Genomic DNA, 115,343 nt, shown 5'->3' on the forward strand with positions numbered 1-115,343 from the left:
CGACTTGCTCAATACCACGGCTTTGCTCATTGGATGCAGAGGCAATATTACCCATTAATTCAGTAACTTGGTTAACTGCAGCAACCAATTCACTCATAGTTGCACCTGCTTCATTAACTAATTGAGAACCTTGGCTGACTCTGCCAACAGATTCATCAATCAAGGTTTTAATTTCTTTTGCCGCTTCCGCACTACGCTGAGCTAATGCTCTAACCTCACCAGCAACCACAGAGAAACCGCGCCCCTGTTCACCCGCTCGAGCAGCTTCAACAGCAGCATTCAATGCTAAAATATTGGTTTGGAAGGCGATGCCATCAATCACACTAATAATGGCACTGATTTTTTGTGAGCTATTGGAAATGGAAGTCATGGTGTCAATCACGTCTTCGGTGATCTCTCCGCCTTTCGTTGCGGTTTTCGATGCGCTAACAGCAAGTTCACTGGCTTGGCGCGCGTTATCCGCATTCTGCTTAACCGTAGCGGTTAACTCTTCCATACTGGCTGCGGTTTCTTCAAGTGATGCCGCTTGCTGTTCAGTACGTGAAGATAAATTATTATTTCCTAACGCGATTTCACGGATACCAGTGTACATTTGGTCCGTATTTGAACGTAGCGCTGTTACTGAAGTCGCTAGAGACTCCTGCATGTCTTTTAACTTACCAAACACCTCACCAATTTCATCACGGGTAGTGACTTCAATTTTCTGATTGAGTTTACCATCAGCCACTAATGCAAAGTGCTCTCCCATACTTTTCAATGGGTTAATCACTTTACGTTTCATCCAGTAGTTAACAAAAACAATAACGGCAAGGATAATAACAATCACTGAAGCGAATGAACTCCACGCAAACGTGTTATACATTCTTGCTGCTGCAAGAGACTCATCATTTTCAGCATTCAGTAATTCAAGGTATTCCTCGACAACTTGCTCCAACTGATCCTGGTTTTCTTGGGCAGGAAGTTCAATATAGGCTGCAATATCTTTATTATCTAAATGTGTTTTTAATGCTTTGAGTGTCAATACAAAGGCTTGATACCGAGCCTCAAGAGCGGCGAGATTTTCTTTCTCACTCAAAAGAGGCTGGTTTTTAAACGTGGTGTAATCTTTCTCAGCTTCTTCGAGTAATTTATCAAAAGTTACTCTCGTTTCTTCAATCAACGGTTCGTTACCACCCACTTTATGCAGCAAAGCAATTTGCGTTAAGCTGTTGCGTGCTTGCATTAGGTGTTTACTGGTTTCTTCAAGCATCGCTCGCTTATCAGACCCCAAATCAATACGCTCTAAAGATTTTAATTCACTTACAACAATCCCGACAGAAACCCCGCTAGACACAATCTGCATCCCACAAAATAAAATGAGAAGTAGATACAAACTCACCGAAATTCGGATATTTTTACCAAACATAGAAATCCCCACTTGTGCCAGCTAAGAGAACTGAACCTCTGAAACATTGCCTTGTTTTCTAATGCACAGAAACGCTGCAAAACCAAAGCCTTGCAGCGAAAGACTGAGCTTAACCGTTAGAAAGTTTCCCAATTGTCATCATCTTTATGTTCTTTCGATGACAGTTTTGTCAGATCCGGCGTTTTAACGATATTTGAAACCGTTCTTGCTGCCGGCTGAATATTGCGTATTTCGCTTTGTTTTAATGGTGGTAAACGGAAGATGGAAATCAATTGCGACAGTTTTGCCACTTGTTCTTCCAATACATTGGCTGCAACCGCAGACTGCTCAACCAGCGACGCATTTTGCTGTGTAACCTTATCCATTTCTGCAACAGCGATGCTGACCTGTGCAATTCCTTTACTTTGCTCGTCTGATGCAGTTGCAATGTGCGTCATAATGTCAGTGACACGTGTGACAGACTCAACAATCTTGGTCATTGTTTCGCCCGCATCTTCTGCTTGGCGAGCGCCTGTCCCAGTTCTTGACACTGAATCTTCAATTAACGTTTTAATCTCTTTAGCCGCATCAGCACTGCGTTGTGCTAAATTACGCACTTCATCAGCCACCACAGCAAAACCACGACCATGCTCACCTGCTCGCGCCGCTTCAACCGCTGCGTTTAGCGCTAAGATGTTGGTTTGGAAGGCGATGCTATCGATAACCGCAGTAATATCAGAGATTTTCTGTGAGCTATCGGCAATGTTCAGCATGGTACTGACCACATTCGATACCACTTTGCCACCCTCTTTTGCTATCACTGAAGCTTGGTTTGCAAATTCACTCGCTTGGTGGGCGTATTCCGTATTTTGTTTTACGGTTGCAGTCAGCTCACTCATACTGGCTGAGGTTTCTTCTAAGCAAGCAACTTGCTGCTCAGTTCGTGCAGATAAGTCATTGTTACCTGCTGCAATTTCGGTTGTACCTTGGTAAATAGTTTCGCTACCATCTAGCACACCACGAACGGTATTAATCAATTCCTGCTGCATATGTTGAACACCATTGGCCAACTCACCAATTTCATTCTTGGCAATTGTTGTCACATTCGGTGTTAAATCGCCTGAAGTAAAGACTTTAATACGCTCAATTAAGATACCGAGTGGTTCAATAATGCCTTTACGAACATAGCGATAACTAAAGAAGCCAATTAAGGCGAGTAAGATAAATAGCGTCACCAACATATATAAAGATTGGCGATAGTTATTATCTGCGTTAACGACTTCGGCTTGAAAATCTGCTGAGATATCCGCAAAATAAGCGTTAAATTGCTCTTCAAATTTTACTTGGTGCCCTGAGGTTCTGTGTGCATAAAAGCCTTCAAGGTCACCTTTTTCAGCGAATTCACCTAGCTTGATTAACGCATCACGATAGGTTTCATAGGTGCTAAATAGTTTTTCAAATTTGGCCTTATCATAATCCGAACTTTGCATCAGCTTGTTATAACGTGCATAGGCATCATCCGCTGATTTAAAGTTACGTTTAGCGGCTTTAATCAAATCTTCTGTCGTTGCATCGTCTTGAATTTTACGACCTTCAAGTAAATAGGCATTGATAGAGCGGTTTAAGTTAGCTCGAGCTTGTAACAAATTGACCCAGCTTTCCGTTAATACTTGTCTTTGGCGTTGTAATGAATTCAAATAACTGATGCTGTCGCTGTTATCGCCCAGTTTGGTAAACATCAACCCACTGGATACCAGTTGCAGCAAAATAAAGATAAAAATGACGGACAAAAGTCCCGATACGATTTTAATTCGACTGTACATGACGTTTTACTAACATAATTTTGTTGTATTTGGGATATCGGTCATCCAACCAAAAACTTTAGTTAATGACTTATTATTATTTGAACAATTGTTGGGGCTGAGAATTACTCAGCCATGCTGTCAATCAGCGCCATTTCATCGCTTGTTAATAATTTTTCGATATCGACTAAAATCAACATACGGTCGTTTAATGTTCCGAGCCCTGTCAGATATTGTGTTGATAATGTCACGGCAAAATCAGGTGGCGGTGCAATTTGTTCTTCATTCAAGACCAGTACATCCGAAACTCCATCGACGACAATACCAACGACGCGATCTTTTAAATTCACTACGATAACGACCGTGTTATCGTTATACACCACGTTTTCATGGGAGAATTTCACCCGTAAATCAATAATCGGAATGATGACCCCACGTAAGTTAGTCACTCCTTTGATAAAATCAGGGGTATTCGCGATACGAGTCACTTGTTCGTAACCACGAATTTCCTGCACTTTTAAGATCTCAATGCCATACTCTTCTTCACCCAAGGTAAAAATGAGGTAGCCTTCGCCGTTTTTTTCTTCTTCGTGTTTATTTAAATCATCATCTAACATAGACATGGTGTATGGCCTCTATTTAGTGCACGACAGGTTGAGAAACCTGCTGTTTCTTTTTAATCAAAATGCTGTTATTCATTTTTTGTAGTTCAGCCACATCTAAAATCAATGCAACAGAACCATCACCCATAATCGTTGCTGCGGAAATACCGGGGATCTTGCGATAATTACTTTCAATGTTTTTCACCACCACTTGCTGCTGCCCAACTAATTTGTCGACCAACAATGCAAAACGATGACCTGCATTCTGAATAATCAGCACAATACTGTTATCTAAATTTCGTTCGGCTTCTTCGATGGAAAATACGTGGTGTAATTCAACAAGCGGTAGATATTCACCTCGCACAAGCAGCATTTTTTCCTCTCCAGCCAAGCGATAAATATCCTCTTGTCGAGGCTGCAACGTGCTGATAATTGCACTCAATGGCACGATAAAGACATCTTCCGCTACTTTCACCGACATCCCATCCAAAATCGCTAAAGTGAGCGGTAATAAGATGCGGATAATGGTGCCTTTGCCTTCGGTAAAACCGATTTGAATACGACCGCCCATGTCTTGGATATTTCTTTTCACCACATCCATTCCAACACCGCGTCCCGAAACGTCTGTCACTACCTCTGCGGTTGAAAATCCTGGAGCCATAATCAGCATCGCAACTTCATCATTGCTCATACCATCATGCACGTTCATGCCTTGTGACTTCGCTTTTGCCAAAATACGTTCACGGTTTAGCCCTGCGCCATCATCACGAACTTCAATGCAAATATTGCCACTTTGATGTGCTGCCGCTAAGGTCAATGTGCCAGCTTCTGGCTTACCATTTGCCACGCGAACTTCTGGCTTTTCAATCCCATGGTCGAGGCTATTACGAACAAGGTGATTCAGGGGATCGACGATGCGCTCAATCAAGCTTTTATCGAGTTCAGTTGAACTTCCTTCCACTTTCAGCTCGATTTTTTTACCTAATTTCGATGCTATATCCCGTACCATGCGTGGGAAACGACTAAATACGTAATCCATTGGCATCATGCGAATTGACATAACGGATTCTTGCAAGGCGCGAGAATTACGCTCCAACTGTACGATTGAGCTTAATAAATCACTGTATTCATTTTGATCGACATGCTGACTATGTTGGGTCAGCATTGATTGAATAATGACCAACTCCCCGACTAAGTTGATCAACTGGTCAACTTTCTCTACAGCCACACGAATACTGCTCGAATCCCCTTTCGGTTTAGCGATTGCAGGTTTTTTCGATGTATTTGCAGGCGCAGCTACCGCTGGTGAAACAGTTACAGGTTTTGCTTCTTTCTCCGGCTCAGGAATCTTAATTTCGATTGTGCCATCGGAGCCATCCGTGATGACTTCTTCAGGAGATAAGGCGAGGCAATCCGCAAATGATACGACTTGGTGAGCAATCTGTGATTCATCCACCACAAAACATAATACGCCACTAATATCATCAATATCAGTGTTTGTACCAAGCCATGCTTGCAAACTATTTGCTGTTTTTTCAGTATGATACAAGTGCCCAAATAAACTGAGCTCATCTGCCAGTAAATCAACTTCATTTTCTTTGAGCTGATTTAACGAGATCATAAAGTAGTGTGAATATTCACCTTGCTCTGCGGGAGCTTCTTCAACAACCGCAACATCAACTTTAGTCTCAGGTAACGCAGCCGTTGTTTCAGTGACCTCTTCTGCTCTATTTTCAACCCGGCTAAGCACCTCACAAATGCGCTTAAAGGTCTCTTCATCCGGCAAAGAATCATTTTTATAGGCATCTAACTGTGATGCCATGACATCCTTAGTATCAAGAAAAACATCAATAATGTCAGGTGTGAGTGTTAACTCATCATGACGCGCCTTATCTAAAAGGTTTTCCAATGTATGAGTCGTATTCTGCAACTGAGTGAAACCAAAGGTTGCAGCCCCTCCTTTTATTGAATGGGCACTGCGGAAGATGGCATTTAGCTGCTCGCTATCCGGGTCAAAAGGATCAAGCTCAAGTAAATGTTGTTCCATATCCCTGAGCAACTCATCAGCTTCATCGAAAAATGTTTGATAAAACTCGGTAATATCCATGGTTTTTATCCAATTTCGCTTAAGTTTCACTTAACGCTGACTGCCGGACATTCCGGCAGGCAACTAAACATGTTATGTAATAAATTCAAATAACAGCAATTCATCACGGTATTTTCACCGCAGCGACAACACCCACGGACGTTTCTGGTGTGGGCTTTTGCGGTTTATTCAGCACATCATTGATCGGCTTCGCGCCATCATATTCACGGAGGATCTGCTTTGTTTCTTCATCATTTAAAACAATGATACTTATCCGGCGGTTGATCGGAGCAAAGCCATCATCTTTGTCTAAATGAATAGCTGATGCCATTCCAACCACGCGTAAGACTTTATTTTCATCCATTCCACCGCGAATCAATTCACGGCGTGAAGCATTCGCGCGATCAGATGAAAGCTCCCAGTTGCTGTAATTGGCTCCGTTGGCATAAGCGAGGTCATCAGTATGACCGGAGATACTAATTCGATTGGGAACATCATTAAGAAGTGGTGCTATTGCTCGCAAAATATCACGCATATACGGTTCAACCATTGCCGAACCAACTTTAAACATTGGGCGATTTTCACTATCTACAATTTGAATTCGTAGCCCATCGTTGATCATATCAATCAGTAAATGTGGCTTTAATTCATTCAAACGTGGGTCTTTTAAAATGGCCTGCTCAAGTGACTCTTTTAATTTTTCAAAACGATAGTTTGCATTTCCATCAATAATATTATTAGGTTCTGGCATCACATCCCCATCACGGAAAATAGGGTCTTTACCACCACCTGGAATAGGGTTTGTGGCATCTCCACTTTTACTTCCTGGGTTGATAGCTGTACTTAAGGGAGTACGAAAATACTCGGCAATTTGAGTTAATTCTTGAGGACTTGAAATTGAGATTAGCCACATCACTAAAAAAAATGCCATCATCGCCGTCATAAAATCGGCATAAGCAATTTTCCATGAACCGCCATGCCCGTTTTGCTGATGCGAACTGCGTTTTTTAACCCGAATAACATGCGGTGTATTGGCTGCCATCCGTTAGTTACTCCTCAGTTGTTTCTTGTGAGCGGGCACCAACTTTCACTTCTCGAACTTTATCTTCAAGTTCAACAAATGAAGGCCTATCTGCACTGAATAACACCTTGCGGCCAAATTCCACTGCAATTTGAGGGGCATAGCCTTGCAATGCTGAAAGGAAAGTCACTTTAATGCATTCCATCATTTTCAATTGCTCACTACTGCGTAGTCTTATTAGTGCAGCCAAAGGTAAAATGAAGCCATAAGCCACTAAAATACCTAGAAATGTTCCCACCATAGCATGAGCAATTAAAGCACCCAATTCACCAGCAGGACGATCCGCTGAGCCCAAGGCATTTACGACACCCAAAACGGCCGCAACGATCCCAAATGCAGGCATAGAGTCACCGACCATATTTAACCCCGAAGCCGGTACTTCATTTTCTTGGCGAAAAGTTTCTAACTCTTCGTCCATTAATGCTTCAATTTCATGGCTTTGTAAGTTACTGCTTACCATCAAACGTAAGTAGTCCACGATGAACATCATGGTGGATTCGTCTTTTAAAATACGGGGATACTGGGAAAAAATTTCACTTTCACTTGGGTTATCAATATCTTTTTCAAGTGCAAGTAACCCTTGCTGGCGTGATTTATTAAGTAATTGAAATAACAACGCCATTAAGTCCATTGACATTGTTTTATTGTAAGAGGAACGACGAAAGAGTTTTGGTAATACTTTACACAAGGCGACGATGGATTTGCCACTGTTACCAACAACAAAGGCACCTAAACCTGCACCTAAAATAATAACAAATTCAGCAGGTTGATAAAGCGCACCCAAATGGCCACCGACCATTAAGTATCCGCCTATAACCGCAACTGTAACAATGATATACCCGATGAGTATTAACACAATATTCCCTTTCACTCCGTTGGTTAACAGATGGCAGTCAAAGGGAATATTAGGAGTGACAGGCAAAAACCTTTGCCTGTTAACCAAATCAATCCAATTACATTACCGCTTTAGTAATGCCATCCTGTCGATATACCGTAATATCGGCTAGATGCTCGGAAAGTTTACGTTTTTTTATTGCACGTGATGGCGGTTGGCATAAACTACAAGTAAAGCTATTTTCAGGAATATGTGCGTAAGTAATAAAAGAACCATGGCAACAGCTACATTGTGAACTTTGTAACATGCCACTTTCCACAAAACGGACTAATGTCCAAGCGCGTGTTAAAGCTAACAAAGGCTCCTCACCAGGTTCTGGAATGCACTGTTCAAGGTATAACCTGTAGGCTTTTAATATGGCATCCACACCACGACATTGACCACTTTTAAGTAAAAATTGATAAGCATTATAGAACATGGATGAATGAATATTCTGTTCCCACGTCATAAACCAATCTGTAGAAAAAGGTAGCATGCCTTTTGGTGGTGGGCAGCCTCTTAGCTCTTTATATAAACGAACTAAACGACCACGACTAATTTGAGTTTCACTTTCTAACATTTGAAGGCGAGCGCCTAAAGAGATTAGTTCCATGGCTAATCGAATATCATTCGCTTCTTGGACTATACTTTTTTCAGCTGCGGTACTCATCTTTTTCTCGCTATTTCTGTGTCGCCCTCATTATGCGTTTGCAATAATCGGGTCGAAAGTAAGATACCTGTATGAATTTGTTGCAATTCATCAACTCTTGAATCACGGGTTAGCTTTTCAATTGTGTCACTATTATCAAATCTAAACTGGCAGATTAGCTGGTTTGTCTCTGCTAATTTGACTAATTGAGGGAGTGTAAGGTCTGCTAAAGTAGTTGCCATTGCATCAGAGATACCTAAACGAAACATCGCAGAGGCTTTCTCTTGGGAGATGAGTTTTTGGGCTAATAGCAAATATGAGAGGTTAATATCGTATATATGCTTCAGAAAATCTGTCGTCGAGCTCATTTTTTTTCCTTTCCGAAAATTATCAACATCTGTGCGATCTGTGTGCAAAAAGAACAAATATAAATTTGAAAGTATTGTGTAATCAAATTATTAAATTTAAAAAGTAATTAAATTGGGTAAATACAATTCCATTAATTTTCCCATGTCATCCATTCAAAAGTACCCAATTTGGAGTATAAACACACAAATTTCCAAACTTAAATTAAAGATATTTCCTGAATACCTACAACAATAAAGAATGACTAAAAAATTAGCGGTTCCCGTAAAAATCAGAAATGGCTGATGTCATTATTAGTCGCTAATTATTATGCACCACTAAATTAACTATTCAAGGTACTTATGTTTCTTTTTATACCAATGGGATGATTACCCCTTAATTCATTAAATAATATTCATTATCTCTTTATCTTCTATTGCTTTATCCTAAATATCCACAACATTTTTAGTCACCTTAAGCAAAATGGCAGGATTTTAATCAAAGCATTCACTCTTTACATGTGATTACCAAGCGAAAAAAACCAAGCACAACATCAAAAACAACATATTGATCCAAATCAATTTTTAGTATTAAGAAACTGAGTTACCCATGTCTGTAATAAGCCGTTATCGGCACTATTGGAATAAAACTTAATCATTAATTTTCAATAAGTTTAATCTACATTACAACCATCGTTCAAAATTATTCAATCGTAGTTATCATACAAACTCTCACTATATTGTCATACATATTAAGTATCCGCCCCCAATTCTCATTAGATTAATTAAACAATGATTATAATGTCATCATCTCGTAATATTAATAAAATTAATAAAATTTAAATAAATTACCAATAATAAAAAACTATTTAGCTTAAATACTTTTACTGGTTATTTTTGTTTTTTTAATATTTTAAGTAATCACTTTGTTATTAATTCATTAAAGTAATTTTTTTTGATTAATTAATATTTGTTTTTTTATATAAAGTAGCTGAGATTTCATTTTTTTTAATAAAAAGATCAACCTACGTTAACCAATCACTTTTGTGTTAAGGGTGAAAAATGAAGGTTTCAATTAAGAACATTCCATTTTCTATATATTTTTCATATCACTTTTAAAACATTCGATTGGTACTTAAAATAAAAACGACTAAGCGTATTATTACATGTCTTCATGCTTATCCGTTCTAGCTGTTTTCACGCAATGACAACAAATTTGATTAACCAAGGTTATAGTAACCTTTGATTACTATATACTTTTATTTTAACAAAATACCCTAATCATCATCCTAACTTAAGTAAAATTGCTTAATCCAATAATGAAGGAATAGAAAAAAATGACTTTTAGTTAAAATAATTCAGTGAGAAGCTTGCTTATAAAACAAACAAATTTATTGTGCTTTTTATGAGCAAAAATATTCTCCAATTTGCGACAGTCTTCACACTTGTTTTCTTTGTTTCTCAATAATTTCCGAATAAAACGATACTCTCATTGATATATTTATGTTAAGAAGATCACATTAATATTGCTTACAATGCTCTCTAAGTCGTATGTAGGATCAATATAGACAAAATGATGAAAAAATGACAAGGCCAGTGAAGTGATAAACTTGTTTTCCTCATGCACCAATGCAACACTGAGCACACTAAAATATAATTTTAAGGAAAAGCATGTTCAATTATCAAGCAACTGTAGACTTCATTGAGGAAGAAAACGTATATGAAATCAACTTTAGTGATTTTTCTGGGCTACAGGGCGTTAGCTATTGTAAAGAAGATGTTGAGTTAGAAGCCCAAGAAATTTTGCTCGCTTCTTTTGCTGAACTAATTGAACTCAGAAAACCTATTCCATTAGCAACACAAACAAAAAGTGAAGCAACCTTTACTGTTTATTTACCCATAATCTGCTGCTTAAAAATTGCCTTGCATAACGCGATTCTCAATTCTGCAACACAACGCATCGACCTCGCTCGCAGGCTGAACATCAATGCACAACAGATAGAACGCTTACTCGATATTCATTACGCATCTAAAATTGAACTTTTAGAGCAGGCTTTATATATATTAGGCGTTGAAGCTTCAATTACAATCACCCAAAAATTGGTTGATAACAGCATGAACTGATCATCATTGATAAGAATAGCGCCGAAATAGCCTGAAACACCTTTATTTACCTATACTGATTGTTAGGCGTTGATGAAATGGCAGAGACTTGAGTTAATTTTATTTTCCTCATGTCTCAAACCCTGTAATTGCAATCACTTCTTAGGTACATTCCATATTAAAAAATAGTCTCTTTAAATTGTTCGCAATTCAACCAAATCATACTTTTCCACCCCAATACAGATTCCTTGGGGTGTCTATCACGTTTCATGTCTTAAGCATCTGTGATTTTTATCGTACTCTTAAATGATGAATAAAGGATATTGTAGCCTTATATCCGGTTACTAAATCATGAGTTAACTCGAATTAAGAGTAACATTTAACTTAATAAGACTCATCAATATTTGACGTATTACCTTCCCTTTCATAATACCTAAAATAATTTATTTTAAATAAAAATCTCAATGAGGTACAATAAGTGAGTTTTTATATAGGGTATATGTATGAAAAATGAAAATCACTTAATCTCGAATATAAAAGATAATAACCAACCATACTGGCCTACACTAAAGCTTATATTGAGTTCATTAATTGTTTTTAATTTTTATTTAAATTTAGTTGATAAGAACAAATATGCGTTGCTTATTAATACTTTTGAATTAACATTAATCCCTATGTTTGTATTTATAGTTGCATTTATAACAAAAAATACAACATGGAAAGGGTTACAATCTCATCTTCTTCCTGCTGTTATCATTTATTTTACGTTCCAAACAATCGATATGCTCCCACTTTATTTCACCGGTGAGTTAACTTTAAGAACCTATTTACTTTCTCCTCAATACGGAGTTTGGTTTTTCTTAGCAACGCCTATCTGGCAAGCTATTTTTTTATTATTACCGAAAAGCTTTAAATTAAATAAATTCTACCTCTCTATAATTTTAACATTATCATTGATAATTTCTTATATAACAAAAACTTACCTTATGCCATTTTCTAGTTTCTTCTCAATTATTCTATATTTTCCATTTTTTGTCATCGCTTATTTTATTAATAATAAAAGTATATCTTCGTTAAGAAAAAAACCTACCATGGTAATTTTTTGTATTACAATTTCAGCTATTTTATTCCTTCATTATCGAGATACTTTCTTAAGTGAAATGCTCAGCGGTATCAACCCCTATTTATTCTTCAACGAATTTATTATTCATATTTTAAATTTTTCTATAAGTCTAGTGTTAGGTTCAAGCATTATTTACTTTGCCTTATCAACTGATAAATATGCGAAAACATCAAACAATGCTTTAGGTGTTTATTTAATCCACCCAATTATTTGTTTTATTATATTACAAACATTAGTTTTTTTAGGTATAGAGCTTAATTTATTATTAATAATAACATTTACTCTACTAACCATTTGTATAGCACTTTTATTAGCATCAATTCCAATTATTCATTGGTTTATAGATCCTATTTTTTACTCTAATAAATTGAAATAATGAGGTAAAAGCCTAACTCATAAACAATCAATGCTATTTGAATACTAATTAAAAAAGATAAAAAATCACCTCAGCAGGTTAGTTTGAAACGCTGTTTAAATTCCTTGCAATCCTAGTTAGTTCAATCCGGCGTCCCGCTGTCTGATCTTCAAGAAATGGGCGGCTAGGAAAGTATTGAGATGGTTCTGCGATATGCTCACTGAGCACCAGATCACTTAGCCAAACATGCTAAGCAAATTGATGCAATATTTAATGCTTGCGTCCCAAATACGTCCCATACAGTCAGTATAGGTTCCGCAGCATGCTCATAACTCATTGAAAATCTTGGTGGGTTGTGGGGGGCTCGAACCCCCGACCTAATGATTAAGAGTCACCTACTCTGCCAACTGAGCTAACAACCCGATACAAATTATTTAACGCCTAACAATTGCTACAGTCAATATGATTCTGCTATTTTTATTATCTAAGTTAATTTAAAGTTACGAATGTAAAATTTAAGAAAACTATCGCTTGAATAAACATCACTTCGTTTCTAACAAGATAACTTTTCCTTACTCTAATTGAGATTTGTGTCACAATATTTCACGCAAACATAACCACAAAATTATAAAAAAGACTGTGGCTAATTATCACAAACCACTACGGACATCTTTAGTATGGAAGAAAATGCGAATTCACTATCAACACAACCCAACGCTGATCGTAATCAGCTAAAACGTAGTCTTAGTAACCGCCATATACAACTTATTGCTATTGGTGGCGCAATTGGTACAGGCTTATTTATGGGTTCTGGTAAAACCATTTCACTTGCGGGCCCATCAATTATCTTTGTGTATATGATAATCGGCTTTGTGCTATTTTTTGTGATGCGCGCAATGGGTGAACTGCTACTTTCTAATCTGGACTACAAATCATTCAGTGATTTTTCTGCTGACCTTATCGGCCCATGGGCAGGTTTTTTTGTCGGTTGGACATACTGGTTTTGCTGGGTTATCACAGGTATTGCCGATATCATTGCCATAACAGCCTATGTGAGCTTTTGGGTTCCTGATTTTCCTGAATGGGTAACCTCATTTATCTGCGTAGTCACCTTATTAACACTCAACCTGGTTTCTGTCAGGCTTTTCGGTGAGCTCGAATTTTGGTTCGCTATGATAAAGATTGTTGCCATAGTGGCTCTCATTGCAGTAGGTGGCACACTAATTGCCATGAATTTTCAATCCCCTGCGGGTCATACGGCATCTTTAAGCAACATCTGGAATGATGGTGGAATGTTTCCGATGGGGATCAGCGGCTTCTTTGCTGGCTTCCAAATTGCTATTTTTGCGTTTGTTGGGATTGAATTAGTCGGAACGGCAGCCGCTGAAACACGCGATCCAGAAAAATCTTTACCGAAAGCTATCAACGCGATACCTATCCGGATCATTGCATTCTATGTGTTATCTTTAATTGTGATTATGGCAGTTACCCCATGGCGAACCATATTGGCCGATAAAAGCCCATTTGTAGAAATGTTTGTCCTGATAAGCTTACCTGCAGCAGCAAGTATTGTTAACTTTGTCGTTTTAACTTCTGCAGCTTCTTCTGCAAATAGTGGTGTATTTTCCACCAGTCGAATGCTTTTTGGGCTTTCAAAAGAAGGGGATGCACCAAAACAGTTCAGCCAATTATCGAAAAAAGCCGTACCCGCTACTGGGTTAATTTTTACCTGTATCTGCCTCAGTTTTGGTATTGTTCTGATCTATTTTATTCCTGATATCATGCATGCATTCACACTAGTCACAACCGTGTCTGCAATTCTTTTCATGTTTATTTGGAGCATGATTTTATATAGCTATTTAAATTTCCGTAAAAAGCGACCTGAGATGCACAAAGCATCCCATTATAAAATGCCAGCGGGTATTGTGATGTCGTGGTTAAGCCTCGCCTTTTTTGCCTTTATGGTTGTTTTATTGGCATTTCAGCACGATACAAGACAAGCCTTAATAGCAACACCAGTTTGGTTTATTTTGCTCTTCATTGGTTACCAATTCGCTAAGCGCAAAAAGAACCATTAATGAAAAATAAGCAAAAAGGCCGAATAACAGTATTGTTACTCGGCCTTTTTAGTTTATAAACTCGCTCGATTAACTTGCTTTATATTCTGCCTCGGCTTCATCAAAACGAGCCTGCGCAGCTGCACTTGGTGCTTTAGTTATCAAGCTGACAACAACAATCGCGATTGTTGCTAATAAGAAACCTGGGATGATCTCGTACAAATCAAACCATTTGTATTTTATCCAAACGAGTACTGTCACTGCACCAACTAACATTCCTGCGAGTGCGCCCGTACGCGTCATTCGTTTCCACATTACAGAGATTAAAACAACAGGACCAAACGCTGCACCGAAACCAGCCCATGCATTACTCACTAATGCCAAAACTTTATTATTTGGATCACGAGCAATGTAAATGGCAATTGCAGCGACTAACAACACCATAAAACGCCCGACCCATACTAACTCTTTTTGGCTAGCACTCTTACGAATAAAAGGCTTATACAAGTCTTCCGTTAGCGCACTCGCACAAACTAATAATTGGCAACTTAACGTACTCATTACCGCGGCTAGTATGGCTGATAATAAAATACCAGCGATCCATGGGTTAAACAAAAGCCCCGTTAACTCCATGAATATACGCTCATTATTTTGCATGACCGAACCCGCTAAAGCCGGATTATTTTCAAAATAAGCGATACCAAAGAAGCCAACCGCAATCGTTCCACCTAGGCATAACACCATCCATGTCATACTTATACGTCGAGCAGAACGAATAGTACGAGCAGAGTCTGCTGCCATAAAACGTGCTAAAATGTGAGGTTGCCCAAAATAGCCTAATCCCCAACCTAATAATGACAGAATTGCGATGATATTCATGTCTTTAAACATATCAAGATATTCAGGATTCTTAGCTTTGATCACTTCAATAGAGGTATCAATTCCCCCTAAAGAAAGGATCACAACAATAGGTGTAAGAATCAATGCGAAGATCATTAATGAAGCTTGAACAGTATCGGTCCAACTCACGGCTAAAAAGCCACCTAGAAAAGTGTAAGCAATCGTCGCGAGTGCACCTAACCACATCGCCTTCTCATAGCTCATATTAAATGTGCTTTCAAATAACAAGCCACCTGCGACCACACCTGACGCACAATAAATCGTAAAGAAAACTAAAATAACAACAGCAGAAATAATACGTAAAATCTTACTGTTATCCTCAAAACGGCTAGTAAAGTAGTCCGGTAATGTTAACGCATTATTATTTTTTTCTGTTTGGACACGTAAACGCCCAGCAACAAATAACCAGTTAAGATATGCACCGAGACTCAAACCGATAGCAATCCAACTTTCAGAAATCCCGGCCAAGAAAATCGCACCTGGTAACCCCATGAGTAACCAACCGCTCATATCTGAGGCACCAGCAGACAATGCAGTTACAACACTGCCTAAACTTCTCCCACCCAGAATATAGTCGTCAAAGTTTTTCGTTGAGCGATAGGCCATATAACCAATTAATAACATGCCAGTAATGTATACGACGAACATAATGATCATCGGAGTGCTTACAGTCATCCTGTTTTCTCCATTGAGTAGCTTTAAAATTATTAGTTATCTTTATAAGTGACCGCTGATAACTTGTAACTTCATGGTGTTGCACTTTATTGCACATATTTAATTTATCTGCGCAAACACCAAATAGGTTGTGATTGTTTGTGTTGCACTAACTTAATATCTTAACTGCCACATCCTAGACAGAGTCGTATTAAATTAACAAGAAATTAACTATTTTTTATTGCATAAATAGAATCCATATCACAAATGTTAAAATTTAAACTTAAATTCACAATCAGATGTTTAATCGCCTCATCTAAAGATGATAAATATAACTACATGTAAAATATAATAAATAAATGAATACCAATTTAATTGAAATTATTAGAACTCAAAAAACTCGATATGTTTCACATTTCTTTCAGAAATCACACGTAACAATGTTGCACAAAGTTGCAACATTAAGATAATGTGGTGTAACTTTTTGATTAAAATGACTCGTGACCTAGAGGAATTAAGATGAGTAGCACTACAACTATGGGTGTGAGACTTGATGAAGCAACTCGTGAACGCATTAAAAATGCCGCTCAGCGTCTTGACCGCACATCACATTGGCTTATCAAACAAGCTATTTATAATTACCTAGAACAACTCGATAATGGCCAAGCCTTTCCAGAGCTCTCACCGGGTATCGATGTAAAAGAAAATCAAACTTCTGATGAAGACACCACCGTTGAATCTAACTATCAACCATTCTTAGATTTCGCAGAGCACATTTTACCACAATCTGTAAAACGCTCTGCAATTACTTCTGCTTACCGAATTCCTGAAACACAAGCCGTGCCAATGTTGTTACAGCAAGCACAGCTCCCTACAGAACAAGCTGAAGCCGCTCATAAATTAGCTTATTCAATAGCTGAAAAACTACGCAATCAAAAAAATGGCATCGGCCGCTCAGGTTTAGTTCAAGGTCTACTCCAAGAATTTTCACTTTCATCTCAAGAAGGTGTCGCATTAATGTGTCTCGCAGAGGCCTTACTGCGCATTCCTGATAAAGCAACTCGAGATGCGCTCATCCGCGATAAAATTAGCAATGGGAATTGGCAATCACACCTTGGCCAAAGTAGCTCAATGTTTGTCAATGCCGCGACTTGGGGTCTGCTATTTACGGGTAAGCTAGTTTCTACGCATAATGAAGCTAAACTCTCAACCTCACTTAATCGCATCATTAGTAAAAGTGGTGAACCGCTGGTACGCAAAGGCGTTGATATGGCGATGCGCCTTATGGGAGAGCAATTTGTTACTGGCGAAACTATTTCCCAAGCGCTCGCTAACGCACGAAAACTCGAAGATAAAGGCTTCCGCTATTCCTACGACATGCTGGGCGAAGCCGCATTAACGGAAAAAGATGCACAAGATTACATGGTGTCTTACCAACAAGCTATCCACGCGATTGGTAAAGCATCAAATGGCCGCGGTATTTATGAAGGCCCTGGTATTTCAATTAAGCTATCAGCATTACATCCACGTTATAGCCGTGCACAATACTCTCGCGTAATGGAAGAGCTTTATCCACGCCTGTTATCCCTAGTATTACAAGCGCATCAATACGATATAGGGATTAATATTGACGCAGAAGAAGCCGACCGCTTAGAAATCTCTTTAGATTTACTAGAAAAACTCTGTTTTGAACCACAACTCGCGGGGTGGAATGGGATTGGCTTTGTTATCCAGGCCTATCAAAAACGCTGCCCATTTGTGATTGACTCAATCATAAATTTAGCTGAACGCAGCCAACGTCGTTTAATGATCCGTCTGGTAAAAGGGGCTTATTGGGACAGTGAAATCAAGCGTGCGCAAATGGATGGGCTAGAAGGTTATCCAGTTTATACGCGCAAAGTGTATACTGACGTTTCTTATATTGCCTGTGCACGGAAACTGTTGTCGGTTCCCAATTTAATTTACCCGCAATTTGCAACACACAACGCGCATACTCTCTCTGCTATCTACCAAATTGCAGGTAAAAACTACTACCCGGGCCAATATGAATTCCAATGTCTACATGGAATGGGTGAGCCACTTTATGAACAGGTGGTTGGTAAAGTCGCTGATGGCAAACTAAACCGCCCTTGCCGTATTTATGCACCTGTCGGTACTCACGAAACACTACTTGCCTATCTGGTGCGTCGATTATTAGAGAATGGTGCAAATACTTCATTTGTAAACCGTATTGCTGATGCTACTATTCCGCTAGATGAATTAGTTGCTGACCCAGTTAAAGATGTCTTAGAACTGTCTAAAACTGAAGGTCAAATTGGCTTACCGCATCCAAAAATTCCGTTACCACGTGATTTATACGGCCAAGAACGAGTAAATTCGATGGGGCTTGACCTATCAAACGAACATCGACTGGCTTCCTTATCAAGTGCCCTACTGAGTGCAGGTATGCAGCAAAAAATAGCAGAACCGCTGTTAGGGGGCAATTTCCAAGCTTCGCAAACGTTACCTGAAGCAACACCAATTATAAACCCTGCCTGTAATAAAGATATAGTTGGCCATGTTCGTGAAACAACAGAACAAGAAGCTGAACATGCATTAAATACCGCTAACGATGCGGGTACTATCTGGTTCGCAACTCCGCCTTCTGAACGAGCAGCTATCTTATTACGAGCCGCTGACCTTATGGAGCAACAGTTACAGCCACTATTAGATATTTTAGTTCGTGAAGCGGGTAAGACCTACAACAATGCAATTGCGGAAGTTAGGGAAGCGGTAGATTTTCTTAATTACTATGCAACTCAAGTCAAGAATGATTTTGATAACAATACGCACCGTCCTTTAGGGCCTGTGGTCTGTATTAGTCCATGGAACTTCCCGTTAGCAATATTTTCAGGCCAAATTGCAGCTGCTCTCGCGGCAGGAAATACCGTACTCGCGAAGCCGGCAGAACAAACACCATTAATCGGTGCTATTGCGGTTTCCATTTTGCATCAAGCGGGTATTCCACGCGATGTACTGCAATTTTTACCGGGTAAAGGTGAAACGATTGGTGCCCAACTCGTTGGTGATAGCCGTGTTCGTGGAGTCATGTTTACGGGGTCAACTGAAGTTGCAGGATTACTTCAACGTAATATCGCTGGACGCTTAGATGCACAGGGCCGACCAACCCCGCTGATTGCAGAAACGGGCGGATTAAATGCAATGATCGTTGATTCTTCTGCATTAACAGAACAGGTTGTCATTGATGTTGTCGCATCTGCATTTGATAGCGCAGGTCAGCGTTGTTCAGCACTGCGCATTCTATGCATCCAAGAAGATGTCGCAGATAGAACGATTCGTATGTTAAAAGGCGCAATGGAAGAGTGCCGCATGGGGAATCCAGAACATTTATCAACTGATATTGGCCCGGTGATTGACCGTGAAGCAAAAGAAAATATCGATCAACATATTCAAAAAATGCGCAGCAAAGGGAAAGTCGTCTTCCAAGCCGCATTTGAAAATCATGATGATCAACAAGAACAAATGGAAGGAACCTATGTTAAGCCGACATTGATAGAACTTGATGATGTTAGTGAGCTGAAAAAAGAGATCTTTGGCCCTGTTCTGCACGTTGTACGTTTTAAACGAGATGAGCTAGAAGCACTCGTTGAACAAATTAACGCTGCGGGTTATGGGCTGACACTTGGTGTTCACACTCGTATCGATGAAACTATCAACCAAGTTGTTTCAAAAGCTAAAGTAGGTAATCTGTACGTAAACCGAAATATGGTTGGTGCCGTTGTTGGTGTGCAACCTTTTGGTGGTGAAGGTTTATCTGGAACTGGGCCTAAAGCAGGCGGGCCACTATACCTCTATCGTTTATTAAGCGAACGCCCAGATAACGCGGTTTCAAACACTTTAGAGAGACAAGATAGCCATTTACCGATGGATGCCAGTGCCCGAACCGTATTACTCGAGCCATTTGAAGCACTTACTCAATGGTCTGAAAAACAAAATTCGGTTATTTCCCCCTCCGTTATTGAGCTATTTACACGCCATAGTCAGACAGGAACCACTCGTGTGTTGCCCGGTCCAACGGGAGAAAGGAATACCTATACCTTGCGCCCACGTGGTTTGATTTTATGCCTTAGCGATAATGAACAAGATTGTTTAACTCAGTTAACAGCGGTGCTTTCTGCGGGTTGTCAGGTGTTATGGCCAGATAGCGAACTTCATCAGAAGCTATTTAAGTCACTACCTGAAAAAGTGAGAAAAACCATATCGCTAACTAAAAACTGGATAGAATCTAAAGAGCCAATCGAAGGGGTTATTTACCATGGTGACAGCGATCAGTTAAAAGAGGTTTGTACAGCGGTTGCACAACGTAAAGGGCCTATTATTTCAGTACAAGGCTTTGAACGAGGTGAAACTAATCTGCTGACTGAACGCTTACTTCATGAGCGCTCATTGAGTGTCAATACCGCGGCTGCAGGTGGTAATGCTAGCTTAATGACGATCGGGTAATAAACAAAAGGCCTGACCTCGCAGTTTATGAGGATCAGGCCATCCATCACAATGTGTTTATTTAAAAATACACTTATCTCATAAGAATAACAGTCGCGGTTCCTATCAGATAAGTGCTATCTCATATATTTACTGCTAGAAACATAAAAGGTGCCCACGAGGACACCATTGTTTAAAAACAACAATGAAAATAACGATGCTTATTTTCAGTATGTCATTCTAATTATTGCACTTTTCAGATTCCCAGAATAAATATTGTTCATATTTACGTAATGCAATATTGTAATTGCTAAATGCAGAGTCTGTCATTTTTTCACTTAACTCTTCTTGAACTTTACTTGCAGTAAATTCTTTCATAGAAAAATTAGAAGAAGATAACAGCTCATCTAAACGTCGTAAACGAACAACATATTCACGAACAGTACTATGGCTCATCTCAGTCTGTAAGAATAAATACTGTTTAAATGACATAATATCAAAATAATCAGTATTACTATTGCAATAAATTTCACTACAAAAACGACAAAGTGCAGTAAATTTATCTTGCAGCTCCCCCCAGGTACCTTCATCAACCAATTCAGTCATATCAGCGATAGCTTCTTTATTTAAGATGTCATCGTTGAAAACTAAAGAGATGCGATCAAGGGTCTTGTGACAATGTGCACAATGAGTTTGGCTGTGTTTAAAATCTTTGATGTAACGACTCAGAGGCCGTTTCTTTACAATAGAAGCAGACATAATGGTAAAGCCCTGTGTGTAAGTCTAAATATAAAATTGTAACCAAATAAATCAGGTTACATACATTGTATGCCCATAGCATTAATATATTATTTGCTATGTTGCATTGCGATATGGTGAACCCATATCATATATTCTTACTTTACCTTTAGAGAACTAATCATTCTAAAAATGTACAGTAAGAAAAGGTATCGCCCTTTGTTAAAAACATTCTAACCCGTCTCTCGCTCTTTGGCGAATTTCTACGGTGAATCAATTTTGGTATGAATTTGAGTTAGCGTCAACAAAATTAACTTAATTGTCGTTAACCCTGTACACCTATCATTAACCATAAGTTAAGCGATATTTACTTATTAGTTCGCTTAAAAACAAAGACTTTACCTGATAATTTCATCTTCGTACAAAGAAAATTTAATTTAAAAATCAAACTTATACTGATACAAAGGTTTTCTTCTTAAATTTGTGAAGTAGCTCACTTTTCACATCTATAATTGCATCTTAAATGAACAGCCATTAATTCTATAAATATTTCATAGTAAAAATTTATCATTCAACCGTAAATATTTTGTTACAAATAAACGATTTTTTAATAATTTTAATTGTGTATAAAAAAATGTTATAACAATATTTCAAAATCTTATATAGGTAAATTCACGCATAACGCATTATTCTATCTTGCGAGTTGAAACATAATTATCGTCAAAAAATATGTTTATTAAAATTAGACAACCATTTTTCCTTCTCCTAATAAACCTTTAACTTCTTATCTCAAGCTTCAATCACTTCATCCGTCTATTAATCACCCTAGATAAGCGTAAAATAGTCAAAGGCATCCCATAACAACATGATAAAAAGCAATTTAGTTATAGTTACAAAATTATGTAATGTAAACATCCTGAAATGAAATATGATAGCCTAATTAAATTGAAACTTAATTAATTAGCTAAGATATTATTTTAGGATTTGTCACGTTTGATATTAAAAACATCTCTTATATACTCAATTTGCTATATAAATAAATAATTTTAATAAGGTTGATTATGAAAAAGTTGATTTTAGCTTGTGGTATGGGTTTATTGGCACTGACAATCACTGCTTGTTCGGAAGAAGAGAAAAAAGGCGAAGTTGCTGGTGCAACTGAAACTTGTAACGCTTACTTCGCTGAAGTTGATAGCTTAATTGCTAAAGCTTCAGAAAACCCGCAAGCAAAAACTCAGTTAGATGCAATGAAAGGTCAGCTGGAAGAAGGTAAAAAACAAGTTGCTGCACTGCCTAAGGATCAGCAAGATAAAGCTTGCCAACAAGGTATTGATGCAATGAAACAGATGAAAGCTGCTTTAGGCCTGCAATAAGCCCTATTCTTCTTTATTCTGTAGATCAACAAGAGCCACACTGGTGGCTCTTTTTATTGCGCACAGAAAAGAAGAACCATCCTTGGTTTTTCTTTTTCCTGACTTAACAATATATTATAGCCATGTGCCAAAACGTTTAATATAAAACTGCTTCATCAGTTGAGCGACAACACAATAGCTCACTAATGTCAGAGCTAGCCATGGGAAATATTCTATTGGCAACGGTTGTAATCCTATCATTTCACCAAATGAAGAAAATGGAATATATAGCCCGAGAGCCATAATTAACCCTGTCGTTAACATAACAGGTAGCGCAGCTGTGCTTTGTATAAAGGGGATTTTTTGTGTTCTTAACATATGAACAACTAGCGTCTGAGAGAGTAATCCTTCCACAAACCAACCGGATTGGAACAACGCTTCATGAGCAACACTATTTGCTTGGAACACGTACCACATTAGCGCAAAAGTCGTGATATCAAAAATAGATGACGTTGGCCCAATCCAAAGCATAAAGCGGCCAATATTTTTTGCATCCCATTTACGAGGTCGTTTTAAAAACTCTTTATCCATTTTATCCCAGGGTAATGCAAGCTGGGAAATATCATACAGCAAGTTTTGAACGAGCAAATGAATGGCTAACATCGGTAGGAAGGGAATAAATGCACTGGCAATTAATACAGAAAATACGTTACCGAAGTTAGAGCTCGCTGTCATATTTAAGTATTTAATAATATTGCCGAAAGTTTCACGTCCTTTAATCACCCCCTGCTCTAATACCATTAAATCTTTTTCAAGTAAGATAATATCCGCAGATTCCTTAGCAATGTCCGTCCCTGTATCAACTGAAATTCCCACATCAGCATCACGTAATGCCGGTGCATCGTTAATCCCATCACCAAGAAAGCCAACTGTATGCCCATTTGCTTGTAACCGCTTTAAAATACGGGATTTTTGCAAAGGTGTTAATTTACAAAAAACTGAAACCTGCTCAACTTTCTGACCGAGCTCTTCGTCCGTCAAAGCCTCAATTTCCAGACCAGTCATGATTTCACTGATATTTAGACCAACATCACGACAAATTTTTTCGGTAATAATCGCATTATCACCCGTCAACACCTTCACCGTAACACCATTTTCACGTAGCGCTGCAATGGCTGAAATTGCGCTTTCTTTTGCTGGGTCAAGAAAAGTTAAAATGCCTTGTAGTTCTAACTGATGCTCAGCTTGAGTTGAAAGCGGTAAGCTGGCTTCAGCATCATTCAAACGGCGAGTTGCGAGTAGTAATACACGAAATCCTTGTCTGTTATAGTCACTCACTAGCTCAGTAATTGTTGCTCTTGCTTGGTTATCAAGTAAATGAAGCTCACCATCTTGTTGATAGCTTTGGCAAACAGCTAACATTTCCTCAGCGGCGCCTTTACAAATAAGTAGGGCTTCGCCTTCTGGTGTTCGTACTGTCACTGACAATTTACGCCGAATAAAATCAAAGGGTAATTCATCAATTTTTTGAAATCCTTTTAGCTTCTCAACTTCACTGTTCCCTCTACCACGACGAATAATTGCCTGATCCATCATGTTCTTAGCGCCACTTTGATGGAAGCTATTTAGCCAAGCCAGTTGCAAGATTTTACTATTTTTCTGCCCATTACTGTCTAAATAATGTTCTAAAATAATACGATCTTGCGTTAAAGTTCCCGTTTTATCGGTACACAGCATATCCATTGCACCAAAGTTTTGGATAGCATTTAATCTTTTGACAATCACCTTGTGTTTTGACATGGCAATTGCACCTTTGGCTAAATTGGAGCTAACAATCATCGGTAACATTTCGGGTGTTAACCCCACAGCAACCGCCAGTGAGAATAATGTTGCTTCGAACCAATCACCTTTTGTAAACCCATTGATAAGTAAGACAATTGGTACCATGACTAACATAAAACGAATCAATAACCAACTTACGCTATTCACACCACGATCAAATGATGTTTGCGCACGGCTCCCCACAATGGATTTAGCCAACGAGCCTAAATAGGTTTTTCCGCCGGTTGCCACCACAATTCCACGTGCTGTACCGCTGGTAACATTGGTTCCCATTAAACAAATATTTGAAATCTCTAATAATTCATTTTCTGTTGGCGATACGGGATCTAAACTTTTGGCTGAAACGTCACCCAATGTGTCATATTTTTCAACGGGTATAGACTCCCCTGTTAGAATCGCTTGGCTGATAAACAAATCTCTTGATTCGACTAGCTTTAAATCAGCAGGAACCATATCTCCTGCGGATAACAACACAATATCCCCAGGTACTAAGCATTTAATCGGCACCTCTTTTCGAACTGAACGTCCCGTTTTATTGTCGCGACGAAATACCGTAGCTGTCGTTCGAACTAAGGATTTCAATGCTTCCGCAGCTTTATTGGTACGATATTCTTGCCAAAAACGCAAAAATCCACTCAGTAAAACCATAGTGACAATAATAATCACCCCGGTTAAGTCTGTTTCTTCACCTTGACGTTCGGGAATAACATAATCCGTAAAAAAACTAACAACTGCTAATATAATCAGTACGAATATAAATGGATTTTTAAAGGAAGTGAGTAGTTGCTTCCATGCTGGAGGGGCTTTTTCATGAGCAACTTCATTCTCACCTTCAGTCACTAGGCGATCCATCGCCTCATTCTCAGATAAGCCTAATAGATTTGTTTGATATTCACTGAGCACTTGCTCAATATTTTTACTCGCTTGTTCGCCAACAATATATTTTTGGCGTGCAGCCGCTTTGACGCTTTTACGCGGTTCTCTTATTTCAGTCATAACGTTGTCTCGAATACAACACTCGTGATTTTAACGCTATCCAACTGAAATAAAATTAGTTTATTATCAGTTAGATAGCTCCAGCTTACGACTCCATGACGGAGGGTGGTCGTCCATTTCAGCTCCTATAGTGAGTTAATTTAAAGTCATCAGGCAGGTAGCTCTGATGCGACTTTCCAATTGATAGCACTAACACTTTGCTCAAGACTTATTCTGCATACCAATGCTTCAATTTCCTTTTGCTCGGCGGGTGTTGCAAGGAATTCAGCACACACTTCCAGCTGTTCAGGCTTTAATGTGTCGGCACTACTTAACGATTGCAATCGAATATGAAGCCCGTTAATTGCTTGTAAAATAAGTGTTCTTACTAAAATTTCATCCGTTTGATGGCACATTACACGGATCTTATAGCGCTGTTCTACATCAAGCGCTTGCTGCTGTGGTTGTTTATTAATTCGTGAAGCTGCTTCTCTTAATAAAATGTTGGCGCATAAAATTAATAACGTCGCCATCAATGCCAAAGAGTACTGCCCTAATCCACATAAAACACCGATCCCCGCAGAACACCAAAGCGTTGCCGCAGTATTTAGACCTCGAATGTTCATGCCTTCACGCATAATCACACCCGCCCCGAGGAAACCAATTCCAGACACCACTTGGGCAGCAATACGCCCAGGGCTATCAGGAGATGTTGTTACAGAACTTAAAATAAACACCGCAGCACCTGTTGCAACCAGTGCATTGGTTCTCAAGCCCGCCATTCGTTGACGCCACTGGCGCTCAGCACCGATTAATGCACCAAAACACATAGCAGACAGTAAATTTAAAATATCAGGGGAAAAAAGCATGATAATCCCTCCAAAAATAACTTGGATAATGATTTATATGCCTAATAAAAAGCATATAGCCATATATTTTGAGTAAAATAAATTACTCAAAAACCATTAGCTATTGCCTGGAGGAAATAGAGAATAAATATAGACCAACATGATACACACTCAATACAGCTATAATATGCTATCTAATTAAATACAATTATAAGGGAGTAGTATGATGAGGAAACATCAGACACCGCCCGCCATTGTGGCAAGCAGTGAAAAGAAAAGATGATTACTGGCTTGCCATTAAATTAAGTTTTTATTCCAACTCTGACTGTCCAAGTAATAATCTCCTAAGTAAAAGATGGAAGGAGTATAAGTGGGGAAAATTATTAAGTAAAGAACAAAGTGTTCATTAACTTGAAACTTATCTTTCAATTGGTGTAACAAAAATCCCTTCATCACCCTCTTTTTCATTAAAAAACCAAATACCTTCCGGGTAATCTGGTAATGCGATTAAGTACATTACCCCTTCATTGAAGGGCTCAATAAGTAAAATAGTGCCTTCACGACGCTCTTCCCCGTCTGTTTTTACATAAACACGGTCATTAATATTCATAACAGTCTTTTCCAACAAAATATATTAACCATAAATGTAGCGCATACGAAAAAGCCCGTCATTAAAAATGACGGGCTTTAGAAAATCAGTTAAGCAATTAGCTTAGATAGCAGTTACGTTAGCAGCTGCTGGGCCTTTTGCACCGTTTTCAATGGTGAATTCAACTTGCTGACCTTCAGCCAGAGTTTTGAAACCATTGCCCTGAATGGCAGAGAAGTGGACGAAAACGTCTTTGCTACCATCAGCTGGAGTGATGAAACCGAAGCCTTTAGACTCGTTGAACCACTTAACTTGACCTTTCATTTTGTCGGACATTTGACTTTTCCTATATAACATCAAAAAAACTTGCCTTTTGGCATATACGGGCCAGAGTCAACTATTTAATCAGGGAAACACCAAGATGCAGCGTCACGGTCAAAGGCTATCTGTGATAACTTTCTTCTTTAGAACACACTAACTCAGTAATCATACATCAAATAGGACTGCTAAACAGGCCGACACTCATTAACTCATGACTTAAAGATAATAGCAACTATTTTATACGGGCAAACTTCAAAAATATGTCGTTTTTTCGATTGCGTCACTTTTATCGACTATAACGTTAACAAAAATGCTGCATTTAGTTGATAGTTTAAAGAAAACTTTAATTTAAAAAGCCAACAACCCAATAAATGTCAGTAAGAATTATCTGATACGATGACAATCTGTGTAAATATTTTTTTTAACTGATATATAACAATCTCAACGGCTCGTGATACCCTCCTAGTATAGATATCTGACAGAGAGTTATACACATGGATATTATCAAACAAATACTCGTCGAAGACTTGGATGCCATCAATAAACGTGAAAACCGAGATGGGAAACCTTACTTTAATAGTCAGTTTCTCGCCAACCACCCTTATTTATGTGTTGGCATGGTTGCGGCTTATGTCCCCCTAGCCATTATTCTTTGGTATGCCCCTTATTTTGGCCCTTATTGGGCTCTGGGTATCACTATTCTCTTTATTATACTAGCAAGTGTGCTACTTTTTGACATTAAACCTGTCTATCATTTTGAAGATATTGGTGTGTTAGATTTACGCGTTTGTTATAACGGAGAATGGTTTGTCACTGAACCCGTTTCTGATAATGCGATAAGTAAAATCATTGATTCACAAGATGTTAGCTCTGCAATAAAGCAAGAAATATCGCGTTTAATTGCATTAAAAGGAATGATATCGTTTTATGATATCTATCATGTTGCTTATCCTGAAGTTTCTACGCAATTACCTGGTACACTTGCAGCTCAAAATTAATTCAATATCAATTAACTAGAGCAAAACTTCGTCAGAATGTGCAGTGAATGAGCAGTTAGATATTTTTTCTGTTTTTATGATTGACAGCCTGAGATGATGTCGTTAATATTCGCCTCGTTCTCAGGAACAAGCAATTCCTCCATAGTTCAGTCGGTAGAACGGCGGACTGTTAATCCGTATGTCGCTGGTTCAAGTCCAGCTGGAGGAGCCAAATTTAAAAAAAGCCCGCTTAATGCGGGCTTTTTGGTATCTGTTTGTTATGTTCTGCTACTCATGAATTATTCACCTCTATTATCAGTTCCCTCTGCATCTCCTATAAGCCGCATACTATAGACAACGACACCACTTATTGGGGTAGATAATCATCAAATCGATTACTTAACACTCACTTGGCTATTTTTTTCGTTTTTATGCTTTACAACGGTGAACAGGATGGGTAATATGCGCCTCGTTCTCAGGAACAAAGCAATTCCTCCATAGTTCAGTCGGTAGAACGGCGGACTGTTAATCCGTATGTCGCTGGTTCAAGTCCAGCTGGAGGAGCCAAATTTAAAAAGCCCGCTTAATGCGGGCTTTTTGCTATCTTTCTGAAAGTTACCCTTCTGAATATTCAGCTACTAACTAAGCAACCGCAAAGACCCGCACCATAGAATGAATAGCTACTCTTTCTCCAGAAAAAATTGTTTAATTGTCTGGCGTAACCATTGATGCGCAGGATCTCTATCCAACCTTGGATGCCATGCTTGCACGATAAATATAGATTCCAATTCCAAAGGGAGTTCAATTTCAATTAACGGCAAATTAACACTTTTTACCCCTTGCAGTACATGACGAGGGAGCGGCAAAATATAATCAGAGTTCATCGTTAGCATCATAGCTGAATGAAAGCTAGGCAAAGTCAACGCAACATTACGCTCTAATTGAAGGTCACGTAACGCGTCATCAATTGGTCCCAATGTACGCCCCCGCCGCGATACGCTAATATGCGGGTAATGCGTTAAACTCTCAGGTGTCACTTGTCCAATAATCGGATGCCCTGGGCGAACCAACGCCTGAAAAGTACTAGTAAATAAGCTCTGAGCCTTAATTTCAGGGTGCCAATCTCGAGAAGAACCAATAACCAAATCGACTTTACCGCTACGCAAAGAATCATCTTCAGTATCACTTTCTGCGATAAAAATTAAGCTACTTTGGGGAGCTAATTCCCTGAGTTTTTCTAACAACCCACCACCTAAGGCGCCAATAAAAATATCATTCGCCCGAATAACAAATGTTCTTTCTAATGTTTTTGGATTGAATAATTCATCAGGATTAATTAACGCTTCTGCTTGAGCAATAATATGGCTAAGTTGTTCTTTTAATTCTAATGCTCTGGGAGTTGGTACTAATTTACGCCCTGCCCTGACTAAAATGGGATCATTAAATTGCTCACGAATTCGCCCTAGAATTCGGCTCATAGCAGGAGCACTCAGGTTCATTTTTTCGGCGGCTCCTCCTACACTTCCTTCCTCCAATAATAAATTCAACGCATAAATCAAATTGAAGTCGATTTTTTGTGGCATTTTTCCTCCTCGCCCCTTTGCAGCCCTCCTCATTAGTGGATTGCGTTTCATGCAATAATTTAATTACATCATTTCATTTTAAACAATTAAATAAAGTTTAGATACTACTGCTAAAAAATGACAGAGCAAATTTTTAAATAGCAGGAGTTTGAAATGGTTGATGCGTCTATCATACAACCTAAAAAAAACAAATGGATAGCCAGTGCGAGTGAAATTAATGGCCGCTCATGGATGGGTCTATTTGGTGTTTTTTTAGCAGTAATGGCGAGTGGCGTAGGAGAAAACGCCAGTAAATTCGCCCTAGGCGATATTCAGGGGGCAATGGCATTAAATATTGATACTGGCAGTTGGTTAATCACCTGTTATGTAACTGGTTTTGTAATTGGTTCAGGATTTACTCCTTGCTTTTGGCCAACATTCTCACTACGTCGTGTTGCGCTCGTTATGTGTTCTATTTATCTGATTGGAGGATTAATTACACCATGGCTAGGAGATCATTATGCTCTTCTATTAACAATACGTAGTTTACAAGGCTTTGCGGGCGGGGCTCTCCCGCCTATGTTAATGACGGTAGTGCTGCGCTTTATGCCTCCGCTTATTAAAGTATTAGGTTTAGGAGCTTATGGCTGGGTTTCTGCATGGAGTGCTACTTTTGGTGCCACTGCGGCCGCGTTTGCCTTCCATTGGGGGTGGAGTGGGTATTTTTATTGGAACTTACCACTAATGGCGATAGCCACCATCTGCATTGGCTTTGGTTTGCCACAAGACCCTTTACGCTTAGAACGACTGAAACAGTTTAACTGGCGAGGTTTACTTCTGGGGGGAAGTGCACTTGCTATGCTCACCGTAGGTATTTCTCAAGGAGAACGCCTTGATTGGCTAAATTCATCACTAATTTATGTTTTATTGATTGGTGGACTTGGTTTATTAGCTCTGTTTTTGATAAACGAATGGTACCACCCATTACCCTTCTTCAACTTGCAGTTACTTAGCAAACGGAATCTATCGTTCTCATTAATCACCCTTGGTGGCGTGTTGTTGATTATGGTTTCTTTGGTGAATATTACCTCTGGCTATTTATCGTCTATTCAAGGGTATCGCTTAGAACAAACCTCCGACATGATGCTATGGGTGTCACTCCCACAACTCATCACGCTCCCTATCATAGCCATTATTTGTAATACCCCCAAAGTTGATTGCCGTTGGGTGCTCGCCATTAGTTTACTTTTGATGACAGCCGCTTGTTTTCTCGCATCACAACTGACCCCTGATTGGAATGGTGACAATTTTAGAATGATTTCTCTCTTACAAGCTGTTGCACAACCCATGGCCGTTATTCCGCTATTGATGATGGCAACGGGCGGATTACTGCCCACTGATGGTCCATTTGCTGCTGCTTGGTTTAATGCGGTTAAAGGATTTGCAGCAACGGCTGCCGGGGGAGCAATTGCCCTATTAAGCCGCCAGCGAGGTGATTTTCATTCGGGCGTCATTGCTGACAGCTACGGCAGTACTTATCGCGATACGGCGACAAATTCTATCGGTGAACTCACAAAACTCTCCTCAAGCCAAGGACATGTTTTAGCTAGCTCTGACCTATATCTATTGGTTTCTGGTTTAGCACTGTTATTAACTGGGCTGATTTTAGTGATGCCAACTCGTATTTACCCACCGCGGTCTGTTGCCGCAGCTTAGTTATTGATTATCAGGAAATTAGAATGAGTAAGATCAAATTAAAAATTAATAAAAATGTCGCTCTGGCTATCATCGCTATTGTTGTTTTGATGGGAGGATTATTAATTAATAAATTCGCCATTAAAAAAAATGCTCAAAACACCAATGATGCTTATATCCGAGCGGATATTTCACGTATATCACCACAGATTTCAGGTGTGGTGACCGAAGTCCTTGTGCAAGATAACCAATGGGTTAAAGAAGGTGAATTATTAGCAGTCATTGATCCCAGAGAATTTACAGTTGCACTTTCTCAGGCTGCTGCACAAGAGCAATCTGCTCGCGCACGGCAAGATGATGCAAAAGCCAATTTAACGCGTCAACAGGCCTTAATCGCTGCGGCAGAAGCCCAACTGCAATCTGCAAAAGCAGAACTCCAATTTGCGTACCAAGAAAAAACTCGCTACCACAAAATGGCAAATACTGGCGCAGGCTCACAACAAGCGGCACAACAAGCAACTACACGAGTGCAAACCATGACGGCAAGTGTTGCACAAGCCGAAGCATCATTAAAAGCAGCCAAAAATATGTTGCAAGTTTTAGAAGCCAAACAGGCTGATAGCAATGCTGAATTGACATTAGCTCAAGCCAAAAAAGCAATGGCTGAACTTAACCTCTCTTACACCCGTATTACTGCGCCCATTGGTGGCGTAATGGGTAAAAAAAGTTTGCGCGTCGGTGAGTTTGTTAAACCAGGCGATGCTTTAATGGCTATTGTCCCCCAAAATAAGCTCTACATCATCGCGAATTATCAAGAAACTCAATTGGAAAATATTACTCATGGCCAAGTCGTTGATATTAGTATCGACACCTTCCCAGGGCAAATATTAAAAGGCTATGTCGATAGTATTGCTCCCGCGTCTGGCGTAAGTTTCTCACCCGTTGCCCCGGAAAATGCGACGGGTAATTTTACTAAAATTGTACAGCGCATACCTGTAAAAATTGTTTTTGATAGCAACACAGAGCATGCCCAGATGATGAATGCGCTGCGTGTGGGTATGTCTGCAGATGTCACCATTAATACACTCGATGGGAGCCGCTGATGAACAAAACTGTGATCACACTGGTTTTGTTAAAAACTTATCAGCTACTAAGCCATTGGGCAAGATTTCACTCCACTGTAAGCAACACTCCCAGACAACTGGGTAGCCACGCAAAACACAGCGACTTTGCCCACCGAATGGTGGGTTATTTTTCATTTATCGATCAACGTATGATCCCCAAAAACCTTTCCATTTTACAAAAAGTATTGGAAAAAAGGGGAGCTAACTTTAAAGGCGCTATTTAGTTCGCCTATCAGGAACTAATCATGATTAATAATGTGTTGTTAGCCGTCGACAGCTTTGAAAATAGCAGTAATGCACTTAGTTTTATGCAGCGTATGACTGGCTGTGTCAGCAATGTGATTGTATTGACTGTTGTCGATAATACCTTTGCACTAAGCCGCACTGGGTTAAGTAAAGATAGCGATGAGTGGGATGAATACCCTGCCGCGCAAAAAGAAGAAGCTTTGGCACAAAAACAATTAAAAGAGGTCACCAGCGCCTTAAATAGCATGGGGTTTAAAGCCCAAGGACTACTCGCTGCAGGTACCCCTATCGATACCATCCCCAAAAAAATGGAAAAATATAACTGCGAATTATTAATTATTTCTCATCGCCATCTTTCTTCACTTGGACGCTGGCTTAATACCTCAGTGACTCGTAGTTTACTCGACGATATCGCCCAACCAGTTCTCGTTATTCCGCTGTAGATAATTTCTGTAAGTTACATTCATCAATTAGTGGTTAACTGCAGTTAACCACTAAATTTGAAATAATATACCGCCCATCGACTTAAGTTTGTTACCGTCTTTTTGTTTGTGTATGGTCTTGATTAATCACCATTACCTAATTTTCGATCAAACTTCCAACAGTTCGCACAGATAACAGGCAAACAAACATATTTTTCGCTATTCTCCTTTGACAATACAGTAAGAGAAAGCTAATATCCTCTGCATACCAAGGAGTTCCTCCATAGTTCAGTCGGTAGAACGGCGGACTGTTAATCCGTATGTCGCTGGTTCGAGTCCAGCTGGAGGAGCCAAAATTTAGAGAAACCTGCTTAAGGAAACTTAAGCAGGTTTTTTGCTATTGCATGCCTGAATAAGTTAGCTATTTACGTCATTTACATAATCTACCTTTGAAATAAGCTATAATCGCGATTTCTCATAGCTATTTTTTCACTTTACCTTTATCATTCTATTCCGGCTTGAGCACTCGCTCATCATTCACTCTTCCCCTATGGAGCCGGTTTAATGACAACTGTAACTACCCTAACGATCCGCCGCCCTGATGATTGGCATGTTCATTTTCGCGATGATGATATGTTAAAAACGGTCGTTCCCTATACCAGTGAATTCTTTGGCCGCGCGATTGTCATGCCGAATTTAGTGCCACCAGTCACAACGATTGAAGCCGCAAAAGCTTACCGCGAGCGTATTCTAAAAGCGGTTCCACAAGGACATCAATTTACCCCTTTAATGACCTGCTACCTTACTGATAGCACAGATCCTGCTGAAGTCGTTCGCGGCTTTAACGAGGGGGTATTTACTGCCTGTAAACTCTACCCGGCCAATGCAACAACTAACTCTAGCCATGGCGTATCCGATATTAAAAAGATTTACCCCGTATTAGCTGCAATGGAACAAGCAGGAATGCCACTGCTTATCCATGGTGAAGTCACCGCAAGTCATATCGATATTTTTGACCGAGAAGCCTTATTTATTGAGCAAGTTATGTTGCCACTACGGGCACAGTTTCCAAAACTAAAAGTCGTTTTTGAACACATCACCACCAAAGAAGCGGCTCAATATGTCCAAGAAGCGAATGAATTTACAGCTGCAACTTTAACACCTCAACATTTGATGTTTAATCGTAACCATATGTTAGTTGGTGGTATAAGACCGCATTTATTTTGCTTACCTATTTTGAAGCGTAATGTGCACCAAGAAGCATTACGTACAGCGGTTGCTTCAGGTTGTGACCGTTTCTTCCTTGGTACCGACACCGCACCACATATACAATCACGTAAAGAATCTTCCTGTGGTTGTGCTGGGGTCTTTAATGCTCCCACCGCATTAGCGGCTTACGCAAGTGTTTTTGAAGAGCTCGGTGCCTTGGCACATTTCGAAGCTTTTTGTTCCCTAAATGGCCCTAAATTCTATAACTTACCTGTGAATGAAGGGACAATTACGCTAACTAAAGAACAAAATATAATTTGTGAATCCATTGACTGCTGTAATGATAAATTAGTTCCTTTCTTAGCTGGGGAAGATGCATGCTGGACAGTATCTCAGGGCCAGTAATTTAGACACCCATGGGAAGTTCAAAATACTTCCCATTCTTTTTTTACAATGCTTGTTATTCGTTTTATGCATTTTCTGCCATATAGACAAAAAAATGTTTTATTTGCTTTCTTATTGGCGAAATCTCCTTATACTAAAAGTGGACTCATCACGAGGTCATTGCTCTTAGTCAGTTATAGATATTTATTATTTATCACGATGTTTGATTAGGAGGTTTATATGAATAAAAAAAATGATGTTATTCAAACCCACCCAGTAGTTGGCTGGGACATCAGTACAGTCGATGATTACGACGCTATGATGTTGCGTTTGCACTACCTCCCCGAGCAAGATAAACACACAGGTGACGCTATTGTGGATAAAACCATGTGGCTAACGACTGATGTGGCTAAACAACTCATTCATATTCTTCAAGCAGGTGTAGACAAGATAGAATCTGGGGAATATGTTGAGCTTGGTTTTAAAACACACTAGGGAAATAAATGGATATTAGGGTCACTAATATCCATTTAATTTATTCATTCATACAGGTAATTATATATTTTTATATAATTACCTTATTAATTAATTACTAATTCGCAATTTAAAATAAGAACACTATTTATTGTTTTTATTAATCCTTGGTTGACTTCACTATCAGTTCCAATTTATTGTAAGGCACCTTCTTGAACAAGGATGTTCCAATGCGAATATTAGTTATTGATGAATGTTATTATACACGTCTTGGCATTACAGAATATTTATCCAAAAATAAAAAACTCGAATTTATTAGTACAGGATGCATAAAAGAAGCCATTGGTTTTATAAATATAAACACACCAAGCATTATACTGGTGAATTTAACGTATTATTGTAATTACTCTAATTACTGTCCTACGCTACAGCAATTATTAAGCAATACCAATAATACACGGTTTTATATTTATATTAACGCCCCGTACCCACAGACAAACAATCCATTGTTATTAAAGGATAATTATTTCATTCTATCAAAAGATATTATTATTCAAACTCTTGATAAGGTTATTCGTGACTATGAACAAATAGAGAAAATTACTAAGCTTGCTAATAATATTGAGTCATCTATTTTCACAATTAAAGAACAAAATATTATTAACAATTGGATGAATGAAACACCTAATCATATTATTTCTCGAAAACTAGGAATTAGCAATAGCACTGTTTACTCACAAAAAAGGCATATTACCTCTAAAGTTTTCGTCAAAAACAGAATAGAGTTATTTTTTATATATAATGTGTTTAAATATTTATATTAAAAAAAAGCCCTAATTACAGGGCTTTCTTATTATAGATAACATTAATGACTAGTTGTCTTTATTTAATAACCCATCGGATAAACGGTGACGTGATTTATTAAAGATTTTATTACTGACCTCACGGCCTGCACGGCGTGCGCGTTGCTCTTGCTCGGGAAGTTTCATTTCTTCTGTGCAAGACGAACTGCAGCAGCCTTCATACTTTTCTGCACAACTAGGGCATTGGATAAACAATAAGTGGCAGCCATCGTTACGGCAATTGGTATGTGCATCACAAGGCGCGCCACATTGGTGGCATTGTGCTAATGTGTCCTCTGTAATGCGCTCACCCATGCGGTTGTCAAAAACAAAGTTTTTCCCTTTAAACCGTAAAGGTAGGCCCTGCTCCTTCGCCTTACGTGCGTATTCAATAATCCCACCTTCAACATGGTAGACATTTTTAAAACCATTATGCAGCATATAAGCACTGGCTTTTTCACAACGGATCCCACCAGTACAATACATCACAACATTTTTGTCTTTTTGCTCTTGCAGCATTTCAACCGCCATTGGCAGTTGCTCTCTAAATGTATCTGATGGTATTTCAATCGCATTATCAAAACGCCCCACTTCATACTCATAATGATTTCGCATATCAACGAAAACAGTATTTGGGTCATCAATCATCTCATTAACTTCGTGAGCTTTTAGATATTGCCCCGTATTTGCTGGGTTAAATGTTTCGTCATCAATACCATCAGCCACTACACGCTCACGGACTTTCATACGCAGCACCCAAAATGATTTACCGTCATCATCAATCGCAATATTTAAACGTAGGTTTTCTAATGCGGGATCTGTTGCATAAATGAGTTCGCGTAATGCGCTCACATTGGATTCAGGCACACTGATTTGTGCATTAATACCTTCTTTGGCAATATAAACGCGCCCAAAAACACTCAATGCTTTAAATTGTTGGTACCATTGATTACGAAATTCGTTTGGGTCTTGGATATTAAAATACTTGTAAAAAGAGATAGTGGTGCGCGGCTCGACCTCAGCCAACATGCGCTCTTTTAAGATTTTATTTGAAATTTGGTTATGTAACACTGGCATGGTGTTCTCTTTTCCTTTGTAACTAGTTAATATTTAAAGCTTAAAATCATGTGGTGTTCACGAAATGTCCACATCTGATTATTATCAAATATTATCGCTGTTATTTTGTTAATAAAAAACCCTTTATTTGAAAGGTTATTGTGATGGAAGTATTAACGACTCGTTTTAAGTTGATTTTTAAATCATTCCGAAATATTTTTCTTTTTAGTTTGCAGTTCGTTATGTTATAACATTTATTTGATAAGCCAATTTAGCTGACTGAATGATGCGATTTTTTCCTTTCTATTTTTTATTTCTGTTCATAGTTGCTCCACTAGTAGCGGCACACCCTCACAGTTTTATTGAGATGCAAATTTCCCTTGAAAATAAACAAGATAAATACACAGGGATTAGCTATGTTTGGAAAATGGACCCCATGACATCAGCGGATATCGCCTATGAATTAAAAGGCATTAAACCGGATGATCCTCGTTGGAAACAGCAAGAAGCTATTATTATGGCAAATGTGTTGGTGCAAGATTATTTCACTGATTTTTATTATCAGGGGAAGAAAGTGAGCTTTAAACGAATTCCAGATAGCTACCATTTAGAAAAAGATGGCTTTTCTTTAGTTTTCTTCTTTACCGCTTCATTTATGCAACCCCTGCCTATAGCAGGTTCCCATGTGGAAATTCAAACTTATGACCCAACTTTCTATGTCAGTATGACTTACCAAAATAAACAACAAATTAACCTACCGTTGGATATTGCTGCAAATTGCCAGATGGAATTACAAGAAGCAAATGTGACCGATTCAATGCGCGCCTACGCTTTCTCTTTAGACAAAAGTGATAATCCAGAAGAGGATTTAGCACTTGGCAAACAGTTTGCACAACGGGTTGATATACAATGTCCATAATGCCTTTACGTACGCAAAAATTAATAATTACTGCGCTGTTTGTAGGACTTATTACCTATGTCACTTGGCAGCTATACATTCACTGGGGATCATGGCTACAACTTAGCCTAGCTTGGCAAAAACAGTTAAACCAAGGGTTATCTTACTTATTGCAAGAAACCACCTCTCGCCCATGGTATGCAGGTGGGTTACTGGTGATTGCCAGCTTTGCTTATGGTTTTTTGCATGCCCTTGGACCGGGTCATGGCAAATTAATTATTACCACCTATATTGCCACCCAAGCGACTCATTTAAAGCAGAGTGTTATCATTAGCTTACTAGCATCACTCTTACAAGGGCTTGTTGCGATTACTTTAGTTTCCTTAGTATTGATCCTATTCCAACTCTCTACTAAACATCTCAACCAAGCCAGTTTATATGCAGAACAAATCAGTTATCTATTTGTTATTTTACTGGGTAGCTATTTATGTCTCAGCGCATTACGTCGTGGCTGGTTAATCCGCAAATCAAAATACTTAACCCCACTCACGATAAAAAGCATTCAGCCATTGAATTCTTCAACGAAAGCAATAATTAAAACAAAAGCCCATAGCCACTCGGACAGCTGTGGTTGTGGCCACCAACACGTTATCCAGTCTCATCAATTGCAATCCAGTTTTAAAAGTAACCTATTGATTATTCTATCAATGGGGATTCGTCCTTGTTCTGGAGCAATTCTCGTATTGCTGTTTTCTTATGTGATAGAAGTATATACATGGGGAGTTATCGCTGCCTTAGCAATGGCAATGGGTACTGCATTAACCATTTGTTTAATTGCCATTTTTGTTCATTTAATGCGTGATAATGCGGTTCGCGTATCACAATTAAAAGGAAAGTCATTTTCCCCTTATTGGGCAATCTCACTAAAAATTTTGGCAGGTATTTTATTTATTTTGATGGGTGTTTTGATGCTTCAAAGCATCGGTTTGGAACAATCGGTTTCCCCACTGTTGCGATAAACCATTAAAAAAGGGAGGGCTCCCCCTCCCAGGCATTTGCCGAAGTCACGGTGTGGTAGCACACCGTTTTATGCGCAATGTCAACTGCTTACTACATATTGCCAACAACCAGATGGTTAATAATGAAGCTATGCAGGTCCCCATCACTAACCATCCTTACTACTTCGTTTAACCAATTAACTCAATGCGAGCAGGTAATCCTTGGCGTACCGATGCCCCCGAAACCCAGTCTAACCACGTGTTGGCGACTTCACGTGTTGGGTCAGCAAACCCAAGGTCATTTAAGTTAATTCCTGAACCATTTGCCTCATTCATTGGCATTGGTTGGCCATCCAGATAATGCTGTTTCGCCCCCATTTCGGTGTGCCCATAACCATGCTCAATCGCAAGTACCCCAGGCATTACACCATCAAGAACACTCACTTGGGCTTCAGCATGGCCACCCGGTGTGGTGATCCGGATCCAATCGCCATGTTTGACACCCATTTTTGCTGCATCATCGGGATGCAAAGCAACAAGATTCGTTGGTTTCACATGGCGTAGACGTTCAATGACTGTCGTTGAACTGCTCATGACATGGGATTTAAATGACATCAGTTTCAACGGCCACTCTTGTTCTGGGAATACCGTATTCACATCATCGCCATTTGCCATACGTGGTGGATAGTAAGTTGGGCAACCACTATAACGCTCACCCGTTATGGCATGTCGATTGATTGCCACCGTTGGATTCCAAATTTGTAAGCCTTTTTTCCATTGAGGTCCTGTTGCATCGCCATCCCAGGCTTTTTCATACGGAGCAAAACGGCCTCCTCTTGTGAAAATATAGGCAACACGGCGAACTTCTTCTGGTTTTAACGTACGCGTAATCGCTGGTAAAATGCGCTCCACGCCACTGATTTGGATATCTTCTGTTGCGGCTTCAGGAACTGGTTTTTCCCCTAGCCATGCCATATTTGCAGCAACTCTTAAGTAATAGTCTTCAGCTGTATTGAGTGAATGCATGTTGCCATCCATATCTTCAATCACGTTATCACCAAAGCCCGGTAAATTAAGTTCTTTTGCTACAGCGATACAGAAACTCTCCATCGAAACTGGCTGGCCATCTGCTGTTTTAGCCGTGCGTGACTCAACAATCGGCCAACGTGCCGTACTGGCTTTGACCTGCACACCAGACCATGGTGCACTGAACCCCCAACTTTCGAAATTATGGGTATCCGGCACGATGTAATCTGCCAATGCCGTGGTTTCATTCATAAAGGCATCAATACCTATAATCAGCGGCAAGTGTTTAGGGTCTTTCAGTTTTTCTTCCATCACCTGACGAATACCTGCGATACCATATACAGGGTTAGTCATATTGGTGATCCACGCTTTCAGTGCATAAGGATACCCCATCAAGGCGGATGCTAACTGTTCTGTTAGTTGACCTTTGGCAAACGGGTACCAAGGGGCTTTTGCAGGATATGGGTTCTCACCTGCCGCCTGACGCGCTTTGAATTCATCTGATTTTTCATACACTTCATTGCTACGTGATAACACCACACCTTTAGGTTTCACTTTACCTTTATAGCTGGCAATTTTGTAACGTGGCCCATCGTTTTCTCCGTTGAATTTACCACCACCAACAGAAACACCGCCTTTCAAGTTTAAGTTACCAATCAATGCGTTAAGCATGATAACTGACCATGCAGTGTAGAAACCATTACCGCCCATCATACCGCCATGGGAAATAACTGCGGCTTTTCTATCATAAGACGTTAATGCTTTACCCAGTGATTCAATGGTTTTTACTGGGACATGACAGCGCTGGCTATATTCTTCCAAAGTCATGCGATTTGCGGCTTCTTTAAGACACTGGAAGCTGGATTTAACCGTCACTTCACTGCCATCGTGCAAAGTCACTTGGCGTGTCACAAACAATTCAGCAGTTGGAACTTCGTTTGCCAGTTTTAATTCGCCAGAGGCATCTTGTACTAAATAGGCTTTCTCATCGTCACCTTCTCCTGTGATATAAGAAGAAATTAACAATTTGCCAGCTAATGGGTGGTTATCATCCGTAATGACTAAATGTGTTGAGTTAGTCCAGCTTTTCTCCCCCATCGCTTCCATGGATTTTTCACTTGGCACACTGAGGTATTTGGCATTGTAACGCTCATTTTCAATGATCCAACGGATCATCCCCATCACTAACGCAGCGTCAGTACCCGGCTGTACTGGGACCCAGTGGCCGTGGTCATTTGCTAAAGTCGTTGTTAATGGTAATGCAGGCGAAACCACCACATAGTTAAATGAATCACGTAAACGCGCAGTCGCCAATTGACGGCCTTGGCGCTTAAATGGGTTACCTGATTGCGCAGGCGATGTGCCTAAGAACAGTGCGAAACGAACATTATCCCAATCGGGTTTGACGTGGGCGTTTTTGTCCAAATCATCCATCAATGCACCGGAACCGGCACGATAAGCCAATCCACAATACGAACCGTGAGCTCCAAAGTTTTTACTACCAAAGGCATTTTGTGCAAAGCGACGGATAAAACCATCACGGCCGTCGTCACCTGCATTGGTCACTAATAATTGGTTGGCTTTTGGTCCCAGTTTTGGTTGGGATGGGTCTAAAGGCGTTTCTAAGTCACGGATCGCCCGTAAGCCATCCACATGCCCTTCACCAAATAAATCGCCCCCTTCAACCACTTCTTTTATTAATTGTTCAAAACTGATGCGCTCCCATTTACCTTCCCCGCGTTTGCCAACACGTTTCATCGGTTCGAGAATACGCAATGGGCTTGTTAAGCCTTCCATTAACGTCGCACCTCGAGCACAGGCAGTCGAACGGTGTTCAAGGCCTGATTCCCCACTCATTTTGTTAAATGCCGTTTTCAGCGGCATGCCATACGGAAAATGCTCTTCATGAGATAGTGGATGATAAGGGTTCCCCGCAATACGCAATACTTCATTTTTCGCTGTATCAACGCGAGCACGAATACCACACTGAGTCCAACAACCAAAACATTGCGTCATCGCAACCACTTGTTCTGAGTTTTCTTGCCAACCTTTCAGTGCCTGTCCTTCAGGACGTAAAGAGTTACCATTGAGCCTATCAAGAGTGACTTTACCTGACGTACCATTAACCAGACCATCGACTGCACGTTTGGCCACATCACGGTAGCTTGCACCAAATAATGCGATACCACCGACAACCAAACCACCTTTAAGCCATTGACGTCTTGAGAATTTAGCCATGTTGCACTCTCCTCGCAAACCAGCGAACACCTTCACGAACAATAATTGTTAATGCAATCCATAAACCGAATGTGCCGACAATTGCCAGTAATCCGTCTGTTCCCAATGGGAAATGGTATGGGTTAGCGATAATGTTATATTTTGGTACCGCTTGAACTTCCATCAGGAAAATCCAACGTATCGTCCAAGCAAAAGCCATTGAAATTAAAGCGAGAACAGTGATATATGCAACCGAGCGATTCGCTTTTAAATTACTGACGGACATCGCAAAAGTGATTACCCACAATGCACAAACTCCCATCAACATCCACCACCCAGGGCTTGCTGTATCTAACTGTTGACGTACTGCAATACCTGAGGTGGTATCACCTGAGAGCCATAGCGCAAAACAAACGGCGAACAGCAATAATGTCACAACTTGGAAGCGTGCTAAGCGGTTTTGATATTGAGGTTCACGGCGTGCTCCTAAGTTAATCAATGCAGGTAATACTTGTAGCGCACTGAGGAACATCAATACTGGTATCCACCAGCTATACCAAATTGGGCGAGCATTTAATACTGAGGCTTCACGGCCGGTATATAACAATAATCCTATCGCTGAAAGTGCAGCCAACAACGCCACCCAACGTGTTGCTTTAAACTCTTTTTTCCAAATCAGTTTCACCACTAATGCGACAAAATATAAACCAATAAATGTAGTGAATAATGGCAGTAACACAGACCCCCACCACATCCAAGACCATATTGTTGGATGCGCGTAGAAATGCCATACCCTTGCGGTTTGGTGTAAATCTGCGGTTAATGCTAATGGAGCGGTAATACCCATCGTGATAGCAATAAATACTGCAATCATCTCTAAGCGACTGTTTTCAGGTTTATTTCTCCAATGAAGATAACAAGCGTACAGTACCGCGCAAGCAGCAATTCCTATGAAGAAGAAATATTGTACCGCCCAAGGAAGCCAAAAGAATTCTTGTGGCTGAGCCATGACTTCTGAAATATAAGTTACTTGGCCATTCATCAGAACACCTCCTGCCATAATGCGGGCTGCCCTTTGCCTTGTAGCGGCTGCACGAATGCGTCATCTAAACCGATATAGAAAACTTGAGGTAATGTGCCATTTTCCGGTTTGAGGACTTTGATTTCAGCTTCGTGCTCTGTCAGCATTTTACGAATAGTACTGTTCGGGTCTTTTAAATCCCCAATAATGCGTGCGCCCCCCACACAAGATTCAACACAAGCTGGCAATAACCCCACTTCTAAGCGATGAGCGCAAAATGTGCATTTATCGGCGGTTTGCGTAGAGTGGTTGATAAAGCGAGCATCGTATGGGCACGCTTGTACGCAGTAAGCACAACCAACACAGCGTTCGTTATCAACGACAACAATGCCGTCTTCACGTTGGAAAGTCGCTTGAACTGGACATACCGGTACGCAAGGAGGGTTATCACAGTGGTTACATAGGCGAGGTAATAATACGTTGGTAAAACCTTCTTCGCCCTTCACTGCAACTTGATATTGATTCACTGTCGTTCTAAATTGGCCTTGTGGGGTTTGGTTTTCAACCGAGCAGCTTACTGTGCAAGATTGGCAACCAATACAACGGCGTAAATCAATCAACATTCCATAACGTTTTTCTGGGTTGCCTTCTCGGCGTGTCGGGGAAAAACTGAGCCCAGCTTCTGCGATAGGAATTAACGAAGCTCCCGCAGTCACCGCCCCAATTTGTTGTAGAAATTTTCGTTTACTCAGATCCATAATTGGCTCCAGTACTGACATTGCTAATGCGAAAATAAAAGTTATTAATCAATATGTTATTTGTATTACATGCGTTATTGACAATGGGTACAGTCTCGTTAAGATAACCCGTGGAATTGTTATTTCTCTTTAAACCAAATGAGTTATCTTGATAAAACGTGTAGTGCCATTGTAAGAAGTGTGGAGCCGCCGCCCTATTGTGGTTTACCACATACCCGTAGCTAAATTGATCTAACGCAACGAATAACTCAAATATGTTAAAAAAATCGCCTAGGCCGTTGTATCACATACTATTAATCATGCTACTGACGTGGTCTTTGCCTGCAATTTCGGCACAATGGACTATCGGAGTATTAGCCTTGCGTGGACCGAGTTCCACCCAATCTCATTGGCAACCACTTATTGACACACTCAATGAGTCGATTCCTGGGGAACGTTTTACGTTACAACCACTCAATTTAGATGAAATGAAAGAAGCAATTTCCAACCGTAAGATTGATTTTTTACTGACGAATCCTGCCCAATTTATTCAGTTAGATAACCGCTATCATTTACGTTGGTTGCTCTCCCTTCGTTCTGATGTGGAGCCCAACAGCACGACGCGTAATGTTATTGGCAGCTTAATATTAGTTCGCAAAGACAGTGATATATCAGAAGTTAAAAACCTAATTGGCAAAAAAGTCGGCGCTATCTCGCCAGATGCTTTTGGTGGCTATTTATTAGGTTACAAAGTGTTAAGGGATATGGGCTACGATGCGGCTAAAGACTTTAAGATGCAATTTTTAGGCTTTCCTGCTGATGCATTATTATATGCACTGCGTGATGATTCATTATCTGCGGCAATTGTTCCTGTCTGTTTATTAGAAAATATGCATAGCGAAGGGCTGATTGATAAAACACAATTTCGCCCACTAATTCAACATCCAAGCTCTCTCTCTTGTTTAACTAGCACAGAACTGTATCCAAACTGGTCTTTTGCTGCCTTAAGTGAAGTGCCGGATAATTTAGTCGACAAAGTCACCAAGACATTATTATCAACCGATAAAGCCGCCATGCGTTGGGGAGCTCCGGCCTCGGTGACTCAAGTTGAAACCTTGCTCAGGGACGTTAACCAACACCCGCAACAACGTCAAATCTGGCAAGATATCGTCAGTTGGACCATTCAAAACCAAATCACTCTTAGCCTTGTCGCGTTATTTTTTGTGTTACTTGGCATTAATCATGTTTGGATTGCCTTTTTGGTTAGGCGCCGTAGCCGCCAATTAGAAGAAGCGCATAACCGCTTACGAGAACAAGAAGCCAATTTACAAAAGGCACAGCGGTTAAATATTTTGGGGGAAATGGCTTCTGGATTTGCTCATGAATTGAATCAACCCCTGTCTGCAATCCGCCACTATGCCCAAGGGTGTATTCTACGCCTGACTAAAGAGTCTGAAAGCCACCCATTAATTAACGCATTAACAAAAATCGATGACCAAGCTCAACGTGGAGCCGATATCATTCGTAATTTACGCCTCTGGGCGGGTAAACCAAGTCTTGACCCGGCAGTCACCTTGAGCCAACAATCAGTTAAACAGGCCATTAATCATATTTGGCAATTATTGCGTGCAGACCAACACTACCCCGATGCAAAGTTAATTTTACCTGAAACGCCTGACATCTCCCTGATGTTGCCTGATACGTTACTTGAGCAATTACTTTCCAATTTAATCAGCAACAGTTTACAAGCGGGGGCAACCCTACTGCGTTTCGAGTTTCATTTTTCACAGCAGCATTTTTTACTTGTCTTGCAGGACAATGCCGGAGGTATGCCTGCGGGTCAATTAGAGCAAGGTATCACACCATTTACTACGACTAAAAAAGAAGGTTTAGGGTTAGGTTTAGTGATTTGCCAGCGTTTGATCCAAAGCCAAGGTGGCGATATTCGTATCGAAAATAACCTGAGTGATGATGGATTACATGGCCTAATGGTCACTCTCATTTTCAATTATCACAATAAAATCGTGGATTGAGCATGTTTTGCCACGTAATTGATAACATTCACATTAACTATATGTGACAATGGCTTTATTACGATAATCAATGCTCATTACATAAAGCACCCTATTTTGTCACCCTCTACACGACGAGGTATATGTATGCCAGTGATCCATCTCGTGGATGATGACCCCGATGTGACGGATGCCTGCCAATTCTTACTAGAAACATTGGGCTATAGCGTTACCGTTTGGAATGACAGTGAAGCATTTATCCAAAATGCGGCATTACACCAAGAAGGTGTGGTGTTATTGGATATGCGCATGCCTAAATTAGACGGGCGACAAGTTCACCAATACCTGAGGGAACAACACAGCACATTAGCCGTGATCTTTTTGTCTGGCCATGGGGATATCCCGATGGCGGTAGAACAAGTGAAACTGGGTGCCGTTGATTTTCTACAAAAACCCATTGATAGCCAACAGCTTGCTAAGACCTTAGAGCAAGCTCGCTCACAAACCACGAAAGCCACTGAAGGGTATTTAATTAAACAGCGCTATGAAACGCTCACGCCTCGTGAAAAAGATATCTGTGGCTATGTGTTGCAAGGCTTAATTAACCGTGAAATTGCTGAGGCAGCCTGTGTTTCTGTGCGCACCGTTGAAGTTCATCGGTCTCGTGTCATGGAGAAAATGGCTGTTCGCAACTTAGCTGAGTTAATGAGCACCATGCAGGCAGTTAACGCTTTAAACGAATAATTTGATATAGTTTAATCATGCCTTTTTATTAATTTATGACTAATATATTCGGATAATAATGATACTAGCTCCAAAATTTCAAAAACGGTTCCTCCATCCTCGTTACTGGCTAACTTGGCTAGGTATTGGCGTATTATATCTTCTTGTTTTATTGCCTTATCCTGTCATTTATTGGATGGGAACTCGTTTAGGTTTGTTTTCCAAGCGCTTTTTGAAAAAGCGGGTGAAAGTCGCAGAACGAAATTTGCAATTATGCTTTCCAGAGATGAGTGAGCAGGAACGGCAGCGTTGCATAGACAAAAACTTTGAATCTGTCGGCATGGGCTTATTTGAAACGGGTATGGCTTGGTTTTGGCCTGATTGGCGCGTTCGTCGCTGGGTCAAAGTCATTGGGGAAGAAAATGCCGTTGCAGCCCGCCAAACTGGCAGAGGGATTATCGCGCTCGGCGTTCATTTTCTAACCTTGGAAATAGGTGCGCGTGCCTTTGGTATGTTAAACCCGGGTATTGGTGTGTATCGCGCCAATGATAATGACCTGCTTGATTGGTTACAAACCCGTGGGCGGTTACGTTCCAATAAATATATGTTGGATCGCAAAGATATGAAAGGCATGGTACGCGACTTAAAAAATGGGGAAATTTTATGGTATGCCCCCGACCATGATTACGGCCCACGCAATAGTACATTTGCACCTTTATTCGCTGTAGAAAATGCAGCGACAACCAATGGTTCACAAATTATTTTACGCCTGGCTTCCCCTTTAGTGGTGCCTTTTACCCCAAGGCGTTTACCTAACGGTAAAGGTTATGAATTGATCATTCAACCTGCCATTGATGATTTCCCAATTGAAGATAATGTGGCTACCGCAACCATGATGAACCAAATTATCGAAAAAGAAATCCTCAGGGCGCCAGAACAATATATGTGGCTACACCGCCGTTTTAAAACACGCCCTGAAGGGGAACCTTCGTTATACGGGGATTTAGACAAAATCCATCATTAATGATTAACGTAATCAGATAAATTATGGCGTGATTTTTCAACTATTTTTTATGATGCTTTTCTTGCTGTTTTTTATACTGTTTTCTCTAAATATGGCGTGATTTTTCAACTGCTTTTTATGATGTTTTTCTTGCTATTTTTTATGCTGTTTTCTCTAAATATGGCGTGATTTTTCAACTGTTTTTTATGATGCTTTTCTTGCTGTTTTTTATACTGTTCTCTCTATATGGCGTGATTTTTCAACTATTTTTTATGATGTTTTTCTTGTTGTTTTTCATACTGTTTTCCCTAAATAGTCGGGTCTACAGCTAGGCGGCAAAATGAAGATATCCCGAGGAGCATACATAAGTATGTGACTCGGGTAGCTGAATGAAGCTAACAACGCTGTAGAACTGAATATGACGGGAAAAGTGACTTGGGTAGCTGAATGAGGCCAACAACGCTGTAGAACTGAATATGACGGGAAAAGTGACTTGGGTAGCTGAATGAGGCCAACAACGCTGTAGAACTGAATATAACGGGAAAATTATGACGGGAAAAACAGAGTATTGGAAACGTAACCTATACGTCGTGTGGTTCGGCTGTTTTTTAACAGGTGCCGCCTTTAGCCTGATCATGCCTTTTCTCCCGTTATATATTGAAGAACTTGGTGTCAAAGACCATGCTTCGTTGAATTTATGGACTGGTGCCGTTTTTAGTATCACCTTTTTATTTTCTGCCATTGCCGCTCCATTTTGGGGGAGATTATCCGATCGCAAAGGGCGAAAATTAATGCTATTGCGATCCGCGCTGGGCATGGCGATTGTCATGGTGTTAATCGGCTTTGCGCAGAATATTTGGCAATTATTAGCCTTAAGAGCCATATTAGGTTTATTGGGTGGCTTTGTTCCTAATGCTAACGCGTTGATTGCAACTCAAATTCCCGTGAAAAAAAGCGGCTGGGCTATGGGCGTCCTTGCGACTGGTGCGGTCAGTGGCGCACTTATTGGCCCATTAATCGGCGGTTTTCTTGCTGACCAATATGGCTTACGCCCCGTCTTTTTTATTACAGCAACGGTGCTGTTTATTTGCTTTTTTGTCACGCTCTTTTATGTTAGAGAACGCTTCACGCCGGTTTCGCGCAAAGATGCATTGTCCAGCAAGCAAGTATTTGCCTCACTACGCAATAAGAATTTAGTCATTAGCTTGTTTTTCACCACGATGATCATTCAAGCTGCGATGGGGTCAATCAACCCCGTGATCACCCTCTATGTTCGGGATCTATCTGATTCTTTAGAAAACCTCGCCTTTGTCAGTGGTGTAATAGCCTCCATTCCCGGTGTTGCGGCTTTAATCAGTGCGCCCATGTTAGGTAAACTCAGTGACCGAATAGGCCCTGAAAAAGTTTTACTCGCCGTGCTGGGCGCATCTATTTTTGTATTATTCCCAATGGGGTTGGTAAGTAGTTATTGGGAGTTAGGCTTTCTCCGATTTATGCTTGGGGCACTAAATGCAGCACTATTACCTGCGGTACAAACGTTAATTATCTATAATATTTCTCACCAAGTGACTGGGCGTATTTTCAGCTATAACCAAGCATTACGCGATGTTGGAAACGTGACAGGGCCTTTAATGGGCTCCTTTGTCGCTGCCACCTATGGTTTCAGAGCCGTATTCTTTTTCACTGCGGCGTTAGTTCTCTTCAACTTAATTTATTCATGGTTAGTTATCCGGCGCCAATCCGATGGTCTACGCGCTTCCCCGTCCGGCCAATAACCCCCTTGCTATTTTTTGTACAAAAACCTGATGATTTATACGCTTTATTGTCTCACTTTGCTTAAAATTAAAATTTTACAACCTCAAGCAATTGATTTTAAACAATTTAATCGATTCAAAATTCTTTCTTTTATTGTCAACTAAAATCCTGTATCTTCCCCTAGCTTATCGTGAGAAATGAGAGTTATATCGACTTTTCACCTTAAAAGCACACCTTTTACAATAAATTCATTCTGTATATAGGTGATTCTATAATAATGTATGTTAAAAATATGTTTCACACGCTTGTGTTAACATATCAATAACAATTGACATTCAAGCGCACGGCTTGGTGTTTTATATCATGCACAACCTCTCAAGAGAGTATTTATGGGAGTTCACAGATGAACAATTCTGCGACTAAAACAAAAACTTTTTTTGGGCATCCATACCCATTGAGTTCGCTTTTCCTCACAGAAATGTGGGAACGCTTCTCTTTTTACGGAGTTAGACCGTTACTTATTCTATTTATGAGTGCGGCATTATTACAAGGTGGAATGGAATTACCTATTGAACAAGCTTCCGCTATTGTCGGTATTTTCGCTGGTGGGGTTTATATCACCTCGTTGCCGGGTGGTTGGTTAGCCGATAACTGGTTAGGCCAGCGCCGCGCGGTTTGGTACGGCTCATTAATTATTGCGTTTGGCCATTTATCCATCGCAATGTCTGCCTTTTTATCAAATACCTTCTTTTTCGTTGGTTTATTACTCATCGTATTAGGTACAGGGTTATTTAAAACCTGTATTACTGTGATGGTAGGAACGCTGTATAAGAAAGAAGATACACGTCGTGATGGCGGTTTCTCTCTGTTCTATATGGGTATTAACATGGGTTCATTTATTGCCCCGTTAATTATTGGTCCACTTCATGAAAAATATGGCTGGCATTTAGGTTTTGGCCTTGGTGGCTTAGGAATGCTAATTGCCCTGTTAATTTTCCGTTTTTACGCCATTCCTCAAATGCGCCGCTATGATAAAGAAGTTGGCCTTGATTCCACATGGAACCGCCCAACAGTTGAGCGCAAAAACGTGGGGAAATGGGTAACCTTTGCCATGGTATTATTGGCCATACTGGTTGTCTTGATTGATAATGGTACGATTCCATTTAATGCCTCAATCATCGCGAAAAGCTCTGCTTATGTTATCTCGACCTGTGTGGGCATCTATTTCTTATTTATGTTCTTCCTTGGCGGTTTAAACAGTAGCGAGCGTTCTCGCTTACTGGCTTGCTTAATTTTACTGATTGCAGCCGCATTCTTCTGGTCCGCTTTTGAGCAAAAACCGACTTCATTTAATATCTTTGCTCGCGACTATACTGACCGCCAAATGGGCAGTTTTGAAATCCCAACCATTTGGTTCCAATCAATTAATGCGTTGTTCATTATATTGTTAGCCCCAGTATTTAGCTGGTTCTGGCCTTCTCTGGCTAAACGTAATATGAACCCAAGCAGCATGACCAAGTTCGTGATTGGTATCTTATTTGCTGCAGGTGGCTTTGCTATCATGATGGTGGCAGCAAACCAAGTGCTTGCAACACAAAGTGGCGTTTCCCCTTTCTGGCTAGTTGGCAGTATCTTATTACTGACATTAGGAGAACTGTGCTTGAGCCCTATCGGCTTGGCAACAATGACTTTGCTCGCACCACAAAAAATGCGTGGTCAAGTGATGGGGTTATGGTTCTGTGCGAGTGCGTTGGGTAACCTTGCCGCAGGTATCATGGGTGGTAACATCCGTAAAGACCAATTGGATTCAATGCCTGAGCTATTCTCCCATGTCTCTATTGCGCTGGTCATCTGTGCGGTCGTATTGGCAGCGTTGATTATCCCTGTCAGGAAAATGCTCAAAAATGCAGACAAAAATGAAGCAAATGCTTAATAACGCGGATTAATTGTCTTTTATCCGGTAGCAACCCACACGCTACCGGATCTCCCCCCAGCTTCATTAGCCTATTAATAATTTGCCTATTATATTTCATAAAATAGGCGTTATACTGGCCTTTCATCATCCCATAATGACTCTTGGAAACCCTATAATGAGCCTTTCTGCTCCCATTTACTATGTTGATGCTTTTACAGATACCCTTTTTCACGGTAATCCCGCAGCGGTTGTATTACTCGATAATTGGTTATCAGATGAACAGCTAATTGCAATTGCCGCAGAAATTAATTTGTCAGAAACCGCATTTTTAGTCGGCCGCCATATTCGATGGTTCACCCCTAAAGTCGAAGTAAAATTATGTGGTCATGCAACACTTGCCGCAGCCTTTGTGTTAAACCATGTGCTCCAACAAAACATTCATCCTTTAACATTTAGCTCTTTATCAGGTGAGTTGGTTGTGACACAAAATGCCCAAGGGTTTACACTCGATTTTCCAATTATTGAATCTGTACAAAGTCATCCAGACCAATACCCACACCTCGCTGACATCCTTGGAATCAAAATCAAAGAGCTTTGGATAGCGAAAGACCGTTACCTGTGTTTTCTTGAAGGTGCAGAACTCGTTCAAAACTGCCAGCCGGATATGCTAAAGCTTTCACAGCTTTCTCTACCTGGATTAACAATTACAGCAGAAAGTGCTAATAGCGATTATGACTTTGTTTCTCGTTATTTTGCCCCTGCAAAAGGGGTTGATGAAGACCCTGTAACAGGCACTTCACATTGTGCTATTGCACCAATATGGGCAAATCGGCTAAATAAAGTGCAGTTAGTTGGCCATCAAATATCATCACGCGAAGGAGTAGTTCATTGCGAGCTAGCCTCTGGTCGAGTAAAACTAACAGGTAACGCCGTTTTGTTTCTAACAGGCCAAATCCTAATTTAAGTTTTATAAATCAATAAACTAGAATAAAAGCCATTTTTTCCTGCCTGTTTCTCCTACTTCAATTCCGCCAGCGCCATTATTTTTCTTGAAATATTGGCGCCCATTTCATATTAGAAAAAAATTTTTTTAACATTTAACTAAAAATTTTAATTCCAGCTCAATTTAGTTTACAATCATAATCATTATTAAAGATATAATTACAATTATAAATATTTCTAATTGAAGCTTTGGTCAATAGTGAAAAACTCATTCGATATAAGGAACTTTATAAGATGGCTATTACTAGAAGAAAATTTTTGATTGGTGGTGGCGTTGTTGCCGTTGCTGCAGGGGCCGGAATTTTAACTCCAATGTTAACGCGTGAAGGTCGATTTGTTCCTGGTAAACCGCGACATGGTTTTGTCGCAGGAACAGAAGGTCCTCTACCACAGCAAGCTGACGTCGTTGTTATTGGTGCTGGAATTCTAGGAATTATGACAGCAATTGAGCTGGTTGGGCGCGGTTTAGATGTTGTTATTGTTGAAAAAGGTAATATTGCAGGCGAACAATCATCCCGCTTCTATGGCCAAGTCATCACTTATAAAATGCCAGATGAAACCTTCTTACTCCACCACTTAGGCAAACAACGTTGGAGAGAGATGAACGCGAAAGTCGGTGCAGATACAAGCTATCGTACTCAAGGGCGCGTTGAAGTACCGTTCGATGAAGAAGATCTTGTTAATGTTAGAGAATGGATTGATACTCGCAGTAAAAACGTCGGTTCAGATATTCCATTCAAAACACGCATCATTGAAGGCGCAGAACTCAACCAGCGCTTAAATGGTGCACAATCTAAATGGACTATCGCAGGTTTTGAAGAAGACTCCGGTAGCTTAGATGCTGAAATTGCGACCTTCGTCATGGCAGATTACGCGAAAAAATTAGGTATCAAAATTTACACTAACTGTGCTGCTAGAGGCTTAGAAACACAAGCAGGCGTTATTTCTGATGTCGTCACCGAGAAAGGGCCTATTAAAACCTCGCGTGTTGTTGTTGCAGGTGGTGTCTGGTCAAGACTGTTTATGCAAAACTTAGGCGTTGATGTCCCAACATTACCAGCTTATCAATCTCAGCAACTGATCACCGGTTCACCAACTGCGCCAGGTGGTAACGTTGCTTTACCAGGCAATATTTTCTTCCGTGAACAAGCGGATGGTACCTACGCAACATCTCCTCGCGTGATTGTTGCTCCGGTTGTTAAAGATTCCTTCGTCTATGGCTACAAATACATTCCACTGCTGTCGATGCCAGATTTCCCTGTCCATATTTCATTAAATGAACAGTTAATTAATTCATTTACTGAACCAACAAGCTGGAAAATGGATGAAGTTTCACCATTCGAAAAACACAGAAATATGACTGCATTACCTGACTTGCCTGAGCTGAATGCATCATTTGAAAAATTAAAAACAGAATTCCCTGCATTTAAGGATTCTAAATTGATTGACCAATGGAGTGGTGCTATGGCCATCGCACCAGATGAGCACCCAATCATTTCTCAAGTCAATGAATACCCAGGTCTAGTTATCAATACTGCGACAGGCTGGGGAATGACAGAAAGTCCTGTTTCTTCCGAGCTCACCGCTGACTTGTTATTAGGCAAAGAACCCTCACTGAATGTGAAACCATTTAGTCTATACAGATTTAGTTAATACTTGTTTGTAAAATTTGCTCACAAAAAACCCTTCAATATGAAGGGTTTTTTTATTACCTATTGTGGCTCTATTGCTTAATATTCGAAACTTAAATCAAATGGAGTGATTATGAATAAATCACTATTGGCAATAGCAATTTCACTGTTAAGTGCCACAGCTTTCGCTGAAAAAAGTTACACCGTAGGGCAATTAGAGGACATGATTGCTGATAACAACAAACCACAAATTGCAGCCCCTGTTTTAGATGGTTCTATCGCAAAAGCTGTTCGTATGAGTGCAGAGTATTTAGATAATTAATTCCATGCCTCATTAGAATTTAAAAGCTCATAATTTGAACTCTGGGCCTTTAATATTCCCTCTTCTGATTTTATCTACAGCTGACATTCTCAAAAATTTCCCTGCCGGAACGATTCACTTCACATTTATTGCTGAATTAGTTTGAAATGAGTATTACACTTAGCTTTTAACATTATTGCTTTTAACAATTACTAGCATACTAAGTAACAATTGTAAGGTAGACCATGAGTTCCATCGCTGACGATGTCATCACACAAAAAATTGAGCAATCCATTTCTCGCGTATCTAAAGTGGTATTTCCAACAACAACTAACCACCACAGCACCCTATTTGGCGGTACTGCTCTCGCTTGGATGGATGAAGTTTCTTTTATTACCGCAACACGTTTTAGCCGTAAGCGCCTTGTTACGGTCTCCACTGAAAAAATTAATTTTACTCATCCAATCCCTTCAGGAACCATTGTTGAGTTGGTGGGTAAAGTCATTCGAGTTGGAAGAACCAGTTTGACGGTCAATGTATCGATTTTTTTAGAAGATATGTATTCAGAAGGTCGTGAAGAAGTGATACATGGCCAGTTTAATTTTGTTGCAATTGATGACAATGGTAAACCTACCCCACTATTTGAGTCATAAGCTTTTTTAAGCCATCAACATAAAGGTTTTGTTTATATTGCTAAAGGTGCGAATTCTGTAAACTTTAATTCACACCTTTCTAATAACACATCAGCCGCCCTTATTTAATTCACTTTTCTCACTTCTGATGTGTTTTATATCGAAAATTTATTCGTATTAAATGTTTTTATAAAATAATCACCCTAACGCCTTAAACCACACTTAAAATATCAATTAATATTCCATTCCCTTATCTTTTCATCTGCCTGGCATGACTTCTTAATCATTTCTCTTATTAATATCTTGTTACAACAAACACATAACGTAGCTAAAAGATAGGAAATCCCATACCCTAATATATTGTATATTTTTATTATATATTGATATTTTTAAATTAAAATCGTAGAGTATAGATGATGCCAATAACTCTAAAAATGCGTAAACCCCTCAGGCTTATAGCTTATTTTATATTACGTATTTTGATGTAAACTTTTCTTTATGTAATATACTTTGTTGGTAATAAATCTCATTGAGACATTTTATTAAAAATAGAAATAAACAACGCTAAAATAAGATATCAAATTATGCTTAGAATTCTTTCATTTATTATTTTATGTGCCTTTTCAATTAACCTAAGTGTCGCTGCGGTTCCCAAAGAAACTATCAAACGTATCGAGCAAGAAGCGCAAAAAGGCGATATAAAAGCGCAAGTCATGTTAGGAATTGGCTATTACCTTGGTAACGAGCTTAAACAGGACTATGGTAAAGCAAAAAAATGGTTAACGATGGCATCGAATAAGGGCAATTCTGATGCTCAGTTGTTTTTAGGGGACATGTATTTAAATGGTAATGGCGTTGAGGCCAACCTTGAAACAGCCATGGATCTATTCGAAAAATCAGCCAATAAAGGCAATGTTGAAGCCCAAAATTATATGGGCCAGTTTTACTATCAAGGTATTGGTGTAAAACAAAATTATATTACGGCTTTTGAGTGGTTCAAAAAATCTGCTGATAAAAAATTTCCACCCGCACAATACCAAGTCGGTAAAATGCTAGAAAGTGGAGAGGGAATTGAAATCAATGAAAAATCTGCAGCTGAATATCTAGCTCAAGCCTGCAAAGCTGGCTTAAAAGAAGCTTGCGTAAAAAAATAAATCTACCCCAATATTTCCTGCATTTTACCTGATGTTATTCATTATAATGGCATCAGGCTCCCCTCTTTTTTTGATGAAAAATCTTATTACGGCTACTTGCTCACACCCTTCCACCAATAAATTCATTACTATTAATAATCAATTTCACAATGTATGATATTGTTCTAAACTTATAATATAAAAGAGAAAGGGAGATATTATGTACAATACAATCTTAGTTCCGATCGATGTAACCGAAGATGCTCTCACTAACTTATTAGTTCCTCATGTTAATTCGCTACAAAAATTGAATGATGCAACAGTGCACTTTCTTGCCGTAACCGCACCAATTTCAAACTATTTACGCTATGGTGGCACCATCTTACCAGGAGACTTCCCTGACGACGAAAAACAAGCTGAAATTATCCTTACAGAATTAAAAGAAAAAATTAAACTATTTGATATCCCTGCAGATAAAATAAAGGCGAAAGCAACCGTTGGTTCTGTTAAAGACGAAATTTTGGCAACCGCAGAAGATATCAACGCCGATATTATTCTATTAGGTTCACGCCGCCCGAGTATGTCAACCTATTTGCTGGGCTCTAATGCCGCCTCAGTAGTTCGTTATGCAAAAACTAGTGTATTAGTGGTTAGATAATAAAGACTAAAGTGCTATTTGGAGCTTAAGCAAACACATTTTACAAACAAAAGGTTTAGCCTTAATGATTGTTACAAAAAACAGCAAAGACATACACTTTATAGGGCTATTTATGTGTTCATTTAGGGTAAATTAAAGGCTCATAAACATTTTCGTGATTTTCACGCCCTGCTTTTTTAGCGGGGTTTTTTTATGCTATAAAACTGATGAATGGCTTAATCTAAAGCGTTTAAAAGGAATACCATCAAAATCAACAATGCGTTCTTCAGTAAAACCATAACGTAAAATCGCGGATACTTTCTTGCGTGTTAACGGTAAATGTATTGTAACTGACTCAACCTTCAGTGATGTAAAAGCTTTATTAATAATATTCTTAACAATAGATTTTCCCTTTCCCCAAAACTTAGGATGTAACACTAAAGCTAAATCTGCATCACCCGCTTCATTTTGTAATCCTCCCCAGCCGGCAAATTGGTCATCAATCATAATGGCCCATACTCCATAGCCATGTTGCTCCCAATGCAGCTCTTTTCCTGAAACCCACTGCTGGCAGGCCTGTTCATCGAAATGGCTGCTGCCTAGAGGCATATGTTCAAGTACAGCTGGATGAGTATTTAATGCGATAAGATCTGCGGTAGCAATTTGATTTAGCTGAAAAAACTGAATAGGCATAGTGACTATTTTGTCCACATAAGATATTAATAAACCCAATATATAATTTGGCTATCTTCCCAAAAAATGATGCCCCGCTCAAGTTTGTAGGGCATCAATATACCGTGATTACTGTTCTAAGGCTGTCGCCATGACTTTTTGAAAATCTTCCCAAGAACAATAGCCGCTTTTATCAATTGGACACCCTTTTAGCTCTAATGTGACATGTTTAGGCGGTGTTTGTAATGATAAATACGTATTATCTCTAAGCTGGTCTGCAGTTTGGTAAACATATTCGACTTTCATAAAATCTTTATTCGCTTGCTTATCTGTCCAGCGTTGGAACACTAATTTACCTCCAATCGGGGTATGTTCATACTGCTCTGGTAATTGATACGGTTTAAAATCCATTGCTGACATGAGTGACGCAATATTCGAGTCATGACCGACTAAGAATATAAATTTTGCTGTTTCTCCTTTATCGACCGAAACAAAGCCTTTATCGATATAATTGAGTATTGGATGTGCGACATTTTTTGCAATGATTTTTGGCGTAAATAACGTTTCTTGGTAAGCATTTTTTAGCGTATTCAGTTTTTTCCATTTTTCAGGGGTATTCACAAGCCCCCAAGCCACTTCATTAGCAGGAAAACCTTCATAATATTGAAGGTCTATCGCATCCACCGCTGAATTCGCAATTTTTAATGGACCACTGACGCCTGGTTCTTTTTCAGCTTCAATAATAAAGCTGTTTTTTTGGTTATTTAAATTACATAATTTGTCTGTTTTACATTTCTGAGAATCTTTAATATTCAGAACACTATCTAATTCGTCATAACCCGCAGTCAGTGATAACCCTTTAAAATATTGTTCCATCTCAGCGAGTGCCTGCTGTTTAAATTCAGGGGAAGCATTGGTAATAATTGGGTTAAAAACAGGGTCCATTTTACCAATTTCAGGCTGATGATGAATACTTACCTTGCATCCTGGAAATGCGCCTGCAGCAAAGAATTGGGCAGTTGCTATCGTTCTTTGGAGACTATTTGTATAAAGGTATACATCCTCATTACTTGTTGGACACAGTTCATCTGCAAGTAATTTGTTTTGGTCTATCCACTCCCTAAAATAATGCCCCATGTAGACTTCAAGTGCGCCGCCTTTAGTAGTGAGATAACCACTTTGTGCATCCCATGCAGGCCATTTTTTATCAGTCACTTCAGTAAGAATACCGGTATTTACGATAGGTGTACGTAAATTATGGCGGCTAAGGACTAAAACTTGATCTAAAACCATATCTGTTTTGCTATCTGTACTCGCTAATACAGGCGCAATAGGTGTTAATAATGCCGTAGATAAACAGAGAGTTAGCAATTTATATTTCATTAATATACCCCTACAATTAAAGCAACAAAGAAAAATACGTTCATCGCTATATAAAGAACTTAGCGAAAAATCACACCGCAACTTATCTAATAATGACGAAGTTGACTTTTTTTTCTGCGATAAATATCTCAAAAACAATCTTAAGGTAAATTAAAAACAAACGATTGACAGAAGAAAACCAGCAGTTAAGATTTTCCAATCAATACACGGAGATAATATAATGATAGTCCAAAGCGCAACACGTGCACACGATGATGATATTATTCGTGTTTGGGAGTCTTCAGTGAGAGCAACTCACCATTTTTTAACTGAAGAAAAAATTGCTGAACTAAAAATTGCTATCAAAGATATTTATTTGCCGTATTTAGCTGTTTTTGTGACATTCAATAGCGCAGGCAATATGACCGGTTTTCTAGGGTGCGATAAACACCGCCTTGAAATGTTGTTTATTTCCCAAGAAAGTAGAGGCCAAGGTACAGGGAAAAAACTGCTTCAATATGCCATTGATACCTTAGGCATTACTGAGTTGGATGTTAACGAACAAAATCCTCAAGCTATCGGGTTCTATCAACATATGGGTTTTACACAATATGCACGTTCTGAATTAGACGGCGAAGGTAATCCATTCCCTATTCTTCATATGCGTCTTAATAAAAAGTAGCCATGAAAATCATTGAGTTAGAAACAATACGTTTACGGCTACGTGGGTGGCAAGAAGAAGATAAACAGTCATTTTACCAAATGAATAGCCATCCCGATGTCATGCATTATTTTCCTTCTGTGCTTAATGAGCAGCAAAATGCACAATTTATGCAAGCCATCATAGATAAATTTGCTCAACAAGGAGGATGGGGATTATGGGCTGTTGAATTAAAATCCAATAGACAATTCATTGGGTTTATTGGTTTAAATATTCCCGCCTCTAATTTACCTTTTTCCCCTTGTATCGAATTAAGTTGGCGTCTGTTACCGGAATATTGGCACCACGGCTATGCCACACTGAAGGAGCGAGTCGTGTCATCGAATATGCTTTTGATAAACTAAATCTGCCCGAACTGGTTGCATTTACGGCAGTGGTTAATTCACCATCAGAATCCGTAATGAAAAGACTAGGAATGATAAAACAACTAAATAACTTTTATCACCCAGCACTCCCTGATGGCCATTGGTTGCAAGAGCATGTGTTGTATCGCATCAAGGCCAGTGACTTTTTAAACAAATCTCATCAATAAGAAACCATATAAGCCCAAATACCCACAAAAAAGCCATCACAATGTGATGGCTCAGATTTGCAGCCAAACATATTATGTTTAGCTGCAAATCTAATAGGTTTTGAAAATAAATTAGGAAAATCAATTTATTGATTTTCGGCTGATAACACAAAGTGGGAAAAACCACGCTTTTATCCCGCTTTGTCAACAACCTAAGCCATCACAATGTGATGGCTTAATGTTATTTAGCACCTACTGCGTAAATTATTTTTTACTTTCAGCTTCGGCTTTGGCTTCTTTCGCTTCTACATCACGGTACCAACGAGGGTGATGTTTTCGCGCCCAACGGCGGCTAACTTTCCCTTCGATCATTCCGTTGATTGAACCTTTAACCCAGAATGCCATGTACATATGAATTAAAATGGCATGGATCAATACAATTGCAGCAACGGCATGAATCAACAACCCCCACCGCACAACCCACATTGGGAATAAATGTGCAAAATAAGGGCGCCAAATGATAATACCAGTTATCAAGAGCACAAAAATCAGGCTCATGATGCTCCAGAACATCATTTTTTGACCGGCGTTATATTTACCTACATCAGCCACTTCATGTTCATTACCCTTCAATACTTCGACAATATTTTTAATCCAAGGTAAGTCTTGCTTATCTGGAATATTGTGTTTCACAAAGCGAACAAACATAAACATCAGCACAACGAAAATCAACACACCAAAGAAGGGATGTAAAATCCGTCCCATTTGCGGTGTACCAAAGGTTTCCGTCAACCATTTCAATGTTGGGAAAAATAACGCGATCCCCGACAAAGCAACCAAGAAGAAGCTGATGACAACCGTCCAGTGACACGCGCGGTCAATAAACTTTGTCCGCACAATCATTTTGCTTTTCTTACTCATGGTCATCTTTCTCCTCTTCATCACTCACTTCTTTGTTTGGACCAATTCCCACATAGTGGAAAATCAACCCTGCAAAGGTCGCGATAAATCCAACGACAGAAAGTGGTTTCAAGATGCCCTGCCACAGATTGATTGGTGTATCAATTTGTGGGTCTTTAGGCAGGCCATGATACAGTCCAGGTTTGTCAGCATGGTGAAGCACATAAACAACATGCGTACCACCCACACCTTCAGGATCATAAATTCCCGCTTGCGCATACCCCCGATTTTGCAATTTAGTTACGCGCTCTGCACCGTATTCCAACATCTCTTTTTTCGTGCCGAAACGGATAGCCCCCGTTGGACAAGTTTTCACACATGCTGGCTCTTGACCAACACTCACCCTATCAACGCACAAGGTACACTTGTACACTCGATTGTCTTTCGGGTTTAACCGAGGAATGTTGAATGGGCAACCCGCGATACAATAACCACAACCAATACAGTGCTCTGATTGGAAATCCACAATACCATTTGCGTACTGAATGATTGCTCCAGCTGATGGGCAAGATTTCAAACATCCAGGGTCGGTACAGTGCATACAGCCATCTTTACGGATCAACCATTCTAGCTTACCCATTTCAGTGGTTTCGCTAAAACGCATCACCGTCCACGATTTTGCGCTTAAATCCGTTGGGTTATCATAAACCCCAACGCAATGACCAACTTCGTCACGGATATCATTCCACTCAGAACATGCCACTTGACAAGCTTTACAGCCGATACAAGATGACACATCAATGAGCTTACAGACTTCAAGCTTATCATCACGCGCTTGTGGCGGAGGCGTAATGCTATTGGTCGCGGAACGTTTAATAATGTCTTGAGATTGCATGGACATGTTCCCTCCCTTACGCCTTCTCAATGTTAACTAAGAATGCCTTATACTCAGGTGTCTGAGAGTTAGCATCGCCGACAGACGGCGTTAACGTATTGGTGATAAACCCTTTTTGAGTCGCGCCTTCAAAGCCCCAGTGAATAGGTAGTCCAACTGTTTCAATTGGTTTGCCATCCACCATCAGCGTTTGTAATCTAGGAGTGACAACTGCAACAGCCTTGATAAACCCACGTTTACTGCTGACTTTGACCTTATCGCCTAACGCAATTCCTTTGGCTTTTGCTAATGTTTCGCTGATCTCAACAAATTGCTCAGGCTGAGCAATTGCGTTCAAGCGAGCATGCTTAGTCCACGTATGGAAATGCTCTGTTAAACGGTATGTGGTTCCGACATAAGGGAAATCTTTGTGGTCACCAAGACGTTTCTTGTCTTCATCAAAAATCCGCGCCGCTGGGTTAGAAACCACATTCGGGTGCAACGGGTTAGTGCCAAGTGGTGTTTCAAATGGCTCATAGTGCTCAGGGAATGGCCCTTCAGCCATCTTATCGATAGCAAATAAACGACCTAAACCTTCTGGTTGCATGATGAATGGCCCAGTTCCGACTTCAGGAGCAGAAGCATTGAAGTCAGGAATATCATTACCGACCCATTTTTTACCATTCCACTCGATAAGCACGCGGTCTTTATTCCACGGTTTACCTTGGGTGTCACAAGAAGCACGGTTATAAATCACACGGCGGTTCAGAGGCCATGCCCATGCCCAACCAAGTGTATTACCGATACCGGATGGGTCGCTATTATCACGATTTGCCATCTGGTTGCCTTTCTCAGTCCAGCTACCAGTGTAAATCCAGCAAGAAGATGCCGTTGAACCATCTGCACGCAATAAAGCAAATGAGCTGAGTAGTTCGCCTTTTTTCGCTTGTAAATTGCCATCGGCATCATAAAGATCAACCAGTGCAACACCGTTGTTTTCTTTCGCCACTTCTTCTGATTCCGGATGGAATTGTTGTTTATAATTCCATTTCATTTGCATCAGAGGATCTTGGCCTTGGCCGCCTTCTTTCTCATACAGTTCACGGATTTTATACAGAATACCGGTCAATATTTGGCCATCATTACGCGCTTCACCTGGAGCATCTGCCGCTTGCCAGTGCCATTGTAACCAACGGCCTGAGTTGGCTATCGAACCATCTTCTTCCGCAAAACAAGTGGATGGTAAACGGAACACTTCGGTTTGAATCGAAGCTGTATCAACGTCATTCATCTCACCATGATTTTGCCAGAAATTAGCCGTTTCAGTGACTAACGGGTCGACAACAATCAGGTATTTCAACTTACTAAGGCAGCTAACCACTTTATTTTTATCAGGGAATGACGCTACTGGGTTAAACCCTTGACAGATATAGCCAGTCACTTGGTCTTTGCTCATCATGTCAAAATACTTCATCACATCATAAGCTTGGTCCCATTTAGGTAACCAGTCATAACCCCATTGGTTCTCAGCTTGAGCGGAATCCCCATAGAAAGACTTCATCAAACTCACAAAGAACTTAGGATAGTTGCTCCAGAAATTTACCTGATTTGGCAATGTCGCTTTTGGCGTATTCGCAGTAAGGTAGCTATCAATGTTCTGATGTTTTTCAGAAGGTAGTGTCAAGTAACCCGGTAAACTGGTTGATAGTAACCCTAAATCTGTTAAGCCTTGAATATTCGAGTGCCCACGTAACGCGTTCACGCCACCACCAGCAACCCCCATGTTACCTAGCAGTAACTGGATCATGGCCATGGTACGAATATTTTGTGCACCAACAGTATGTTGTGTCCAACCTAACGCATACAGGAAAGTCCCGGCTTTATCTGCCGCGCTTGTTGTGGCTAAAATTTCACAAACCTTCAAGAAGTCTGCTTTTGGTGTTCCACAAATTTGCTCAACAATATCAGGCGTATAGCGTGATACGTGTTTGTGAAGTAAATTCCACACGCAACGTGGGTCTTGTAAAGTGTCATCGCGTAATGCGTGACCATTTTCATCAAACTTATAGTTCCAACTGGTTTTGTCATAACTACGCTTATCAGCGTCATAGCCACTAAATAAGCCATCGTTAAAGTCAAAATCATCTCTAACAATCAATGATGCATTGGTATAGTTCTGAACATATTCAGCATTGATTTTTTGATTTTCAATCAGGTACAGTAAAACGCCCGATAAAAAGGTAATATCGGTACCTGAACGAATTGGGACATAATGGTCAGCAACTGATGCGGTACGCGTAAAACGCGGGTCTATGACAATCAGTGTGGCATCATTATTATTTTTCGCCTCAATTGCCCAACGGAACCCAACAGGGTGTGCTTCCGCAGCATTACCGCCCATAACGACGACAACATCGGCATTTTTGATATCAACCCAGTGGTTGGTCATCGCACCGCGACCAAATGTTGGAGCAAGACTTGCTACCGTTGGTCCGTGTCAGACACGCGCTTGGTTGTCAACCGCTAGCATTCCTAGCGATCTGGCGAATTTTTGTGTCAACATTCCCGTTTCGTTACTGGCAGCTGATGCGCAAAGCATTCCTGTTGATAACCAACGGTTTACTGTTGTTCCTTCAGCATTTTTTTCGATGAAATTCGCATCGCGGTCATCTTTCATTAAGCGTGCAATGCGTGTGAAGGCATCATCCCAACTAATGCGCTCCCATTTATCAGAGCCTGGTGCTCTATATTCAGGATAACGTAAACGATTTTCGCTTTGGATATAATCGAGCAGACCAGCCCCTTTAGGGCATAAAGCACCACGGTTTACCGGGTGGTCTGAGTCACCTTCGACATGGAATATCGCGGATTTAGCATTCATGGCGCCATCGCCCATGCTATATATTAGTAATCCACAACCGACAGAACAGTAGGTACAAGTATTACGCGTCTCTTTAGAGCGAAGTAATTTATATTCACGTACATTAGCTATTGCCATTCCAGGCATAAAACCTAACGCAGCTACAGTTGTACCTGCCATCCCGCCAGCGCAGATTTTAAAAAACTTTCTGCGACTAACGTTCATTGCTACCTCTTTATATTTTTTGTATAAATCGGTGAGAGAATAGCAGCCTAATATGATTAGATATTGCCTAAAATCAATGAAAGTGAAAATAAAAGTTTAATTAATATTAACTGAGTAGTTAAACATCAATTAAAATTACTACCAATAGAGTATTTATTGTTAAATTGATTTAGATCAAATGTTACATTTAAACTATTTTAGTTAAATTCCATTTCAATTAACATTTCGTAAAAGAGAATACGTCTATTTTTTAGAAAAAATAAATTTTAAATTTAATTTAAATATAGATTTAGTATTTATCTGATGAAATAAACATAAAGGAATCATTTTGTGATCGCCTTAAATGCACGTCATCTTAAAATAAACAAATATTTTTTTTCAAGGTGACGTGATAACACTATCGTCTATTTCCAACCACTAATTATAATCCCTGCTCCAAGGAGCACAACTAGAGCACCTACCCAGTCAGTCACGGTAAGAGACACACCATCAACCACTTTCAGCCAAACTAATGCGGTTGCAATATATATCCCGCCATAAGTAGCATAAATTCGGCCACTTGCTTCCGGATGCAATGTCAATAACCAGACAAATAGCATTAAACTTAACGCCGCAGGGATCAATAGCCAAGCCCCACCTTGCTTTTTCATCCAAAGATAAGGAAAGTAACAGCCTGCAATTTCAGCCAACGCAGTGATAAAGAATAAAGCAATAATTTTTATCGACATAAAAACCCATTCAAAATAGTCCCCATAAATTTCACCTTGATATTAGCAAATTTCATCAACACTGTTATGTGGTTTTCACTAATATCAGTGAAATACGTCTTGCAATCGGTAAGACAAAAAATACATTCTGCAGCGCAATCATCCAAGGAAGCATCCACTAACTCAATCAAGGAGAAAACACGTCCCTAGTAAAGGCTAAGGCTTTTATCGTGCTAATTAGCGAAACATGCAATTCACAAGGAAAATTACACTGAAGCACTAAAAATTCTTTTAAGAAAAGCGATAGGTTATGATTCAATATGATTAGCTTTTAAGCTAATAAAACCCCATTCTCTTAAACTTTTAGTTTAAATTTTAAGACCTATTGCTGTTACTATAATAGTCACCTTTTCTATCATCTTATTGGCTAATAAAATTATTATGAGAGCAACATCTGAAGAAGCCCGTGTATTTATAGAAGTGGTAGAACAAAAAAGCTTTAGTAAAGCGGCTGATAAACTTAATTTAGCAAATTCAGCAGTGAGCCGAATCGTCAAAAAATTGGAAGAAAAACTGGGGGTCAATTTACTTAACCGTACCACCAGGCAAATTGACCTAACTGCAGAGGGCGAAATTTATTTTCAACGCATGAAAATTATCTTGCAAGAAATGCAAGCGGCAGAAGATGAATTATATGACACACAAAGCTCTCCAAAAGGCCTATTACGAATTGATGCAGCAACGCCGATTGTATTGCATATATTAATTCCTTTTGTTGCTATTTTTCGCAAACAATATCCAGACATTCACTTGTCGTTAGTTTCATCGGAAACCTTTGTTAATTTAATTGAACGGAAAGTTGATGTTGCTATTCGGGCAGGACATCTCACCGACTCCAGCTTACGTGCTCGCCCATTATTTAAGAGTTATCGCAAGATTATTGCGTCGCCAAATTATCTGGAACAACATGATGAGCCTAAATCTCCTCAAGATCTTTTGCATCATACATGCCTGACCTTTACTGAACCTGCATCATTAAATATGTGGCCAGTTAAAGGCATTGATGGGCAACTAATGGAAGTTACTGCAGGGATATCATCAAATAGCGGGGAGACACTAAGACAGCTTTGTTTAGCTGGAAATGGGATTGCATGTTTGTCTGACTTTATGGTGAATAAATATATTCAAAATGGCCAATTTGTCGAAGTATTAAAGGATGAATTGCAGCCTGTTCCTTTACCATTCCATGCCGTATATTACAGTGACCGCGTTGTCAGCCAGCGTATTCGGGTTTTTATTGATAGCTTAACTCAATATCTTGCAGAAATTCAGAGGCCATAACAAATCCTAGCCTCTGAGCATATAGAATAATCAATTAGTCCCAGTTTGGCGCTAAACCTTCTGGGCTAACTAAGCGGTCATTACAATCTAATGCTGCAATCGCCGCTTTATCGTCACTATCTAACTGTAATTGAGTTGCTTGCAAGTTACTTAATAAATTTTCACGTTTTGTTGATGATGGAATAACAGAATACCCTTCACCAATCGCCCACGCTAAAATAACCTGAGCGGATGTTGCATTGTGTTTCTGTGCAATACTCGCAATAACCTCATCCTTTAATGCTTTGCCATACGCTAATGTCATATAAGAGGTAATATGGATATTATGTTGTTTTGCCCACTCTACAACTTTTTTGTTTTGCAGATAAGGTGAAAGCTCTATTTGGTTTGTCGCAATATTTTCAACACCGACTGCCGCGATTGCTTTTTCCATTAATGGAATAGTGAAATTAGAAATACCAATTTCACGTGTTAACCCTTGTTTTTTGGCTTCCAATAATGCTTGCATGAACTCTTCAACAGAAACCGCATCATTTGGAGGTGGCCAATGCACTAGTGTTAAGTCCACATAATCCATTTGCAAATCACTTAAACTTTGTTTAAGACTTGGGATAAGTTTATCTTTACTTAAATTCTCAATCCAAATTTTTGTTGTGATATAAAGCTCGCTGCGCTCAACGCCACTTTCTGCAATAGCCTGCCCAACCGCAGCTTCATTCTCATAAATTTGTGCTGTATCAACAGCGCGGTACCCAACATCTAATGCATTTTTTACTGAAGCAATCACGACATCATCTTTTAAACGGAATGTACCCACACCAATTACAGGAATCGTCATTATGTTACCTTTCTTAAATTTTTTACATTAAGCTTCACGGGTAATTATCTGGATAGTCCATGTTCATTCGCTACGAACTAACCCATAATTACTGCGACAATTTGAATACGACAAAGAATACGATGGGATAATGCAGAGAAAAATAGCCGTAAGCTCAATAGACTTTTGCTAAAAAATCAATAATCTCTATTATTAATAGTTTTAACTATAAAAATAGTCTTTATAGTGATATTTGACTAAACTTCGCCTAATTAAATCATAAATATAGACAATAAATCCATTAAAGTAACGAATTCTGTTTTATTACTCTACTTTTTATCTTTATTTTAGTTTGTTAGCCTAAATATAACTTAGCAATTAACGAATAAGGCAATACAAATGAAAATTCTTCTTCTCAATGGCGGACAAACATTTGCTCACTCGGCAGGCCAGCTTAATCGTACATTACATGATGTAGCCAAAACCACGCTAAATGAGTTAGGGCACACTATGCAAGAAACCCATATCGAGTCGGGCTACGATATCGATAATGAAGTTAAAAAATTTCTTTGGGCCGATACGATTATTTACCAAATGCCTGGTTGGTGGATGATGATGCCTTGGATGGTAAAAAAATATATGGACGAGGTTTATACCCTCGGTCATGGTCATTTATATACAAGCGATGGTCGTACTCGCCAAGATCCAAGCAAACAATATGGTACTGGAGGCCTACTTCATGGAAGAAAATATATGCTTTCGGTGACTTGGAATGCCCCTCTTGATGCATTTGATGAGTTTGATAATTTTTTTGATGGTCGAGGTGTTGATGGTGTCTATTTTGCCTTTCATAAATCACAACAATTTCTCGGATTGAAAAAATTCCCAACCTTTATGGTAAACGACGTGATCAAAGAACCCAATATTAAAAAATATATCAACGATTACAAAACACATCTCACCGAAATTTTCGGGTAATCAAATTAAAAAGGAATACATTTGTATTCCTTTTTGTTATTTAGCCATTATTAATTAATATTATGCAATTTTGCTTATTAATTTCACATCTAATGAATCAATTTTATCTTCTATCTTCTCAATGAAATCTTTCAAATGTTGTGTTCCATTATGTTTATCTAATGATTTTTGGTCCTTCCAAATCTCAAAGAAAATAAAAATGTTTGGATTAGCATTATCTTGATGTAATTCATACTGAAGACAACCTTCATCCTTATTGCTTGGCTCAACAATTGATTTAGTTGCTGCTTTCACAAAATCAACTTCATTATCTTTTGCAATTACTGTTGCAACAATTCTTATTTCTGACATAAGCTCACCCTGTTATAAATAGATAATTTTAACTCATCTATTTATAGCATAACTCGAAGTTAGAATTTAACTTTTATTATTCTATAAATTAGAAAACACTTTTCTAACTTTAATCATGTTGTTATATTGCAAAAATAGTGTAACTTCAAAATATAATACAATCAATTTTATCGTTTCATTACATCTTATTTTCCCTGACGAGAAAAGGCTGAATTTTAGCACGTCATAAGATGGGAATTTTCAATTTATACTCATTACCATGTTGTGCAACATATTAACAATTCATTCACATTAATGGATTTACTATACAGATAATACTAACCAGCGTAGCATGATGAAATCATCATATATGAATGAGGCCACAATGAAAAATCATATTCAATTGGATATTCAAGACAATGAAGCCATTTTATCTTACCTATCGGATAAAATAATTTTACCTATTGGCATTAAGAATTTTAATGGCTTTACGTTTCAGCATTCCCCTATTACAGCTTATGAAGCTGAAATGGCAATTGAACATATCGAAAACGCAATTATTCCGATAAAAAAACAGCTCCCTACAGGAGAAATATTGCTTTTTAGTCATGATAACAAATTAAATTTACTGATAGAAAGTAGGCATATTAATGGTAACTTTATCACGACATCGCAGATTGAAGACGCTTTTAATGAATTGGTCGATGTGATTAATGGCAGCCCCATTCATTCAACACAATTGCCGACAAATAGCGAATTCAGTGCTTTTTTATTAATCATTAGAGAGATTACTCATCATTGGAGTTTGCATGGTATTACATATAATTAACCACAATAGCGAAGGAGGATAAAGACCTCCTTCTTTTTCTATCAACTCTATTAATTTAGTAGCTTTTTCATTAACAATGCTCTTTTTTCTTCTGCAATAAAACTTGCCAGTAATGCATTTACATTACACTCAGTAAAGTCAGCAATACTCCAACCAAATATATCATGCAATAATTGGTACTCTTTATTTAATGTTACATCCGCAACTGTTCGCGCATCTGTATTTATGCTTAATTTAACGCCCTGCTGTTTCAACTTATTAATAGGGTGGTTTTCGATACTATCAAAGACATTGCACACCAAATTGCAACTTGGGCAAACTTCAAGTAATACATTTAACGCTTTGAGCTTTTCAATCGTATTTGAATTTTCAATACTTCTAACCCCATGTCCTATACGAGAAACTTTTAATTTATCTAATGTTTCAATCACACTTTCATAGCCTAAAGCCTCTCCAGCATGTGCGATAACATTGCCGCCATGCTCTCTGACATAGTTAAATGCAATTTCATGATTGTCTAATGAAAAGCGAGCCTCATCGGCAGCTAAATCTAGTGCTACAACACCACGAGATTGATATTCTACAACTAATTTTGCCGTTTCAAGACTTTGAGAGGCAGTAAAATGCCTCAAAGTACACAAAATCAAGCCAGCTTCTATTTCGTACTTTACAACTGCCGAATTCATCGCATCTAATGTTATATCGACAACCTCTCGGCTTGAAAGACCATGTTGAGTATGTAATAAAGGAGCAAACCGAATTTCTGTATAAATTACATTATCCATTTTTAATTGCTCAAACAAATCATCAACTGCTAGCCCAATAGCAGATTTTGTCTGTAATATATTAAGTTGCGGTTCAATGCAACGTAGAAAATCGCCAAGATCTTCGCATCTTTCTGGTGCAATAAAGCCTTGTTTAAACTCATTAAACGTTAGTATTGGAATGGTTTGTTTAACATAAGAAAAACTTAAACATGTATCTAAATGTACGTGTAGTTCAACTTTTGGCATTATGTTAATTGCTGCTTTTATGCTTTTAGTAAATACGCTTGACGGTTTTAAAGGGACTTTCATGTTAATATCCTGCGAGTTATTTTTTAATAAGCTAGCAAGGTTATTACCATTTAAAAAAGGACATATGTCCTTTTTTAAATGAAAAAAACGAGTATGATTTAAGTATAATTTCAAGCGAAAAATGGTTATAACAATGAAAGCAATAAACTCTACAATAAAGCGTGCAGAATTTATTACTCATCATCAACTTGATAAAATCATTTCTGACGAAACTCTCAAAAATACAAAACTTATCCACATAAAGGCCAAAGAATATTTAATATTTCAAGATAGCCAAATCAGTCACCTTTACTTCCTTGTTAACGGGAAACTGCAAATTGAACGTTATGAAACTAACGGTTGCAAAGTCATTTTTTCATTTGAAAATACATTTTCTATAATTGGTGATTTAGAACTTTTTCAAAGCAATCTTGAAAATGACCGTATCTATAATACGATCCAAGCAGTTACAGATGCAGACTTACTTGCGCTACCTTTATCTATGATCCGAAAAAAAGAAATTTACTCACCATTATTTTTGCAATTTATCTGTCAGCACCTTAGTAAAAAGCTTTATAACACATCACAGTTACACTCCAGTGCATCATATTCAGTTGAATATAAATTAAGACGCTATCTTACTTTTGCTGAAAAGCAGAATGGAGAAAGTTTTCAATTAGAAAAGCGTGACTCTTTAGCCGCAATGCTAGGAGTCTCCGTTAGGCAATTAAATCGAACACTATCTAAACTTGTCAGTGATAAATTAATTGAAAAAAAAGGCAAGAAAATTAAGATATTAGATACTAGTCAGCTCTTAATTTCATGTCGGAAATAGAAAAGGCGGCCACTTCATTTACAATGGCCGCTTTTTATAAAATAAGAACACCATTACTTTTTGGTTGCTAAAATAACCGAAGAGGCTTTAACTATGGCAGTTACTTTACTGTTCACTGCTAACCCCATTTCAATTGTACTGTTATTCGTTACTACTGCTGATAATAATGTTCCTGCATCCGTTTTTACATTAACGACTGAGTTTACACTGCCTTTTTCAATAGACTCTACTTTGCCATCGAATTGGTTACGTGCTGAAAATTGGTACTCTTGTGCATCAGAAACAAGAACAACCCAAGGTGCTTTAATCACCGCAACTACTTGTTTACCTTTTTCTAACCCTAACTGTTTAGTGCTGTTTTTAGTGATGATTGCAGCAATGCTTTCTCCATTACCTAAATTTAAAATAATTTCATCATTTACTGAGCCGATAACAACCGACTCAACAACACCTGTAAGTTGATTTCTTGCAGAAATAGCCATTAAACATCTCCTATATTTAAAAAAAAATCGACTTCAGTAATACTATTTTTTAGTAATTTAATATTATTACCATTCGAATTAAGATTTAAAGTAAAGTTGCATTTATAGGCAATATTTTTAGTATTATAATCGCACTTAGAATTGACTAATAATATCGTTTGTCCCAATGCACGGATATCCATTGTATGATCAAACGGCTTACTCATATCTTTCCCATAAGTGACTATAGTCTCTGAGATGAGTGCATTATCTTTAAAATATTTTATCGTTGTTGGAAGTTTAAATTCATTATAATCATTTTTGCTATATTGTTTTTTCGTGTCAGCAAGCAATGAGCCAGCAATAATGCCATCTTTGCTATATTGGTAGATTAATTCACCATTTGAATCTTTTTTAGATATTATTTGACAGTTATCACCTATCACCATTTCGACAGGACCACTAACATCCCTACCAATCAATTTATTTTTAACTCGTTTTACAAAAAGATAGTTATGAGCACCATTTAAATACTCATCTTTCTTTTGATCAAAAGTAAAACTTTCCACACAACCATCATGGCCAATTTTTAACATTGATTCATAATTAATTGATTTATCTTCATTATAAACAACTGATTTTATTTGCTTAACAGCACCTCTAACAGGATTGAAATCATAAAGTTGAGCCAGATTAAACACGACTGGGTTATATTGCTGTTCTTGAACCGCTAATGATACAAAAGAAATAGGGAATAAACTTAAAAAAACGATTCCCAATAGGTATTTTTTACTCATTTCTATCGTCCGCCTCTAACAGCTACGGCTTGCTTTGACTTAAAAATAGCCTTTTTTATACATATTATCAGTTTTTCGATAAAAGTCAGGTTATGAACCCATAATATAAGTATAAAAATGAGTCTTAAATTAAATCCAAAGCCATTTTCGGCTAAAGACAAATATAAATATGAAAAAATAATAGAGAATAGCAATGGCTGTAACTCCTTTTTTATAAAATAATAACAAAGGAGTTACTTAAATTGATTATGGCATAATTGGAGCTGGTGTTGGCTCGCGCTCATCGTTAAAAACACGACCAAAACGTGGGTTTCCTTGGTTCCATTCCTCAACTGCGGCATGAATATCGGCTTTAGTTCGACCAATAAAATTCCACCACATTAGTACTGACTCATTTAAAGGCTCACCACCAAGTAATAAAATGTGGCTATCTGAAGCTAGCTCTATAGAAATTTCTGTTATATTTTTGCCTAAATAAACTAACTCATTACTCTTAATTTGCTGTCCTTCAATAGTAGCACTTCCACTTATGGCAAAAATACCGTATTCAAATTCAGGTCGTAAAGTTAAAACTTGTCGGGCTGTTTTCTTCGCAATAATATCAAGCCCGATCAACGGTGAAAATGTCAATGTTGGTGCTTTATAAGTGCCATATTCCCCAACTAATAAATGGAAATGGATCTCGCCTTCAGCCCAACGAGGTAATGTAGGATAATGGTCAAAGCGTGGGGAAATATCTTTAACTGCTTCGGGTAAAGCAATCCACAGTTGCACAGCATGTAACTGGCGGCTCTCTCCATAGGTATCTTCAGAATGACTGATCCCATAACCTGCTGTCATTAAATTAACCTGCCCTGGTCGAATAACCTGTTCATAGCCAAGGCTATCTCGATGCAATACTTCACCTTCAATCATCCAAGTGAATGTTTGTAAAGCAGTATGAGGATGAGGTGATACCTTCATTCCCTCTGAGTCGCCTTTAAAAACCGTCGGGCCCGCGTGGTCAAGAAAACACCAAGCTCCTATTAACCTACGCTCCCTTGTAGGCAAAACTCGTGCAACAGGAAGCCCACCAACATCCTTCGAACGTGCGGTAATCAACTGTAAATCAGGTATTTTATCATTAAATTGAATACTCATACTTACCTCATCAGTAATTAGCAAATGTTATTGGCGGATATCACTGTATTCAGGTGTTCTATCGAATATTGCTTTTGCAAAAGGGCATAATGGAATAATTTTTCGGCCTTCATTTCTCATTCGCTCAACAACCTTAGCAACTAATAACTTTGCAATGCCCTGTCCTTTTAAGCTTTCATCAACCACAGTGTGGTCAATAATCACCAGTTCATCGCCAGTATAAACAAAGGTTATCTCGGCAAGACGAGTTTGCTTGTCATCGGATAAAATAAAAAAGCTATTGTGGTCAGATTGGATATTCATCATAAATAACACCCTCTAAGTTAAATCAATTTAACTTAGAGTATGTGACGTATACTAAAAAGACAATATTATACAATTGTCGATGTGATCCAAATATTTTGAAGTTAGCAAGATAACAACACGAGAAAAGATGCCGAGACAGCGCTTAACTAGAGATTAAATTTAGTTTAACGCTGTTTTTCAATTGGTTAATTAATGCGACATACATTAATTATCAGAAAAATTGCTTATCACTGTATAGGTTAATGAATTTTCTGAGCTATCAATAACTTTTAATTTTACATTTCGATAAGAAATAATGTCGCTGTTTTTAAGATTATACTGAATCGTATCGCCAAATCCTTGGTTCTCAATATTCGAACCTATTTTCTGATAACTAATATCGACAACCTGGTCATTTATCCCATTGAAAATTAAGGCTTGTTCAAATGAATTACCATCAGAATTATTTAATTTTACCTGTTCGATTTGTGCTTTATCGCTACAAACAGCAACATTGACATCCGTTACGATACAAATTTCATTAGGACTAGCCCCTTTTTTAATTAAAAGTGAATTCCAAGGTTGCCCTAAAACCTCAACAACGACCGAACCAGAGTCAATTATTTGGTCTGGCATATAAAAATCGCCTTTATCACTTGAGCCCACTTTTTTGAATACACCCGGAATAATTTTGTATGCCAAATCTATCTGCACAGGGTTTAATACTTTAATTCCGTCTATTTCACTAATATTGCCTTCTCTTACTAAGGGTTGCCCTACTGTAATATGGTTGACCTGACCTATTTTAGGCTCACTGATTTTTTGTGAGTCAGGAACATAATTATACTCAGTCACCGCACATCCTGATAAAGAAGCAATACAAAAAATTGGAACTAATAATTTATTCATCTTGATAAAATCCATGGCATTAAGATATTAAATATTATATTTATAAAACAATTTCAACAAGTTACTATCTTTCTATCCACTGAAATTTTTTGATGAAACTAACCTTGATGATTTACTTATAACCCATGGTATTAATCATTATTTAGTTATGTGGGATGGTAACTCAAAACTGCATGCTATTTACTCTCATGTCTGATTAAGCCAAAAAATACAAATAAAAACGCCATTAGATCAACAAAAAACACCTTATATTATTAACGTTTCGTTAACATATATTCTGCCTAGCAACCATCATATAAGCATTAGTACAACTGGCTTTATTACCATGATTTTTTCATTTGGTGAGCCCTTTAGTTGATAAAGCCAATTATACATAACCGCCTCGGCTTATGCTTTGGCGGTTTTTTCGTATTTATATTTTTTGATTAAATTTATTGTTATTTGCGTAAGGCATTTTATTATCTAGTAATTTAAAGCTAAAGCTCTCTCTATCTATATATCCAACAACATTGTTTGAGTCATATAGCTGAATGAAGAAATCAGCTAGTTCCTCGCAAGAATGATATGTACCAAAAACTTTATCATAATCATAATATTCTACTCCGTTAGCAATTCGACCAAAATCTGTTTTGGTCGCTGCAGGAGCCAGTAATTTTACTTTAATCTTAGCATCCAAGTTCAATAATTCATGAGCCAATCCCTCAGTAAAAGAGCTAACAAAAAATTTCGAAGCACAATAGGTAACGGCTGTAGGTACGATAGTATATCCTCCCGCAGAACTTACATTGACCAACTGTGAATCATCAATATTCTGATTATCACGCACGAACATTAACGATAGAACTGCGAGTGTATTGATATTCAAATTTAATAAAGTTTGTGCATCTTTTATTGGCTGAGAGAATGCTTCCCCATAATATCCAACACCGGCGTTATTTACCCATACCCGAATATCAAAAGCTTTCAGTTCCTCATAAAGTGACATTGCATCATCTGTAATAGATAAATCACATGATTTTGTTACGACCTCAATGTATTGATTAATCTTACGCAATTCGATTTTCAATTGGTTCAACAAGGAATCTCGCCTTGCTACAGCAATAATATTAAATCCACGCTCAGCTAATTTTATTGAAATTGCACGACCAATACCTGAGCTCGCACCTGTAATAACCGCATAATGTTTATTTCTCATGACATACCCTCTTTGACAAAAGTTTCAAAAGGGTAAAGGATAGAGTTAACTCTAGGTCAAGAAACTTCTAGGTAATACATGAATTATTCAATCAGTCAGTTTGCACAACTAACCGGATTCACCATATACACCCTTAGATACTATGAAAAAGAAGGAATATTGAAATCATCCAGACAAGCAAACAATCATAGGTACTATTCTGAAGATGATATTGAATGGGTTAAGTTTATCACTCGTTTAAAAGAAACTGGCATGCCTTTAAAAAAGATTAAAGAATACGCGGCACTAAGAAATATAGGAACATCAACTTCATTTGAGAGAATGAATTTGCTTACTGAACACTACGCTAATCTTGAAAAGCAAATTTTATCTCTAAATGAACACTTAAGTAACTTAAAGCTTAAAATTCAGCATTATCAAGAAACAATTAAAAATGAATACCAATTAACTTACACGGCTAATTCACAAGCACCATATCTTATGGTGAATTATGGTGCTTAATAAATTCCCCTGCTATTTTTTAGCCCATTCCACCAGCTTTTGTTCTTTGGGTTGTTGGTTTGGGTCAATTCCCTCCACCAGTAATCTCTTTGCATCATCACGCTTTCTTCTGGCATCAGCTAGTATAATGATTAGCTTCATTTGGGGGCACTCAAATTATGGAGTATAAATGTACCACCTAAGGGGGGTAGTTTTTAATAGACGATAGTAGACGTTGGAATAATGGGATTTAGTTAGAATGCTTGATTTACTTGGGATTGGAAGACTTTACTAGAATTGAAGATGGCGGAGGAGGAGAGATTCGAACTCTCGGATGGTTTCCCATCGGCGGTTTTCAAGACCGCTGCCTTCAGCCGCTCGGCCACCCCTCCGCAATGACGTGCACTATAAACATCCTCTCATTGGATGTAAACCCCTAATTTGATCATTCGCTTTAAAAATATACGTCTTTCATACTGTTAGATGAAAATATCGACATTCTAACGACTTTACTTGGGTTATATCCCAATTTTTGCTAAATTTACGTTCTAATTTTATTTGAGTTGAATAAGAGAATGTTGGTTTTTAATAATCAAGAAATAGAAACAGATGCGCAAGGTTACCTGCTTGATAGCCAACAATGGAGTGAAGAATTAATCCCTTTACTCGCGCAGCAAGAAGATATTGAAATTACTAATGAACACCTAGAAATTATCCGTTTCGTCAGGAATTTCTACTTGGAATTTAATACCTCACCGGCTATCCGTATGTTGGTTAAAGCAGTTTCTCAACAATTTGGGGAAGAAAAAGGCAATAGCCGCTATTTATACCGGCTATTTCCAAAAGGCCCAGCTAAGCAAGCCACTAAACTTGCTGGCCTGCCAAAACCGGTGAAATGTATTTAATTTCTTGCTAATAGCGGACACTAAAATCCGCTATTGGCTCAGCTTTCCAATTTTCGGTGAAAAAATGGTCTATCTTTGCTCCCGGAGGACCACCCGCTTTCAGCCAGTCATCAACAAACTCAATATCTTGCTCTGAGCCATAAACAGCTAACTTAACGCTGCCGTCATCCCGGTTACACACAAAGCCTTTTATGCCATTCTGATTAGCCCAATGATAGGTTTGGTAACGAAACCCAACCCCTTGAACACGACCATAAATATAAAAATAACGACCTGATGCAGTCATGTGAGCCTCCATTGTCAGAGCATATTGTATTGATACCTTCTTTTAACAGTTGTTTTTTATTCATTGAACAGATAATCTGCTAAATGAGGCACTGCTTTTGATAGTTACGTATAAAGACAGTGTATTGCGTTATTGATAATTGTCCATATCTTAGCTTGAAAACGCGTAGCACTGCCCATATATAGTTTGAAGTATAAGCAAGGCTTTTAGGAGGTCGCTATGATGATCACCAGTAAATATGGAATCGGGCAACAAGTTAGACACAAACTTCTCGGCTACTTAGGCGTTGTTGTAGATGTAGACGCTGAGTATTCGCTCGAACAACCACATGATGATGATATTGCCGCTAACAGCACACTACGCGATCTACCTTGGTATCATGTTGTTATGGAAGATGACAATGGGGATGCTGTTCATACTTATTTGGCCGAAGCTCAAATTACCTATGAAACCGCAGAAGACCATCCAGAACAACCATCAATGGATGAACTAGCGGAATCAATAAGGTCTCAGTTGCAAGCACCTCGCCTTCGCAACTAACCTGCAAATATCGATATTGTTATTTATGAACGCAACCGTAAAGCAGCTAACTAGCTGCTTTACTTTTTAACGCTAAAATGTAGTTTATTTTTCAAGGCCTAATGCAGGGATTTCTTGTTTTGGGCATTTATCCATAACAAACTGTAAACCTGCCTGCAAAGCGATTTTTTGCGCTTCTTCGCTAATCACGCCTTTTTGTAACCACAAAACTTTAGCTTTTACTTCTACCGCTTCCCTGGCTACTCCTATTGCAGCTTCTGCATTACGAAATACATCGACCATATCAATAGGCTCTGGTATATCACTAAGCTTTTCGTATACAAGTTGCCCTAATAAAGTTTGCCCTGCCAATTTTGGGCTCACTGGAATAACGGTATAGCCTTGATGCAAAAGATATTCCATAACTTCATAACTCGGCCTATTTGCTTTATCACTCGCCCCAACTAAAGCGATAGTCCGAACACTCTTTAAAATTTCAGCAATTTCTTGATCTCTCATCAAAATATCTCCCAAAATCTATAAACTATTCATTAGCATTATGATATATGTTGTATATCTTTACTCATTCAATTTTTAAAGATGTCTATCTCGCATCTTATTTAAGGGAATATCATGGAATCAACTACCCGTAAAATTACAGCCTCAAAAAATATTGCTTTGGTTGCCCATGACCACTGTAAACCCTCATTATTATCTTGGACTAAGAAAAACAATGAACGGCTTCAAACTCACAATTTATATGCAACTGGAACAACAGGTAATTTAATCAACCAGCACACTGGATTGCCAGTCACCAGTATGTTAAGCGGCCCAATGGGGGGAGACCAACAAATTGGTTCAATGATTGCGGAACAAAAAATCGACCTATTGATTTTCTTCTGGGACCCTCTTAATGCAGTACCTCATGACCCAGATGTTAAAGCTTTGCTGCGCTTAGCCACAGTATGGAATATTCCTGTCGCAACCAACCCTGCAACTGCTGATTTTTTAATTACTTCCACCTATTTTGATAATGCGATAGACATTGTTATTCCTGATTACCAAAGCTACTTAACTAAACGAACTAACTAATCTATCAATATTAAGCGCCACAACATTCTGGCGCTTAATACAAAATAAGATTACCTTACGGTTTCTTTTGCTTTGGAACACCCAATTGCTTGAGTTCATCAACAAATTCTGACGGCTTTTCTGGATGATAAAGCAACCAAACTTGCTGCTTAGCCCGTGTTAATGCAACATATAGCAAACGTCTTTCTTCTGCATGGTCAAAATCTTCTGGCTTAGGCAGTAATGCTTGCTCAATAATTGATTCTCGCGCAGGAGCAGGGAAACCATCCTTTCCACTATTCAAACCACAAATTATCACATGGTCTGCTTGCTGCCCTTTTGAGGCATGAATAGTCATAAACTGAATATTTAATTTTGGCCAACGGGTCTTGGCTTTACCTAATATATTAGGTTTTAAATAATGATAGCGAGCGAGCACTAATATCGTTTCATCATCAAGAACATAACCACTCATTTTATCCAACAAACGTTCCAGTGCATCTTCATACAGAAGAATAACGGATTTTTTATTTCCTTTAGTTAAGCTATTCAATGGCTTATCTAACTGCATAGGGTTTTGTAAAATAAACTGATTAGCAACCTCACCTATACGCTCATTAAAACGATAAGTTGTGTCTAAAGCGCAAAGTTCTCCAATACCAAAGTTATGTTCAAACGATGTGGTTAAGTCTAATTCTGCACCACTAAACCGGTAGATAGCTTGCCAATCATCTCCAACAGCAAATAACGTCGTTTGCTTATTCTGCTTGCGTAGTACTTGCAATAACTTAGCGCGAAGAGGAGAAATATCTTGAAACTCATCAACTAAAATATGTTTCCATGGGCTAATAAAACGCCCTTTTTCTAGAATATTGATGGCCTGATGAATTAATCCTGAAAAATCAATTGCACCTTCATCTTTCAATGCGCTTTTCCACGCTTTCAATAACGGCGCCATTAAACGAATACGTTTTTGGAAAAGATCTCTTATTTCTTCCGCTGCATTCTCAATCATGTCCTTCTGGCTACCACCATGCATACGCATTAAACTTAGCCAACGGTCTAACCGAGTAGCGACTTTAGTGCTAATTTTTTCGTCTTTCCAGAATTCACCGTCTGGAATTTCCCATTGTAACTCTTCAGAAAGCCATTCTCGCCACCCTTTTGCTTGCGCTTTCTTTGCTGAACATTGTTCTCGCCATTCATTTAATAATAATGTTTGCCGTTTTTGAGTGTCTGTTTCTAACTCACTAATCACGGGCGATTTTTTGCTACCTTCACGAATAATGTGTAAAGCAAGAGCATGAAAAGTTTTTGCTTCAATATCTTGTTGTAGGCGTGAGTGAATACGTTCGTTCATTTCATCCGCAGCTTTACGACCAAAAGCCAGCAAGAGAATTTGTTCTGGTTTTGCCAAACCTCGCAAGATAAGCCAACCCGCTCTAGCGACTAGGACTGATGTTTTACCACTTCCAGCCCCCGCCAGCACTAATACATTATCCTCACCATTGATCACAGATAAGGACTGAGAATAATTGAGAGGTGATGTTTCTACTTGCTGGAAAAAATCGTGATAACGAACTAAAACAGACTCACACCAATAGTCATTAATTTGTTTTCGACATTCTTGGCTGTTATTTAGCCAATTCAGGCATTCTTGATACTGTGATGCACAATTTTCAAACAATGAAATGCGTGCTAAAGGCATAGGCAATGATGAGAACTTTTGTGATATTTTATCTTTTATTTCAGCCAATTGGTGTAATGTCAACCAATGATCTTGCTGAGTCAATTGTTCAATCGTATTAACTAACTCAGTCAATACATGAGCACTGATTTGACTCATTTCAGTGCTCCATTGCTGCCATTTTTCATTTAAATAATGGTAAAAGCGCTGAGTTTGTTTCCATTCCGTGCCATGTAAACGAACAACCTGTTCATTCACAATTTCAAATTCTAACTCCCCCCAAACAATCCCTCTCTTACAACGAAGATCAATGAGTTCATTAAATGGGATAAGATATTGGTGGTTTTCACCACTGACTTCAATACCTGCGTTGAGTAAGCGAACCCGATTGTAGGGATGCTGAGCCAGACGCTGTCCAATCTGTGTTGATTTCAGTTCCATACGTCCTGCACCTGAGAAAATCAATGACAAAAATACGGTTGGCTTGATTCCAAACGGTTTTTTATTCCTTGCAAACAAGCTATCCTATATAGATTAAGGCTTGTCTTACCTTTGAGGTACTTTGTGTTAACACTGCTTACCAGTTATCGTCGTGTGCTATATAACAGCCATATTTTATATTATATCCGAATATTTATAGCCCTGACAGGCGCAACCTTAGTGCCATGGTTGTTAGGTCAAGAGCCTAAAATCACCATCCCACTCACATTGGGTGTCGTTGCTGCAGCACTAACTGACTTAGATGATAGGCTAACTGGTAGAATAAAAAATTTAATTATTACACTTTTTTGTTTTTTTATTGCATCCGTTTCTATTGAACTCCTTTTTCCCTATCCTTTATTTTTCTTTTTTGGCCTCGCATTTTCTACGTGTGGCTTTATTCTTCTTGGTGCTTTAGGACAGCGATACGCTACCATCGCATTTGGTGCACTATTAATTGCCATTTATACCATGCTCGGCGTACCCATTTTTGATACTTGGTACCAACAACCCGCATTATTACTGACAGGGGCAATTTGGTATAATATTTTAACCTTGATTGGGCATATTTTATTTCCTGTAAGGCCATTGCAAGATGCAATAACCCAATGTTATCAGCAACTTTCAGCTTATTTAGACGCAAAAGCTAACTTATTTGATCCTGATTTAGAAGATGACTACCAACGCTCTGTTTATGATTTAGCATTAGTAAACAGCCACTTGGTTAGCACCATGAACCAAGCAAAAATTGCATTATTGAGTCGATTAAAAGGGGATCGGGGACAAAAAGGTACACGAAATTCGCTACAATATTATTTTGTTGCTCAAGACATTCACGAACGAGCAAGTTCATCCCACATACAATATCAACAGCTTAGCCGCACTTTACGTCACTGTGATATTTTATTTCGTTTCCAACGCCTATTAACCATGCAAGCGAGAGCCTGCCAACAAGTTGCTCAATCTGTTTTATGGCGTAAACAATACCAACATAATCCTCGTTTTGAACGTACCTTCGCTTACATTGAAAAATCGCTACAGCTACTAAAACAGCAATCGCCTGAGCTTCATGAAATTAAAGCCCTGTATAACCTACTTAAAAACTTAAAAGGAATTGATGTTCAACTTAAAGGCCTGAGCCTTGAGCAAAGTGCATGGCAGCAAAATAATAAACAGGTAGAGCAGTTATCTGATGAATCGTTATCAGGTATTAGTGATATTATTTCGCGGGTTAAGCACCATTTAACGCCAAAATCATCTTTATTTCGCCATGCAGTAAGAATGTCAATTCTCCTTTGTACTGGCTATATTATTATCCAACTATTTGATATGGAAAGAGGATATTGGATATTACTCACTAGCTTATTTGTATGCCAACCTAACTACAGCGCCACTAAACGCCGCTTAGCCCTTCGCATAATAGGAACTATTGTTGGTATTCTCATTGGTTTACCTTTGCTGAATTTAATCCCCTCAATGGAAGGGCAACTTACGCTAATCGTTATTTCTGGCTTACTGTTTTTTATGTTTCGCAGTAGCCAATATGCCCAAGCAACATTATTCATCACACTTCTCGTTTTGTTTTGTTTTAACCTATTGGGCGAAGGATTTGATGTTGCACTTCCACGGATCATTGACACATTAATTGGTTGTTTTATTGCATTACTTGCCGTTAGCTTTATTTGGCCAGATTGGAAATTCCGCCAACTCCCCCAAGTCATTCAAAAAACCATGGATAGCAACTGCCGTTATTTAGATGCTATTTTGCAGCAGTACTACCAAGGTAAAGACAACCGCCTTGAGTACCGAGTTGCACGTAGAGACGCACACAATAATGATGCAGAGTTTGCATCGATTGTTTCCAATATGGCTTCTGACCCTAAGTCTTATCGAATCACCCAAGAACAAGCTTTTCGCCTTCTTTGCTTAAACCATACTTTACTCAGTTATATTTCAGCATTAGGTGCACATCGTGAAAAAATGCAAAATGAAAGTAATCTTTCATTACTCAACGATGCTATTTGCTATGTTGAATCATCCTTGCAAATCACAACCATTGACCCACTAGTTATCGATGAAAAATCAGATAAACTTCGCCATAGTCTATTACACCGCATAGATTATATTTCAACCAGTGATGACGAAAAAACGTTGCTTATCATGGAGCAAACTAAGTTATTGCTTGAACTAATACCTGAGATACGGCAAATCATTCGCACTATCAGTGCAACATAAATATACCGATGAGCGGGTATTAAAATTCTAAATACCCACTCATCTTCATATAGCGTATATGTAATATTGATTATATTAATAGTAAAAGTCGTTTTCAGTGAGTTTAGGCTGACGTCAACTCAAAACTATTATACCAAGCAATTAGCTCTTGTTTGATATCCTTAGGCAAAACAGCACTATGACACCCTTCTATTGCAGCTGCTAAGCCAATCAGTAGCTTGATACTGGGGTTATTCCTACCATGTTTTTTTAGCTTCATAAAACAAGCCTTTGCGCCCATCATGCGCAAATCGTCAACATGAGATACGCCAATTTTCCCTAGAGCACGCTCAACTGACATATTCATATTGGGTAAATCTTTTATACGCATGGTCATTGATTGCTTTTGTTTTAATTCCTCGATAGCTGAACGGTAAGCCAACTCAATATATTGGAGAAACAAAACTTCGTCATGCCAAACTTGTTCCGAAAGTTGATAGTACCGCATTTCCAATGGAATACCTTTTTTACTATAAACTAACCGATTAAACCCTAACGCTTCAAAGTGGCTCCTCGCTACTAAACAACCTCGTAAATAAAAACATTCATCAAGTACCAGCCCCACAATTGCATCATCGACTAGTAAACAAAATCCACCAAAATGATTTTTACGTTTTAATGCGCCAAATTGACTTAACAAACCGGATAAATAAAAAATTTTTTCTTCTTCTAACAACATTACCAAACTCCTTTTTGGGTATGCTCAATTTTCATCCTTTAGAAAATTAATTTTATAATTTCTTTTTTTACAGATAATTACGCGTAACCAATTTTGAGAGTTTCCATAAAAAATGCCAAGAAGAATGCGGAGAAAAACAACAAAGTTGCGAAGCGCTTTGAAAAAATAGTCTTGATATTGGATGGATATACAGTTACTGTATGTTCATACAGCATTGTAACGAGGTAAATTATGAGCATCTATTCTTGGAACAACTCAACAGAACATTCTCTTAATAATTACGCACAATCAATCCCTGCTACAGGGCTTACCAATAGCTCTATACAACAAGGTATGGTGAGCGAACTTGTTTACGATGAAAAACACCCTATTATGGATTATATTTTATTACCAATGCTTCGTCAGTTTGGGGTTCAATCACGCTGGTTACTTTGGCTAACTCCAAATAAAAGGCTAAGTAAACACTGGTTAGAACAATCAGGTATACCTACTCATAAAGTTATGCAATTAAATCATATGGAAGATATCACTACGATTGATGCTATGGAAAAAGCACTAAGAAGTGGTAATTATAGTGTAGTTCTAGGGTGGCTACCGGAAATAAGCGAGCAAGATTTTGTTCGCTTACAATATGCAGCTCAAGAAGGTCGTTCTATCGGTTTAATTATGCGCCCACAAGAAACATATAATATGGTTAGCACACATGCAGGACAGCCAAACCACTTAAAAATTCACTCAAATCATTATCACTAGCTAAGATTAAGAATTTTCTTACTAAATTTAACCTTTAGAAATATTTATCTCTAAAGTTAAATTAAAAGTATTGTAGATCAATCAGATAGATAAAAAATAATCATTACGAAAAATATACATATCTCTCTGATTTATACACTAAAAAAATACTTTTTTTAACGATTATTGCTCACTCTACTTGTATCTTTTTAAGTTCGTTGTAGACTTTAGCTTGTTCGGCTTATGGCATTATTTTTTTACTTTTATTATTTTTTTGTAGATAATGTCTGCGAAACCTAGCAAGTAAATTAAACCAATGGCATATAATAAGGCTCAGCGAAGCCAAGCCAATATTGGATGATAACGAGGCGTAAAAATGAAAAAAACAGCTATCGCAGTAGCAGTGGCAGTAGCAGCTTTTGCAACCGTTGCACAAGCAGCTCCAAAAGATAACACTTGGTATACCGGTGCTAAATTAGGTTGGTCTCACTATGAAGACACTAGCCTGAACCCAGCAAAAACTGGTACAGACTATGCAGGTTGGGGCACTGTTGGTAACAGCACTGACCGTGACACAATCGGTGCAGGTGCCTACGCTGGTTACCAATATAACCAATACTTAGGCTTTGAGCTAGGCTACGATTGGTTCGGTAAAATGAAATACAAAGGCGCTGGTAACAGCGGTGACCTGAAATCTATGGGTGTTTCATTAACTACCAAATTAAGCTATCCAATCATTGATGACTTAGACGTTTACACTCGTTTAGGTGGTATGGTTTACCGCACTGAAGCTAAAGCTCACCAAAATGGCGAACGTTTCAAAGAAACTGACACTGGCGTTGCACCTGTATACGCATTGGGTCTTGAGTACGCAATCACTCCAGAGTGGGCGACTCGTTTAGACTACCAATGGGTTAGCAACTTAGGTGACAAAGACAATATCGGTACTCGTCCAGACAACGGCATGCTGAGTGTTGGTGTTGCTTACCGTTTCGGTCAAGCTGATGCTCCAGTTGTTGCTCCAGCTCCAGTTGTAGCTCCTGCTCCAGTTGTTGAAAACAAACGTTTTACTCTGCGTTCAGACGTTCTGTTTAACTTCAACAAAGCAAGCCTGAAACCAGAAGGTCAAGAAGCTCTGAATGAGCTGTACAACGAACTTAGCAGCATCGACCCAACTCAAGGTCGCGTACTGGTAGTTGGTTTCACTGACCGTATCGGTTCACAAAACTACAACCTGCCACTGTCACAAAAACGTGCTCAGTCTGTAGTTGACTACTTAGTTGCTAAAGGCGTTCCAGCTAGCGCAATCGCTGCAGAAGGCCGTGGTAAAGAAGATCCAGTAACTGGTAACAAATGTGACGATGTTAAAGGCCGTGCTGCTCTGATCGAGTGTTTAGCACCAGACCGTCGCGTTGAAATCGAAATCCAAGGTACAACTGAAGTTGTAACTCAACCAGGTGCTTAATTCTTAGCCCTAGTTTGAATTTCGAACTGAACATAAAAACCCCAATTAATATTGGGGTTTTTTTTACTATTAGAATAATAGGAACGATATAAAAATTCACTTTAAAATAAATATCTCGTAATAAAAGCATACTACTTGAATACATACAACAGTAATGAGCCGCTAACCTTTGTTAATTATCCTTTTCCTTTGACGTCCCGAGGATCGCTTGTAAATCTTGCTTTAATGAGCTCATCTGGCTTTCGTATTTATCTTTATGTTCTGCATCTTCAATCAACTGAATAATAGTTTCAGACAACGTTTTATTACGCTTCACTGCAAGATTAGACAAACGCTGCCACACCGAAAAATTTAAATCTATTGATTTCTTACGTGTATGGGGATGTTCTGCATTAAAATGACGTTTACGCCTCGCTCGAATACTCTGTTTCATTCGATTATCAAGCTCAGGATTCATATGCAAAGAGATCCACTTTAGTACATCAATCGGTCTATTTTCCATTTTTAGCAGCAAGTCTATCGCTTCTTTTTCTGCGCTTCTTTCTATATAACGGGTAATAGCTTCACCACCTCTTGCTTTATTGACGAGGTATTCCCATTTCCAGCCACATTCAAGATTTTCAAGCTGCTGATATTTCATAATTTTTCCTGAAGAAAATTGAACCTATCTTTATATTAGCAAGATTATAAACAAAATACTCAAGCAGATATTCGATTTAGTAGAATATTCACTTTTTCAGTAAAGAAGACAACCTACCCTTGTGAAAATAGTGTACAATCTGCCCCTATCTGTTAACAAATTAATAAAACTGCATGTCCACATTTGAATACATACTCGTCATCTATGGGATTGGCGGAGTATGCGCAATGCTATTTACCTTACTCGTTACAAAAGACCCTAACTGTTTTATGCGTTTATTGAGCGCCATACTTATTGGCTTAACTTGGCCAATGACACTACCTATTGTGTTTATGTTTTCGTTATTCTAGTCGATAATTCAACAATTATTGCTGCAAGATTGCCTATCAAAGGCTAATATAACAGGCTTGCCCGTTGGGTAATGAATTAGCCTGAATTTTGTTTATAAAACAAACAATATTATTTAGCAAATTTATTAAATAAACCTTGTTCAGGCATATACGCCCAGCTTATTGGCAGGCATTCTATTTATAACCCTATTAATAGCAGATAATTATAGTGATCAGTCAAGAACTAACATGGCAAGGCCTAATTCCTAACTTATCGTCATTTCAGACGAAATTTGTATCTTCAGAAACGTTGACCCCTGCAATTTTGTCAGACATTCAGCCTAGGCTGTCTGATGGCATACAACATTTTGTTGATGAATTTGCCCAAACGCGCTTTATGTTTATCAAGTCTGATGAAAGTGAGGCATATCTTAGCCTTTATGCTAATGCAATTGCCCCCCTGCTAGCAGAGATCAACGCCATTGATGGTGATTATCAGTTATCTGAAGATAACCGACTTTTTCAGTGGAAAAATGGTGTTAAAAGCCGTTTTTCTTCTCGTGAAAAAATCGCTTACCGTAATTGGATAGAACCTGAACAATTATTCGGCTATGTCACCCCGTCCTTGAATTTAGTGCCTGGCTTACTTCATCAAATCAATGGCGGCATATTAGTTATCGCAGCTAGTGCATTAATTAGCCAGCCTTTAATGTGGGCTCGCCTAAAAAATATGGTTAACCGTCAACAACTTGAATGGTTACCTTATTCTGAAAATCAACCTTTACCAATTGAAATTGAGCCACACCCCTTAGAACTTAAAGTTATTATTGTTGGTGACCGACTCGCTTTAGAAGAATTTGAATTTACAGCACCGGAGCTATTTAGCTGCGCTATTTATGGCGAATATGAGCCTATTATGTTCTTCGAGGATGAAGAGCAATTGGCCTTATGGATGCGTTACATAAAATCCATTATTGATTCGAATAAACTACCGAATATTTCGCCTGAAGGTTGGCTTCCTTTTATCCAACAAGCTGTACGTTACTGTGAAGATAAATTTAATCTTCCTCTTGATATTCTTTGGTTAGTTCGATCTCTTGTCGATGCCAGCCATTACCATGTTAACCATTTGCTTACTCAAGAGTCATTTAATCAAGCAAATGAAAATCGCCAATGGCGCCACAGTTTTCTTGCTGAACGTACTCAAGATGATATTTTACAAGAACAAATCTTTGTTAAAACCGAAGGCGAAGTCATCGGGCAAGTTAATGGTTTGTCTGTTTTGCAATACCCGGGGCACCCAGATGCCATTGGCGAACCTTCGCGAATCACCTGTGTTGCGCATTTAGGTGATGGTGAATTTACAGATGTAGAACGTAAAGCCGAGCTAGGTGGTAATATTCATGCTAAAGGCATGATGATCATGCAAGCCTATTTAAATTACGAGCTTAAATTAGAGCAACCTCAGCCCTTCTCCGCCTCTATCGTCTTTGAGCAATCCTATGGTGAAGTTGATGGTGATAGCGCATCGCTCGCAGAGCTGTGTGCTTTAATTAGTGCATTAGCTATACAACCTATTGATCAGCAAATTGCCATCACCGGTGCTGTTGACCAATTTGGTTATGTCCAACCTATTGGTGGGGTAAATGAGAAAATTGAAGGCTTCTTCGATATCTGTGAAAAACGAGGATTAACTGGTAGTCAAGGTGTCATCATCCCAATGGCAAATGTGCGCCATTTATGCACCAAGTCGGCTGTCGTTGAAGCGGTACAAAAAGGTCAATTCCATATTTGGCCTGTTGAACATGTTGCCCAAGCCATTACTTTACTCACTAAGCAGCCTTACTTTGAACAACAAGCTGAAGAGGAAAATGTACACCTGTTAGCTTTAATTCAAGAACGAATCAACCAAGCAAACTCACCTGATAAAGCTAGACTCCCTTGGTTCTTAAAATGGATGAGTTGAGTAAAGATTGCGTAAAAAATAGCAGATCGGAGTTGTTCAGCGTACAAGTGTACGCTATCCTGTAGCCCTACACATAATAAAGGCTATCTTAAGAACATGGTTGAGAAACGCGGATCCTACACAAAAGATGATTTAATTGCTTCTGGTAAAGGCGAGTTATTTGGAGAAAATGGTCCTCCATTGCCATCAGGAAACATGTTGATGATGGATCGTATCGTCAGTATGACTGAAGATGGCGGTACATTTAACAAAGGTTATGTGGAAGCTGAACTGGATATTAATCCAGACCTTTGGTTCTTTGGCTGCCACTTTACAAACGACCCTGTCATGCCAGGCTGTTTAGGCCTTGATGCAATGTGGCAGTTAGTTGGCTTCTACCTTGGCTGGCTCGGCGGTGAAGGTAAAGGGCGTGCATTAGGCGTTGGTGAAGTTAAATTCACTGGCCAAGTTCTCCCTACTGCGAAAAAAGTCACTTATCGCATTAGCTTTAAACGCGTGATCAATCGTAAGCTGATTATGGGTTTAGCTGACGGTGAAGTATTAGTTGATGGTAAATTAATTTATACTGCAACAGACTTAAAAGTGGGTCTTTTTAAAGACACGAGCGCATTCTAAGCTTTGAAATGCAAACCTCCGCAATGGCGGAGGTTCTTAAATTGATTGATCTCTTTAACTTGAAAACCCAAAAATACGCAAGAAAATCAGTACAGGTTATTTAACCTAAAGGATCAAAGAATATGGGGATTATACTACCGCTACGGTTCGGTCCTCCATCGCCTTTCGCCAACCACCTAGCCAATGCGACCGAGCATCTACTGCTTGATATGGGCACAGCTCTTTAGAGCGCCCTGCTAAACCTGCTTGATAACCTCTTGATAAAGCTCTTTCTAAACGGTCTCGTTTCTGTCTTTTCATGCCTTACTTCCCTCATCATTTAAATGGAAAAGAAAACAGCACCTACTATTTTTTAATAGGTACTCTATAGAAATAGCGCCCGTTGATAAAAAAATCAAGTAAAGATTTTCATATATTTGTCATAAATAGCATAAATGTGACTTGTATGTGGCAATTAATATAACTCATTGATTTAAATTTAAAATAAAAACATTCTTTTATTTATCATAATATTAGCGAATAAAAAAAGTTATTATTCACTAATATATAAATTAAAAGAATATCTATATTTGATAAAAATAATAATGCACCTGAAATATATAAAACCACATATATTCAAGGTGCATTTAATATAATTTACTTAAATAGTTGCCAATAACTAGTATTTATCTATTTCTTTCGCAATACTCTCAGCCACTTGCTGCCAACCCATCGATAACGTACGGACTAACTCTGGATAGCCATCTTCATTTTGATCTAACTGTACATCAAAATTACGGCGGATCACGTTGTTATCATGAGAGTAAGTCCAGAAACCTTGCACTAATACTTTCCCGTCATACCGCCCATTAAAGGCCGTTAAAGTGATATCAAGTGTATCCGGTGAGTTCTGTAATGGCTGCAACGATACCAATTTTTCAGGTAATGCTGCAGATAATTCACTCACCATCGACTGCCCAAGTTGTTGCTCTAATGGGCTAGCCCATAAGTGGGTACTTGCATTGGTATAACTGACATCTGTCGTTTGGTAGGTAATACCATTTGACGTCAGTACATCCGATAACATAATACGCTGCAACCATACTTGGCCTTTATCCATCACCTCTGCAGATTGTGTCTGAGGAGTTTTCATTGGCAATTGGTAGTACTTTTTCTCTGGAGTACTACTACAAGCCGCCAATAACAAAACAAATATCGATAATAAATATCTCATTATTTTTTCACTCCTTTAGGCTCAACATCCTTCGTGGGTTCAGCTTCAAAAACTAGTGCATTACTCTTATTATTCAAGGTACGTAAAAGTGGCTGAACTTCTCTCAATACTTGGTCTAAACGTTGCATGTTATCCACCATTTTATTATAAGCTGGTGAACCAGGTTGGAAACCTTGCATTGCTCGGTTCATTTCTTGCAGTGTTTTTTGCAAGTCATGAGGTAAATTCTGGAACTCTTTACTCGCCATCACTTTGTTGAGCTGAGCTAACATAGCATTAGCCTCTTTAACAACTTTTTGCCCTTCTGCCAATGTTTGTGTGGTTTGATTAAGCATCGGTTCAATTGGCATATTGTTAATTTTATCTAACACTGCAATGACTTTTTGTTGAATTTGCGCTAACCCTGCACTGGTTGTTGGGATAATTTTATAGCCAGCAACCACCATTGGGCCTTTATAAGGCTCTGCATTTTGCACAAAATCTAAGTCAACAAATAATGCGCCAGTTAGTAAATTTCCTGATTTTAATGATGCTCTCAAGCCATCTTTCAATGCTAAATTTAATTCATTTTTTAAATTAAAATTCTTGCCAACATCTTTAGAGAAACGTTCTGGCTCAATATGAATCAAAACAGGAATTCTAAAGTCATTATCCAGAGATTGGTCTAAACCTTCCGTATAAAAAGGCACTTGTGCAACAGTACCTAAACGAATACCCCGGAACTCGACCGGCGCGCCTGGTTGCAAGCCTCGCACTGAGTCGGAGAAAAATAAGACAAAATCTTGATACTGTGTATACAAAGAGTTTTGAATACTGCTTTGGTTGTCAAACAGTTGAAATTCCGTATTTTCCTTCACATTTGCACCTGGAACCCATCCCGTTGGAACATCAAAACTCACACCACCAGTAAGCAGTGTAGCAATTGAGCCCATTTCAACGTGAACACCTTGGGATGACATATCAAAAGCAATACCACTGTCTTTCCAGAAACGTACATTTGAACTAATTAATTTATCATACGGCGCATTGATAAATAATTGGTAGCGCATATCACGCTTATCCATATCAAAGTTGCTAGTTTCAACAGAACCGACTCGGTAACCACGGAATAATACAGGGTCACCTGGGTTTAATTGCCCTGCTTTATCACTCACCAGTACCACACGAATGCCCTTAGCATCTGGTGATGCAAGAGGAGGGGTATCCAACAGAGTGAACTCGAAATGCTCTTTTGCCGCTAACCCCGGTTGAAGCTCAATATAAGCACCTGAAAGTAATGTGCCCAGCCCAGTGACACCATCACGACCGATTGTCGGTTTTACAATCCAAAACGCGGAATCGGTACGTAGCAACTCTTTCATTTCATTGTTCAAGCGCGCTTTAATGATCACTCGACTAAAATTATCATCGAGTGTCACGCTTTCCACAACGCCAATATCAACGCTGCGACTTTTAATTTTCGTTTTACCCGCTTCTATTCCTTCAGCATTGTAAGTGATTAATGTCACTTCTGGGCCTTGGTTGCTAAAGTGGTAAAATAAGACCCAAGCACCAAGCAAGAGCGTCACTATTGGGATCACCCATACAGGCGACCAACTTTTTAGCTTGCTAATTTTGGCATTGGCCTGTGGTGTTTCTTTATCAGTCACCCGATGACTCCTTCTTGTTCAACAGTATTTACTTCATTTTTTCTTTCACAGCGATCCCATGTTAATCTAGGGTCAAAGGTCATCGCTGCAAACATTGTGAGAATAACAACCACACCAAAGAAAATAATCCCCATTGCAGGGACAATATTCATCAATTGCCCCATTTGAACCAAAGAGGCTAAAATAGTGATAACAAACACATCTATCATTGACCAACGGCCGACATATTCCACCAGCTCATAAATAAAGTGCATACGATGCGGGTCGCGATTACCGTACCCTTTAGAATCTAGGCAAAGCCACGCAATTCCTATCATTTTCAATGTAGGTACCATGATACTGGCCACAAAAATCACCATGGCAACAGGATATGACCCGTCTTCCCACAACAAAATCACACCATCAATAATGGTCGAATTTAATGCCGTTCCCAATGTATTAGTAGTCATCATTGGCAACACATTAGCAGGGATATACAACATAATTGATGTGACTAAAAGCGCCAAAGTCCATTGTAAACTTTGGTTTTTTCGTACACTACCATGGGAGTGACAACGTGGACATTTTGATTGTTCGGCAGGTAAAATCGCCGTACACACTAGGCATAAACGTACATCTTGCTTAATACCTGTCTGGCCCACGATTAACCGCCTATCTAGCTTCGGAGCCGCTTCAATTCGGTTCCACAGCCAATGGCGATCTAAGCATTGAAAAGCCCTTACTTGTAGCATGCAATACGCGCAATAAGGTAAAAAGCTTAACCCGATGCCAATATCACCGTAAGCTATCAATTTAACAAAACTGACTAAGACCCCCGCTAAAAAAATCTCAGCCATACACCACGCTTTCATTTGGAACAAAATGCGGGTTATCACCACTTTGATACTTTTAGGAATATGAACTTGTAACCCTAAAAGAATAATTGTGATCATGCAAAATGCAGGAATAATCAATGAAAAAAATAGAAAAAAGAGTGCCAGACCGCTATAACGTGTGGTTGCTATAATTTCAATTATTTGAAATAACGAAATTTCATTTTCAATCCCTGCGGCCCCCATCTTAACAAAGGGGAATAAGCAGGCAACAAACAGCATAATTAATGCACTGAAGGCATATGCTGCTGGCTGCTTATACGGATATCGCCACTTTGAGACCAATGTGGTCTCGCAGCGTGGACACGTTGCCTTGCTCCCTTGCTCCAATTCAGGGACTGCAACCAACATGTCACACTGAGGACAAAGCACATGTTCATGAGACTCATGGTTGCACAAAGTGTATTTGCTCCTTTAATTAAAACGTAATTAGCCGTTTTTCAGCAATTCAAGCTCTTGCCAACGGTCAAACGCTTGCTCTAACTCAGCTTCTTTTGCCGCTAACTGACTCAGCGTTTTTTCTGTTACATCATGTGGTTGGTTGAAAAAATCAGCATCACCAACTTGAGCTTGCAGCGCTTCAATTTCACTTTCAAGTTGTTCCAATTTTGCTGGTAATTGTTCCAATTCACGTAATAAATTGTAACTGAGCTTATTTGAACGTTTTACCGTTTCTTTCGATTTCGTCTGCTTATCTTGGCTAGCCACTTTACCCGTTTGTTCTGCTTTCAAACTCACGGTTTGTGCTTTTTGCTGTTGAGCATCGTAATACCCACCAGCAAAACGGTTAATAACCCCATTACCTTCGAAGATCCAACACTCTGTCACGCTGTTATCGACAAATTCTCGGTCATGGCTAACCAGTAAAACCGTTCCTTGGTAACCATCAACTAATTCTTCAAGTAACTCTAAAGTTTCGACATCAAGGTCGTTAGTCGGTTCATCGAGGATCAATAAGTTACTTGGTTTTAGGAATAAACGCGCGAGCAGTAACCGGTTACGCTCACCGCCTGAAAGTGCTCGAACAGGTGTCATCGCACGTTTTGGTGGGAACATAAAATCTTGCAAATAGCCTAGAACATGGCGTGGCTTACCATTTACCATGACTTCTTGTTTGCCTTCTGCCAAGTTATCCATCACGGTTTTATCTGGGTCTAATGCCGCACGATGCTGGTCGAAATAAGCAACTTCCAACTTAGTACCACAATGCACTCGTCCGCTGTCTGCTTGTAAATCCCCTAGCATTAAGCGCAACAATGTTGTTTTACCACAACCATTTGGCCCAACTAAAGCGATTTTATCACCACGTAATACTTGAGCTGAAAAATCTTTTACCAGTACTTTATTATCAATCTGGTAATTCACATTTTCCATTTCAAATACAATTTTGCCAGAACGAGCTGCTTCACCGACTTGCATTTTCGCTGTGCCCATCACTTCACGACGCTCTGAACGCTCTACGCGTAGCGCTTTCAGTGCACGAACACGCCCTTCATTACGAGTACGACGCGCTTTAATACCTTGGCGGATCCACGTCTCTTCTTGGGCTAATTTACGGTCGAATTCTGCATTTTGCATCTCTTCAACACGCAAAGCTTCTTCTTTGTTCACCAAGTAGTCATCATAATTACCCGGCCAAGAAGACAATTGCCCACGGTCTAAATCAATAATACGGGTTGCCATATTGCGGATAAATGAACGGTCATGGGAAATAAATACGATACTACCTTGGAAATCTTTTAAGAAATTTTCCAGCCAAAGAATTGTTTCAATATCTAAGTGGTTGGTTGGCTCATCTAAAAATAATACTCTCGGGTTACTCACTAACGCACGGCCCAAAGCCGCTTTACGTAACCAACCACCTGATAATGAAGACAGTTCTGCATCCGCAGGTAAACCGAGTTTTTTCAGGACATCACTGATACGAGAGTCTAATAACCATAAATTACGGTTATCCAACACCTCTTGCAATTCAGCTAATTTATTTAAATTTTTCTCGCTCGGGTCAGTTTCGACCTCTTTCGCAACATGGTGATAATCTTTGAGGTACTGAGCTTGTTCTGCAACGCCTTCAGCCACAAAATCAAAAATAGTGCCTTCAATATTACGCGGTGGATCTTGCTGTAAGCGAGCAACAATCAAGTCTTGCTCGTAAATTAACTGGCCATCATCCAACGGCTGCTCTTTCGTTAACACTCGCATTAATGTCGATTTACCCGCACCATTGCGACCAACTAAACACACACGTTCGTTATCTTCGATATGAATTTCGGTATTATCCAGTAATGGGGCATCACTAAACGAAAGGTATGCACCCGACAAATTAATTAAAGCCATTGATTCTATCCTTACTCTGCGTGGCTAATTAACCAGCAGTTATGTATTTGACGGTTACGAGCAAAATCTTCTGACAGTGTTTTAGCTGTGATTTCTTGTGCTTGTAATCCTAATTCTTTAATTGCTTCAAGATCCATTTTGAAACCGCGTTTGTTATTAGAAAACATCACGGTTCCACCACGGCGCAATAACCGTTTTAGATGGGTAATCAATTGGATATGATCCCGTTGTACATCAAATGTACCATCCATGCGTTTTGAATTTGAAAATGTTGGCGGATCAATAAAGATCAAATCAAATTGCTCCCGGCTATTTGCCAGCCAACTCAAGCAATCCGCTTGAATTAAACGATGCTGACGACCTGTTAGCCCATTCGCTTGTAGGTTTTTTTCAGCCCACTCAAGATAAGTACGTGACATATCGACGGAAGTGGTGCTTTTCGCGCCACCAAGCCCTGCATGCACAGTGGCAGTACCGGTATAACAGAACAAGTTTAGGAAATCCGCATCTTTACTCATTTGGCCTAACATTTTACGGGCAATACGATGGTCAAGGAATAACCCCGTATCTAGATAGTCCGTCAAATTCACCAACATTTTTGCATTGTATTCTTGTACTAAAAAGAAATCGTCTTTTTGGGCTAATTTCTCATATTGCTGCTTACCTTTTTGGCGCTGGCGTGTTTTTAACACTAGCTGATTCGATGTCAGTTCTAGCACATTCATTGTTGCAGTGATCACATCAAATAAGCGTTGACGCGCTTTGCGTTCATCAACGGTTTTTGGTGGTGCATATTCTTGAATCACCACTTTATCGCCATAAATATCAACCGCAACATTGTATTCAGGTAAATCCGCATCATAAACACGGTAACTATCAATACCTTGTTGTTTTGCCCATTTATTTAATTTCTTGATATTTTTACGTAAACGATTTGCAAAATCAGGTGAAATTTCCGCGATAGTTTCTGACGGTGTAGCCGCTAATTGATAATTCTTTTGAATGCAATCTAAAGGACCATTCTTGGCCTTAAATTCACGCTCTGAACGCAGTTGCAAACAGCTAAGTAACTCAGGAGAAGCACTAAAAATCGATAAACGCCACCCAGGGAAGCGAGCCTTCACGATACGCCCTAATTGGCTATGTAGCGCAATTAAAGCAGGCTCACTTTCTAAACGCTCACCATAAGGCGGGTTACTGATAATTGTTCCTATCGTATCGGTGTTAACTGGGTTTTCCAATGCTGCGGCATCACCTTGCTTAAAGGTGATTAAGTCTTGTAACCCTGCACGACGCGCGTTCGCACGAGCCATTTCAAGTACACGCTTATCAATATCAAAACCATAAAAACGTGATGTCGTCTCTTTCAAACCTTGGCGGAAACGAACTTGCGCTTCTGTGGTTAATTCACGCCAAAGTTCCGCGTTAAATTTCGACCATGCATAAAAGCCCCAATGAGTACGGTGTAATCCCGGGGCTTTATCTGTTGCCATCATTGCAGCTTCAATTAACAGTGTTCCTGAACCGCACATCGGATCGACCAATGGTGTTCCTTGTTGCCAACCAGAACGGTTAATAATTGCTGCTGCCAGTGTCTCTTTTAAGGGCGCTTGGCCTGCCAAATCACGGTAGCCACGTATATGTAGCGAGTCACCACTTAAATCGAGTGCCACACTGGCTCTTTCTTTATTAAGGTAGACGTTGATACGAATATCTGCTTGCTGGCGAGCGACATCAGGGCGCTGATCAAGCTTACGTACGAAGCTGTCTACGATAGCATCTTTAACTTTCAATGCACCGTATTGGCTGTTGCGAATTTCTTCGTTAGTCCCTGTAAAATGAACAACAAAGGTATCATTGACGGAGAAAATCTCACTCCAGTCGATAGCTTGCACACCAAGATACAAATCTAAGTCACTGTAGACGTCAAAATCATTCAGTGGCAATAAAATACGCGATGCCAGCCGACTCCACAGTAGGCTTTGGTACATAACACGTTCGTCGGCCTGAAAATAGACACCCCCCTGGGCCACTTTGCATTGGCTAGCGCCAAGCGATTCTAATTCCGTTTTCAGTAGTTCTTCAAGGCCGCGAGCTGTGCTGGCAAACAGAGAATTCATAGTATTTATTACCAATTTGGATGAAAAATTGTTGCGCATTATAGCTAATCTTATGCAGTTGTCATAAAGTTGCTACGCACAATTATAAGGATTAAAAAATGATAACGCTTTCGCGCCTTTATACACACCCAGTTAAATCTATGCGAGGAGTTCGTTTATCCCACGCCTTCGCTGATATTAGCGGTTTGACTTTTGATCGTAATTTTATGGTAACCACGCTGGAAGGTAAATTTATTACGGCGAGAAAATATCCACAAATGTTACTTTTTACACCGGTAATGCTCAATAATGGTCTTCACTTGCGAGCACCAAATGGCGAAAGTGCAACAGTATTGTATCAGGACTTTGATGAGAAACAGAGCCCTACTGAAGTTTGGGGCAATCATTTTCACGCACTTATTGCCCCTGAAGCGATAAATAGTTGGTTAACTAGCTTTTTTGACGAACCTGTACAACTACGCTGGCTTAGTCCTCAGCTTTCTCGCCGCGTCAAAGAATACCAAGATGTGCCAATGTCTTTTGCTGACGGCTATCCCTTTTTACTGATCAACGAAGCTTCTGTCCAAGACCTGCAACGTCGATGCCCTGCCAGTATTAAATTAGAACAGTTTCGTGGCAACTTAATTATTACTGGCGCCAAGCCGTTTGAAGAAGATACATGGAAAACTATTCAAATTGGTGATGTCGTCTTTACATTAGATAGGCCATGTAGCCGATGCATTTTAACGACTGTTAGCCCAGAAAAAGGGATTAAACACCCCCACAGTGAACCACTTGCAACACTACAAACCTTCCGTTCAGATGAAACCGGCGATGTCGATTTTGGCCAAAATGTGATTATCAAAAATACAGGTGTTATTCGTGTTGGTGATACCCTGACGGTATTAGAAACTAAACCTGCAAAACAATATTTAGTTCAAGAGCGGGAAAATGACCTAGCAGCTAATAAATTAAATACTCAAGCCAATAATGTCAGTTTAGTTTTTGAGGAAACAGAATATACAGGTGATAACCAAAATGTGATCCTTGAACAATTAGAATCCCATGGTTTAACTATCCCTTATTCGTGTCGAGCAGGTATTTGTGGTCGCTGTAAAATTAAGCTTATTTCTGGGGAAGTCACTCCATTAAAACAAAGTGCCATCAAAGAAAACGGTTACATACTCGCCTGCAGCTGTATCCCAAAAACAGCGGTTAAATTAGCGTTTAACTAAATGTTGGTTTTGCTTTTTAACACCATCAGCGGAGTAATTCTCAGATGGTGTTAAACACTCAAAACTAGATTAATTAAATTAGCAAAGAAACCTATTTATTTAACTATTTTTCACTAGATCTTTGCCGATCATTTAAATAGCATTACCATATAATTGACGTTTAACTTTAGATGAATATTCAAGCATGCGATCGTTCATGATCTTAATTGGATCGCAAAACCGTAAAGTTCGATCGGGTAATTCTAAGATTGGTTCTGCTAATAAACATAAACTCGCAGATGGGCCAGCTTCAGCAATAATAAATGTGAAGTACTGGTTTGTATTTTCTAAACACACTTGAATTATTTGCCCCTGCTTAGGTTCATTAATATAGTGAAATGAAGAAAAATACCAACTCTTTGGCATCTGTGGTTTTAAAAAACGAAAAGCAACTAAGCTATTTAAGACTAATTCAGCTCTTTCTTCTTGAGTAATATTTAATCTTTTAGCCTGCTCATCGAATAAATAATATTCACCTGCATCTTCGATACTAAATGGCATCTCATTACGAGCAAAAACCGTTAGCATCTTAGCAGGAAAACATGAACGAAATATCATGCCGTTGGCGAGATCTAACATCACCCTATTATGGTCATGATCAAAATACCAACGCCAATGATCATCAGGTTTAATATTCATAAACGACCCTTTAGCGATTTACCGGTAAATATAGCAGAAATGATCTCTATAGTGATCCTTTCTAAATTTACTCTAGGGCTTATTTTTATATGCTAAAAATTGGATCTACTAAATAAGATACGTTAGAAATACCCGGATAATATTGTTATCTAAATAGCAAATCTACTAAAAATTGAGTTCAATTTGATACAAAAATAGCCACTATTAGCAATATAGTTTAAAAGGGGGAATAAATAAACCCCCTTGATAGGTAAATTTACAATTTATTACTAGATATGATTAACAATATCTTTAATTAATTTTGGCCCATGGTAAATAAAACCAGAATAAATTTGAATTAAAGAGGCACCCGCTTCCATTTTTTCACGTGCTGCAGTAAGGGAATCAATTCCACCCACTCCAATTATTGGCAGTTTGCCATTTAATTCACGCGAAATAATCTTAATAACTTGTGTGCTTTTTAATTGTACAGGACGACCGCTTAATCCACCTGCTTCATTGCAATGATTTATCCCTTGAACCAAAGAACGATCTAACGTGGTATTCGTTGCAATAACGCCATCGATATTATGTCTGACTAGGCTATCTGAAACTTGGATAATTTCCTCTTCAGATAAATCAGGCGCAACCTTTACAGCAACAGGCACATATTTTTGGTACTGTAATTGTAATTCCAGTTGTTTTGCTTTTATGCTACTTAATAAATCATCCAGCGCTTCGCCATATTGTAATGTACGTAACCCTGGCGTATTTGGTGAGGAGATATTAATAGCAATATAACCTGCATGAGCATAGACCTTATCCATGCAAATTAAATAATCATCTTTACCTTGTTCAACAGGCGTATCTTTATTTTTACCTATATTGATTCCAATGACCCCACCGTAATTCGATTTCTTGACGTTCTCGACAAGGTTATCGACACCTTTATTATTAAAGCCCATCCGGTTAATTAAACCTTCAGCTTCTACAAGTCGAAATAACCGCGGTTTATCATTACCAGATTGGGGACGAGGAGTTACTGTACCAATTTCTATAAACCCAAAACCCATTGCGCCAAATGCATCAATACATTCACCATCTTTATCTAAACCCGCAGCAAGCCCTAGTGGGTTTTTGAAGGAAAGCCCCATACATTGAACGGGCTTAGTGGCAACTGATTGGCGAATAAGACATTGGAAAGGGGAATGATTCAAACGTTGAAGCTGGCGAAAAGTCAATTCATGCGCTTTTTCGGGGTCGAACTGGAATAGTGCCTTGCGGGCAAGGTGATATAGCATATCCAATAACCTATTTTTACTAGTACGTTTCAATAGAGTAGACATCATGTCGCACGCTAAAACCCCGCCAAATACAATTTGCCGAGCTTTCATTCATACATGCGATTTTTTCGTCGGATAAAACGCGCTACAGATTACCCTATCTTATTGCCCTTTTACCACGAAAAAATCAATAAAAATGCATTTGTCTGGGGTTTCGGGAGAAAAACAACCATTTTATGAGAGTTATCTCTCATTTAATATTCCACTTTTGTCATAAACAATAATAAGCCGCTAAATTAAATTTTAGCGGCTTATTAAAACCAATAATTGGCTAGCTATATATAAACTAGCTTTCTAACGCTTTGGTTATTTTTTCAAATAGATCACCAGAAAGGTTATCAAGCGCTTTTAACTGTTCAAGCACTTTGCGCATCTGTGCTTGGCGCTTTGCATCATAACGTTTTAAACGGATCAACGGCTCAATCAGTCTTGATGCTACCTGTGGATTACGCGTATTCAGATCGACTAAAATTTCATACAAGAATTGATAACCACTGCTATCTTCTGCATGGAAATTAACTGGATTCCCTGCAGTGAAGGCACCAACAAGTGAGCGAACACGGTTAGGATTGCTCATACTAAATGAACGGTGATTCAATAATTCACGTACATTGGTAAGGGCCTCTTTCGCTGGATTTGCGCCTTGTAATGTAAACCACTTATCCATAACTAACCCGTCATGGTGCCAACGCTCATCAAAGTCTGCCATTAACTGATCTTTACAAGCTAACTGTGATTCATTTGCTGCGGTCAATGCAGCCAGCGAATCCGTCATGTTATCGGCTGATTGGTATTGTTCCAGCACTAATTTGTTCGCCAGCTCGCTATCGTCACCCGCGGCTAAGTATTGCAGGCAAATGTTACGCAATGAGCGTTTAGCAATATCTTGGTGATCAACACGATAGCCATCAATATTAATGGAACGATAAACAGAGAGAAGTTCATCATGCATTTCTACCGCTAATTGATGATGGATAAAGTTCACCACTTCATGGATTGCGACAGGGTCGATAACCGTAAATAATTCGGCAAGCTCATTTTCGGAAGGTAATGTTAATATCAATGCGACTAACGCAGGATCAATCGAATCACTTAATAATACCCCACGGAAAGCATCAACCACCGACTCAGGCAAAACTAATGCCTCGCCGTTTTGATAATGAGCCACGTTAATTTTTACATAATTATTAATTAGTTGCTGCGCGGCATCCCAACGAGCAAATTCATTGCTTGCATGCTGCATCAAGAAAGCTAATTGCTCATCCGTGTAGTTGTAATCTAATTTTACAGGGGCTGAAAACTCACGTAATAAGGATGGAACTGGACGTCTTGTCACCTCATCAAATACAAACGTTTGAGTTTCTTGCGTAATGTTTAGCACTGAATTTACAACACTGCCATCACGTTTTAGCGTAATAATGCCACCTTGCTCATCATAGAGCTCAATATCCAATGGGATATGCAATGGTTTCTTTTCAGCTTGATCTGCTGTAGGTGGCGTCATTTGGCTAACATGTAGGGTATATTGCTGTTTTTCTGGTGAATATTCATCACGTACAGTTAAAACTGGTGTCCCTGATTGGCTATACCAACGACGAAATAGTGATAAATCAACATTTGATGCATCTTCCATCGCCTGCACAAAATCGTCACAGGTTGCCGCACTGCCATCATGGCGATGAACATAAAGTTGTATTCCCGCTTGGAACATTTCCTCACCGAGCAGTGTATGGATCATGCGAATAACTTCAGAACCTTTTTCATACACCGTTAAGGTATAGAAATTGTTCATTTCAATGACTTTGTCAGGACGGATCGGGTGCGCCATTGGGCTTGCATCCTCAGCAAACTGGGCTGAACGCATCACTTTGACATTGTTAATACGGTTAACTGAGCGGGAGCCTAAATCAGAGCTAAATTCTTGATCGCGAAAAACGGTTAACCCTTCTTTTAGGCTTAATTGAAACCAGTCACGACAAGTAATACGGTTTCCTGTCCAATTATGGAAATATTCATGTCCAATCACAGATTCGATATTCAAATAATCTTTATCCGTCGCGGTTTCGCTTTTAGCTAAAACATATTTAGAGTTAAAGACATTCAGCCCTTTATTTTCCATTGCTCCCATGTTGAAGAAATCAACGGCAACAATCATATAGATATCAAGGTCATACTCTAAACCAAAGCGTTCTTCATCCCATTTCATGGCATTTTTCAGGGACTGCATTGCCCAAGGAGCACGGTCTAAATTGCCTTTATCGACAAAAAGTTCTAACGCAACTTCACGGCCACTACGAGTCACAAAGCTGTCTTTTAAAACGTCAAAATCGCCTGCTACTAAGGCAAATAAATAACTTGGTTTCGGGAATGGGTCTTCCCACTTAACCCAATGGCGACCATCTTCTAACTCACCTTCTGCGATACGGTTACCATTTGACAGTAAATAAGGATAACGTGATTTATCTGCTGTAATTGAGGTGGTATAACGAGCCAGCACATCTGGTCGGTCTTGGTAATAGGTAATATGGCGAAAACCTTCCGCTTCACATTGTGTGCATAGCGCCTCACCTGAAACATATAGCCCTTCTAGCGCTGTATTTTTTTCAGGACTAATTTCATTCACAATCCGTAGTGTGAATGATTCAGGTAATGACTCAATAATCAATTTACCTTCAGATTCTTTATAGTCCTGCCATGCTTTGCCATCGACTTCGAGGCTGACTAACGATAAATCTTCGCCATTGAGTTCAAGCGTTGAAGATTGCGGATTAAGGCGTTTTACCTTGCTTACTGCGGTAACCACTGTCTTCACTGGGTCAAGATTAAAATCGAGGTCAATTTCTGTAATTGTGTAATCAGGTGCTTGATAATCCTGACGATATTTCGCTTGTCTTAACTGGGTCATAAGTAACCTTTTAATTCGTTATATTCAATATCGTACTGCTTTAATACTTATACAATACTATAAGCCACAATAATGTGAATGGATTTGAGAAACATTTTCATCAAAAAATGTTATCTATTTTTATGGCTATGTTAGCTTTGTATGTCTCACCCTACTTAACTTTGTTAAAAATTCGTTTGTTTGTTGGTGCTATAGCACTATTAAATATTTTATGGCGTGTTAGTATCTTTTCGTGATTAATGCTTTTGTCTGTTTCTATGGGCAGAATATACATAAAACGTATTTATTTGATTTCATAGTAATACAGAAAGGCAATACGCGAATTTAGGTTGCCGTGCTCCTTGAAAACAAGAGATAGAATAACACTTCTATCTTTTGCTAAAGTGGGTATACTTTTGCAACTTTAACGATTTAGCTAACGACTATTGCTGCTTTTATCTCATTGTGACTTTTTGGAAAACAAGAGTAAAAATGAATAGCATTAGTGGTAAAGATAAGCTCCGCGAGGATGTCTGCGTGCCATGAATTTAGACGCTACACCAATTATTACATCACTGCTTGATACCGATGCTTACAAGCTTCATATGCAGCAGGCCGTTTTCCACCGTTACCACCAGGTACCGGTTGTCGCTGAGTTCCGCTGTCGTAGCAGTGAGATCTTAGGTGCTTACGCCGATGAAATTAGGCAACAAATTCAGTTAATGGCTAAATTGTCACTTTCTGATGATGAGCTGAATTTTTTCCGCCGCTTACCTTTCTTCCAAGAAGACTATCTTATGTGGTTAAAGTCATTCCGCTTTAACCCAGAACAAGTCGTTGTCAGTACCACAAATGAAGGTCAGTTAGCGATCCGCATCAGTGGGCCTTGGCGTGAAGTGATTATGTGGGAGGTACCGCTCCTTGCATTGGTCAGTGAAATCATCCAAAAAGATAGGCACCCAAACATTCATCCTGATGATGCTGTTCAGCAACTCAAAAAGCTGCTAAATGTTTTCTATCAACAAGCCGATGAACACCAACTTGATTTGTCTAACTTTAAGCTCATGGACTTTGGCACGCGCCGCCGTTTCTCCTACGACGTACAATCCGCCATTGTTTCAATGCTTAAACAAGAGTTTCCTTATCTTGTTGGGACGAGCAATTACAAACTTGCACACGAATTAGATTTATCCCCTGTTGGCACACAAGCCCATGAGTGGTTCCAAGCCCATCAACAAATCAGCCCTGAGTTAGCAAATAGCCAACGTGAGGCATTGCAGAGCTGGCTTGATGAATACCCTAATCACCTAGGTGTGGCATTAACTGACTGTATCACCATGGATGCCTTTTTGCGTGATTTTGATGCTAACTTTGCGAACCGCTACCAAGGGTTGCGTCATGATTCGGGGGACCCGATCGAATGGGGTGAAAAAGCCATCGCTCATTACCAAAAATTGGGTATTGACCCGATGAGCAAAACGTTAGTGTTCTCTGACAGCTTAGACTTACAAAAAGCACTTGAGTTATATCGTTATTTTCATCAGCGGATTAACCTTGTTTTTGGTATCGGTACTCGTCTAACCTGCAATATTCCACATGTAACCCCGTTGAATATTGTGATTAAGCTCGTCGAGTGCAATGGTAAGCCTGTCGCTAAGCTCTCAGATAGCCCAGGCAAAACCATTTGTGAAGATGATGAGTTCGTCAACCAACTCAGAAAAGCGTTTGACCTACCTAAAATGGAAAAAGCCAGCTAATTAAGTCGCTTTTCCCTAGCTCTGAGTAAGAATTTGCACTTTTCTTGCCCAGAGCTTCAAAACCCCCTTTTTCTTTTATTCACTTACTATTACTATAGCTTTTAAGCTCAATAACCATGCTTCGCTTCAACAGAAATGTTTTATCGCGATTTTTTACTTGTTTCCTAACAAATGGCAAGTAACATAGAGCTTTGGCCCCTGAAAAATGGGTTTAATATTGAAGAAGCCTTATTAATCTGCTTCATCCGCCATTCGCATAATAACAATGTTGTTGTGCCTTTGAACTCGGTGTTGAATATTCCTATTACGAAAGTTGGAATACACCCTAAATAATTCGAGTTGTAGGAAGGCGGCTAGCAAATTGAGCCCTAGGAGCATACATAAGTATGTGACTAGGGTCAGTTTGTGAAGCCAACACACCTACAGCTCGAAGTATGACGGGTTGCAGATGCATAAGATTAACCATTATATAGAAGAGAGTGAATTATATGATAGTAGCGCCTGTAGTCGACGTACTGCAAGGCCGAGTGGCGGTAGGCACAGAAGTCACCGTTCAAGGCTGGGTACGTACAAGGAGAGATTCAAATGCTGGTTTTTCTTTCCTCGCCGTTTATGACGGTTCTTGCTTTAATCCGTTACAGGCTATCATTAATAATAATTTACCTAATTATAATGACGAAGTCCTGCATCTCACAACGGGTTGTTCGGTTGAAGTTACGGGTACCGTAAAAGAATCCCCAGGCCAAGGTCAATCATTTGAACTTGAAGCCACAAACGTTAAAGTGGTTGGTTGGGTTGAAGACCCTGACACCTACCCAATGGCAGCAAAACGCCACAGCATTGAGTTCTTACGTGAAGCAGCCCACTTGCGCCCGCGCACTAACTTAATTGGTGCCGTTGCGCGCGTGCGCCACACTTTAGCACAAGCTATCCACCGTTTCTTTGATGAACAAGGCTACTTCTGGGTTTCAACTCCAGTGATCACTGCGTCAGACACCGAAGGCGCGGGTGAAATGTTCCGTGTTTCCACGCTGGATTACAACAACCTGCCACGTAATGACAAAGGTGAAGTTGACTTTAGCGAAGATTTCTTTGGCCGCGAAGCTTTCTTGACTGTTTCAGGCCAACTGAACGGTGAAGCCTACGCAACAGCAATTAGCAAAGTCTACACTTTCGGCCCAACCTTCCGTGCTGAAAACTCAAATACTAGCCGTCACTTAGCTGAATTCTGGATGGTCGAACCTGAAGTTGCTTTTGCTTCTTTAGACGATGTCGCAGGCCTTGCAGAAAAAATGCTGAAATTCGCCTTCAAAGCCGCTCTTGAAGAACGCCGTGATGACTTAGAATTCTTTGCACAACGTGTTGATAAAGACGTTATCAACCGCTTAGAAAGCTTTGTTAACTCAGACTTTGCACAAGTTGATTACACGGATGCCATTAAAATCCTAGAAACTTGTGGTCAAAAATTCGAAAACCCAGTTTATTGGGGCGTCGATATGTCGTCTGAGCATGAGCGTTACCTTGCTGAGCAACACTTTAAAGCCCCTGTGGTTGTGAAAAACTACCCGAAAGACATCAAAGCGTTCTATATGCGCCTCAATGAAGATGGCAAAACCGTTGCTGCGATGGATGTATTAGCACCGGGTATTGGCGAAATCATTGGTGGATCACAGCGTGAAGAACGTCTTGATATGCTCGATGCCCGCCTTGAAGAAATGGGCATGAATAAAGAAGATTACTGGTGGTACCGTGATCTGCGCCGTTATGGCACCGTTCCTCACTCAGGTTTCGGCCTTGGTTTTGAGCGTTTAGTGGCTTATGTCACTGGTGTCGGTAACGTACGTGAAGTGATTCCATTCCCACGTACCCCAAGAAATGCAGCATTCTAATAACGGTTTTTCTGTATTAATACCCTAATTTACGGGCCAGCTGATGTTGGCCCGTTACTTTTCAGCCCTAATATACTTTCGCTGTACAACTATCTCATCTCGTTACATCGAATTGCAGCCACATGATAACCAGATCACAATTTTTACGTTATCACCTTATTATTCTCCGTAAACAGCCAGCAATCTGCTAGTGCTAAGAATAATCTGCTTTTTAATCTCGCTATTCTCTTTTTACTAGTGATAAATAACCGCTTTACACTCGCTAAACTGCTCAAAAAAAACTCAATTCGTCTTTTGAAAAAGTTCCCTAATTTTTGTAATATTTTTTAAACTGGTAAGATGAGTGATTATTTATTGTTCTGTTTTTTACATTTTGAAACATCTAGTTACCATTTGTTTCAGAATCTTTGATTTTGTAGCACTTTGAGGGTAGATAATTTTATTTAGCAATGGAACACTGGTCGCCGACATAGACGACACTAATCTCTCACAAATAGTTCCAATTATTTTTTGCGAATTATTTTTGGCAGTGGCAGGTGTCCGAATAACACCAATGAGGGTAATAATAATGATGAAACGCAATATTCTTGCAATGGTTATCCCAGCTCTGTTAGCTGCTGGTGCAGCAAACGCAGCTGAAGTATACAATAAAGACGGCAACAAATTAGACGTTTACGGTAAAGTTGACGTTCGTCACTACCTCGCTGACGGTAGCAGCAAAGATGCTCCAAGCCAAGACGGTGATGATTCACGCGTTCGTTTAGGTGTTAAAGGTGATACTCAAATCACTGACCAACTGACTGGTTTTGGTCGTTTCGAGTGGGAAACTAAAACTAACAAAGCTGAAAACGAAGGCGAAAACAAAAACCGTTTAGCATATGCTGGTTTACGTTTTGCTGATTTCGGTTCAATCGACTACGGCCGTAACTACGGTGTGGTTTATGACACGAACGCATGGACCGACGTATTCCCATTATGGGGTGCGGACACTATGGCTCAAGCAGACAACTTCATGACTAGCCGTAACCGTAACCTGTTAACTTACCGTAACAACAACGCGTTCGGTTATGTTGATGGCCTGAGCTTTGCTCTGCAATACCAAGGTAAAAACGGCGACAGCAACCTGTCTTCTGCTGGTATTAAGAAAGATAACGGTGACGGTTTCGGTTTCTCAACTGCTTATGACTTAGGTTGGGGCGTAACTCTGGGTGGTGGTTACTCTAACTCTTCCCGTACTCCAGAACAGCAAAAAATGGCTGACACTGGTGGTAAAAAAGCTGAAGCTTGGAACGTGGGTGGTAAATTCGACGCTAACAATGTTTACTTAGCGGCTATGTACGGTCAAACTAAAAACATGACTCGTTACGGTGCAGGCGGTGACTTTGAGTCAGGTGTTGCTAACAAAACTGAAAACGTAGAGTTAGTTGCACAGTACCTGTTCGATTTCGGTCTGAAACCATCTTTAGGTTATAACCAATCTAAAGGTAAAGACTTAGGCGCATACGGTAACAAAGATTTAGTTAAATATATCTCTGTAGGTTCTTACTACTACTTCAACAAAAACATGTCTGCAGTTGTTGATTATAAAATCAACCTGTTAGATAAAAATGAATTCACCAAAGCGTACGGTATCAGCACTGATAACGTTGTTGGTTTAGGTTTAATTTACCAATTCTAATTATCAGTTAACTGATAAGTTAGAAAACGGTAACATGTTTTTGTAAGCAGCGCTTCGGCGCTGCTTTTTTATTTCTCTTTTTTCATCTCTAGCATAAATTTCTCCTCCACAAAAATACCAGAATTAATACCAGAATTATCAATAAGACAGACTGATTCACCACCTTTATAGATATTTATGGTCAGATTACATGCAATTCCTACCTAGTTCACAAGATCTCGCCAATTTTTGGTAAAACGGTTGGCAAAAAGCCTTTATCACGTTACCCTGAGAACTCGACTCGTTCGACTAAACCCGTTTTCAGCTACACCCGCGAGTTTCGTATGGTCTGGGCAGATTACAAGCAAGGATAGCCAACCGCATTCTCACTTATGCCTTCATACCTTAGGAACTGTGTGGGTACCACTACAGAGCTTTGGAATCGACAACATGTTTGAAAAAATTACTTCTGCCCCTGCTGACCCAATCTTAGGTCTTGCTGATAGTTTCCGTGCTGATCCCCGCGATAATAAAATCAACTTAGGTATTGGCGTCTATAAAGACGAATCAGGGAAAACCCCTGTGCTTGATACCGTTAAAAAAGCAGAAAAATTCCTGCTGGATAACGAAAACACCAAAAACTATCTTGCGATTAGCGGAATGCCAGAATTTGGCCGTGTAACACAAGAACTGTTATTCGGTGCACAACATGAAATTGTCACCTCAAAACGTGCACGTACAGCGCAAGCTCCTGGTGGTACAGGCGCACTGCGTATCGCCGCTGACTTTATTGCCAAACAAACCAATGCAAAACGTGTTTGGATCAGCAACCCAACTTGGCCTAATCACAAAAACATCTTTGAGGCAGCTGGCTTAGAAGTTTTAACTTACAACTACTATGACGCAGCCAACCACGGTATGGATTTTGACGGCATGCTTAACAGCTTATCATCTGCGATAGCGGGTGATGTGATTGTTTTACACGGCTGCTGCCATAACCCAACGGGTATTGACCCAACCGCTGAGCAATGGACAAAACTCGCCGCATTATGTGCAGAAAAAGGCTTATTACCGGTTTTTGACTTTGCTTACCAAGGTTTTGCAAAAGGCTTAGATGAAGATGCCGAAGGCCTGCGCATTTTCACTAAAAACAACCCTGAAATGATTGTGGCGAGCTCATTCTCTAAAAACTTCGGTTTATACAATGAGCGTGTCGGCGCTTGTACCATCATCGCTAAAGACAGTGACAACGCAGAGCGCGCATTCAGCCAAGCGAAAGCCGTTATTCGTGCAAACTACTCAAACCCACCAGCACACGGCGCCGCAGTGGTAACAACCATCCTTTCTGATGACGTGTTAAAAGCTGAGTGGATCCAAGAGTTAACCGCAATGCGTGAACGTATTAAACGCATGCGCCAATTGTTAGTGAAAACATTGGAAGAAAAAGGCGCTAAACAAGACTTTAGCTTCATTATCAACCAAAATGGTATGTTCTCCTTCAGTGGCCTAACAAAAGAGCAGGTAGAGCGTCTACGTAGCGAATTTGGTATCTATGCGGTAAGCTCTGGCCGTATTAACGTGGCAGGCTTAACACTGGAAAACATGGTTCCTTTATGTGACGCTATCGTGAAAGTGCTGTAATTATTCGGATGTATTAAAAATTAAGCATTGAAAACGATAAAACAGCGTTTTTAATATCATGCCAGTCAGTTACGTTACTGACTGGCATTTTTTATAAAAAACTATTTAAGATGGCTAAGGAAGCGCTCCGTTATTTGTACCGCTCCCCAATTCTTCTGGTAATTATCATTCGTGATACTAAGGTCGAGATTTCGCTCATAATCAATGCGCTCTTCAACGAGTAACTGAACCAAGCGATCAATGGTTTGCTCTATATGTTGTTTCGATAATTCCATGTAATTATTGAAATGACGCACCTGCATGACACTATGCATTGACCCAACATGGTTGTTATGAGATAGCGTCACTTGCCTTCCACTCTTTGAGCGATATGTTGTTTCTGCAACCTTAGCAGACAATTGTTTATAACTAACTTCTTCAGTATTAAAATCAATTAGAACCACTTGATTGCGTCCCTCAACATCCGTGATCTTCACATCACCTTTTCCATGACCGCTGACAATATAGAGGTCATCACCTTGAGTTCCCGTTAATTGATCTTCTCCATTTAAAGAGATTAGCACGTCTTGATGCATCCCTTGTGCCAGTAGTACATCATTACCTTGCCCGCCATACAGTACATTTTCACCGCCTAGGGTAATCAGCTTATCGTTACCACTACCCCCCTTAATAATACGCCCTTGTTGAGACATATCCATGACATTATCATTGCCGGCTAAGGTATCAATAAGCCAATTATTTCTCGTGCAATCCTGTTGTAATACAATCCCATCATCTTTCAATGTTAGGTTTAAAGGTCTCGCTCCGTCATTGGCTACCACGCCATTTAATGTGCTTGTAAGCTCATCAATGGGTTTCCAAGTGGTAAACTCCCCTGACTGTTTGGCTTTATGGAGTTTTTCAGAGAGATAATTAACGAGCGGGGTCATCCCGTGGCTCGTGGAGCAGTTAAATTTTTCATCCAGCCGCTCATAGTGGTGAATATTGAATTTACCCTCACCATCATCGATAGAAACCTTAATTTTGACAAGCTTGCCAGCTGATGATTCATAAAACTGGTATTCTGTATCACTCTTTTCAGTTGGCTGATGTTTAAAATTGATTAAATGAATATGGTTATTCCCAATCTGGTCTTTAATATATACCTTACCCGGCTGGTTACCATCGATGATATAGTGGTCATCCCCTACGCCTCCCAATAGTTCATCGTTTCCCTGACTTGATAGCAGCAAATCATCCCCAGACCCACCACTAATAGAGTTATCCCCCGCACCACCATATAAAATATTATTTCCAGCACTAGCTTTAAGATTATCATCGCCATCTCCCCCCAACAGGACATAACTTTCTAATCCTTTATTAATAATAGTGTCGTCACCACTTTGCCCATCAATGACATGCTTTTCAGATAGATACCCTATCGGTAATATAATTTCATCGTCGCTCGTGCTGCTTTCTTTAACTGGGTTTACTGGTGATAAGCGGTTTGCCTGTAAATTGACTTTAAATAAGTTGCTATGCTTATCTTGGATTAAAACAGCATTAGAGATCTTATTACCTACGTTGCTAAATTTAATAGCCAATTTTTTTTGCCCAAATTTATCTACGCTGTATAGCTGCCCATCATCCTTATAGAGTGAATAACCATTCTCTGTAGGTAACAATAGGCACAGGCTGTCTTTATCTGTAAAACTGTCATTTACTTTAGAGAAATCAAACTCAACCTCACCATACTCTTCTTTGCCTTGCACAATTTGATAGGTATCTATTCCATGGCTAACTTCAATATGGCTACCTAATTTTATCAGGGGTAATACGTTGTTTTGACTATTTCCACGGTAAGTTAAATGATTAGCATGGCCTATTGGCACAAACCATCCCCATGTTGGCTTTTTATAATGACGAGATTGGTTTATCGTTATGATCCCCGCAGATTCATCTATTTTGACGGATTTTCCTTCTGTAGAGGGAAGTTGATCACTTTCTTGTACATAGCTTAAGCTGAAATACTGGTTAGGATGTTTTTCATCTATCACTGTTGTCATCACCCAACCATCAAGTGTTTGTAGCTGATATCCATGATGCGGTGCCTTCAACGCCGCATCTTGCACATTTTCGAGGACAATGGTGACTTCACTTTCCACATGTTGAAAAAAATGGCCATCAATACTACTTTTTGGTTGTTTGAGGGTTAAAACCAAGTGGTTGCCGTCAATTTGAACGTGCTTTATTTCATCTAGAAAATACTCTAAAGTGGCTCTGCTTTGTAAATAATTAGATTCTTTAATAACCACCTTTGCCTGAAACTGATGGCTACCTTCTGTATAGCTAGGGTTAAGAGACTTTCGCGTTTTAACTGCTTTCTCTTTTCTGTCGAAATAACGCTCTGTAAGGTACAAGTCATCAACATGTTCAAGCCACTCATAGCGGCGAATATGATAGTTGTCATTTCCATCACCACCAGCTGCAATTCCTTGCGTTAAAATGAGTTTATCATCCCCTTCTTTACCCTCTAAGATATCCTTACCTAGTCCACCATCCAGTATGTTTGCAGTGTCATTCCCCTGTAAATGATCATTGCTATTCCCCCTGACCATCACATTTTCCATATTTTGCAAATGCGCAACGGGAATAAAAGGATGATCCCCTCCTCTTTGGTAATGCAGCCTATTTTCGTTTAAGTCTACAGACACTCGGTAGCCATCGGGTAGGTTATCAATAATGACGATATCCTGCCCTCCTTGACCGTCAAGGTACTTAGTCGGCTTGTTATCTTCTCGCGATGTTAACGAGGCTAAACAGCTATCTCGGATAAAAAATAGATCGCTCTCATCTCCTCCCGCAAAGTATTTCTCACCTGATAACACCTGAAAGGCATTTTTTTGTACTTTTTTACCAATGACAACATCATTACCATTCGCTGTATTCCAGCTGGTTCCTTCGCTATTAGTATTTTCAATATATAACGCTGTCCGCTGGCTGTTATTCACTATATGCTCACTAAAAGCACGTTCGTTTTCTCTGAGCATATGTTGCCCTAAGACGCCAAACTCCGTTTTTTTCGAATAAAAACTAATTTGTTCCGGGTTAGAATTTATTAACTGATATTGCAGGGGTAATGATAATTCATTATCTAAAATTTGATGTCGTGCTTTAAATGCCTCAAATAACGGGCTCTTATAAGCAGAATTTAAAGAGTAACGCTCGTGAGTGGCGATACTTCCGATATTTTTAAGGTCAAATACCGCTTTCTCTTTTGATTGAAGGCGAAAATTATGGCGAATAGACCAGCCCATTTTTTCATATAAAACCTTTAAATTTTTAAACCACGCGGTGGTTCTGACAATTTTATTTTTTAAAATAAAATCAATCTCATCAGCCGTAA

The 115,343-nt window shown here is 39.3% G+C and carries 96 protein-coding genes, 5 tRNA genes and 1 pseudogene (2 of these 102 cut by a window edge); 51 read left to right on the plus strand and 51 right to left on the minus strand.

The features are described 5' to 3' along the window. The 8 genes from FVA69_RS13585 to flhD form a co-directional block, all read right to left on the minus strand. On the minus strand, positions 1–1,405 hold the 5' portion of the coding sequence (locus FVA69_RS13585) for a methyl-accepting chemotaxis protein (protein ID WP_109911154.1). Its footprint begins 164 nt before the window's first position; 1,405 of the gene's 1,569 nt are visible here — the first part of the coding sequence; it begins with the start codon at positions 1,403–1,405; its stop codon lies off the left edge, out of view. A 116-nt stretch (positions 1,406–1,521) separates the two neighbouring features. Further along, positions 1,522–3,207 carry a methyl-accepting chemotaxis protein gene (locus FVA69_RS13590; protein ID WP_164528955.1) on the minus strand — a complete coding sequence of 562 codons (1,686 nt, stop codon included), beginning with the start codon at positions 3,205–3,207 and terminating at the stop codon, positions 1,522–1,524. Positions 3,208–3,311: 104 nt separating this feature from the next. Beyond that, positions 3,312–3,809, minus strand: coding sequence for a chemotaxis protein CheW (gene cheW, locus FVA69_RS13595; protein WP_004909833.1), 498 nt, complete (start codon positions 3,807–3,809; stop codon positions 3,312–3,314). Between the two features lie 16 nt (positions 3,810–3,825). Then, positions 3,826–5,895, minus strand: coding sequence for a chemotaxis protein CheA (cheA, locus tag FVA69_RS13600; RefSeq protein ID WP_109911152.1), 2,070 nt, complete (start codon positions 5,893–5,895; stop codon positions 3,826–3,828). Between the two features lie 103 nt (positions 5,896–5,998). Further along, positions 5,999–6,916, minus strand: a complete 918-nt coding sequence (motB, locus tag FVA69_RS13605; RefSeq protein ID WP_004909832.1) for a flagellar motor protein MotB — start codon at positions 6,914–6,916, stop codon at positions 5,999–6,001. Positions 6,917–6,923: 7 nt separating this feature from the next. Further along, entirely contained in the window at positions 6,924–7,811 is an 888-nt protein-coding gene (gene motA / locus FVA69_RS13610; RefSeq protein WP_004909829.1) for a flagellar motor stator protein MotA, read from the minus strand. 97 nt (positions 7,812–7,908) lie between these two features. Next, positions 7,909–8,499 carry a flagellar transcriptional regulator FlhC gene (flhC, locus tag FVA69_RS13615; protein WP_004909826.1) on the minus strand — a complete coding sequence of 197 codons (591 nt, stop codon included), beginning with the start codon at positions 8,497–8,499 and terminating at the stop codon, positions 7,909–7,911. Continuing rightward, entirely contained in the window at positions 8,496–8,846 is a 351-nt protein-coding gene (gene flhD / locus FVA69_RS13620; RefSeq protein ID WP_004909823.1) for a flagellar transcriptional regulator FlhD, read from the minus strand. The genes flhC and flhD overlap by 4 nt, the downstream gene beginning before the upstream one ends. Before the next feature lie 1,647 nt (positions 8,847–10,493). On the opposite strand from flhD, the gene FVA69_RS13625 reads away from it, so the two are divergent. The 3 genes and pseudogenes from FVA69_RS13625 to FVA69_RS21390 all read left to right on the plus strand — a co-directional run. Then, entirely contained in the window at positions 10,494–10,946 is a 453-nt protein-coding gene (locus FVA69_RS13625) for a hypothetical protein (RefSeq protein ID WP_004909821.1), read from the plus strand. Between the two features lie 482 nt (positions 10,947–11,428). Continuing rightward, positions 11,429–12,424, plus strand: a complete 996-nt coding sequence (locus FVA69_RS13630; protein WP_238789240.1) for an acetyltransferase — start codon at positions 11,429–11,431, stop codon at positions 12,422–12,424. 116 nt (positions 12,425–12,540) lie between these two features. Then, positions 12,541–12,735 (plus strand): annotated as a pseudogene (locus FVA69_RS21390) (integrase); the annotation flags it as partial. A gap of 14 nt (positions 12,736–12,749) precedes the next feature. On the opposite strand, the gene FVA69_RS13635 reads toward FVA69_RS21390, so the two are convergent. Continuing rightward, a tRNA-Lys gene (locus tag FVA69_RS13635) sits at positions 12,750–12,825 on the minus strand. Positions 12,826–13,080: 255 nt separating this feature from the next. On the opposite strand from FVA69_RS13635, the gene cycA reads away from it, so the two are divergent. Next, complete coding sequence (cycA, locus tag FVA69_RS13640) at positions 13,081–14,481, plus strand: D-serine/D-alanine/glycine transporter (RefSeq protein ID WP_109911099.1); 1,401 nt, start codon at positions 13,081–13,083, stop codon at positions 14,479–14,481. A gap of 69 nt (positions 14,482–14,550) precedes the next feature. Here cycA and putP read toward each other — a convergent pair whose 3' ends face one another. Further along, positions 14,551–16,035, minus strand: a complete 1,485-nt coding sequence (putP, locus tag FVA69_RS13645; RefSeq protein ID WP_164528956.1) for a sodium/proline symporter PutP — start codon at positions 16,033–16,035, stop codon at positions 14,551–14,553. Between the two features lie 498 nt (positions 16,036–16,533). Here putP and putA point away from each other — a divergent pair, with 498 nt between their 5' ends. Further along, the gene (putA, locus tag FVA69_RS13650) at positions 16,534–20,517 is read left to right on the plus strand and encodes a trifunctional transcriptional regulator/proline dehydrogenase/L-glutamate gamma-semialdehyde dehydrogenase (protein WP_164528957.1); all 3,984 of its coding nucleotides are present in this window, start codon (positions 16,534–16,536) and stop codon (positions 20,515–20,517) included. A gap of 219 nt (positions 20,518–20,736) precedes the next feature. On the opposite strand, the gene fliZ is transcribed toward putA, so the two are convergent. Beyond that, positions 20,737–21,255 (minus strand): flagella biosynthesis regulatory protein FliZ, encoded by a 519-nt coding sequence (gene fliZ / locus FVA69_RS13655; RefSeq protein ID WP_004255757.1) that lies wholly within the window; start codon positions 21,253–21,255, stop codon positions 20,737–20,739. Positions 21,256–22,295: 1,040 nt separating this feature from the next. On the opposite strand from fliZ, the gene FVA69_RS13660 reads away from it, so the two are divergent. After that, positions 22,296–22,607: a DUF5339 domain-containing protein gene (locus tag FVA69_RS13660; protein WP_004909809.1), complete on the plus strand. Its 312-nt coding sequence runs from the start codon at positions 22,296–22,298 to the stop codon at positions 22,605–22,607. 114 nt (positions 22,608–22,721) lie between these two features. On the opposite strand, the gene mgtA is transcribed toward FVA69_RS13660, so the two are convergent. From mgtA to cspE, 4 genes are all read right to left on the minus strand, one after another. After that, positions 22,722–25,424, minus strand: a complete 2,703-nt coding sequence (gene mgtA, locus FVA69_RS13665; RefSeq protein WP_164528958.1) for a magnesium-translocating P-type ATPase — start codon at positions 25,422–25,424, stop codon at positions 22,722–22,724. 149 nt (positions 25,425–25,573) lie between these two features. Next, the gene (locus FVA69_RS13670; RefSeq protein ID WP_004255789.1) at positions 25,574–26,272 is read right to left on the minus strand and encodes an MgtC family protein; all 699 of its coding nucleotides are present in this window, start codon (positions 26,270–26,272) and stop codon (positions 25,574–25,576) included. A 397-nt stretch (positions 26,273–26,669) separates the two neighbouring features. Further along, positions 26,670–26,861, minus strand: a complete 192-nt coding sequence (gene dsrB, locus FVA69_RS13675; protein ID WP_004255792.1) for a protein DsrB — start codon at positions 26,859–26,861, stop codon at positions 26,670–26,672. Positions 26,862–26,963: 102 nt separating this feature from the next. Further along, positions 26,964–27,176, minus strand: coding sequence for a transcription antiterminator/RNA stability regulator CspE (cspE, locus tag FVA69_RS13680; protein WP_004909801.1), 213 nt, complete (start codon positions 27,174–27,176; stop codon positions 26,964–26,966). Between the two features lie 479 nt (positions 27,177–27,655). Between cspE and FVA69_RS13685 the strand changes: the two genes are divergently transcribed. From FVA69_RS13685 to FVA69_RS13695, 3 genes are all read left to right on the plus strand, one after another. Then, on the plus strand, positions 27,656–28,159 hold the full coding sequence (locus tag FVA69_RS13685) for a YlaC family protein (protein WP_004909795.1): 504 nt from the start codon (positions 27,656–27,658) through the stop codon (positions 28,157–28,159). A gap of 135 nt (positions 28,160–28,294) precedes the next feature. Then, positions 28,295–28,370 (plus strand) — tRNA-Asn (locus FVA69_RS13690). Between the two features lie 259 nt (positions 28,371–28,629). Further along, a tRNA-Asn gene (locus FVA69_RS13695) sits at positions 28,630–28,705 on the plus strand. Between the two features lie 113 nt (positions 28,706–28,818). On the opposite strand, the gene FVA69_RS13700 is transcribed toward FVA69_RS13695, so the two are convergent. Continuing rightward, positions 28,819–29,721: a LysR family transcriptional regulator gene (locus FVA69_RS13700; RefSeq protein WP_109911095.1), complete on the minus strand. Its 903-nt coding sequence runs from the start codon at positions 29,719–29,721 to the stop codon at positions 28,819–28,821. A gap of 153 nt (positions 29,722–29,874) precedes the next feature. Here FVA69_RS13700 and FVA69_RS13705 point away from each other — a divergent pair, with 153 nt between their 5' ends. The 8 genes from FVA69_RS13705 to FVA69_RS21305 all read left to right on the plus strand — a co-directional run bounded on the left by FVA69_RS13705 (position 29,875) and on the right by FVA69_RS21305 (position 36,078). Then, complete coding sequence (locus FVA69_RS13705) at positions 29,875–31,416, plus strand: MFS transporter (protein ID WP_164528959.1); 1,542 nt, start codon at positions 29,875–29,877, stop codon at positions 31,414–31,416. A 23-nt stretch (positions 31,417–31,439) separates the two neighbouring features. Next, complete coding sequence (locus FVA69_RS13710) at positions 31,440–32,498, plus strand: HlyD family secretion protein (RefSeq protein ID WP_164528960.1); 1,059 nt, start codon at positions 31,440–31,442, stop codon at positions 32,496–32,498. After that, positions 32,498–32,743 carry a hypothetical protein gene (locus tag FVA69_RS13715; RefSeq protein ID WP_164528961.1) on the plus strand — a complete coding sequence of 82 codons (246 nt, stop codon included), beginning with the start codon at positions 32,498–32,500 and terminating at the stop codon, positions 32,741–32,743. Before FVA69_RS13710 ends, FVA69_RS13715 begins: the two co-directional genes overlap by 1 nt. Before the next feature lie 21 nt (positions 32,744–32,764). Next, the gene (locus FVA69_RS13720) at positions 32,765–33,208 is read left to right on the plus strand and encodes a universal stress protein (RefSeq protein WP_109911092.1); all 444 of its coding nucleotides are present in this window, start codon (positions 32,765–32,767) and stop codon (positions 33,206–33,208) included. Between the two features lie 256 nt (positions 33,209–33,464). After that, positions 33,465–33,540, plus strand: a tRNA-Asn gene (locus FVA69_RS13725). A gap of 211 nt (positions 33,541–33,751) precedes the next feature. Further along, on the plus strand, positions 33,752–34,801 hold the full coding sequence (gene pyrC / locus FVA69_RS13730) for a dihydroorotase (RefSeq protein WP_115167462.1): 1,050 nt from the start codon (positions 33,752–33,754) through the stop codon (positions 34,799–34,801). A 219-nt stretch (positions 34,802–35,020) separates the two neighbouring features. Continuing rightward, the gene (gene bssS / locus FVA69_RS13735) at positions 35,021–35,275 is read left to right on the plus strand and encodes a biofilm formation regulator BssS (RefSeq protein WP_004909784.1); all 255 of its coding nucleotides are present in this window, start codon (positions 35,021–35,023) and stop codon (positions 35,273–35,275) included. Positions 35,276–35,484: 209 nt separating this feature from the next. Continuing rightward, positions 35,485–36,078, plus strand: a complete 594-nt coding sequence (locus FVA69_RS21305; RefSeq protein ID WP_181937011.1) for a LuxR C-terminal-related transcriptional regulator — start codon at positions 35,485–35,487, stop codon at positions 36,076–36,078. A 48-nt stretch (positions 36,079–36,126) separates the two neighbouring features. Here the strand turns inward: FVA69_RS21305 and FVA69_RS13745 are convergent, their stop codons facing one another. Further along, positions 36,127–37,173: a rhodanese-related sulfurtransferase gene (locus tag FVA69_RS13745; RefSeq protein WP_109911091.1), complete on the minus strand. Its 1,047-nt coding sequence runs from the start codon at positions 37,171–37,173 to the stop codon at positions 36,127–36,129. A 346-nt stretch (positions 37,174–37,519) separates the two neighbouring features. On the opposite strand from FVA69_RS13745, the gene FVA69_RS13750 reads away from it, so the two are divergent. Further along, positions 37,520–38,071 carry a DUF1007 family protein gene (locus FVA69_RS13750; protein WP_231136563.1) on the plus strand — a complete coding sequence of 184 codons (552 nt, stop codon included), beginning with the start codon at positions 37,520–37,522 and terminating at the stop codon, positions 38,069–38,071. Continuing rightward, positions 38,062–39,069 carry a nickel/cobalt transporter gene (locus FVA69_RS13755; protein WP_232799045.1) on the plus strand — a complete coding sequence of 336 codons (1,008 nt, stop codon included), beginning with the start codon at positions 38,062–38,064 and terminating at the stop codon, positions 39,067–39,069. The genes FVA69_RS13750 and FVA69_RS13755 overlap by 10 nt, the downstream gene beginning before the upstream one ends. A 168-nt stretch (positions 39,070–39,237) precedes the next feature. Here the strand turns inward: FVA69_RS13755 and ttrA are convergent, their stop codons facing one another. From ttrA to ttrB, 3 genes are read right to left on the minus strand one after another with little or no spacing between them, the layout of a single operon-like run. Continuing rightward, positions 39,238–42,312 carry a tetrathionate reductase subunit TtrA gene (gene ttrA / locus FVA69_RS13760; RefSeq protein ID WP_164528962.1) on the minus strand — a complete coding sequence of 1,025 codons (3,075 nt, stop codon included), beginning with the start codon at positions 42,310–42,312 and terminating at the stop codon, positions 39,238–39,240. Continuing rightward, on the minus strand, positions 42,305–43,351 hold the full coding sequence (gene ttrC / locus FVA69_RS13765; RefSeq protein WP_109911089.1) for a tetrathionate reductase subunit TtrC: 1,047 nt from the start codon (positions 43,349–43,351) through the stop codon (positions 42,305–42,307). Before ttrC ends, ttrA begins: the two co-directional genes overlap by 8 nt. Next, a complete protein-coding gene (ttrB, locus tag FVA69_RS13770; protein WP_109911088.1) occupies positions 43,333–44,070 on the minus strand; it encodes a tetrathionate reductase subunit TtrB in 738 nt (245 codons plus the stop codon). The genes ttrC and ttrB overlap by 19 nt, the downstream gene beginning before the upstream one ends. Before the next feature lie 254 nt (positions 44,071–44,324). Between ttrB and ttrS the strand changes: the two genes are divergently transcribed. The 11 genes from ttrS (at position 44,325) to FVA69_RS13825 (ending at position 56,814) form a co-directional block, all read left to right on the plus strand. Beyond that, on the plus strand, positions 44,325–46,082 hold the full coding sequence (gene ttrS / locus FVA69_RS13775; RefSeq protein ID WP_109911087.1) for a tetrathionate respiration histidine kinase TtrS: 1,758 nt from the start codon (positions 44,325–44,327) through the stop codon (positions 46,080–46,082). Between the two features lie 126 nt (positions 46,083–46,208). Then, entirely contained in the window at positions 46,209–46,805 is a 597-nt protein-coding gene (gene ttrR, locus FVA69_RS13780) for a tetrathionate respiration response regulator TtrR (protein WP_109911086.1), read from the plus strand. 58 nt (positions 46,806–46,863) lie between these two features. Next, on the plus strand, positions 46,864–47,808 hold the full coding sequence (locus tag FVA69_RS13785) for a Kdo(2)-lipid IV(A) acyltransferase (protein ID WP_004909761.1): 945 nt from the start codon (positions 46,864–46,866) through the stop codon (positions 47,806–47,808). A 527-nt stretch (positions 47,809–48,335) separates the two neighbouring features. Next, positions 48,336–49,562, plus strand: a complete 1,227-nt coding sequence (gene mdtG / locus FVA69_RS13790; RefSeq protein WP_164528963.1) for a multidrug efflux MFS transporter MdtG — start codon at positions 48,336–48,338, stop codon at positions 49,560–49,562. Between the two features lie 383 nt (positions 49,563–49,945). Further along, positions 49,946–51,475, plus strand: coding sequence for a peptide MFS transporter (locus FVA69_RS13795; protein WP_004909757.1), 1,530 nt, complete (start codon positions 49,946–49,948; stop codon positions 51,473–51,475). Between the two features lie 157 nt (positions 51,476–51,632). After that, entirely contained in the window at positions 51,633–52,421 is a 789-nt protein-coding gene (locus FVA69_RS13800) for a PhzF family phenazine biosynthesis protein (protein ID WP_164528964.1), read from the plus strand. A 272-nt stretch (positions 52,422–52,693) separates the two neighbouring features. Continuing rightward, complete coding sequence (locus tag FVA69_RS13805) at positions 52,694–54,112, plus strand: NAD(P)/FAD-dependent oxidoreductase (protein ID WP_004909751.1); 1,419 nt, start codon at positions 52,694–52,696, stop codon at positions 54,110–54,112. A gap of 111 nt (positions 54,113–54,223) precedes the next feature. Further along, positions 54,224–54,412 carry a hypothetical protein gene (locus FVA69_RS13810; RefSeq protein WP_004909749.1) on the plus strand — a complete coding sequence of 63 codons (189 nt, stop codon included), beginning with the start codon at positions 54,224–54,226 and terminating at the stop codon, positions 54,410–54,412. Between the two features lie 224 nt (positions 54,413–54,636). Continuing rightward, positions 54,637–55,044 carry an acyl-CoA thioesterase gene (locus FVA69_RS13815; RefSeq protein WP_004909747.1) on the plus strand — a complete coding sequence of 136 codons (408 nt, stop codon included), beginning with the start codon at positions 54,637–54,639 and terminating at the stop codon, positions 55,042–55,044. A 563-nt stretch (positions 55,045–55,607) separates the two neighbouring features. Beyond that, positions 55,608–56,177, plus strand: coding sequence for a tetratricopeptide repeat protein (locus tag FVA69_RS13820; protein WP_004255883.1), 570 nt, complete (start codon positions 55,608–55,610; stop codon positions 56,175–56,177). Between the two features lie 199 nt (positions 56,178–56,376). After that, positions 56,377–56,814 carry a universal stress protein gene (locus FVA69_RS13825; RefSeq protein WP_004909739.1) on the plus strand — a complete coding sequence of 146 codons (438 nt, stop codon included), beginning with the start codon at positions 56,377–56,379 and terminating at the stop codon, positions 56,812–56,814. 195 nt (positions 56,815–57,009) lie between these two features. On the opposite strand, the gene FVA69_RS13830 is transcribed toward FVA69_RS13825, so the two are convergent. Together FVA69_RS13830 and agp are read right to left on the minus strand one after the other, a co-directional pair. Beyond that, on the minus strand, positions 57,010–57,486 hold the full coding sequence (locus FVA69_RS13830; protein WP_109911082.1) for a GNAT family N-acetyltransferase: 477 nt from the start codon (positions 57,484–57,486) through the stop codon (positions 57,010–57,012). Between the two features lie 108 nt (positions 57,487–57,594). Next, on the minus strand, positions 57,595–58,848 hold the full coding sequence (agp, locus tag FVA69_RS13835) for a bifunctional glucose-1-phosphatase/inositol phosphatase (protein WP_109911081.1): 1,254 nt from the start codon (positions 58,846–58,848) through the stop codon (positions 57,595–57,597). 220 nt (positions 58,849–59,068) lie between these two features. On the opposite strand from agp, the gene FVA69_RS13840 reads away from it, so the two are divergent. Together FVA69_RS13840 and FVA69_RS13845 are read left to right on the plus strand one after the other, a co-directional pair. Beyond that, entirely contained in the window at positions 59,069–59,509 is a 441-nt protein-coding gene (locus FVA69_RS13840) for a GNAT family N-acetyltransferase (RefSeq protein WP_004909731.1), read from the plus strand. Positions 59,510–59,511: 2 nt separating this feature from the next. Next, positions 59,512–59,892: a GNAT family N-acetyltransferase gene (locus FVA69_RS13845; protein WP_336431434.1), complete on the plus strand. Its 381-nt coding sequence runs from the start codon at positions 59,512–59,514 to the stop codon at positions 59,890–59,892. A 431-nt stretch (positions 59,893–60,323) separates the two neighbouring features. Here FVA69_RS13845 and fdnI read toward each other — a convergent pair whose 3' ends face one another. The 4 genes from fdnI to FVA69_RS13865 all read right to left on the minus strand — a co-directional run bounded on the left by fdnI (position 60,324) and on the right by FVA69_RS13865 (position 65,646). Beyond that, positions 60,324–60,980, minus strand: a complete 657-nt coding sequence (gene fdnI / locus FVA69_RS13850) for a formate dehydrogenase-N subunit gamma (RefSeq protein WP_004909726.1) — start codon at positions 60,978–60,980, stop codon at positions 60,324–60,326. After that, the gene (gene fdxH / locus FVA69_RS13855) at positions 60,973–61,860 is read right to left on the minus strand and encodes a formate dehydrogenase subunit beta (RefSeq protein WP_164528965.1); all 888 of its coding nucleotides are present in this window, start codon (positions 61,858–61,860) and stop codon (positions 60,973–60,975) included. The genes fdnI and fdxH overlap by 8 nt, the downstream gene beginning before the upstream one ends. A gap of 10 nt (positions 61,861–61,870) precedes the next feature. Then, positions 61,871–64,918 (minus strand): formate dehydrogenase-N subunit alpha, encoded by a 3,048-nt coding sequence (fdnG, locus tag FVA69_RS13860; protein WP_117162065.1) that lies wholly within the window; start codon positions 64,916–64,918, stop codon positions 61,871–61,873. A 404-nt stretch (positions 64,919–65,322) separates the two neighbouring features. Beyond that, complete coding sequence (locus FVA69_RS13865; RefSeq protein WP_004909715.1) at positions 65,323–65,646, minus strand: YnfA family protein; 324 nt, start codon at positions 65,644–65,646, stop codon at positions 65,323–65,325. A 420-nt stretch (positions 65,647–66,066) separates the two neighbouring features. Here FVA69_RS13865 and yafC point away from each other — a divergent pair, with 420 nt between their 5' ends. Beyond that, positions 66,067–66,966 carry a DNA-binding transcriptional regulator YafC gene (gene yafC / locus FVA69_RS13870; RefSeq protein ID WP_004909711.1) on the plus strand — a complete coding sequence of 300 codons (900 nt, stop codon included), beginning with the start codon at positions 66,067–66,069 and terminating at the stop codon, positions 66,964–66,966. A 34-nt stretch (positions 66,967–67,000) separates the two neighbouring features. On the opposite strand, the gene dkgB is transcribed toward yafC, so the two are convergent. Further along, complete coding sequence (dkgB, locus tag FVA69_RS13875) at positions 67,001–67,804, minus strand: 2,5-didehydrogluconate reductase DkgB (protein ID WP_164528966.1); 804 nt, start codon at positions 67,802–67,804, stop codon at positions 67,001–67,003. 378 nt (positions 67,805–68,182) lie between these two features. On the opposite strand from dkgB, the gene FVA69_RS13880 reads away from it, so the two are divergent. Beyond that, positions 68,183–68,761 (plus strand): NAD(P)H-dependent oxidoreductase, encoded by a 579-nt coding sequence (locus tag FVA69_RS13880; protein WP_004909707.1) that lies wholly within the window; start codon positions 68,183–68,185, stop codon positions 68,759–68,761. Between the two features lie 60 nt (positions 68,762–68,821). On the opposite strand, the gene FVA69_RS13885 is transcribed toward FVA69_RS13880, so the two are convergent. Further along, positions 68,822–69,112 carry a putative quinol monooxygenase gene (locus FVA69_RS13885; protein WP_004909705.1) on the minus strand — a complete coding sequence of 97 codons (291 nt, stop codon included), beginning with the start codon at positions 69,110–69,112 and terminating at the stop codon, positions 68,822–68,824. A gap of 364 nt (positions 69,113–69,476) precedes the next feature. Here FVA69_RS13885 and FVA69_RS13890 point away from each other — a divergent pair, with 364 nt between their 5' ends. Continuing rightward, complete coding sequence (locus FVA69_RS13890; protein ID WP_123382100.1) at positions 69,477–69,920, plus strand: hypothetical protein; 444 nt, start codon at positions 69,477–69,479, stop codon at positions 69,918–69,920. Between the two features lie 50 nt (positions 69,921–69,970). On the opposite strand, the gene add is transcribed toward FVA69_RS13890, so the two are convergent. Next, positions 69,971–70,996, minus strand: coding sequence for an adenosine deaminase (add, locus tag FVA69_RS13895; RefSeq protein ID WP_196719717.1), 1,026 nt, complete (start codon positions 70,994–70,996; stop codon positions 69,971–69,973). A 133-nt stretch (positions 70,997–71,129) separates the two neighbouring features. Between add and FVA69_RS13900 the strand changes: the two genes are divergently transcribed. Further along, on the plus strand, positions 71,130–71,810 hold the full coding sequence (locus tag FVA69_RS13900; protein ID WP_162598817.1) for a Crp/Fnr family transcriptional regulator: 681 nt from the start codon (positions 71,130–71,132) through the stop codon (positions 71,808–71,810). A gap of 53 nt (positions 71,811–71,863) precedes the next feature. On the opposite strand, the gene FVA69_RS13905 is transcribed toward FVA69_RS13900, so the two are convergent. From FVA69_RS13905 to FVA69_RS13930, 6 genes are all read right to left on the minus strand, one after another. Then, positions 71,864–72,292 (minus strand): TOBE domain-containing protein, encoded by a 429-nt coding sequence (locus FVA69_RS13905; protein WP_109911076.1) that lies wholly within the window; start codon positions 72,290–72,292, stop codon positions 71,864–71,866. After that, a complete protein-coding gene (locus FVA69_RS13910) occupies positions 72,292–73,068 on the minus strand; it encodes a YnfC family lipoprotein (RefSeq protein WP_164528967.1) in 777 nt (258 codons plus the stop codon). Before FVA69_RS13910 ends, FVA69_RS13905 begins: the two co-directional genes overlap by 1 nt. Before the next feature lie 246 nt (positions 73,069–73,314). Further along, complete coding sequence (locus FVA69_RS13915) at positions 73,315–74,208, minus strand: pirin family protein (RefSeq protein ID WP_109911075.1); 894 nt, start codon at positions 74,206–74,208, stop codon at positions 73,315–73,317. A 27-nt stretch (positions 74,209–74,235) separates the two neighbouring features. Next, positions 74,236–74,511, minus strand: a complete 276-nt coding sequence (locus tag FVA69_RS13920) for a GNAT family N-acetyltransferase (RefSeq protein WP_164529360.1) — start codon at positions 74,509–74,511, stop codon at positions 74,236–74,238. A 207-nt stretch (positions 74,512–74,718) separates the two neighbouring features. Continuing rightward, complete coding sequence (locus tag FVA69_RS13925; RefSeq protein WP_226537858.1) at positions 74,719–75,402, minus strand: hypothetical protein; 684 nt, start codon at positions 75,400–75,402, stop codon at positions 74,719–74,721. Between the two features lie 412 nt (positions 75,403–75,814). Next, the gene (locus tag FVA69_RS13930) at positions 75,815–76,597 is read right to left on the minus strand and encodes an SDR family NAD(P)-dependent oxidoreductase (protein ID WP_004909680.1); all 783 of its coding nucleotides are present in this window, start codon (positions 76,595–76,597) and stop codon (positions 75,815–75,817) included. Positions 76,598–76,675: 78 nt separating this feature from the next. On the opposite strand from FVA69_RS13930, the gene FVA69_RS13935 reads away from it, so the two are divergent. After that, positions 76,676–77,098: a MerR family transcriptional regulator gene (locus FVA69_RS13935; RefSeq protein WP_164528969.1), complete on the plus strand. Its 423-nt coding sequence runs from the start codon at positions 76,676–76,678 to the stop codon at positions 77,096–77,098. A gap of 283 nt (positions 77,099–77,381) precedes the next feature. On the opposite strand, the gene FVA69_RS13940 is transcribed toward FVA69_RS13935, so the two are convergent. Next, positions 77,382–77,469 (minus strand) — tRNA-Ser (locus FVA69_RS13940). 183 nt (positions 77,470–77,652) lie between these two features. Here FVA69_RS13940 and FVA69_RS13945 point away from each other — a divergent pair. After that, the gene (locus FVA69_RS13945; protein WP_004256090.1) at positions 77,653–77,982 is read left to right on the plus strand and encodes a TusE/DsrC/DsvC family sulfur relay protein; all 330 of its coding nucleotides are present in this window, start codon (positions 77,653–77,655) and stop codon (positions 77,980–77,982) included. A gap of 7 nt (positions 77,983–77,989) precedes the next feature. Here FVA69_RS13945 and FVA69_RS13950 read toward each other — a convergent pair whose 3' ends face one another. Continuing rightward, on the minus strand, positions 77,990–78,268 hold the full coding sequence (locus FVA69_RS13950; RefSeq protein ID WP_184957450.1) for an acylphosphatase: 279 nt from the start codon (positions 78,266–78,268) through the stop codon (positions 77,990–77,992). A 219-nt stretch (positions 78,269–78,487) separates the two neighbouring features. On the opposite strand from FVA69_RS13950, the gene hspQ reads away from it, so the two are divergent. Continuing rightward, positions 78,488–78,808, plus strand: coding sequence for a heat shock protein HspQ (gene hspQ, locus FVA69_RS13955; RefSeq protein WP_181937016.1), 321 nt, complete (start codon positions 78,488–78,490; stop codon positions 78,806–78,808). An 84-nt stretch (positions 78,809–78,892) separates the two neighbouring features. On the opposite strand, the gene FVA69_RS13960 is transcribed toward hspQ, so the two are convergent. Next, entirely contained in the window at positions 78,893–79,306 is a 414-nt protein-coding gene (locus FVA69_RS13960; protein ID WP_109911070.1) for a CoA-binding protein, read from the minus strand. Between the two features lie 114 nt (positions 79,307–79,420). On the opposite strand from FVA69_RS13960, the gene FVA69_RS13965 reads away from it, so the two are divergent. Further along, entirely contained in the window at positions 79,421–79,879 is a 459-nt protein-coding gene (locus tag FVA69_RS13965) for a methylglyoxal synthase (protein WP_109911069.1), read from the plus strand. 55 nt (positions 79,880–79,934) lie between these two features. Here FVA69_RS13965 and helD read toward each other — a convergent pair whose 3' ends face one another. Beyond that, positions 79,935–81,986 (minus strand): DNA helicase IV, encoded by a 2,052-nt coding sequence (gene helD, locus FVA69_RS13970; RefSeq protein ID WP_164528970.1) that lies wholly within the window; start codon positions 81,984–81,986, stop codon positions 79,935–79,937. Positions 81,987–82,109: 123 nt separating this feature from the next. On the opposite strand from helD, the gene yccS reads away from it, so the two are divergent. Continuing rightward, positions 82,110–84,260 (plus strand): YccS family putative transporter, encoded by a 2,151-nt coding sequence (yccS, locus tag FVA69_RS13975; RefSeq protein WP_004909659.1) that lies wholly within the window; start codon positions 82,110–82,112, stop codon positions 84,258–84,260. Positions 84,261–84,363: 103 nt separating this feature from the next. Here yccS and FVA69_RS13980 read toward each other — a convergent pair whose 3' ends face one another. Next, a complete protein-coding gene (locus FVA69_RS13980) occupies positions 84,364–84,978 on the minus strand; it encodes a TfoX/Sxy family DNA transformation protein (protein WP_004909656.1) in 615 nt (204 codons plus the stop codon). A gap of 231 nt (positions 84,979–85,209) precedes the next feature. Here FVA69_RS13980 and sulA point away from each other — a divergent pair, with 231 nt between their 5' ends. Both sulA and ompA read left to right on the plus strand, forming a co-directional pair. Further along, on the plus strand, positions 85,210–85,731 hold the full coding sequence (gene sulA, locus FVA69_RS13985; protein WP_004909652.1) for an SOS-induced cell division inhibitor SulA: 522 nt from the start codon (positions 85,210–85,212) through the stop codon (positions 85,729–85,731). 355 nt (positions 85,732–86,086) lie between these two features. Continuing rightward, the gene (gene ompA, locus FVA69_RS13990; protein WP_109911065.1) at positions 86,087–87,175 is read left to right on the plus strand and encodes a porin OmpA; all 1,089 of its coding nucleotides are present in this window, start codon (positions 86,087–86,089) and stop codon (positions 87,173–87,175) included. A gap of 172 nt (positions 87,176–87,347) precedes the next feature. Here ompA and matP read toward each other — a convergent pair whose 3' ends face one another. Further along, the gene (gene matP, locus FVA69_RS13995) at positions 87,348–87,815 is read right to left on the minus strand and encodes a macrodomain Ter protein MatP (RefSeq protein WP_109911064.1); all 468 of its coding nucleotides are present in this window, start codon (positions 87,813–87,815) and stop codon (positions 87,348–87,350) included. 173 nt (positions 87,816–87,988) lie between these two features. On the opposite strand from matP, the gene FVA69_RS14000 reads away from it, so the two are divergent. The 3 genes from FVA69_RS14000 (at position 87,989) to fabA (ending at position 90,725) form a co-directional block, all read left to right on the plus strand. Continuing rightward, positions 87,989–88,165 carry a GhoT/OrtT family toxin gene (locus FVA69_RS14000; protein WP_004909646.1) on the plus strand — a complete coding sequence of 59 codons (177 nt, stop codon included), beginning with the start codon at positions 87,989–87,991 and terminating at the stop codon, positions 88,163–88,165. Positions 88,166–88,373: 208 nt separating this feature from the next. Continuing rightward, positions 88,374–90,110: an AAA family ATPase gene (locus tag FVA69_RS14005; protein WP_164528971.1), complete on the plus strand. Its 1,737-nt coding sequence runs from the start codon at positions 88,374–88,376 to the stop codon at positions 90,108–90,110. 96 nt (positions 90,111–90,206) lie between these two features. After that, on the plus strand, positions 90,207–90,725 hold the full coding sequence (gene fabA, locus FVA69_RS14010) for a bifunctional 3-hydroxydecanoyl-ACP dehydratase/trans-2-decenoyl-ACP isomerase (protein WP_004909641.1): 519 nt from the start codon (positions 90,207–90,209) through the stop codon (positions 90,723–90,725). A 129-nt stretch (positions 90,726–90,854) separates the two neighbouring features. Here fabA and rmf read toward each other — a convergent pair whose 3' ends face one another. From rmf to rlmKL, 6 genes are all read right to left on the minus strand, one after another. Next, positions 90,855–91,025, minus strand: coding sequence for a ribosome modulation factor (gene rmf, locus FVA69_RS14015; RefSeq protein WP_004909639.1), 171 nt, complete (start codon positions 91,023–91,025; stop codon positions 90,855–90,857). A 358-nt stretch (positions 91,026–91,383) separates the two neighbouring features. Further along, the gene (gene pqiC, locus FVA69_RS14020) at positions 91,384–91,938 is read right to left on the minus strand and encodes a membrane integrity-associated transporter subunit PqiC (RefSeq protein WP_004909636.1); all 555 of its coding nucleotides are present in this window, start codon (positions 91,936–91,938) and stop codon (positions 91,384–91,386) included. Continuing rightward, the gene (pqiB, locus tag FVA69_RS14025; protein WP_004909634.1) at positions 91,938–93,587 is read right to left on the minus strand and encodes an intermembrane transport protein PqiB; all 1,650 of its coding nucleotides are present in this window, start codon (positions 93,585–93,587) and stop codon (positions 91,938–91,940) included. The genes pqiC and pqiB overlap by 1 nt, the downstream gene beginning before the upstream one ends. Then, positions 93,584–94,810 carry a membrane integrity-associated transporter subunit PqiA gene (pqiA, locus tag FVA69_RS14030; protein WP_231136580.1) on the minus strand — a complete coding sequence of 409 codons (1,227 nt, stop codon included), beginning with the start codon at positions 94,808–94,810 and terminating at the stop codon, positions 93,584–93,586. Before pqiA ends, pqiB begins: the two co-directional genes overlap by 4 nt. Positions 94,811–94,888: 78 nt before the next feature. Then, positions 94,889–96,796 carry an ABC transporter ATP-binding protein gene (locus tag FVA69_RS14035; protein WP_109911058.1) on the minus strand — a complete coding sequence of 636 codons (1,908 nt, stop codon included), beginning with the start codon at positions 96,794–96,796 and terminating at the stop codon, positions 94,889–94,891. An 11-nt stretch (positions 96,797–96,807) separates the two neighbouring features. After that, on the minus strand, positions 96,808–98,916 hold the full coding sequence (gene rlmKL, locus FVA69_RS14040) for a bifunctional 23S rRNA (guanine(2069)-N(7))-methyltransferase RlmK/23S rRNA (guanine(2445)-N(2))-methyltransferase RlmL (protein WP_117162072.1): 2,109 nt from the start codon (positions 98,914–98,916) through the stop codon (positions 96,808–96,810). A gap of 98 nt (positions 98,917–99,014) precedes the next feature. Between rlmKL and FVA69_RS14045 the strand changes: the two genes are divergently transcribed. After that, entirely contained in the window at positions 99,015–100,130 is a 1,116-nt protein-coding gene (locus tag FVA69_RS14045; RefSeq protein ID WP_164528972.1) for a YcbX family protein, read from the plus strand. Positions 100,131–100,262: 132 nt separating this feature from the next. Here FVA69_RS14045 and FVA69_RS14050 read toward each other — a convergent pair whose 3' ends face one another. The 3 genes from FVA69_RS14050 to pepN form a co-directional block, all read right to left on the minus strand. Continuing rightward, positions 100,263–100,808 carry a cell division protein ZapC gene (locus FVA69_RS14050; protein WP_004909622.1) on the minus strand — a complete coding sequence of 182 codons (546 nt, stop codon included), beginning with the start codon at positions 100,806–100,808 and terminating at the stop codon, positions 100,263–100,265. A gap of 269 nt (positions 100,809–101,077) precedes the next feature. Beyond that, entirely contained in the window at positions 101,078–102,088 is a 1,011-nt protein-coding gene (gene pyrD / locus FVA69_RS14055; protein WP_109911326.1) for a quinone-dependent dihydroorotate dehydrogenase, read from the minus strand. 328 nt (positions 102,089–102,416) lie between these two features. Further along, positions 102,417–105,035, minus strand: coding sequence for an aminopeptidase N (gene pepN / locus FVA69_RS14060; protein ID WP_164528973.1), 2,619 nt, complete (start codon positions 105,033–105,035; stop codon positions 102,417–102,419). Positions 105,036–105,556: 521 nt separating this feature from the next. Here pepN and pncB point away from each other — a divergent pair. From pncB to FVA69_RS14080, 4 genes are all read left to right on the plus strand, one after another. Further along, on the plus strand, positions 105,557–106,771 hold the full coding sequence (pncB, locus tag FVA69_RS14065; protein ID WP_164528974.1) for a nicotinate phosphoribosyltransferase: 1,215 nt from the start codon (positions 105,557–105,559) through the stop codon (positions 106,769–106,771). Positions 106,772–107,259: 488 nt separating this feature from the next. After that, positions 107,260–108,660 carry an asparagine--tRNA ligase gene (gene asnS / locus FVA69_RS14070; protein WP_164528975.1) on the plus strand — a complete coding sequence of 467 codons (1,401 nt, stop codon included), beginning with the start codon at positions 107,260–107,262 and terminating at the stop codon, positions 108,658–108,660. 571 nt (positions 108,661–109,231) lie between these two features. Beyond that, entirely contained in the window at positions 109,232–110,338 is a 1,107-nt protein-coding gene (locus tag FVA69_RS14075) for a porin (RefSeq protein WP_110732273.1), read from the plus strand. A 429-nt stretch (positions 110,339–110,767) separates the two neighbouring features. Continuing rightward, the gene (locus tag FVA69_RS14080) at positions 110,768–111,958 is read left to right on the plus strand and encodes an amino acid aminotransferase (protein ID WP_164528976.1); all 1,191 of its coding nucleotides are present in this window, start codon (positions 110,768–110,770) and stop codon (positions 111,956–111,958) included. Positions 111,959–112,059: 101 nt separating this feature from the next. Here the strand turns inward: FVA69_RS14080 and FVA69_RS14085 are convergent, their stop codons facing one another. Beyond that, positions 112,060–115,343, minus strand: the 3' portion of a protein-coding gene (locus FVA69_RS14085) for an anthrax toxin-like adenylyl cyclase domain-containing protein (protein ID WP_164528977.1). 5,287 nt of this gene lie beyond the right edge of the window; the window shows 3,284 of its 8,571 coding nt (coding positions 5,288–8,571); its start codon lies off the right edge, out of view; it ends in the stop codon at positions 112,060–112,062.

The organism is Providencia sp. PROV004 (assembly GCF_011045615.1).
GTDB lineage: Bacteria > Pseudomonadota > Gammaproteobacteria > Enterobacterales > Enterobacteriaceae > Providencia > Providencia rettgeri.

What these genes read in the sequence shown, in the direction of transcription:
- asnS (WP_164528975.1), top strand. Translation starts at nt 107,260, where the DNA reads ATGATAGTAGCGCCTGTAGTCGACGTACTGCAAGGCCGAGTGGCGGTA.
- FVA69_RS13915 (WP_109911075.1), bottom strand. Translation starts at nt 74,208, where the DNA reads ATGAGTATTCAATTTAATGATAAAATACCTGATTTACAGTTGATTACC.
- rmf (WP_004909639.1), bottom strand. Translation starts at nt 91,025, where the DNA reads ATGAAAAGACAGAAACGAGACCGTTTAGAAAGAGCTTTATCAAGAGGT.
- FVA69_RS13960 (WP_109911070.1), bottom strand. Translation starts at nt 79,306, where the DNA reads ATGAGAGATCAAGAAATTGCTGAAATTTTAAAGAGTGTTCGGACTATC.
- putA (WP_164528957.1), top strand. Translation starts at nt 16,534, where the DNA reads ATGAGTAGCACTACAACTATGGGTGTGAGACTTGATGAAGCAACTCGT.
- FVA69_RS14050 (WP_004909622.1), bottom strand. Translation starts at nt 100,808, where the DNA reads ATGAATATTAAACCTGATGATCATTGGCGTTGGTATTTTGATCATGAC.
- FVA69_RS13865 (WP_004909715.1), bottom strand. Translation starts at nt 65,646, where the DNA reads ATGTCGATAAAAATTATTGCTTTATTCTTTATCACTGCGTTGGCTGAA.
- FVA69_RS13750 (WP_231136563.1), top strand. Translation starts at nt 37,520, where the DNA reads ATGCAAATTTCCCTTGAAAATAAACAAGATAAATACACAGGGATTAGC.
- pepN (WP_164528973.1), bottom strand. Translation starts at nt 105,035, where the DNA reads ATGACCCAGTTAAGACAAGCGAAATATCGTCAGGATTATCAAGCACCT.
- FVA69_RS13965 (WP_109911069.1), top strand. Translation starts at nt 79,421, where the DNA reads ATGGAATCAACTACCCGTAAAATTACAGCCTCAAAAAATATTGCTTTG.
- FVA69_RS13800 (WP_164528964.1), top strand. Translation starts at nt 51,633, where the DNA reads ATGAGCCTTTCTGCTCCCATTTACTATGTTGATGCTTTTACAGATACC.
- FVA69_RS13670 (WP_004255789.1), bottom strand. Translation starts at nt 26,272, where the DNA reads ATGCTTTTTTCCCCTGATATTTTAAATTTACTGTCTGCTATGTGTTTT.
- ttrR (WP_109911086.1), top strand. Translation starts at nt 46,209, where the DNA reads ATGCCAGTGATCCATCTCGTGGATGATGACCCCGATGTGACGGATGCC.
- FVA69_RS13795 (WP_004909757.1), top strand. Translation starts at nt 49,946, where the DNA reads ATGAACAATTCTGCGACTAAAACAAAAACTTTTTTTGGGCATCCATAC.
- FVA69_RS13710 (WP_164528960.1), top strand. Translation starts at nt 31,440, where the DNA reads ATGAGTAAGATCAAATTAAAAATTAATAAAAATGTCGCTCTGGCTATC.
- dsrB (WP_004255792.1), bottom strand. Translation starts at nt 26,861, where the DNA reads ATGAATATTAATGACCGTGTTTATGTAAAAACAGACGGGGAAGAGCGT.
- FVA69_RS13910 (WP_164528967.1), bottom strand. Translation starts at nt 73,068, where the DNA reads ATGAGTAAAAAATACCTATTGGGAATCGTTTTTTTAAGTTTATTCCCT.
- hspQ (WP_181937016.1), top strand. Translation starts at nt 78,488, where the DNA reads ATGATGATCACCAGTAAATATGGAATCGGGCAACAAGTTAGACACAAA.
- FVA69_RS14045 (WP_164528972.1), top strand. Translation starts at nt 99,015, where the DNA reads ATGATAACGCTTTCGCGCCTTTATACACACCCAGTTAAATCTATGCGA.
- helD (WP_164528970.1), bottom strand. Translation starts at nt 81,986, where the DNA reads ATGGAACTGAAATCAACACAGATTGGACAGCGTCTGGCTCAGCATCCC.
- FVA69_RS13945 (WP_004256090.1), top strand. Translation starts at nt 77,653, where the DNA reads ATGTTGGTTTTTAATAATCAAGAAATAGAAACAGATGCGCAAGGTTAC.
- fdxH (WP_164528965.1), bottom strand. Translation starts at nt 61,860, where the DNA reads ATGTCCATGCAATCTCAAGACATTATTAAACGTTCCGCGACCAATAGC.
- flhD (WP_004909823.1), bottom strand. Translation starts at nt 8,846, where the DNA reads ATGAGCTCGACGACAGATTTTCTGAAGCATATATACGATATTAACCTC.
- FVA69_RS13715 (WP_164528961.1), top strand. Translation starts at nt 32,498, where the DNA reads ATGAACAAAACTGTGATCACACTGGTTTTGTTAAAAACTTATCAGCTA.
- ompA (WP_109911065.1), top strand. Translation starts at nt 86,087, where the DNA reads ATGAAAAAAACAGCTATCGCAGTAGCAGTGGCAGTAGCAGCTTTTGCA.
- FVA69_RS13925 (WP_226537858.1), bottom strand. Translation starts at nt 75,402, where the DNA reads ATGAATAAATTATTAGTTCCAATTTTTTGTATTGCTTCTTTATCAGGA.
- FVA69_RS13880 (WP_004909707.1), top strand. Translation starts at nt 68,183, where the DNA reads ATGAAAATTCTTCTTCTCAATGGCGGACAAACATTTGCTCACTCGGCA.
- FVA69_RS13825 (WP_004909739.1), top strand. Translation starts at nt 56,377, where the DNA reads ATGTACAATACAATCTTAGTTCCGATCGATGTAACCGAAGATGCTCTC.
- FVA69_RS13980 (WP_004909656.1), bottom strand. Translation starts at nt 84,978, where the DNA reads ATGTTGTTAGAAGAAGAAAAAATTTTTTATTTATCCGGTTTGTTAAGT.
- FVA69_RS14000 (WP_004909646.1), top strand. Translation starts at nt 87,989, where the DNA reads ATGTCCACATTTGAATACATACTCGTCATCTATGGGATTGGCGGAGTA.
- FVA69_RS13930 (WP_004909680.1), bottom strand. Translation starts at nt 76,597, where the DNA reads ATGAGAAATAAACATTATGCGGTTATTACAGGTGCGAGCTCAGGTATT.
- matP (WP_109911064.1), bottom strand. Translation starts at nt 87,815, where the DNA reads ATGAAATATCAGCAGCTTGAAAATCTTGAATGTGGCTGGAAATGGGAA.
- FVA69_RS13630 (WP_238789240.1), top strand. Translation starts at nt 11,429, where the DNA reads ATGAAAAATGAAAATCACTTAATCTCGAATATAAAAGATAATAACCAA.
- yafC (WP_004909711.1), top strand. Translation starts at nt 66,067, where the DNA reads ATGAGAGCAACATCTGAAGAAGCCCGTGTATTTATAGAAGTGGTAGAA.
- ttrC (WP_109911089.1), bottom strand. Translation starts at nt 43,351, where the DNA reads ATGGCAGGAGGTGTTCTGATGAATGGCCAAGTAACTTATATTTCAGAA.
- FVA69_RS14080 (WP_164528976.1), top strand. Translation starts at nt 110,768, where the DNA reads ATGTTTGAAAAAATTACTTCTGCCCCTGCTGACCCAATCTTAGGTCTT.
- FVA69_RS13950 (WP_184957450.1), bottom strand. Translation starts at nt 78,268, where the DNA reads ATGACTGCATCAGGTCGTTATTTTTATATTTATGGTCGTGTTCAAGGG.
- FVA69_RS21305 (WP_181937011.1), top strand. Translation starts at nt 35,485, where the DNA reads ATGCGAATATTAGTTATTGATGAATGTTATTATACACGTCTTGGCATT.
- putP (WP_164528956.1), bottom strand. Translation starts at nt 16,035, where the DNA reads ATGACTGTAAGCACTCCGATGATCATTATGTTCGTCGTATACATTACT.
- agp (WP_109911081.1), bottom strand. Translation starts at nt 58,848, where the DNA reads ATGAAATATAAATTGCTAACTCTCTGTTTATCTACGGCATTATTAACA.
- FVA69_RS13685 (WP_004909795.1), top strand. Translation starts at nt 27,656, where the DNA reads ATGGATATTATCAAACAAATACTCGTCGAAGACTTGGATGCCATCAAT.
- FVA69_RS13830 (WP_109911082.1), bottom strand. Translation starts at nt 57,486, where the DNA reads ATGCCTATTCAGTTTTTTCAGCTAAATCAAATTGCTACCGCAGATCTT.
- FVA69_RS13815 (WP_004909747.1), top strand. Translation starts at nt 54,637, where the DNA reads ATGAGTTCCATCGCTGACGATGTCATCACACAAAAAATTGAGCAATCC.
- cheW (WP_004909833.1), bottom strand. Translation starts at nt 3,809, where the DNA reads ATGTCTATGTTAGATGATGATTTAAATAAACACGAAGAAGAAAAAAAC.
- FVA69_RS13745 (WP_109911091.1), bottom strand. Translation starts at nt 37,173, where the DNA reads ATGCCAGTGTTACATAACCAAATTTCAAATAAAATCTTAAAAGAGCGC.
- FVA69_RS13885 (WP_004909705.1), bottom strand. Translation starts at nt 69,112, where the DNA reads ATGTCAGAAATAAGAATTGTTGCAACAGTAATTGCAAAAGATAATGAA.
- add (WP_196719717.1), bottom strand. Translation starts at nt 70,996, where the DNA reads ATGAAAGTCCCTTTAAAACCGTCAAGCGTATTTACTAAAAGCATAAAA.
- cheA (WP_109911152.1), bottom strand. Translation starts at nt 5,895, where the DNA reads ATGGATATTACCGAGTTTTATCAAACATTTTTCGATGAAGCTGATGAG.
- FVA69_RS13845 (WP_336431434.1), top strand. Translation starts at nt 59,512, where the DNA reads ATGAAAATCATTGAGTTAGAAACAATACGTTTACGGCTACGTGGGTGG.
- pyrC (WP_115167462.1), top strand. Translation starts at nt 33,752, where the DNA reads ATGACAACTGTAACTACCCTAACGATCCGCCGCCCTGATGATTGGCAT.
- sulA (WP_004909652.1), top strand. Translation starts at nt 85,210, where the DNA reads ATGAGCATCTATTCTTGGAACAACTCAACAGAACATTCTCTTAATAAT.
- mgtA (WP_164528958.1), bottom strand. Translation starts at nt 25,424, where the DNA reads ATGACTGAAATAAGAGAACCGCGTAAAAGCGTCAAAGCGGCTGCACGC.
- motB (WP_004909832.1), bottom strand. Translation starts at nt 6,916, where the DNA reads ATGGCAGCCAATACACCGCATGTTATTCGGGTTAAAAAACGCAGTTCG.
- FVA69_RS13840 (WP_004909731.1), top strand. Translation starts at nt 59,069, where the DNA reads ATGATAGTCCAAAGCGCAACACGTGCACACGATGATGATATTATTCGT.
- dkgB (WP_164528966.1), bottom strand. Translation starts at nt 67,804, where the DNA reads ATGACGATTCCTGTAATTGGTGTGGGTACATTCCGTTTAAAAGATGAT.
- fdnI (WP_004909726.1), bottom strand. Translation starts at nt 60,980, where the DNA reads ATGAGTAAGAAAAGCAAAATGATTGTGCGGACAAAGTTTATTGACCGC.
- FVA69_RS13900 (WP_162598817.1), top strand. Translation starts at nt 71,130, where the DNA reads ATGAAAGCAATAAACTCTACAATAAAGCGTGCAGAATTTATTACTCAT.
- FVA69_RS13625 (WP_004909821.1), top strand. Translation starts at nt 10,494, where the DNA reads ATGTTCAATTATCAAGCAACTGTAGACTTCATTGAGGAAGAAAACGTA.
- pqiA (WP_231136580.1), bottom strand. Translation starts at nt 94,810, where the DNA reads ATGTTGGTTGCAGTCCCTGAATTGGAGCAAGGGAGCAAGGCAACGTGT.
- FVA69_RS13905 (WP_109911076.1), bottom strand. Translation starts at nt 72,292, where the DNA reads ATGGCTATTTCTGCAAGAAATCAACTTACAGGTGTTGTTGAGTCGGTT.
- rlmKL (WP_117162072.1), bottom strand. Translation starts at nt 98,916, where the DNA reads ATGAATTCTCTGTTTGCCAGCACAGCTCGCGGCCTTGAAGAACTACTG.
- FVA69_RS13805 (WP_004909751.1), top strand. Translation starts at nt 52,694, where the DNA reads ATGGCTATTACTAGAAGAAAATTTTTGATTGGTGGTGGCGTTGTTGCC.
- FVA69_RS14075 (WP_110732273.1), top strand. Translation starts at nt 109,232, where the DNA reads ATGAAACGCAATATTCTTGCAATGGTTATCCCAGCTCTGTTAGCTGCT.
- pncB (WP_164528974.1), top strand. Translation starts at nt 105,557, where the DNA reads ATGAATTTAGACGCTACACCAATTATTACATCACTGCTTGATACCGAT.
- FVA69_RS14035 (WP_109911058.1), bottom strand. Translation starts at nt 96,796, where the DNA reads ATGGCTTTAATTAATTTGTCGGGTGCATACCTTTCGTTTAGTGATGCC.
- pyrD (WP_109911326.1), bottom strand. Translation starts at nt 102,088, where the DNA reads ATGCTATATCACCTTGCCCGCAAGGCACTATTCCAGTTCGACCCCGAA.
- fliZ (WP_004255757.1), bottom strand. Translation starts at nt 21,255, where the DNA reads ATGTCTGCTTCTATTGTAAAGAAACGGCCTCTGAGTCGTTACATCAAA.
- FVA69_RS13810 (WP_004909749.1), top strand. Translation starts at nt 54,224, where the DNA reads ATGAATAAATCACTATTGGCAATAGCAATTTCACTGTTAAGTGCCACA.
- mdtG (WP_164528963.1), top strand. Translation starts at nt 48,336, where the DNA reads ATGACGGGAAAAACAGAGTATTGGAAACGTAACCTATACGTCGTGTGG.
- FVA69_RS13890 (WP_123382100.1), top strand. Translation starts at nt 69,477, where the DNA reads ATGAAAAATCATATTCAATTGGATATTCAAGACAATGAAGCCATTTTA.
- FVA69_RS13700 (WP_109911095.1), bottom strand. Translation starts at nt 29,721, where the DNA reads ATGCCACAAAAAATCGACTTCAATTTGATTTATGCGTTGAATTTATTA.
- FVA69_RS13755 (WP_232799045.1), top strand. Translation starts at nt 38,062, where the DNA reads ATGTCCATAATGCCTTTACGTACGCAAAAATTAATAATTACTGCGCTG.
- FVA69_RS13720 (WP_109911092.1), top strand. Translation starts at nt 32,765, where the DNA reads ATGATTAATAATGTGTTGTTAGCCGTCGACAGCTTTGAAAATAGCAGT.
- ttrA (WP_164528962.1), bottom strand. Translation starts at nt 42,312, where the DNA reads ATGGCTAAATTCTCAAGACGTCAATGGCTTAAAGGTGGTTTGGTTGTC.
- FVA69_RS13820 (WP_004255883.1), top strand. Translation starts at nt 55,608, where the DNA reads ATGCTTAGAATTCTTTCATTTATTATTTTATGTGCCTTTTCAATTAAC.
- FVA69_RS13660 (WP_004909809.1), top strand. Translation starts at nt 22,296, where the DNA reads ATGAAAAAGTTGATTTTAGCTTGTGGTATGGGTTTATTGGCACTGACA.
- flhC (WP_004909826.1), bottom strand. Translation starts at nt 8,499, where the DNA reads ATGAGTACCGCAGCTGAAAAAAGTATAGTCCAAGAAGCGAATGATATT.
- cspE (WP_004909801.1), bottom strand. Translation starts at nt 27,176, where the DNA reads ATGTCCGACAAAATGAAAGGTCAAGTTAAGTGGTTCAACGAGTCTAAA.
- bssS (WP_004909784.1), top strand. Translation starts at nt 35,021, where the DNA reads ATGAATAAAAAAAATGATGTTATTCAAACCCACCCAGTAGTTGGCTGG.
- pqiC (WP_004909636.1), bottom strand. Translation starts at nt 91,938, where the DNA reads ATGAGATATTTATTATCGATATTTGTTTTGTTATTGGCGGCTTGTAGT.
- ttrS (WP_109911087.1), top strand. Translation starts at nt 44,325, where the DNA reads ATGTTAAAAAAATCGCCTAGGCCGTTGTATCACATACTATTAATCATG.
- FVA69_RS13705 (WP_164528959.1), top strand. Translation starts at nt 29,875, where the DNA reads ATGGTTGATGCGTCTATCATACAACCTAAAAAAAACAAATGGATAGCC.
- cycA (WP_109911099.1), top strand. Translation starts at nt 13,081, where the DNA reads ATGGAAGAAAATGCGAATTCACTATCAACACAACCCAACGCTGATCGT.
- FVA69_RS13920 (WP_164529360.1), bottom strand. Translation starts at nt 74,511, where the DNA reads ATGAATATCCAATCTGACCACAATAGCTTTTTTATTTTATCCGATGAC.
- fabA (WP_004909641.1), top strand. Translation starts at nt 90,207, where the DNA reads ATGGTTGAGAAACGCGGATCCTACACAAAAGATGATTTAATTGCTTCT.
- FVA69_RS13785 (WP_004909761.1), top strand. Translation starts at nt 46,864, where the DNA reads ATGATACTAGCTCCAAAATTTCAAAAACGGTTCCTCCATCCTCGTTAC.
- FVA69_RS13935 (WP_164528969.1), top strand. Translation starts at nt 76,676, where the DNA reads ATGAATTATTCAATCAGTCAGTTTGCACAACTAACCGGATTCACCATA.
- ttrB (WP_109911088.1), bottom strand. Translation starts at nt 44,070, where the DNA reads ATGGATCTGAGTAAACGAAAATTTCTACAACAAATTGGGGCGGTGACT.
- FVA69_RS13590 (WP_164528955.1), bottom strand. Translation starts at nt 3,207, where the DNA reads ATGTACAGTCGAATTAAAATCGTATCGGGACTTTTGTCCGTCATTTTT.